This window comes from Bacillus sp. ZY-1-1 (assembly GCF_003047165.1).
GTDB classification, from domain to species: Bacteria; Bacillota; Bacilli; order Bacillales; family Bacillaceae; genus Bacillus; species Bacillus velezensis.
The window spans coordinates 1,885,713-2,001,055 of the sequence record NZ_CP027061.1 but is presented as its reverse complement, the minus strand read 5'-3'; the positions used below and the strand labels follow the sequence as shown (position 1 = coordinate 2,001,055).

Below are 115,343 nucleotides of genomic sequence, written 5' to 3'. Positions count from 1 at the left end.
TGCGGCCGCGCCTTCACCTGTGCCAGTACCGTCTGAATCTTTGCTGAACGTTTTCGTGTACCCGTCCGAAGATTCCATATCGAGTCCGATACAGATCGGCAAGAGCGATGTCCGGATACCGCCGGCAAGAGCCATTTCACAATCGCCGGATATTAAAGATTTACATGCCATATGAACGGCGGCAAGCGATGAGGAGCACGCCGTATCGACTGTGACCGCCGGCCCTTTTAAATTTAAGAAATAAGCGATTCGGCTGGCTAACACGGAAGGGAGATTGCCCACGATATATTGATGAAGCTCCTCCGGATAATTCGCAGAAAGGAGACGTTCATAATCGTAGCCCACCTTCGAGTACCCTGCATATACCCCGACACGGCTCCCGTTCATGCTGCCGCCGGCATAGCCCGCATCTTCAATCGCATGCCATGCAGACTGCAAAAACAGTCTTTGGTTAGGGTCCATAAACTGAGCCGTTTTAGGAGCTAAACCGAAGAACGAGTAATCAAAGCGGTCGATTTCATCTAAATAGCCGCCCTTCACAAACTGATTCTCATTGATTTCGCTTTGGATGGACTTTAAATAATCCGCCGCATCTTTCAGCCGGGATGCAGGGTATTCTCGAATGCTGTGCTCACCTTTTTCAAGCAGATTCCAAAAATCATTTTTAGTTGATGCTCCAGGGACATTGAGCGACATCCCGATAATGGCGATATCTTTCGGTGTCACATGGCTTGGTTTCGCTGCCGCGTCCTGCTTGATTTCAGCCCGGCTTTCAGACAGATACGCCGCTAAATCAGTGATAGAAGGATACGTAAAGAGATCTGAAACGGCAAGCTCGCGTCCGAATTTCTGTTCTATGCGCTCGGCAATCTGCGATAACTGTAATGAATTTGCTCCCATATCAAAATAACTGTCAGCGAGGTGAACCTTTTTCCCATTGAGCACATCGGAAAAGATAGACAGTAATTCCGTTTCAATTTCATGAATGGGAGTCTGTCCGGACGTTTCCGGGCTGCTCTCCAAATATTCATTGATGGCGGCAGACTCTGTTGAAAAATTCCCTGCCTCATACTGTCTGGCAAGTTCGTAGCGTTTAACCTTTCCGCTGGTTGTTTTAGGGAGTTTTCGGATCGGAAGGACATCTTTTATGCTCCAGCCGCCCCGCTTGAGCAAATGCTTTTTTATCTCTTTGACAAGCGGTGCGAATTTTTCAGGTGATTTTTTGTAAACAACAAAGAGCACGATTTCTCCGCTTTGTGTCTTTTGATCATATACACCGCAGGCGGCAACCCTTCCTAAGTCAACCTCTTCCATTTCAATCGCTACCCGTTCAATATCGTGCGGGTAGATATTTTTTCCGTTCACGAAAATAATGTCCTTTTCTCTTCCGGTTACGACTAAGTTACCACTTTCACTAATGAATCCGAGGTCTCCCGTTTTTACCCAGCCGTCAGAAGTCAGCGCTTTTTCCGTACTCTCGGGGTTGTTATAATACCCTTGAGTCACATTGTCTCCTTTGATCTGGATATGGCCGATGATTCCGTCTTCTACTCTTTCATTTGCTTCATCGGAGATCCGAAGCTGACAATAGTCAATAGGTCGTCCCACTTCGACGAATGAAGCGCAATTTTGATCCTCTTTGCTGACGTTTACAGCTCTTTCACCGAGATTTAAATGATCGCGATGCAAATAAACGGGAACGAATTCTTTACCTAATTTAGAGAATGCTGCGCCGACCGAAGCTTCCGCTAAACCGTAAACATTCAAAATGGCGGATCTTTTCAGATTGAATGCTGCGCATCTTTTCAAAAATTCGTCACAGAGCTCCGGCAATATCGGTTCTGCACCGTTTGCGATGACCTTGATGTGGGATAAATCCCAGTCTGGTTCGTTTTTCAGAAATTTAAGGAAGTAGTTGTATCCGAAATTAGGAGAGGATAGAATACTGGCTTTATGTTCATGAGCTTTTTTCATCCAAAGAATAGGTCTGCGAATAAATAATTCTGTAGGCATCAGATTTTGATTGATTCCGGTTATGAAGGGAACAAGGTGGCAGGCGATGAGCCCCATATCATGCGTTAAAGGCATCCATGATAAGAAAGAGTCTTTCGAATGAACGGCTAGGGCATTCCCAATGGCGCACGTGTTATGTATTAAGTTGTGATGCGTTAACATGACTCCTTTTGGATCTCCTGTCGATCCTGAAGAAAATTGGATAAAGGCGAGTTCATTCGCACCAGGTTCATAAAACGAAGCGGGGTAATCGTAGGTTTGATCTTGAATGATGTCAGATTTTTCGTTTAATTGATGATGGAAATCCTGTAAATCGTGTTCTGCAGCGTATTTCTTTATTTTGTCCAATACTTTTTCAGAGGCAATCAGAAACGGGTGATTTAATATGTTCCAAATGCGCCAGACCTTCAGCTTATGGTCATCATCTTCTCCGATACTGACCGGCACCGGGATCATTCCTCCTAATATACAAGCCCAAAAAGCAACGACAAATGATTTGTTTTCTTGGATTTGAAATACAATTTCCTGCTTCGGCTGAATGCCGATATGCTGTAAATAGCCAAGATATCCTTGCGCCTCTTCAAACAATTGGCGATAAGAGACAACCGTCTCGTTTTTATCGGATTCGATAAAACGGATCCCGCGGTCAGAGATATTGCTTCTTTCCCGAATGACATCTACTAAGGTTTGGAATTGACTGGTATACATAGGTCCCCTCCTGGGCGCTTTATTTTAAAATCCGCAATTCTTCCCAATCCGGAAGCTGTTTAGCCTCGCAAATTAATTTGCATAAATGGATCGAATGTTCGAGCTCTTGTTCTGAGAGCTCATTTTCCTGTCTTTCCATTCTCTCTTTCAGCTCTTGGATTTGCGTAAATAATGCCGTCGTCATATTGGAATAAGCCGCTGAATCCTTGTTGTAATTTCGCGCAATGACGGATTGAATCATCAATTTATTCAGTTGTTTTTTGCGTAAACGGACAATATGTTTCTTTCTTTCTGCTGAATTGGAAAGCAAGTGAACATCAGATGTCTGTCCTAAGGGATAAGGTACAATGTGATTCGTTGTTTTTCTCAGCAGACCGGCTAAGACATTGTTCGGACCCATTTCGATGACTTCCGTCACTCCGTGTAAAAGCAAGTAATGCATCGATTCCGTCCATCTTACCGGCATCGTCATGTGCTGCTCGAGATGTTCGCTGATCGAATTTCCGCTGCTGTAAGGGCGTGCAGTGACATTTGAAATGATCGGCCATGCGGCTTCCCGGAAGGAATACCGGTGTAATACAGTCTGGAATTGTTCAGATGCTGATCGTATCAGCGAACTGTGAAAAGGCGCACTGACATTCAAATAAGTGTATGCCGCTCCCTTTTCCTCCGCCATCTTGATGACACGTTCCACAGCTTGCCGGTGTCCGGAAATCACATGCTGCTGTTCAGAATTCATGCAGGCTACTCCTGCCGGAAAGTCTTCCGTCGACACTTTCGAACATATTTCCTGCAACGTTTGAAGAGAGAGGTGAGTCACGGCGGCCATCGTCCCCTGCTGCTGAGGATCCGCATTCTGCATAAGAATTCCCCGCTGCCTTACAAGTGTAACGGCATCCTGAAAAGAAAGGGCGCCGGCACAGACAAGCGCTGAATATTCGCCTAAGCTATGGCCTGCCAGGAAGCGGGGCTTCACCCCTATTTCCTGCATATACACTTGAAAAGCAATAACACTGACCGTTAAAATAGCGGGCTGCGCGTTCATTGTCTTTGTCAATTCATTCATATCTCCGTTAAAACACAGTTTTTTTACATCCAAGGAGATCGCATCGCTCGCTTCTTCAAACAATCTCTTTGCGAGCACAAAATCATTACAAAATTGTTTGCCCATTCCTACAAATTGAGACCCTTGTCCAGGAAATAAAAAGGCAAGATTGTTCATGAGATTCCTCCGATCATATTGAACAGAAATACAATATCATACAAATTATCCCTTTATATAACATCCTAGCATGATTATAACAAATGTGTATAGAATACTTTCGGAGGAGTTATTGTTCGATTTTACAAACGAATTAGATATATTTATTCATAAAATAAAACATGGGGTTTCACCGAAAATCTGTCTTAAAGAGAGATGATGAAAAGCCGGAGTGGAGCCTGTTACCGGCTCTTCTTCACTTAGGCCGCGCTCTTCATGTTTCATATGTTTTAGGGCTATTGGCATTATTGTGTCAGAAATTACATATTTTATGTTTATTGTAAAAATTCATTTGTATATCTGTGAAGGATTGTAAACTGATGGCGCTTGATTATAAATGCGGTGCAGAAATGGATCTGGATGAGAAAAATCTGCAAGGACAAAATACGCCGCAGAACATGTGAATGACCCAGCCCGGATACCGGTTGGCGCAGTAAATCGGCCTATTGAGTGAACAAGATTTTTCAGGCATAAAAAAACAGCCGTTCAGAGCGGCTGTTTTTTAAAAAATATAAGAACTATTGAGCGGTATACCCGCCATCCATGACTACGGCCTGACCTGTAACCCCTTTTGCTTTGTCGCTGGCCAAAAATACAGCGTAATCAGCGATTTCCTTCACTGACAGCAGCCGTTTTTGGGGAACGAGCGGAAAGATGACGTCCTCAAGCACCCGCTCGTACGGTACATTCCTTGTTGCGGAAATGTCCTTTAACTGATTGCGGACAAGCTGAGTGTCCACATATCCCGGACAAAGCGCATTGACGGTAATGCCGTCAGCCGCGCCTTCAAGTGCGCCGACTTTCGTTAAACCGATGACGCCGTGCTTGGCGCTGTTATATGCCGCTTTCCCGTGAAAACCGATCAGCCCGTTGACAGACGCCATATTAATGATTCGCCCGAATTGCTGTTTTTTCATAATGGGGAATGTATGCTTCATTGCGATAAATGGCGCAGTCAGCATGACACGAATGAGCCGTTCAAACTGTTCGGTGGGAAATTCCTCGATGGGCGCGACATGCTGAATGCCCGCATTATTCACAAGGATATCGAGGCGTCCGAATTGTTTCTCGACCGTCTGCAGCATGTCGGCCACTTGGCTTTCATTTGTTACATCGCATGTGATGCTGACTGCTTCACAGCCTTCTTCTTTCAGTCTTGCCGCCGCTTCTTTCCCCGCTTGTTCGTTTACATCAGAGATGATGACGGCTGCTCCTTCACGGGCGAATTCTCTTGCAATTTCAAGCCCGATTCCTCCGGCTGCTCCTGTTACAACGGCTGTTTTTTCAATAAGCAATGAATGCATGACGGCACCTCCTCATTTTGGTCTGACCCCGTTTTTTAACGACTGGCTGACAGTAAAATGACCTTCTGTTTTCTCAAAGACCTCCTCCACTGTTACACCTTCCTGCAGTTCGGTGAGCGTCATACGGCCATCATGAAAATCGAATACAGCCAAATCTGTGATCAGCCGATCGACCACCTGCCTGCCGGTTAAAGGCAGCGTACATTCCGTTCTCACTTTAGATTCCCCATATTTATTAACATGCTCCATAATGACAATAATCCGTTTTGCTCCGTGGACCAGGTCCATGGCGCCGCCCATTCCTTTGATCATTTTTCCGGGGATCATCCAGTTCGCCAAATCTCCCCGTTCGGACACTTCCATCCCGCCGAGGATCGCTACATCAATGTGGCCGCCGCGAATCATGGCGAAGGATTCGGCACTGTCAAAATACGAGGCTCCCTTTACCTCGGTAATGGTTTCTTTTCCCGCATTGATCAGATCGGGATCCTCCGTTCCATCCGCCGGATAAGGCCCAATTCCGAGCAAGCCGTTTTCAGACTGAAGCAGGACGTTATAATCATTCGGTATCTCATTGGCTACAAGCGTCGGCATCCCTATCCCCAAGTTCACATTCATTCCGTCCTTTATTTCCTTTACAGCCCGTTTGATCATTCGTTTTCTGCTATCTCTCATTCTGTCAGCCTCCTTTATCATGCTTGCCGGACGGTGCGGCGTTCAATCCGTTTTTCATGAATCCCGCCAAGCAGAACGTGCTGCACAAAAATACCCGGCGTATGAATTTGATCGGGATCAAGCTCTCCGGCATCGACGATTTCTTCAGCCTCTGCAATCGTCACTTTGCCTGCCATTGCAGCGAGCGGATTGAAATTTCTCGCCGTCTTTCTGAACATCAGGTTGCCCAGAGGATCGGCTTTCCAGGCCTTTACGATGGCGGCGTTCCCTGTAATCCCTTTCTCCAGAAGATAGGTGCGTCCGTCAAATGTCTTATGTTCTTTTCCCTCGGCTACTGATGTTCCGACGCCCGCAGGTGTATAAAACGCCGGAATGCCCGCCCCTCCCGCGCGAATTCTTTCTGCGAGCGTTCCTTGGGGCACCAATTCGACTTCCAGCTCCCCGCTTAAAAACTGCCGTTCAAAGGTTTTGTTTTCTCCGACATAGGATGCGACCATTTTTTTGATCTGCCGGTTTGCAAGCAAGAGGCCTAACCCCCAATCATCAACACCGCAGTTATTACTGACAACGGTCAAGTTTTTCACGCCGCTGTCCCTGATCGCGAGTATTAATTGTTCCGGAATGCCGCACAGGCCGAAGCCTCCTGCGATGAGGGTGTCTCCGTCCTTGATCAGTGCAGCAGCATCTTTATAAGAGTCCATCACTTTTCCTTTTCCCATATTCGTTTCCCCTTTCTGTTTTGGCTACACAAGGCCCGTCAGACTGTAAATGGCGATGATGACAAACACAGCGGCTGTTTTAATGACGGTAATGGCAAAGATATCCTTGTAGGATTGGCGGTGGGTCAACCCGGTGACCGCGAGCAGTGTAATGACGGCGCCATTATGCGGAAGAGTGTCCATCCCGCCGGAGGCCATCGAAATCACCCGGTGCATGACCTCCGGCGGGATGTGGAATGTATTGATTGCTTCTGTATATGCTGCTGACATCGTGCTTAAAGCGATGCCCATTCCTCCTGATGCCGATCCTGTAATTCCGGCAAGCGCAGTGGTCGTCACCGCTCCGTTGACGAGCGGATCAGTAAACGTCTGCGATATGCCGCTGCTGACCATTTTAAAGCCGGGAAGCGCCGCAATGATGCCGCCAAATCCGTATTCGGCTCCTGTATTCATCGACGCGAGCAAGGCACCCCCGATGCCCTCATTCAGTCCTTCTTTCAAATTGAAGAGCACTTTTTTCCAATCGAACAAAATCGTTGTCATGATTCCGATGAGCAGTGCGAGTTCTACTGACCAGATCGCAGTGACGGAGGAAAGGTCAATCTTCCCGAACGCTTCTAAACCGAGCTGCGCAAAATCAAATCCGTCAGGGTACCAATGCGGGAGCCACATTGTGAAGCATTTGTTCATGATCCCCACAAGGATAAGCGGAACAAAGGCGAGCACTTGCCGCGCGGGGCTGGGTTCTGCCTCCTGCGGTAAAACAGGCGTATGTTTTTCATTAGCCAGACTTGAGGAATCCTCTGCAGCGGAAACTTCAGATTGAAATCCAGCATAGCCTTCTCCGGCATTGGCCGCTTTTTTGCGCCGGGATTCTAAATAAATCATTCCGGCCGTAAGCACAAATGCTGCGCCAATCAGTCCGAGCCAGGGAGCGGCATAAATGTTTGTTTTAAAAAAAGCTGTCGGAATGACATTTTGAATTTGCGGTGTGCCGGGAAGCGCATCCATTGTAAAAGTAAACGCGCCCAATGCAATCGTACCGGGTATCAGACGCTTGGGAATATCAGCTTTAATAAATAGGTTTTTAGCAAACGGATAAATGGCAAACACCGCTACGAAGAGACTGACGCCGCTGTACGTTAAAATCACACCCATTAAGACGATGGCGAGAATGGCTCTTTTTGCTCCCACAAGTCTGACGATTGTTTTTGCAATCGACTCGGCGAGCCCGGATATTTCAACAACCTTGCCAAAAACGGCCCCTAAAAGAAATACGGGAAAATACAGCTTAATAAATCCTACCATCTTCTCCATAAATATATTCGAGAAGAAAGGAAGTACGAAGCTTGGATCTGTAAGAAGCACGGCAAACAGCGCACAAATCGGAGCGAATAAAATGACTGAAAAGCCCCGGTAAGCCGCAAACATCAGCATGCCTAATGCCAATAAAATAATAACAATGTCCACAAATCCCCCTCTTTTCTGCTCAATATTAGTAAGCGCTTACAAAAATCGAGAAAATAAAGCAAAAAACATGCCGGTTTTGCACCGTTTCTGAGGCTGAAAAAATGTGCATCATGGTGAATTTTCCGTTTTGGCGAAAGAAAAGGAGATTCTTGCTGCATGATATTGAACGGCTGAGCAGCGAGTTTTTTTAGGGATAGTGAGATGGATCAGAGAGGATTTTTGCTTTATAAATATGTATTCTTTTTTCTTTCATTTATTTCCTGCAAGAGGAACCGATAAAATCCGGCCCTCCTGCATGGTCATTCAGCCAAGGACAACCGGAAGCTCTTTGAGCGACCTAAAACCAATGAGCTTGCGGTATTCAAGGCGGTGTGCGGCCAGCCGAAGCTTAGGCATCCGCTCAAACAGTGTGAGAATTGCAATTTGTGCTTCGATGCGCGCTAATGAGGAGCCTATGCAAAAATGGGCGTTCTTTCCGAATGCAAGATGCGGATTCGGTTTTCTTTGGATGTCCATTTTATGAGGCTGATCGAATATGCTTGGATCGCGATTGGCTGCCCCTAAAAGGATATATACCTGCTCTCCTTTTTTTATGGTCTTCCCATTTATTTCACAGTCTTCTGAAGCGGTGCGTGCCGTCAGCTGCGCGGGGCTGTCGTAGCGCAGACATTCCTCGACAGCAGTTTCAATAAGCGAGGGGTTTTCTCTCAGTGCGCTAAGCTGTTCAGGGTGTTTCAATAAAGTAAACACACCGTTGCTCATGAGGTTTACCGTCGTCTCGTGTCCGGCTATGACAAGTAAGATACATGTCGCGAGCACTTCGTCTTTTGAAAGCTGTTCCCCCATAATAAACCTGCTGATTAAGTCTTCCTGAGGATGTGCTTTCCGCTCGTGAAACAAATCTCTGAAATATGCAGTCAGCCTGCCTGCGGTGTCGCTTGCTCTGACTAACATCTTTCTTGACCGGGTAAGATCAATGGCCTGAATGACGTCTGCCGTCCATTGTCTGAATTGATATCTCTCCTCTTTCGGCACTCCGAGTATCTCCGCAATGATGAGGCTTGCCAATGGAAAGGCAAACTCTGAAACAAGGTCTGCGTTTTTTTTGTTTTGGATTTGATCCAACAAGTCATGAACCGTTTCTTTTATACAGGGGCGAAGTGATTCCGCCGTCTTTGCGGTAAATTCTTTACCTATAAGCATCCGCATCCGCTTATGGTCTGATTGATTTTTAAATAACAGCATATCGTGCTGGATATGCGATAGATTTTGATATTTCGTTGAAGCTTCCGGAAAAGGGACGCGGTTTTTAAACCGGGTGTCTTTCAAAATCGCTGCCGCTTCTTTATACCCGGTGACATACCAGCCCGGATGTTTTAATACGGTTCCTTTATAAACAGGATCAATGGCACGCAGTTTTTCATAAAACGGGTAAGGGTCATTCCAAAAATCCGAATCCGCATGGAGGGACGGATGTGCAGTCGATAGGCCCGCCGTCATCTTATACCTCCGTATTGCAGGCGGATTGCAGGCCGGCTTTCATTTCTTCAACGGATTCGACTTCAAACCCTAAATCATGGAGCATTTGATGATCCTCTGTTTCATGCTGCCCTGCTGTCGTTAAGTAATCTCCGACGAAAATCGAATTTGCGGCGTAAAGTCCCAGCGGCTGCAGCGAACGAAGGTTGACTTCCCGGCCTCCTGAGATACGGATTTCTTTTGACGGATTGATAAAACGGAACAAGGCGAGCACTTTCAGGCAATACACCGGATGTAATTCGCTTACCCCTTCTAACGGAGTTCCGTCAATCGCATGCAGAAAATTAACCGGGATGCTGTCGGCATCAAGCGCTTTTAAGCTGTTCGCCATATCAATGACGTCCTGTTTCGTTTCTTTCATGCCGACGATGACACCCGAACAAGGCGACATCCCCGATTGTTTCGCCGTTTCCACTGTATTGATCCTGTCGTCATACGTGTGGGAAGTCGTAATGTTTGAGTGATTCCTTTGTGATGTATTGATGTTATGATTGTACCGGTCTACTCCTGCCTGTTTCAGGCGCTCTGCCTGTTCCGGCTTCAGCAGACCGAGGCATGCGCAGATTTTTAAACCGTACGTTTCTTTAATTTCTTTGACAGCATCAACAACTTGATCTACTTCTCTGTTTGACGGTCCCCGCCCGCTGGCGACGATGCAGTATGTCCCTATATTCAAGTCATGGGCGCGTTTTGCCCCCTTAAGCAATATATGCTTATCCACCATCCGATAAGACTCGATCGGCGCTTTTGATATTGAAGATTGTGAACAGTACCCGCAATTTTCCGGACACAGGCCTGATTTTGCATTCATAATCATATTCAGCTTTACTTTTTTTCCGTAAAATCGTTTTCTGATATGAAAAGCGGCATGCATCAGCAATAAAAGATCCTCATCAGGACAATTTAAAATGGCCAGCGCTTCTTGATTCGTTACTTCCGCCCCGTCCAGAACTCTCTCTGCAAGATCCATCCATTGATTCATGTTTATCTCCCCATTTGTGTCAGATTCATGAAAGAGGAAACATCTATATGTTTCTCAATCATGTGTTGAATGTTTTCAGGTGAAACGTGATTCAGCTTCGGTGTGATTCCCAAAATCGGAACTTTGCATAATGTTTCAATCATGCTCGGGTTTGTCTTCTCGTCCAGCCCCGGCCGGCTCTTTACGCCGTTGATAATAATACCGAGAACCTCTATTCCCATGTTTTTCGCATATTCAACGGTTAAATATGTGTGGTTGATGGTTCCGAGATCAGGCCTGGCGACAATCACTGCCGGTAATTCCAAGGCTTTTATCAAATCACTGACTAAGTAATTTTCACCAAGCGGAACGGAAATGCCGCCTGCCCCCTCGACGATGAAACACTCATGACGATTTTTGATCTTACTCCAGTGGGCCATGACTTCATCCATGCTCACGGATTTCCCCTCAAGCATGGCGGCCGTGTACGGCGCAAGCGGCTCTTTCCATTCAAATGGCGTGATTTCTTCATGAGACAGTGCGGTTTGTGACATGTTTTTCAACAGCGAGGTGTCACTTTCCGGATGAGTCCGCGGCACGCCGCTTAAAAACGGTTTAAACACTCCGATATCCGCCTGTTTCTGCCTGAATGCCGCGGCAAGTCCGCAAGAAACGATGGTTTTTCCGACGCCGGTATCTGTTCCTGTGACAAAAAAACTTCTCATTTGTTTATATTCAGCTCTTTTCTAATGGAATCAAATGCTTCTGTCAGCTCGTCTATGTCCTGTAAGCTGCGATCCGCCGTAACGGTCAGCCTGATTCTGCTTTCGCCTTCCGGAACGGCGGGCGGGCGGATGGCCGGGGCGCAGATTCCCTTTTTCTCAAGCAGCGCAGCGGCTGAAACCGCTGTTTTTGCATCACCGATGATAACGGGGATAATCGGTGTATCTCCGCCTCTTACAGTAAAGCCCATATCGGCCAGACGCGTTTTTATCTTTTTGACAGACGACTGCAGCTCACGGCGCGTATCGTGCATATCTGATATGAGGTCAAATGCCGTATGCGAAGCCGCACAAATTGACGGCGGGAGGGCCGTCTGAAAAATAAACGTCCGCGCCTGATTCAGCAAAAAATCAATAAAAATGTTTGATCCCGCGGCAAAACCGCCTTCCGTTCCTACAGCTTTGCTTAATGTGCCGATGACAACATCAGGACAAACACCGAAATAGTCACTGGTTCCTCCGCCGTTTTCCCCGAGTACACCGGTTGCATGCGCGTCATCTGCTATCACAAATGCCTGATACTGCTTTGCAAGCGCCATTATTCGGTCAAGAGGCGCGATGGTGCCGTCCATGCTGAAAACGCCGTCTGTGACGATAAAACGGCGGTTCCGAGTCTGGACGGAGGCAAGTTTTTTCTCAAGATCAGCCATATCAATATGGCGGTACACGATGGTTTCCGCTTTTGATAAACGGCAGCCGTCAACAATGCTCGCATGGTTCAGTTGATCGCTTAAAATGACATCGCCTTTTTGAGGCAGTGAGGCAAGCGCGCCGATATTCGCCAAGTAACCGCTTGAAAATAATAAAGCCGCTTCCGTCTGTTTAAAGTCCGCGATTGTTTGTTCAAGTTTTTCGTGCCACACAGTATTTCCTGTCGTTAACCGTGAGCCGCCGCTTCCCGCTCCGAACCGGCTCAGCGCTGTTTGCGCGGCTGTGATCAGCCGTTCATCTTTTGACAGACCTAAATAGTCATTGGACGCCCAGGTCTGCCGCTTTTGCCCTTTGGTTTTAAGAGCGGTTTCCTGTGTTCGCAGCGTCCGATACAGCCCGTCTCTTTTCACCGCATCGAGCCTTCCGAGGAGCCATCCGTCAAAATCCACGGCCGGTCACCTCGGCTATCGCTTCTTTCATAATGGATATCATGGCTTGTAACTGATCGGTTGTGCTGGCAAGCGGCGGCAGAAAGGCGATGACGTCTCCGAGCGGCCGTGTCAGCATACCCAGCTCTCTCATTTTCAAGGACACCTTGTATCCCATCCGCTTTTCAGGCGGATAAGGCTGTTTCGTCTCTTTATCCCGCACAAGCTCTATGCCGCACATCAAACCGAGCTGGCGGACATCGCCGACATGAGGAAACTGCTTCAGATCATGAAGAAATTTCGCTGCCGTTTTTGATTTTTCGGCGACTCGTTCAACGATGCGCTCTGATTCGAATAAACGCAGATTTTCAATTGCCGCGGCACAGCCAAGCTGATTTCCTGTATAGGAATGGCCGTGGAAAAATGTTTTCATTTTGTCGTAGTCATCGTAGAAGGCTTCATAAATGGCTTCTGTGGCAAACGTCACAGCGATCGGCAAATAGCCTCCCGTAATGCCTTTCCCTGCCGCCATCAAGTCCGGCTGGACATTTTCATGCTCGCAGGCAAACATTTTTCCGGTGCGGCCGAACCCCGTCGCCACTTCGTCAACGATCATTAACACATCATATGCCGTACACAGCTTTCGTACGCCTGCCAGAAAGCCTTCAGGCATGACGATCATCCCGGATGCGCCTTGCACCATCGATTCAATCGTAAGTGCGGCAATCTCTTCGTGGTGTTTTGCAAGCAGCTGTTCGAGCGCGTGAAGGCATTCATCCCGGCACTGTACGGGGTCACCGCTATCAGATCTGTATACATAAGGAATCGGGGCTTTGTAGCTTTCAAACATCAGCGGGCCGTACACATGGTGGAAGAGTTCAATGGAGCCGACGCTGACGGCTCCGATCGTATCGCCGTGATAGCCGTTCTGCATCGAAATAAACGACTGCTTCTTAGGTCTCCCTACGTTTTTCCAGTATTGAAAGGCCATTTTCAGAGCGATTTCCATTGCTTCCGCTCCGCTGTCGGAGTAAAAAACGCGTGTCAGCTTTTCCGGTGTGATGCCCGTCAGCATCTCGGCAAGTTCTGTTGCGGGAACGTTCGTCATACCCAGCAAAGTCGAATGAGCGATTTTTTCAAGCTGTTTTTGAATCGCTTCATCCATTTCTTTTTTGCGGTGGCCGTGTACATTGAGCCATACTGAAGAAAAGCCGTCATAATATTCTTTGCCGCTGATGTCTTTCAGCATGATCCCGTTTCCGCTTTCAATGATTAACGGATCTTCATCGTAATCTTTCATTTGTGTGAAAGGCAGCCAAAGATGCTGTTTGCTCTTTTCAATCATTGATTGTTTCATATGTTCTCCTCCCGCTGAATGAATACAGGCTGCTTCTCTAAAAAATGGATACAGCTCTCCGTATCTATAGAGCCATCAGTAAAGAAAATCCGGCATCCGCTTTCATCTCCGGCATTCTTCATCTTGGCAATCCGCTGATATCCCAGCTTCTTTGCGGCAACGTAGCCTGTTATGTAATCAGGGTCATCTGACCAGCACAATTCGGCAATAATTCCCGGATGTGCGCAAACTTTTGCCGCGATGGCATGTGCTTCTTTTATTCGTGAATTTTCCGGCATGTTGTGAGTAAAAGCCCATTTTTGAAAATCATGTGACGGCCAATCCACTCGGGATACCCGCACACCTCTATTTCCTCTGCCGTCAATGCGTTTTCCTGCCCGGATATCAAACAGGACCGCTCCTCTTGCTTCTGCATATTCCGTAATGTTTTCGTACGCTTTCTCTATCATGTGCGGAGGAATCCCCGCCTTTTGCAGAAGCTTGCGGGCAATTGCTTGTCCTTTTTCCGGCGTGTCTGTTTGATGGAGGGCAACCGGCAAAGGGCGGATCGTTTCGATCGGTTCATGAACGCTTTCAAGCTGAATCTGCATAAAATCAGGTATCCCTCTTGAGTGTGAGAAGCCTTTATGTAATAAGCCATCTACCGCTTCCTGTAAACCGCTGTAAGTGATGAGCCGTTCTCCGCCGGAAATGTGTTTTCCGCCCTGCTCATGGGGGGCGTTTCGGGAAGCTCTCATTCTGACGCTGTAATAGGTCTCTTCCCGCATGGAATCTCCCTCCTTTCTTTCACTTTGAAATTTAATGTTAACCAAAATAAAAAAAGGTTAACACTTATACAGAATATTAGTGTTTCACGCTTAATATGTCAACCCAAACTATCGAACTGTTAACTTAATGGGTTTTACAAAGCCTCATTACGTTTTCATGTTTTGTTCATATTTTAGTAATTGTTTATTCAACACTGTCCGCTAAAGTAATCCATATCAACAAATAGGACAGCGATCCGCATCTTACTTATGAAGGGAGGTCAAAACCGGATGCCGTTATGCTGAAAGAAAAAGTAAAGACAGCAGGCCGTTTTTGCACCGTGGGCGCCGGCAATACGCTGATCGATTTTGGTGTCTTCTTTCTTCTCACCGCTTGCCTTGTCCCCTATCTGCCGGCGCAGATCTGCTCCTATTCGGCAGGGATCATCAACAGCTATGTGTGGAACCGGAAGTGGACGTTTCGTGTAAAACACAAGGCTGACGGGAAAGAGATCGTGCGCTTTCTCATCATTAATCTTGCAGCGTCGGGAATCACCTTTTTGCTGCTGTACGCGTTTCAAAAAGGCGGCTGTTCGCTTTTGGTGAGTAAGCTCGCCGCCACTATCGGCGGAATGATGATGAATTTTATCGGAAACCGAATCTGGGTATTTGGAGATTCGCTGAAAAACATACAGGATCAGGAGTGAAGATGAATGAGAAAAAAAGTGAGAAAAGCGGTCATCCCCGCAGCGGGTTTAGGAACGAGATTTCTGCCGGCGACAAAGGCGCAGCCGAAAGAAATGCTGCCGATCGTCGACAAACCGGCAATCCAATATATTGTCGAAGAGGCCGCAGCGTCAGGAATTGAAGATATACTGATTATTACAGGGAGAAACAAACGCTCGATTGAAGATCATTTTGACCGGTCGGCGGAGTTGGAATTCAATCTTGAGGAAAAAGGCAAGTCAGAGACGCTGAAGGAAATGCAGCGGATTGCCGATTTGGCCAATATTCATTACATCCGTCAGAAAGAACCGCTCGGACTAGGCCATGCAGTGCTGTGTGCGGAGCATTTTATCGGAGATGAGCCTTTTGCCGTTCTCTTAGGTGATGATATTATGGTATCTGACACTCCCGCTCTTTTACAGCTCATAGACGTCTATAACCAACACGGCACAGAAACGATCGGCGTACAGCCCGTCGATCCTGCTGATGTCAGCAAATATGGTATTATACAGACGGGGCGGCAGAGCGGTCATGTGTACCGGGTTGAGGATCTGATTGAGAAACCGGCCGTTGAAAAGGCGCCCTCTCATATTGCGGTGATGGGCCGCTACATATTAACCCCTGCCATTTTTAAAGCGCTGAAGACGATCGGAAGAGGCGCGGGCAGCGAAATCCAATTGACAGACGCGCTGCGCGAAATATGCCGCACTCGAAGCATTTACGCGCGGGAGCTTGAAGGAAGCCGGTTTGATATAGGAGATAAGTTCGGCTGTTTTAAGGCCGGCACGGAGATCGGGCTTCTGCGGGAAGAAATGAGACCGAAACTTTTAGCTTATTTAGAAGAGGTGTTAAAAAGAGAATCTGAAGAAATCGTGCGTTAAAAAATAATTTGTAACCATTTTGCTTGTCAATCAGTCATATAATTGGGTAAAAAGATAAAGAGGTTGTGAACAGTGTGGGCAATTTTATTAGTGAAATATTATCCTGGCTGACAAGTATGGGCTATTTAGGGATTGCGCTCGGATTAATGATCGAAATCATTCCGAGTGAAATCGTTCTGGCTTACGGAGGCTATATGGTGTCAGAAGGCACGATCAGCTTTATCGGCGCCATTGTCGCCGGTGTGATCGGGGGAACGATCGCGCAGTGCTTTATATACTGGATCGCCCGTTATGGGGGACGGCCGTTTTTGGACAAGTACGGCAAGTACTTACTTCTGAAAAAGCATCATGTTGATGTTGCGGAAAACTGGTTTCGCCGTTACGGCGCCGGCGTTGTGTTCTCGGCGCGGTTTATCCCGGTCGTCAGACATGCGATTTCCATCCCGGCCGGCCTTGCGAAAATGCCTCTTTCCAAGTTTGTCATATTGACGACGCTTGCCATTATTCCGTGGTCTGTCATTTTCGTTTATCTCGGGTATCAGCTCGGGGGACAGTGGAAAGACGTAGACAGCTATGCCGGAATGTATACAACTCCGATCATTATATTGGCTCTCGTATTTATTGTTGTTTATTTTGTTGTGAAGAAAATGAGATCAAGACTGTGAAAAAAGACTGCATAAGAACGGCTGCCGAGCCGGATCTATGCAGTCTTTTTTTATTTATACCGGGTATACGGGGTGTTTCCGGTGTGTGAATGTCAGTTGTTTGGACATGTAAGCAGTGAGGCGTTTATTGAGTTCTTCCCGCAAGGAATCAGCAGGAACAATGCCGTCAATCACCATTTCAGAGGCAAGCCGGTAAAGGTTAATGTCTTCCTTATATTCATTACGCTTTTCTTGAATAAAAGCCGGCCTTTCTTCAGGGGCCAGCTCGCTGATTTTGTTTGCGTAGACCGCATTTACCGCTGCTTCAGGACCCATTACGGCAATTTGCGCAGTCGGAAGCGCTAAACAGCAGTCCGGTTCAAAAGCAGGCCCCGCCATCGCGTATAATCCGGCACCGTAGGCTTTTCTGACGATAACGGAAAGCTTCGGAACAGTCGCTTCCGCCATTGCGGAGATCATTTTTGCGCCATGCCTGATGATGCCCGCCTGCTCAACCTTCGTTCCGATCATGAATCCGGGAATGTCTGCTAAAAACAGAAGCGGAATATGGAATGCGTCGCACAAAGCGATAAATTTTGCGGCTTTATCCGCCGAATCGAGAAATAAAACTCCGCCTTTGACACGCGGCTGATTGGCGATAATGCCGACCGGCTGTCCGTGAATCCGCGCAAGCCCCGTTATTAATTCCTGCGCAAATAACGGTTTAATCTCAAAAAATGAGTCTTCATCAATGACACGTTCAATTAAATCCATCATGTTGAACGGTGCGTTTTGATGTGCCGGGATGACATCTGAGAGCGGTTTTTCAAAAGCTTTCGGGTTCTTAGATTTGTTGACTGGCGCTTTTTCAGTATAATTTGCCGGAAAGTAGCTGAGATATGTCTGCGCCATCATGATTGCTTCCTGTTCCGTCGGGGCAAGGAGATCACCGCAGCCTGATACGGAACAATGCATACGGGCGCCGCCCATTTCTTCAAGCGATACTTTCTCGCCGATCACCATTTCTGCCATGCGCGGGGAACCTAAGTACATGGATGCATTGCCTTCGACCATAATGACAATGTCGCAAAAGGCCGGAATGTAAGCGCCGCCCGCAGCGGAAGGACCGAACAATAAACAGATTTGCGGAATGCGGCCCGACAGCTTTACTTGATTATAAAAGATGCGGCCGGCTCCCCTTCTGCCCGGGAACATGTCGACCTGATCCGTAATTCTCGCACCTGCGGAATCGACTAAGTACAAGAGCGGACACTGAAGCTTTTCCGCCGTCTCCTGAATGCGGATGATTTTTTCCACCGTTTTCGCGCCCCACGAGCCCGCCTTTACGGTTGAGTCGTTTGCCATTACACAAACGGTTCTGCCGCCGATGGTTCCGATCCCGGTAACGACCCCGTCAGCCGGCAGTCCGTCTGACATGCACTCGGCGAAAAAAGCGTCTTCAACGGATATGCCGTCATCGAATAAAAGCTTCAGCCTGTCTCTTACAAAAAGTTTTCCCTTCTTTTCGTTGCTTGCGTGATATTTCGCGGCTCCTCCCTTTTCAATCGTTTTGCTGCGTGTCTGCCGTTCTTTTTCGTAATCCATCCGAGTCCCTCCATGTTTTATTTTCCTTTGTATTCAGGGGGTCTTTTTTCTTTAAAAGCGCGCAGGCCCTCTTCTCTGTCAAGTGTAGGGATGACTTGTTCATATGCTTTTCGTTCGATTTCGAGCCCTGTATTGAGATCTGTCTCCAGACCCTTGTTTATCGCGGATTTTGCTTGTCTGACGGCGATCGGCCCATTAGCGGCGATGCGGCCGGCCAGTGCTTTTGCTTTTTCCATAAGTTCATCGGCTTCACAAACATGCTCGATCAGCTTCATGTCTTTTCCCTCTTCGGCAGAAAGCCTTCGGCCGGTATAGATCAATTCTTTTGCCGCGCCGGGACCGATGAGCCGGGGCAGTCTCTGCGTTCCGCCCGCCCCGGGAATGATTGCAAGCCCTGTTTCAGGAAGGCCGAGGCCCGCCCGGCTGACGGCTGTTCTGATATCGCAGGCGAGAGCGAGTTCAAGGCCTCCTCCGATAGCGGTTCCGTTCAGCGCTGCAATGACCGGCTGCGGGAGAGCTTCAATGGATGCAGCCGTTTCACCGATACGCCTGACGCTTTTCTTAACTTGTTCATGATTCATCCCCGCTCTTTCTTTTAAATCAGCGCCGGCGCAAAATGTGTTTCCGGAGCCGGTGAGAATGACACAGCGAATGGATGGCGAGTTTTTGATGTCTTCAATCACACGCTGTAAATGATCAATCATTTCTGATGACAGTGAGTTGGCCGCATGCGGGCGGTTCAGCGTGATCAGACCGATCGTTTCTTGACAGACGGAATACAAGATGCAATCTCCCATGGCTTCTCCTTTCTCATTTCGTTCTGAATGCCTGCAGGTTTCTGCTTGGCAGATCTTTGCCTATTTTATCCGCGATCCAGCCGGCGGCATAAAGAAGTTTATTCATGTCCGTCCCGGTATCAATCCCCATTTGTTCGAGCATATAAATGACGTCTTCTGTGGCGGCGTTTCCTGCTGATCCCGGAGCATACGGACAGCCGCCAAGCCCGCCTGAGGAAGTATCGAAGGATGTAATCCCCATATCAAGAGCGGGAATGATATTCGCTAGAGCCGTTCCTCTTGTATCATGGAAATGGAGTGCGATTTTTGAGGCGGGAATTCTCGGCAAAAGGGCTTCAAGCACGGCTATGACCTGCAAGGGGTTTGCCGCGCCGATCGTGTCGCCGAGCGATATTTCATCAACACCCATTTCGAGCAGGGTGTCTGACAGGCGGATGACTTGTTCGACCGGCACGTTCTGTTCGTACGGGCAGCCGAACACAGTGGACAGATAAGCTCTCGTCGCCATTTTTTCAGCTTTTGCTTCAGTAATAACCCGCCTGAGCTCTTGAACGGTCCGGTCAATCGGTTTGTTTACGTTTTTTTGGTTATGGGTTTCGCTTGCAGATAAAAATACACAGGCCTGATCGATTCCGCCTTCTGCAGCATGCTCCAGTCCGATGAGGTTCGGAACGAGAGCCGCGTAGACCGTATGTTCAGATCTGGCAATGCCTTTTGCGACGTCCAGGCTGTCACGCAGAGCCGGAATCCATCTCGGATGCACGAATGATGTCACTTCGATATAGGGAAGGCCTGTTTTTGACAGCATATTGATCCACTCAATCTTATCTTCTGTATCCACCCACGCCGATTCATTCTGCAAGCCGTCACGCGGTCCTACTTCATTGATGCGGACATGTTTCGGACAGTTCATGCTGCACCTCCCGTTTTATTGAAGTTCAATCAGGACCTCTCCTTCATCAGTGAAATCACCTTCTGATTTTTTCACTTCTTTCACCGTACCCGCTGCATCAGCGATAATCGGAATTTCCATTTTCATAGATTCCAAGATGGCCACTTCCTGCCCTTCTTCAATGACATCACCCGGCTTCACATGAATTTTCCACAGGTTTCCCGCCATCTGAATTTTTATGACGCTCATTTTGACGCCCCCTCGTTCATTGTTTGTAAAAAACCGGTTGTTGCCTCACCCTTTTCAAACACTTCTGAATGGGCAATTTTTGTCAGCAGCGGAATGTTGGTTTTAATCCCTTCTACATGATATTCGCCAAGGGCGGTTTTCAGTTGTTCAATGGCTTGTTTTCTCGTATTCGCCGTGACGATCATTTTAGCAATCATCGGATCGTAAAACGGAGAAATGACGCTTCCCTTTTCTACGGCGCATTCGTGTCGCACTGACGGGTGTCTTAAAACGGAAAAAGACGAGATGGCACCGGGTGACGGGTAAAAGGTGACCGGATCTTCCGCATAGATCCGCACTTCTATCGCATGACCGCGGTGGTTGATATCTTTCTGCGAGAAAGTCAGCGCCTGCCCGGCGGCGATTTTCAGCTGTTCTTCCACAAGATCCAGTCCTGTAATTTCTTCTGTCACCGGATGCTCCACCTGCAGTCTTGTGTTCATCTCTAAAAAATAGATTTGTTTCTTTTGGTCGACGAGAAATTCTATTGTGCCTGCATTTTGGTAGCCGATCGATTCAGCGGCTTTAACGGCGGTTTCACCGAGTCTTTGTCTTAATTCATCGTCAACAAACGGCGACGGCGCTTCTTCTATCACTTTTTGGTGGCGCCTTTGTACTGAACAGTCACGTTCAAACAGATGAACGGTGTTTCCGAAAGAATCTGCGAGAATCTGAATTTCAATATGACGGGCATTTTCAATGACTTTTTCCATATACATTGCGCCGTCTCCGAAAAAGGATGCGGCCCGCTTTTGATTGCCTTCAAACGCTTTGGCCAGCTCTTCTTCTGAATGTACGATCTGCATGCCGATTCCGCCGCCTCCTGCAGACGCTTTCAGCATGACCGGAAAGCCGATGGCACGGGCTTCGGCTAAGGCGGAGTGAACATCGGGCAATGGCTCTGAAACACCGGGAACGATCGGGACCTTTGCTTTTTGCATCGTTTTTCGGGCTTCTATCTTGCTGCCCATCTTGGCGATGATATCACCGGGCGGGCCGATAAATGTGATTTGTTCCTTCCGACAGCGTTCGGCGAACAGGCTGTTTTCTGACAGCAGCCCGTAGCCCGGATGAATGGCGTCCGCTCCGGCGGATTTGGCGGCTTCTATGATTCTGTCGATATATAAATAGCTTTCATTTACTCTCGATTTACCGATCGGATAGGCCTCATCAGCCGCTTTTACATGCAGCGCGTCCCGGTCGGCTTCTGAATACACAGCTGCCGAGGGGATGCCGAGGCGTTTGCAGGTGCGGATAATTCTTAAGGCGATTTCTCCTCTGTTGGCAATCAGGACTTTTTTAAACAAATGTGAAGCACTCCTTTTTCATTAAGTTAACTTGAGCTCTTCAATCGTTTTTTCCCGCAGCTTGAATTTCTGAATTTTTCCTGAGGCTGTCATTGGATATTCATCTGTAAACAAAACATACCTGGGGACTTTATAGCGGGCGATATGTTCTTTGCAAAAGGTTCTGATGTCTTCTGCGGAAGCGGTTTGTCCGTCTTTGAGCCTGACCCACGCCGCGGCCTCTTCTCCGTATTTCGGATCAGGCACGCCGACGACCTGAACGTCTGCCACTGCGGGATGCCGATATAACATTTCCTCAATTTCGCGCGGATAGATATTTTCGCCGCCCCTGATCAGCATGTCTTTCAGACGGCCCGTGATTTTGCAGTACCCGTCCTCGTCCATGACAGCCAAATCACCGGTATGCAGCCAGCCGTCCTTGTCTATCGCTTCTTCGGTCGCTTCTTGATTTTTATAATAGCCTTTCATGACATGGTATCCGCGGGTGCAGAGCTCTCCTTGTTCACCCCGGTCGGCTTCTTGGGATGTTCCGGGCCGAACGATTCTGACTTCGATATGGGGAAGCGCGCGCCCCGCTGTTTCCACTCTTCTTTCAAATGAATCATCCGTTCTTGTCTGCGTAATGACAGGTGATGCTTCGGTCTGTCCGTAGGCAATGGTAATGCCGGTCATCCTCATTTTGCCGATCACTTCTCTCATGACTTCCGCCGGGCATGGCGAGCCTGCCATAATCCCGGTTCGGACGTGGGAAAGATCATATTCAGAAAAACGGCTGTCATTTAGGAGGGCGATAAACATCGTCGGTACACCGTGCAGAGCCGTGCAGGCTTCTTGCTCCACCGTTTTCAGAACGGCCGGCGGAGAAAACTGTTCGATCGGAATCATCGCCGCACCCGCGGAAACACATGCCAGCACGCCGAGCACACACCCGAAGCAGTGGAAAAACGGCACGGGAATACATAAACGGTCACTTGAAGTAAGCTTCATGCATTCTGCGATATTGGCCGCGTTATTTACGATATTAAAATGTGAGAGCATGACGCCTTTCGGAAATCCGGTCGTACCTGATGTATATTGCATATGAATGCAATCATCCTTTTTCAGGCTGTCCATCCTTCCGTCAAGCGCTGCATCCGTTAAAGCTTCGCCTTCCTTCAGCAAAGAATCCCAGCGGTGCATCCCGGGCGGGCTTTTATCACCGATATATAACACCGTCCGTAAAAAGGGGTAACGTTTCGAACGCAGCCTGCCGTGCTCACAAGTTTTCAGCTCCGGAATCAGCTTATTCACCATCTCAACATAAGATGTCTGCCGGTAGGAATCCATGATTATCAGGGCCGAGACGTCTGAATGCGCCAGCAGGTAATCGAGTTCTGCGATTTGAAAATTTGTATTGATGGTGACCAGAACGGCGCCGATTTTCGCCGTTGCAAATTGCGCCGCGAGCCATTCCGGTATGTTGGATGCCCATATGGCCACATGATCTCCTTTTTCAATTCCCAGTTTCATCAGCCCTTTTGCGGTTTGCCGGCATAACCGGTCAAACTCGGCATACGTATAACGAAGGCCGCGCTCAGGGTAAACAACCGCTTCATGATCCGGAAAAAGCTCCGCGGTCCGCTCAAGCAGCTTTCCGGCTGTTAAATGGATAAGTTCAGCCATATGACCTGCCCCCTTCCATCCCTGTCTTAGTAAACGTTTTCATTTCACTTCAAAAGCTGTCTTGCGATGACCATTCTTTGAATTTCTGATGTTCCTTCGCCAATCTCCATCAGCTTTGCGTCACGAAGCATACGTTCGACACCGCATTCCTTCATATAACCGGAACCGCCATGAATTTGGATGGCCTGAAGGCAGGTTCTGACGGCCATTTCTGAAGCATAAAGCTTGGCGAATGCCGCTTCTTTCGTAAATGGCAGGTTTTGATCCTTCAGCCATGCCGCTTTAAGCACCATTTGTCTGGCAAGGTCAATTTCCATCGCCATATCGGCCAGCTTAAATTGAATGGCTTGAAATGACGATATCGGACTGCCGAACTGCTTGCGTTCCTTCGCATATGACAGCGACGCCTCCAGTGCGCCTTGAGCGATACCGACAGCCAGTGCCGCAATCGAGATCCGCCCGCCGTCTAATGTATATAAAAATTGTTTAAAACCTTTTTCAGGATCACCGAGCAGGTTATCGGCAGGCACCCTGACATCCTCCAGCACAAGCTCGGCCGTATCCGATCCTCTCACACCCATCTTGTCGTACGGATTTGTGATCGTAAATCCCGGTGTGTCTGTCGGGACGATGAGAGCTGAAATGATCGGTTTTCCGGCGGAGTTCTTTCCCGTAACGGCGGTGACAATGACCGTGCGGGCGTAATTTGCGTTTGTGATCCAGCATTTTTCTCCGTTTATCACATAGTCATCGCCCTTTTTCTCGGCTTTTGTCTGGGTGCCGCCGGCATCTGAACCGGCATTCGGCTCTGTCAGCCCGAATGATCCGAGCGCTTTTCCCGAAGCAAGCGGAACAAGATGTTCTTGCTTTTGCTGCTCAGTACCGAAATAGTATAATGGGCTTGCGCCGAGTGACACGGCTGCCGCGTAGCTCAGCCCCGTGCTGCCGCAGGCTTTTCCGATTTCTTCGACCGCTGCTGCATATGAAATGGTGTCACCGCCCGCCCCGCCGTATTCTTCCGGAAACGGAATTCCGAGCAGCCCGAGTTCGCCTATTTTTTTAAATGTGTCTATCGGGAAGACGGCTGATTGATCAACCTCATGGGCTTTCGGGGCAATTTCATTTTTGGCGAAATCTCTGACCATTTCGCGCACCATCTGCTGTTCTTTTGTCAGTTGAAAATTCATTAACCTTCCTCCTTCTGCTGCTTTCTACATTTTATTAATGGGGGTCTTTATTCATTCCATCCAAATAAAGTCTGAACATTCGGACTCATCCGCCGCAAAAAAAAACTGACAGTTCCGCAACTGTCAGTTTTATTAATAATGGCTATTTAATCGTCCGTTTTGCGGAGGGACGGCTCTCATGGTGAAGCCTGTCAACGGAAGTAACGATATAGGTGCATGCTTCTTCCGCCCGAATAACAGTATCTGAAAATGTCTGCGTCCGTGACGATGTTTTTCTGACTGTATCCACTAAATAAGGCTGCTTTCCCTTTTCTGCGCGGTAAATGGCGTAATAAGCCGTTTTTTTACCGTTGGATTTCGCATCTTCGATATAGAGTGTATGGCCTGAAGCATTCTTCTCCGCCCGTTTGACAGCCGGTTTTTTTAAAGCGGAATGTCCGAGCCAAGGCATCTCGGGAATTAATGCGGGCCGGCTGTACATGTCATTGATCAAACGGTTTTTCACATCGAGCGGATTACGGTTTAAATCCTTTAAACTGAAATGCATGCTGCCTTTTATCCATGCTGATCCTCTGTTTAGAGTAATCTGTCTTCCGTATTCCCCCGGGTCGGCCCAGACCGGATCAGTATTGTTGTTGATTTTATAAGCAGCCTGCCCGATATATAAATGCACCGGCCGATTGTTCACTTCTTTTCCCCACCAATCCGCTAAGACGTCATATGCCGCCGCTTTAAATCCGATACTCCAGTAAATTTGCGGTGCGATGTAATCAATGTATCCTTTTTGGATCCATTCTCTTGTATCAGCATATAAGTCATCGTAGTTCCGCACCCCGGCGGCCGTTTCGGAGCCTGTCGGATCATCTGCGGCATTTCTCCATACGCCGAACGGGCTGATTCCGAATTTGACATAAGGTTTTTCTCGTTTGATGGTTTCGTTGATTTCTTTTACAAGCCGGTTGACGTTATCCCTGCGCCAGTCATCAATTGATGCAAAGTGAGCTTTTCCGTACCGTTCGTATTCCGCCTGATCGGGGAATTCCTGTCCGGCAATTTTATAAGGATAAAAATAATCATCCATATGAACCGCATCAATGTCATAACGGCTGACCACCTCTTTGATTCCATCCGTTATAAATTGTCTTACTTCCGGAATTCCAGGATTATAGTACAGCTGTTTTCCGTATGCAGCGACCCAGTCCGGATGGGAACGCGCGGGATGATCATCTGAAAGCGCATTCAAATTTGTGTGATTCATCGTGATCCGGTAAGGATTGAACCAAGCGTGAAATTCAAGATTCCGTTTATGTGTCTCTTCAACTAAAAAAGCAAGCGGATCGTAGCCGGGATTTTTGCCTTGGGTTCCTGTCAGATACTCTGACCAAGGCCCGTAATCTGATGGATAAAAAGCATCAGCCGCAGGCTTAATTTGGACGATAACGGCGTTCATTCCCATCTCCTGAACGTCATCCAGCAGCTTGCTGTATTCTCTTTTTTGCTCTTCCGGTGACAGCCCTTTTTTAGAGGGCCAGTCGATATTAGTGACAGACGCGATCCAGACGGCTCTCATTTCTCTCTCCGGCTGAGTGCCGCTTGCTTGTGCGGATGCTGAGAACGTAAAGATGCCGGCTGTCAGTACAACGGCCAAAAACCATATCATGCTAAAACGGCAGCTTTTCATGTTTTTCCCCCTCTCTGCTTTACGGTATTCCGAAGCATTCCGGGCGGTGAATCAGAAAGCCTGCTTTGCTCCTCTCAGCCTAAAAGGGAAAGAAAAAAGTCCTAAAGCGAATCAACACGCTTCAGGACTTTTTATGTTTTATGGCGGCGAGCACGTCAATGACCTTCGTTCCGACGCCGACGCATGTTTCAAGAATGGCCTGCGCTCCGGCAATGGACAAAATGAAAATAACCGGATGTGCATAGCGGGGCCAGACCAAATAGCAGATGCCAATTAATATGGCGCACCAGATGCCCGCACACCAATAACATTGCAGCATATAACCGAATGCGGAGGAAGGGACTTTTTTTTGGACGGCGCGCCCGTTTTGATCGACGGTTTTTTCTTGCTTTATAAAGGGTTTTCTTATGAATTCCGTAATCTTATCAAATACGATCAAATGGGTCAGCCGGTAGCTGGCAAGAATAATCATTACATACGTAAGCCAAGATAGGTTCGTCATCTCAAAGCCTCCAAAAAAAACTGAGTTTGATTCCCCTATCTTGCCCTTTGTCTTCTTCAGTCATTCTGCCGGATGTTACAGATTCCGCGCCAAGCGTCTTCCGCTGTTTGCGATGATGTCCAGTATGACCTCAGCATTTTGCTGTGCAAAGGCGGGTTCAAACATATCTTTATGGGCGCCGCCGCCTTGATATTCCTGATAGACTCCCGTTGTGGCGCCTTCCCATTTCACCGGCTCGGTCTTATCACTGTGCTCTTCCTTTATGCCGGCCTCAATAAAATGGAGATTTGCCGCAATTTGGCCGTCATTTATCAGTTCCGCCCAGTACGTTTGATAGCGCTCTGTTTTTCTGATGACCGCTTCCCTGACGGCTTCCGGGACATTTTCGGCTGTTGCGTTTGTTGGCTGCGGCGGCAGTGCGTCAAGCTTTCTGTACGCGTCTGCGATAATGACGTCGCTGATTTCTAAGCCGCGCTTTTCCATCGCTTTTGCAGCCTCGAATGCCGTATTGCCGCCCGCTGAATATCCGAAGAGGATATAAGGGCCTTCCGGCTGGATTTCCAGCATTTTATCAATGTATTGTTCCATTCTGCTGTCTTCTTCAATAAAGTTAAAACCGTACACAGCAGCCCGTCCATTTAATGCCGCCGCCAGATCTTTAAAGAAAATGCCGAAACCTGAGATAGGCGGAAAACAGAAAAGATTGCGGCCTTTCGGCTGATTCAGTCTGCTGATATGCTGTTCGGCAGCTTCTGACAGTGTGTTTGAATACAGCTTTTCAGCCAATTGTTCAATTGTCGGATATTCAAATATCATTTCAATCGGCACATCCATCTGCTGCCTGGTCTTCAGCTGATGAATCACTTGCAATGCTTTCAAAGAATGGCCGCCCAGCTCAAAGAAGTCATCCTGTATGCCCAGCTCCCCGCAGCCGAGGATCGGCGTCCAAATGTCGATCAGCTCACGCTCTACCCAGTTTCGTGGCGGAACGGCTTTTGATGAAGCTTTTTTCCGTTCCGGCGCAGGCAGCCTGCGGCGGTCCACTTTGCCGTTTACGGTAAGCGGCATACGGTCAAGCTTCATCACATACTGCGGAATCATATAGTCGGGAAGCGACCTGGCCAATAGGGATCGAATGGCTCTTTCTTCAGCATGTGCGCCTGTATAATACGCACAAAGGGTTGCTTCTTGTCCTTCGTCTGACACGATGACTGCCGCTTCCCTGATTCCATCAATTTCAGTCAGCCGCGCTTCGATTTCGGCCGGCTCGATACGCTTCCCGCGAATCTTGAATTGACGGTCGATACGGCTGATGTATCCGATGCTTCCATCAGGCAGCCAGTGTGCCAAATCCCCTGTTCTGTAGATCTTTTCTTCAGGATGAACCGGGTGGCTGACAAATGCTTCACTTGTTAAGTCAGGCCTGTTTAAATAGCCTTTGGCAACCCCGTCCCCGCCGACACAAAGCTCACCGGGCACGCCGATCGGTGCAAGTCCGCCATTTTTATCAATGATATACGCGGTTGAATTGCTGATCGGTTTTCCGATTGGGATCGGCTGAGAAAAATCGTGCCTGATTTCGTAAAAGGTGGAAAATGTCGTATTTTCCGTCGGTCCGTATATGTTATAAAGGCTGAGATTCGGACAGCGGTGTCTGACCTTATTGATGAGCGCCGGGGACAATGCTTCTCCGCCGACATATAAGGTGTGCAATCCGCAAAACATCTCCGGATCCGCCTGGGCAAACTGGTTAAAAAGCGCCGTCGTCAAAAACAGAATCGTAATACGGTTTGAAGAAAGATAATTGCCGAACCTCTCAGGGGCAAGCATTGTCGTGCGGTCAACCACATGGAGGCACGCTCCGTTCAATAGCGCTCCGAAGATTTCAAACGTCACTGCGTCAAAACCGATGGATCCTGTCAGAATGAGACGGTCCGTCGTGCCGGCTGACGTGTAATTACTGTTTGACACGAGCGATACGACGTTGCGGTTGGAAATCATCACGCCCTTCGGTTTTCCTGTTGAACCGGAAGTATACATAATATAGGAAAGGTCACCAGGTGACGTAACGGTATTCAGTTTACCCGCCTCAGCTGTTTGTTTTTCAGCTGCAGCCGGGATAGAGATGATGTGAGAAAAGTCAATGTCAGTCTCAATCCCTTTTTGTACCGTTAACAGCTGTGCTCCGCTCTCAGTGAGCATATCGGCGATCCTGTCGGATGGCAGTTCTGCATCGAGCGGAAGGTACGTCCCTCCCGCTTTCAATACAGCGAGAACAGCGATGATAAATTCCGGTGAGCGTTCGGCAAGAATCCCGGCAATTCCTTTTGGCGCCAAACCGTTTTCCAGCAGGATGCGGGCGAACGCAGTTGACCGTTCATCGAGCTCCCGGTACGTCATCGTCAGCCCGCCGGCGTGAAGCGCCTGATGGTCCGGGGTTTTCTTCACCTGTCGGCTGAACAGGCTGATGATGCTTTCGTCTCTTTCATACGTTGTTTTCGTGTCATTAAATTCGCCGATTATTCTTGATTTTTCCTTTTGTCCGAGCATCGGAAGCCGATCAGCGGAAACATCGGGATTGAAGGCGGCGCCGCGCAGCGCCTCTTCCAAGTGTCCTTTTACGCTCTCTATCCATACTTCGTCATAAACGTTCGCATTGTAGCTGAATTTGATGATCAGCTCATCGCCGGGCGCTATGATGAGGTTAAAATCGTAGCCCGATTGTTCCGAAACATTGACATTCCCGATCCGGAACGGTGCATCCGATTCCTTTTCCGCGTCTCTCATCTGCTGCTGAATCGGATAATTTTCAAACACGATGATATGGTCGATTAAATCCTGTTTCAGCTCAGTCTGAGATTGGATGTCAGCAAGCGGATGATAACTGAACGCCTCTGAATCAAGCATTTCTTTCTGGCAGCGTCCCAGCAGTTCTCTAAAGCTTTCGTCACCCGTTTTAATGCGTACCGGCACAGTATTGATAAACAGCCCGATCATGCTTTCCACGCCGTCAATGACGGAAGGCCGCCCTGATACGACGGCGCCGAATACGGCATCGTCCGTCCGGTTGTATCGCTGCAGCATCAGGCCCCATACAGTCTGCATAAGAACCGCGAGCGTAGCGCCCTCTTCTTTGGCGATGGTTTTCAGCCTGTCTGTCAGATTTTGATCTAAAGAAAACAGGAGCTCTTTCTTACGGTAGCCTTTTTCCTGGGGACGGGCCGATATTTTCGGGAGTCCTGAGGGTGTCTCGCAGCCTGCTAAATATCCTTTCCAATACTCAGAAGCCGCGTCTTTGTCCTGATCAGTCAGCCATGTAATATACGTGCTGTAAGGCTTTGCGGGCGCCAGTGTGACGGGTGAGCCTGATTCAATCGCCCGGTACATATGCATGAATTCCTGAAGGACGATGCCGAGGCACCAGCCGTCCATAAGGATGTGATGGTGGCTCCAGACGCATACATATTTTTCCTCAGCCGTTTTAAACAAAGACACACGCATCAGCATATCCTTTTGCAAGTCAAAGCCTTTTAAGCGGTCACGTTCCTTAAATCGCTGTAAGTAGGCGCTCTGTTCCGCTTCATCCAAATGTGTAAGATCTTCGCGGTGCAGCCGGAATTCCCGCTCACGCAGCACGACTTGGCGGGGGCCGTTCAGCTGAGCGACATGAGGTAAAAAAACCGTTCTGAAAATATCGTGACGGCTGATGACAGACTGTACGCTTTGCTCAAACAATTCCGGACGAAGCCGGCCTTTTATGGTGAAGACGGATTGCTCGATATATGCAGCCCCCTCCTTTTGCAGAAAGGAATGAAAAAGCATTCCTTCCTGCATTCGGCTGAGGGGATAAATATTTTGGATATTTTTTGTTTTGTCCATGTGTTCCTCCCGCTCGGTTTAGTGGAAGCTGAGTAAGTCGGCAATATCCTGCAAGGCTTCCTCAGTCAGCTCCCGATCATCAAAGTCACTGACAGTCTTCTCCGTATCGGTTTTGCTGAGGCAGTGTTCCGACAGTTTCAGGAGATAATACCGGCAGCTTTCGGACAGCCGTTCGATCGTATCTTGCCGGAAGCGCTCCGTTTCATAGGAAATGCTGACGGTCATCCGGCCTTTTGCCGCAATCGCGCTGATTTCAAGTGACTGCTCCCGTTTCCATGTATCTGTCACATCATCTCCGCCTCCCAAAGGAGAAAACTGAAACGCGTCAGGCTGTTCCGTTTCTGCCGGACTCCCGCCGGGCGCATCGAATTGTCCGAGATAATTAAAGCTGATCTCCGGTGCTTTCCCGAAAGTCATCCCGGCAAGTTTCGGCGGTGTTAAATATTTGAGGACGCCGTATCCGTTCCCTTTATCCGGAATGCGCCGCAATGTGTCTTTGACGGTTTTCAATGTGCGAATTTCATATTCTTCAAGAGGTTCATAAACTCCGCTCCGGACAAGCACCGGGTAAATGGAAGTGAACCACCCCACTGTCCTGCTGATGTCCGCACCTGCCTGCTCCGATTGGCGTCCGTGTCCTTCAAGGGCGATTTTCAAAGCGTGCCGCGGCGACCACTTTTGAAGGGCAAGCACGGCGGAAGCCAACAGCACATCTTGCGTATCCGTATTGTAGGCGCTGTGCACATCTTTCAACAGGGCGTCCGTTTCACTTTCTGTCAGAGTGAAGGATACCGTGTTCCGTTTTTTTGCAGGAGTTTGAGATAGACCTGCCTGCTCGTAAGGAAGACTTTCTGTTTCATAGTGTTCAATCTCCCGCCAATACTCCGTCTGCTGAAGAAGCTGTTTACTTTCGGCATAATCGGCCAGCTGCTCCGTATATGTTTTGAATGACATGGTTTTCGGAGGGAGTTTGATTTCCTGTCCAGAGGCGGCCTGCTCATAAGCAGAAGCCAAGTCCTCCAATAAAATCCGCCATGATATCCCGTCGACAGCGAGATGATGGACCGTCAGAAACAAGTAATCTTCTGCTTCAGAGCGGAACAGTCCCGCCTGTACCAGCGGCCCGTTCTCCAAATCCATGTTTCTCTGAAGCTCTGCGACGCGGCGTTTTATAAAACGTTCCTTCTCATGCTCATCGCCTTCCGTTTCTAATATGGTCAGGTTGTAAAGCTGCTCATCTGCGAGGTCAGCCTGTCTGTTGAAGAGGAGAAGACCTTTCTCTTCGTCTTTTTTGCAGACAAGGCGCAAAGCATCATGATGAACGGTAATGGCTTTTAACGTTTTCCTCAGAGCCTCTTCATCTATTGAATTTGTTCTCGTCAGCATGACGGACTGGTTAAAATGATTTGCTTCCTTCATGTCTTGTGTGAAGAACCATTTGTGAACCGGCGACCACTTCACTTCTCCTTCTGCAGGAGCTTGGCTGACCGGCTGCCGCTCTGTACGGACATAAGGCGCCAGCTCTCTAATTGTCGGCCGGCTGAAAATATCTTTTACGGCGATCTGTTTTCCTGCCTGATGTAATCGGGCTGATACTTGCAGGGCTTTGATGGAATCGCCGCCCAGTTCAAAAAATGATTGATCCGCGGCAATGTTTTCAGTTCCGAGCACTTCGCTCCAAATCGCGGAAAGCTCTTTTTCCATGTCGCTTTCAGGCTCCGTAAATGCCCGTCCGGTGTGCGCTTTTTTCCGCGGCTCAGGAAGCGCGCGGCGGTCAAGCTTCCCGTTCGGTGTGACAGGCAGGGCTTCAAGTGTTTCAAAGAACGCCGGCACCATATAAGCGGGCATTTCATTTCTGAGCGCCTGCTGCACGGTTTCACTTTCTGTTCCTTCTTCTGTCACGATATAAGCGCATAGTTCCGTTTGGCCTGCTGATGCGGTATGAGCGGTGACGGCTGCTTCTTTGACACCTTTTATGCCTGTTAAGACCGATTCAATTTCTTTCAGTTCCACCCGGTAGCCTCTGATTTTGACTTGCTCGTCCATTCGGCCGATATATTGCAGCGTGCCGTCCGGCAGCCATTTTGCCAGATCGCCTGTGCGGTACATGCGCCGGTTCTTGTGGAACGGGTCTTGGACAAAGGCTTGGGCCGTTTGCTTAGGAAGATTGCGGTACCCTCTTGCAAGGCCGGAACCCGAAATGCAAAGTTCTCCCGTTACACCGATCGGCTGCGGGTGATCCCCGTTTAAAATATAAACGTGTGAATGCTCAATCGGCCGGCCGATCGTAATGTTCTCACTTTGTTCTATATGTCTTGCCGCTGTAGTGGCGACGCTGTTTTCCGTCGGGCCGTACTCATTGGCAAGCTCCGTGTGAGGACAAACCGATAAACTGCGGCTGATAATGTTTTGGTCGACAGCTTCTCCAGCTAATGTGACAATTCTGAGAGACTCTGCATCCCCCGGCTCCAGTACGTCAAGCAGTGTACGGTACAGTACGGGAACAATGATCATATGAGTGATGCGGTAAGATGCAAGATAGTGTTTAATGGCAAGAATATCTCTTGCTTCATCTTCGGCTAAAACGGCTGCTTTCGCACCGGAAATCAGCGGTGTGAACATACTTGTTACAAAACCGTCAAATGAAAATGAAAAGAGCTGAAGAACCGTATCTTTCTCATTCAGATCATAAAATCCGCTTCGCCATTGAAGGGTTTGGCTGACGGAACGATGTTCGACCATAACCCCTTTCGGCCTGCCTGTCGTCCCGGACGTGTAAATGATGTAAGCCAAATCTTCCGGTGCTGATAATGGCTGAACCGGTGATGCGTCTTGTTCTTGGATATCCTCCAGTGCGAGCACTTCACCTTTAAAATGATCAGGCACTTGATCTATTGCGCCGTGTGCGGTAAGGAGAAGCGCTGTGCCGCTGTCTGAAATGATATATTGCTTGCGTTCCTCCGGATATTCAGGATCTATCGGGACGTAGGCGCCCCCGGCTTTCCAAACCCCGAAGACTGCCGCGACTTGTTCCGGCGATCTTGGTATCACAATGCCGACGGCGGCATTCGGTCCGATCTGCCGTTTTTGCAGAGCTCTGGCGATTTTATTCGACCAGTCATCTAATTCTTTATATGTGACCAACGTTTCCCCGCTGATAAGGGCTGCCGCATCCGGTGTTTTTCGCGCCTGGGTGATGAACAGTCCATGAACTGTTTTTTCAGGCAGCTGTTTATCCGTCATGCCGTTAAAGTCCGAAAGAATTCGGTCCCGTTCCGGAGCAGTCAGCATGCTGATCGCTTGTATAGAAGTTTCCGGTTCACGGACAATGTGTTCAAGCATCGTCATAAAGTGGGAAGCCCAGCGCTGCATCGTTTCTTTCCGGAATAAAGACGCCGCATATTCAAACAGAAAATGAATCTGTCCCCCGCCTTCAGAAGCCTGCAAAGTGACATCAAATTTGGAAACCGGACGGGACACGTCCGCAGGCTGAATATGCAAACCGTCCAACAGCAATTCCTCATGTTCCATATTCTGAACGACAAGCATGGCATCAAATAGCGGATTACGGCTTGTGTCCCGCTGCACGCCGATCCGCTCCACAAGCTCTTCAAACGGGTAGTCCTGATGCTCATACGCCTCAAGCGCCGCCTGGCGGACTTCCGCCAAATAATCGGTGAACCGTTTGTCCCCCTTCGGCTCCGTTCTGATGGCAAGCGTGTTGACGAACATGCCGAGAATCGGTTCAAGGTCTTTGTGCGGGCGCCCGGCAATCGGCGATCCGACGATGATGTCTTCCTGCCCGCTCAATCGCGCGAGTAACGTATTGTACGCGGCGAGAAGCACCATATACAAAGTGGAGCCGTGATCCCGGGCGATGCGGTGAAGGCCGGATGCCGTTTCAGCGTCAAGCGTGCACGATACGCTGCCGCCCGCAAAGCTTCTGACCGCCGGACGGGGCTTGTCAGCCGGAAGTTCAAGCACCGGAAGCTCTCCTTCTAGCCGCTTCAGCCAATAGGCTTCCTGCTTCTGGTATCCTTCTTTCTCCTGAAACGACCGCTGCCAGACGGCATAGTCTTTATATTGAAGGCGCATCGGCGCAAGCGAACGGCCTGCGTACAGCTCGCCGAATTCTTTAATCAAGGTGTTGACGGACACACCGTCAGAAATTATATGATGCATATCCGTTAATAAAAGATGGCGTTCATCCGATTCTTTCACGAGAGCCGCACGGAAGAGCGGCGCTTCTTCCAGACAAAACGGCCGGACGAATGCGTCAGCTGACTCGGCCTCATCGAGCTGAAACGGTACGCTGTCATGGATGCGCTGCACCGGTTCGCCGTCAGGCCCCGTTTCAAAGGACGTTCTGAGCGACTCATGCCGCTCAACAAGCTGCCGGAACGTCTCCTCCAGCCGGCTGCGGTCAAGCGGGCCCGTCAGTTCCAGCACAGCCGGCATATTGTAGCCGACACCGCCGTCTTCAAGCTGTTGGAGCACATACATCCGTTTCTGCGCTGAGGACACCGGGTAGGTGTCCTGTTTTTTCGCAGGCTGAATCGCTTCATACGGGCTCTCTTCCAAGTCCTGAATAACCGAAGCGAGCTCTTCCACCGTCGGCCGGGCGAAGATGTCCTGTAACGGCACCTGAACACCGAACTCTTTGGCGATGCGGGAGACGAGAGCCGTCGCTTTTAACGAATGGCCGCCCCGCTCAAAAAAGTGATCCCGGATGCCGACGGGGCCGTTTTTCAGCACCTCTTCCCAAAGGGCGCAAAGCTTCATTTCCGTGACGTTCCGCGGGGCGGTGTACGCCTGTCTGTCTGCCGCTCCGCCGGGAGCCGGCAGCGCGCGGCGGTCAAGCTTTCCGCTCGGCGTGACCGGCCATTCGCTCATCTCTATGAACTGAGCCGGCATCATGTAGGCCGGAAGGCGTGTGGCAAGCTCTGCCCGCACGTCATCGCTTTTTCGTCCTTCGATATAGGCGTAAAGCGCGGTTTCGCCGTGTTCGGTCCGGGCAGTGACCGCCGCCTCACGAATGCCGTCGATGCGCCGGATCGCCGCTTCGATTTCTCCCGGTTCAATCCGGTAGCCGCGGACTTTCACCTGTCCGTCTGAACGACCGAGCCATTCGACAAGGCCGTCTTCTGTCCAGCGTACGATATCGCCCGTCTGATACATGCGTTCTCCCGGATAAAACGGATCATCGAGAAAACGCTCCTCCGTCAGCTCAGGGCGGTTCAGATAGCCCCGGGCCACGCCGGTCCCCGCGATATACAGCTCTCCGATACAGCCCGGCGGCAGAAGCTGTTTCTTTTGATTTAAAATATACAGCCGCATGTTATGTCCGGAACTGCCGATCGGAACATTGTGAAATTCCTTTCCTTGCGGCAAATCGAAGTACGCCGCTTCTACCGTCGCTTCCGTCGGACCGTAGGAATTTGTCAATTCCGTTCCCGGCAGAAGGTCATAAAAACGGGAAACCAAGTGCGGGCCCAATTGTTCGCCCCCGGCAAAAACCCTTTTTAAGCAGGTCTTTTTGATCGGCTGTTTTCTGGAATTTATATATTCCAAGAAAGCATGAAGCATGGATGGCACAAAATGAGCTGCCGTGATGCGGTTTTTCTCCAATGCGTTCAGTATCATTTCAGGGTCTTTCTCGCCGCCTTGCGGAAGGAGAAAAACAGAAGCTCCCGCGATCGGCCACCAAAACAGCTCCCAAATCGAAGCATCGAAAGAGTATGATGTTTTATGCAAAATGGTGTCGGAATCCTTTAATCCATAACGCGCTTGCAGCGAGTATAAAAAGTTTACGGCTGACTGATGTTCAACCTGCACGCCTTTTGGGCGTCCCGTAGAACCGGATGTATAGATGATATAAGCCAATGAATCAGGCTTTACCGGAACATTGGGGTTGGCCGCAGCTTCCGGGTTGCCTGTTTGTCCGCTTTTCAGAGAGATCGTTTCTCCCTCAAAAAGATCTGGTGCGAAAAGTTCTGGTTCTGCCAGTAAGAATTTCACGCCGCTGTCTTTCAGTAAAAAGCGAATCCGCTCTTCCGGGTAATCCGGATCAATCGGCAGATATGCACCGCCTGCTTTTAAGACAGCGTAAATGCCGATCAGCATGTCAGGAGAACGCCGGCCCATAATGGCAGTTTTATCCTCCAGCCTTATCCCCCGTTTGATCAGCCGGTGCGCAAGCTCATTCGCTCTTTCGTTCAGTTCCTGATACGTAATCGAAATGTCATCAGTTAAAATCGCCGGACGGTCCGGCGTTTTTTCCGCCTGTTGTTCCAGCAGCTCATGAAGGGGCTGATAAAGCGGAAACGCTGTTTTCTGCAAGGGGCTGAAATTTTGAAGCAGAGACACTTCTTCTTTTTCTGACAAAACAGAAATATCGTCTAATTCCAAACCCGGATCAGCTGCGGCGTTTTCAGCAAGTGTCGTGAAAAATTCCGCCCATTTTTGAATCGTTTTTCTCTCAAACAAATCAGTGCTGTATTCAAACTGGCAGTACAATTCACCGGCGTTTTCGGAGATGTACAGCGATAAGTCAAATTTAGAAATCGGCAGGCTGACGTCTGCCGGCTGCAGTTCAAGTCCGGCTGCCCTAAGCTTCTGCTGTTCCATATTTTGCAGCGCAAATGTTGTGTCAAACAGCGGATTTCGGGACATGTCCCGCGGCACACCGAGCTTATCGACGAGCTCTTCTAACGGGTAATCCTGATGCTCGTAAGCCTCAAGCGCTGTTTGGCGAATTTCCTTTAAATATTCTTTGAACGTCATGCTTCCGTCGGGACGCGTCCTGAAAGCGAGCGTATTGACAAACATGCCCAGAACGGCGTCAAGGTCGGCATGAGGCCTTCCTGCAATCGGAGACCCGACAATCATATCTTCCTGTCCGCTTAAACGGGCTAACAGAACCGTGTACACACCGAGCAGCGTCATATAAAGTGTGCATTTGTTTTCTTTCGCCAGCTTTTTCAACTGTGCTGTATGTTTTTCGCTGATGACAAATGACACCCGGTCACCGGAAAAGCTCCGCACCGGGGGACGCGGCTTATCAGCCGGCAATTCAAGCACGGGAATCTCCCCGGCAAGCCGGTTCAGCCAGTACTCCTCTTGTTTCCGATATGCGGCGCCCGCCTTAAATGATTGCTGCCAGACGGCATAATCTTTGTATTGAATCCGTAACGGCGGCAGACTTCTCTCAGCATACAGCTCACTGAATTCACGTATCAAAAGATTGACGGATACGCCGTCTGAAATAATATGATGCATGTCAGCTAAAAGCAGATGCCGGTCTTTTTCTATTTGGACAAATCCCGCCCGGAAAAGAGGCGCTTTGCCGAGATCGAACGGCCGGATAAACGCTTCGGCTGATTGTTCTTTTGTAAATGCAAACGGCACTTCGTCATGAATCCTCTGCACAGGCCGGCCGTTTTTTTCTTCAAAGGACGTTCTGAGCGGTTCATGCCGCCGGATCAGCTCCTTGAACACGGCTTCCATCCTGTCTCGGTCAAACGGCCCCTTCACCTCTAAAACGGCTGGAATGTTATAGCTGACACCGCCATTTTCAAGCTGGTGAAGGACATACATCCGTTTTTGAGCGGATGAGACAGGATAAGTTTCTTTTGTTTCTGTCTTTTCTATGGATGCGAACGGATTCTCTTCTGCTTCACCGATGATTTTGGCGAGTTCTTCTACAGTCGGATAGCTGAAGACATCACTCAGCGGGATTTGCACGCTGCACTCTTTAGCTATTTTTGCAACGAGTGCCGTCGCCTTTAATGAATGGCCGCCAAGCTCGAAAAAGTGATCGTGAACGCCGATCGGGCCGGTTTGAAGCACTTCTTCCCATATGCGGGTAAGCTTCAGTTCGGTCACATTCCGGGGAGCTGTATATCGACGGCCCGCTGCGTACGCTGAAGCTTCCGGAAGGGCCCGCTGATCGACTTTGCCGTTTCCAGTGAGCGGAATCGCGTCAACGAAAGCCCATTTGACCGGAATCATATAATCAGGCAGCTCCTTGGCCAAATCACTTCGCAGCTGAGAAGGATCAGTCGCTTGTGAGACGCTGCAGTAGGCGCATAATTCATTTTCGCCCGACTCATTCGTTTGAATCAGCACGGCAGCTTCTTTCACGGCATGATGATTTGCCAGGACGGTTTCAATTTCCTTCGGTTCAATCCGGTACCCTCTGATCTTCACTTGATCATCTGTCCGGCCGATGTATTCAATTTGGCCGTCTGCACGCAGTCTTGCCAAATCTCCGGTCCGGTACATGACGGCGCCCTTTCTGAACGGATCCGGCAAAAATTTCTCTTCGGTCAGCGCCGGATTGTTCACATAGCCTCTTCCTGTATTCGCTCCGGAAATATACAATTCTCCCGCAATTCCGAGAGGCTGAAGCTGTCTGTTTTTGCTGAGAATATACATTTTGTTATGATGGATCGGTTTCCCGATCGGCGGATGTTCAGGTATGTCATCTCCCGCAGAAATCGTATACGTTGAAACCACATGGGTTTCTGACGGGCCGTAATGATTATGCAAATGCATACCGTGTAAACGGAGCGTCTGCCTGAACAAACGTGAGATAGTCAGCTGCTCCCCGGCCGTAATGACATGCTTCACACAGCGGGGAAAAGACTGTGCATAACCTTCTTCATTGAAAAGCATCTTGACAAACGCAGTCGGGAAAAACACCACCTCTGTTTTGTGCTGATCGATAAACGAATACAGCTGAGAAACATCCCGTTTGATTGATTCGGGCACGATACAAAGGGTGCCGCCGCTCAAGAGTACTGAAAATAACTCCTGATAGCAGACGTCAAACGCCAAAGATGCGTACTGCAGTACATTTGTGCAAAAATCAATATCTGTGTTCGTCAATTGGTCAGAAAGAAGGTTGGCCATATTTTTATGTTCGAGCAGCACGCCCTTCGGTTTCCCTGTCGTACCGGATGTATAAATCATATTAAGGAGGTCGTCCGCCGTATTAATGGATTGCACATTGCTTCCGTCCGCTTCCGTCCCGGCCTCTTCTATATATGTAACCTGCAGCGTTTGTTCCGCGGGGAGTGACTGATGCCGCTCTGTTACAACATGGATGCAGCCGCTGTTTTCAATAACATATCGGATACGCTCCTTTGGACTGCCGGGATCTATCGGGACAAAGGCGCCGCCCGCTTTTAAAATACCGAGAACGGCCGCCGCTAAAGAAGGGGAACGGCCGAGCATGACGCCTACCGGCTCCTCCCGCTTTAATCCGCGTTTTTGCAGCAGACGGGCCAGCTTATTAGCCGATTCATTCAGCTCTTTGTACGTCACTGACCCGCCTTCATACCGGATCGCGATTTGATCCGGCGTTTGTGCGGCCTGCCGTTCAAACATCGCATGAATCGTGTCATACTCAGGCATTTCAGTTTCTTCAGAAATCGGAGCAAGCAGCTGCTCTTTTTCCTCAGGAGTGATGATTACAAGCTTATCCGGTGTGATATCAGGTTTGTCGAGAATCTGGGAAACGATATGTGTCAAATGACCTTTGATATTTTCGATAAATTGGCGGTCATACACGCTTGAATCGTATCTCATTTTCAAATGAATCTCGTCACCCGGCGCCACCATAAGATAAAAACTGTAATTGGTTTCGTCTTCCATGCTGAAATCATGGATGTGAAAAAGGTCTTTCGTGTCCCCCTTGCTGTTCAGTACATCAAGCTCCTGTTCAACCGGATAATTCTCAAAGACGAGAATATGGTCAATTAAGCCTTGTTTTACCTGTGAATTCGCCTGTATATCATAAAGCGGATGATAGCTGTATGCCTGTCCTTTCAAAGCGTCCTTTTGCACGTTTTTGATCAGCTTTTGAAACGGGATGTCCGCCCCGCTGATCCGGACAGGCACGGTATTAATGAACAGGCCGATCATTCGCTCGATGCCTTCGATTTCAGACGGCCTTCCGGAAATAACAGAACCAAAAACCGCATCTTCTGTCTGGTTATACGCCTGAAGCAAAATGCCCCAGAGCGTGTGGAAAATGGTGCTCAGCGTGACCTCTTCTTTCACGGCCAGATCTTTCAGCTTAGCCGTGTCCTCTTTTGAAAAGGAAAACGTCACTTCCTCTTGTCTGCTTTCGCCGGCTTTTTTCTGCTTCGGCAGAACAGTCTGCTGCTCAAAGCCTTCAAGGTATCGCTCCCAGTACGAAGCGGCTTTTTCTTTATCTTGCTCCATCAGCCACTTGATGTAGGTCCCGTACGGCACAGCAGGCTCAAGCGTTAACGGTGTCCGTCGAAGCCGCGAGGCATATATCTGGAAGAACTCTTTCAGCACGATCCCGAGACACCAGCCATCCATAATAATGTGATGAAAACTCCAAATGCACGTATATTCACATTCTCCGGTTTGAAGCAGCGTCACCCGCATCAGCATGTCTTTTTGCAGGTGAAATCCTTTCTTACGGTCTCTTCGTTTGGCTTCTTCAATATGCTTGATTTGATCAGCCTTGTTTAAATTGGTGAGATTTTCCTCAATGATGCTGACGTTCCGCTCTTTTAATACGACCTGCTGCGGCACTGACACGTTCTGGCTGATAAAGATCGTTCTGAAAATATCATGTCTTTCGAAAAGGGCATGAACGCTCTCTTCAAACACGCGGGTGTCAACCTTCCCTGTTATTGAAAAAGAGGCCTGCTCGGCGTAAGCTTGTGATTCCTTTTGCAGGAGGGAATGAAAAAGCATTCCTTCCTGCATATAAGACAGCGGATAAATATCCTGAATTGCATTCTTTTTTGTCATGTTATAATCTCCCCGTCGCCTTTTTCTACAGTTCCTCGACAAAACTCGCTATGCTGTCCAAATCATCAGATGTTAACGTTTTGCTGCTAAAATCACTAACGGTTTTTTCTGCTTCCTCTTTGCCTGTGCAATGCGCCATAATATCACGCAAATATTGCTGTAAGGTTTGCAGCAGCTGTTCCATCGTTTCTTTGCGGAAGCGGCTCGGCGGATAGCTCAAACTGAAGTGCAGTTTATGTTGTGCAGCCATCGCGCTCATTTCCACCGCTTGTTCCCGCTGCCATGTCGGCGTGATGTCGTGCCCGCTCGCAAGACCGGATAAACTGAATGTGTGCTGATCTTCTGTATCATTGAATTGCCCTAAATAGTTAAAGCTGATTTCAGGCGCTTGTCTGAAGCGGATTGTTTTTTGTTCAGACGGTGTCATGTATTTTAAAATGCCGTAGCCTATTCCTTTATCCGGTATTCTTCCGAGTGTGTCTTTGACCGTTTTTACAGCCGTTCCAAGCTCAGCGCCTGCTGTGTTCAAGTCAATGAGCACCGGGTACATGGAGGTAAACCAGCCTACGGTGCGGCTGATGTCGAGCTCCGGCATGATGTGCTCTCTCCCGTGCCCTTCCATCGCGATGCGCAGTCTGCCGCCCCCTGTCCAGTCCCGTAAAGCCAAAGCTGCGGCAGTCAGAAGAATATCTTGCGTATCGGTATGGTAGGCCCGGTTGACCTGCTGAAGCAAAACGGACGTTTCTTCTTCTGTAAGCGTAAAGCTTACCGTTTGCCGAACGCTGTCGGCTCCCGTCTGATGCTGCGGTTTTTCATAAGGAAGTTCGGCGGCTGTTTCTTCTTCAATAAAACGCCAATATTCTTCTTCACGCATCAGCTTGCTGCTTTTTGCGTATTCTGAAAGCCTTACGGCGTATTGCTTAAACGAATCGGTCTTTGGCGGAAGCTGGACCGGCTGACCTTTTACGGCTTGAGTGTAAGCGGCAGATAAATCCTCCAGCAGAATACGCCATGACACTCCGTCAACCGCCAGGTGATGTACGGTGATGAATAAATAATCCCCTGACCGGGTTTTGAACCAGCCGGCTTTTAATAACGGCCCTTTTTCAATATCCATCCGCTGTTGGAGCGCAGCCACTTCATCTTCTATTTCTCTTTCCCAAGTATCTGTCTCAGACAGATCCCAAATGTCCAAGCTGTACAGTTCATCTTTTTGAATACCGTGATTGATTTGTCTGATACTTTCGTTTTCTGAACTGACGGTGATCCGGAGTGCATCATGATGAATGACAAGATGCTCCAAGGCTTGTTTGAGCGGCTGTTTATGCAATGCGTCAGAGCTGAACATCATGACGGACTGATTGAAATGATTTCTGTTTTCCATCCGCTGTGATAAAAACCAGTGCTGAACGGGTGTCCAAGGTATGTCTCCTTCCACCGGCCGCTGATCGATGACTCTTTCCGCTTTCCGGATAAGAGGCGCGAGTTCCTTAATGGACGGATGCCGGAATAAGTCACTTGCCGTCATTTTCCACCCGTAGCGTCCGAGCCGTGCGGCAACTTGCAGCGCTTTGATTGAATCGCCGCCCAACTCAAAAAATGAGTCCTCAATCCCGACTTGTTTTGTGCCGAGCACTTCCTGCCAGATAACGGAAAGCTGTTCTTCAAGCTCATTGCGGGGAGCTGTGTACGCGGTTTGAAGCGCGAGCTCCGGTTCGGGCAGATTTTTCCGATCCAATTTACCGTTCGGCGTAAGCGGCAGCTTCTCAAGTTCCATCATATAGGCCGGGACCATGTAATTCGGCAGTTGCTTAGAAAGTGATGAACGCACTTTTTCTGTATCCATGTCCGTCTGCAGACTCATATATGCGATCAGTTCTTTATTGCCGGACTGCCCGGTTCTGACTGACACGGCAGCTTCTTTCACGCCGTCCAGGCTCCTTAGTGCGGCTTCAATCTCTCCCAGCTCGACCCGATAACCGCGGATTTTCACTTGATCATCCATCCGTCCGGCATATTCAATCGTTCCGTCCGGCAGCCAGCGGGCTAAATCTCCGGTGCGGTACATCCGTTCTCCGGGAACAAAAGGATTAGGGACAAATTTTTCTTCCGTCAGCTCAGGGCGGCCGAAATATCCTCTTGCCACACCGTCTCCGCCTGTGCATAATTCGCCGATGACGCCGATCGGCTGCGGTGTTCCCCTGCTGTTTATGATATATGCAGTTGAATTTCCGACAGGGCGGCCGATCGGGATTGAATGATCGTATGATTGTTCAATCAAAAAGCAAGTCGAGAACGTCGTGTTTTCAGTCGGTCCGTATCCATTCCATATTGAAAGATGCGGCAGCGTTTTCCGAACCCGGTTTACATGACTTGGGGACAGTGCTTCCCCGCCGATAATCAATCGGGATAATCCGGAAAACACGTGTTCATTTTGTTCTGATAGATGATTGAACAAAGACGATGTCAGCCACAGTGTCGTAATGCCGTTTTGCTGTATAAATGTTTCCAGAACATCAGAGTCGAGATAGGTTTCCTGGTCACTTACATATAAAGAAGCGCCGTTTAAAAGCGGACCGAATATTTCAAATGTCGTTACATCAAATCCTAATGATGAAGTAAACAACAGTCTGTCTTTCGGCGTAAAATCAATATAATTGCTGTTTTTCACAAGACGGATCACGCTTCGCTGTTCAATCATGACGCCTTTTGGCGCACCTGTTGACCCGGATGTATAAATCATGTAGGCCAATGATTCAGGTCCGCCGAGCGGTTCGGGATTTTCCGAACTTAAGCCGGCCTTTGTTTGAATATCCTCTATGAATAAACGTTTTCCGGAAAGCGGCAGACCGTCAAGTTTATCAGATTGGAGAAGAATATCAGCTTTACAGTCTTTAAGCATCCATTCAGCCCGTTCCCGAGGCACATCGTCACCGATAGGCAAGTAGGCGCCTCCCGCTTTTAATATTCCGAGGATTCCGGAAGCAAGCTCTGTTGTACGTCCGGTTAATAAGGCGACAACACTTTCCGGACCGACGCCATTTGATCGGAGAGCCGCCGCTATTCTGTTAGCCCGTTCGTTCAGCTCACGGTATGTCAAGATTTGTCCATCGTATACCACTGCCCGGGCATCGGGGGTTTCTTCAGCCTGACGCTCAAATAAACGGCTGATGGTTTCGTGTCTTGGGTAATCGCTTTTCGTCTGATTAAACTGATAAATAACGCGATTTGTTTCAGCATCATCCAGTACGTGAATGTCACCAAGCGGTATTGTTTGGTCTTCAATTACTTTTGTAAGAATACGAGTAAAGTAAGAAAGCCATTTTTCGATTGTCTGTTTTTGATAGATATCTGTATTGAATTCAAAATCAAAGCTGATGGAACCGTCAGACCCTTCCGCCGCGTAAAGCGTGGCATCAAACTTTGCGGTTTTATGACCTGTATCCGCGGCTTGAGTCAAATGCAGCTCATTTAAATTCAGGGATTCACGCTCCATATTTTGGAGCACAAACATCACGTCAAACAGCGGATTGCGGCTCATGTCCCGCTGCACGCCGAGCCGCTCCACAAGCTCTTCAAACGGGTAGTCCTGATGTTCATACGCCTCAAGCGCCGCCTGGCGGACTTCCGCCAAATAATCGGTAAACCGTTTGTCTCCTTTCGGCTCCGTTCTGATGGCGAGCGTGTTGACGAACATGCCGAGAATCGGTTCAAGGTCTTTGTGCGGACGCCCGGCAATCGGCGAGCCGACGATGATGTCTTCCTGCCCGCTCAATCGCGCGAGCAGCGTATTGTACGCGGCGAGAAGCACCATATACAAAGTGGAGCCGTGATCCCGGGCGATGCGGTGAAGGCCGGATGCCGTGTCAGCGTCAAGCGTGCACGATACGCTGCCGCCCGCAAAGCTTCTGACCGCCGGACGGGGCTTGTCAGCCGGAAGCTCAAGCACCGGAAGCTCTCCTTCAAGCCGCTTCAGCCAATAGACTTCCTGCTTCTGGTATCCTTCCTTCTCCTGAAACGACCGCTGCCAGACGGCATAGTCTTTATATTGAAGGCGCATCGGCGCAAGCGAACGGCCTGCGTACAGCTCGCCGAATTCTTTTATCAAGGTGTTGACGGACACACCGTCAGAAATAATATGATGCATATCCGTTAATAAAAGGTGACGTTCGTCTGATTCTTTCACGAGAGCCGCACGGAAGAGCGGCGCTTCTTCCAGACAAAACGGCCGGACGAATGCGTCAGCTGACTCGGCCTCATCGAGCTGAAACGGTACGGCTGTCATGGATGCGCTGTACCGGTTCGCCGTCAGGCCCGTTTCAAAAGGACGTTGCTGAGCGACTCTATGCCGCTCACCAAGCTCCCGGGAACGTCTCCTCCAGCCGGCTGCGGTCAAGCGGGCCCCGTCAGTTCCAGCACAGCCGGCATATTGTAGCCGACACCGACCGCTCTTCAAGCTGTTGGAGCACATACACTACCGTTTCTGCGCCGAAGACACCGGGTAGGGTGTCCTGTTTATTTCGCAGGCTGGAATCGCTTCATAACGGGCTTTCCTTCACAAGTCCTGAAATAACCGAAGGCGAGCTTCTTCCACCGTCGGACCGGGCGAAGGATGCTCCTGTAACGGCACCTGAACACCGAACTCTTTGGCGATGCGGGAGACGAGAGCCGTCGCTTTTAACGAATGGCCTCCCCGCTCAAAAAAGTGATCCCGGATGCCGACGGGGCCGTTTTTCAGCACCTCTTCCCAAAGGGCGCAAAGCTTCATTTCCGTGACGTTCCGCGGGGCGGTGTACGCCTGTCTGTCTGCCGCTCCGCCGGGAGCCGGCAGCGCGCGGCGGTCAAGCTTTCCGCTCGGCGTGACCGGCCATTCGCTCATCTCTATAAACTGAGCCGGCATCATGTAGGCCGGAAGGCGTGTGGCAAGCTCCGCACGCACGTCATCGCTTTTTCGTCCTTCGATATAGGCGTAAAGTGCGGTTTCGCCTTCTTCGGTCCGGGCGGTGACTGCCGCCTCACGAATGCCGTCGATGCGCCGGATCGCCGCTTCGATTTCTCCCGGTTCAATCCGGTAGCCGCGGACTTTCACCTGTCCGTCTGAACGACCGAGCCATTCGACAAGGCCGTCTTCTGTCCAGCGTGCGATATCACCCGTCTGATACATGCGTTCTCCCGGATAAAACGGATCATCGACAAAGCGCTCCTCCGTCAGCTCAGGCCGGTTCAAATAGCCGCGGGCCACGCCGGTCCCCGCGATGTACAGCTCTCCTGCCACGCCCGCAGGCTGGATGGTTCCTCTGCTATCTAATACATACAGACGGGCACCCGGAACGGGTTTTCCGATCGGAAGCCGCGTTCGTCCGCTGTCCTGTTTTCGGTCACAGACGTAAAACGCCGCATCAACCGTCGCTTCCGTCGGTCCATAGCCGTGAATAAGCATGGTCTCCGGCAGAAGATCGGCAAACCGGGCAGCCGTAAGCGGGGAAAGAGCTTCCCCTCCGGCGAACACGCGTGTCAGTGTTCTGCCGAGGCGTGCTCTTGTTTCCGCAGGCTCTGTTTCCAGCGCGTCTAAAAAGCTGTTGACCATCGCCGGAATAAAATGCGCGGTCGTCACCTTTTCAGAAGAAAAAGCTTCAATCATCCGCACAGGATCTTTCTCCCAGCCGGCAGGAAGCAGATACACGGAGGCGCCGGATATCGTCCACCAAAACAATTGCCAGATGGAGGCGTCGAATGAAAAGGATGATTTCAGCACGATAACATCCTCTTCCGTTAACGGAAACTGCCCTTGCATCCCTGATAAAAAGGCGGCGGCCTGACGGTGTTCAACAGCTACTCCCTTCGGTGTTCCCGTCGAACCGGACGTATAAATGATATAAGCGAGCGAATCAGCATCCGCTTCGTCAGAGACAGCTCCTGTCTCCGTCTCATTTGTCAGAGAAGAAAGAGACACTTCTAGCGTTTCACCGGAAAAACCGGAAACGGATAATCCCGGCTGTGCAAGCAGGAGACAAGCGCCGCTGTCCTCAAGCATATAGCGCAGCCTGTCCTCAGGATAGTCCGGGTCAAGCGGCACGTAGGCGCCGCCCGCTTTTAACACGGCAAGCACTGAAACCGCCATCTCCGGCGAGCGTTCAGCGAGTACGCCGACCATGCTTTCTTTGCGGACGCCTTTTTGGCAGAGCCGAACGGCGAGCCTGTCCGTGTACTGGTCAAGCTCGGCGTACGTCAGCATACCGCCCGGAAAACGAAGCGCCGGACGATGCGGCGAAAGCGCGGCGCGGCGGGTAAACAGCCCGTGAAGCGTCGGAGCCGGCGGTTCAACCGCTTCTGTATGGTTAAATGCATCCATCATACTTCTGGCTTCACACGCATCCAGCAATGCGATCTCGGAAGCGCCGATTTCAGGGTCGGAAATGACTGAGTTCACCATATGCCGTAAAAATGTTTCGATATTCTTCATAAAAACATCGTCGTATATACCGGTATCAAATTTTAAGCGGATATAAAGAGAATTGCCCGGAATCACCTTTATGCTGCATCCGTAGTTTGTGACTTCTTCCATCGTAAAATCCTCTACCGCAAAATCAAATGAACCGGCCTGACTCACATTTTCAATTTCACGCTGGGCCGGCACATTTTCAAACACGATAATATGGTCAAACAGCGCTTGCTTCAGAGGGCTTTGCGCCTGAATGTCATACAGCGGATAATAGCTGTACGCTTCTGCTTGCAGCGTCTCCTGCTGCAAATGCCTGACGAGCTCCAGAAAAGAAAATGAACCGCTTTTCACCCGTACGGGAATCGTATTGATAAACAGTCCCACCATTTTTTCCACGCCTGCGAGATCCGACGGCCGTCCGGAAACGACAGAACCGAAAACGGCATCATCACAGCGGCTGACACGCTGCAGCAACATGCCCCACAGTGCCTGGAACACTGTATTCAGCGTTGCTCCCGCCCTTGCCGCAATGTTCTTCAGCTCATTTGTCTGATCTTCAGAAATGGTGAAAACGGCCTGCTCAAGTTCGCCGTTTGGTTCCGCGGATTTTTTCGGAAGAGACGCCGTTTGCTCAAGATCGGCAAGTCTCGTTTTCCAAAAAATCTCGGCTTCTTTACGATCCTGCTTCATGAGCCATTTAATATACTTCCCATATGGCTGAACGGGCTCGAGAGACGGAAGCCGTCCGTCTCCGAGAGATTGATAGATCATCAGAAATTCCTTCATGACAATTCCGAAGCACCAGCCGTCCATGACAATATGATGATGGCTCCATATACAAACATATCGTTCAGGCGCTTTTTTCAAAATGGAGACTCTCATGAGAGGATCTGATTGCAAATCAAATCCTTTATCTTTATCTTCTTTTCTGAACCGGTCGGCATATTTGTCTTGCGCCTTCTCGTCCAAATGAGAAATATCATGAAACTGAACGCGGCTCGGCCTGTTTTTCAACACGACTTGGCGGGGCTTTGCCACATTCTTGTGAATAAATGTCGTACGGAAAATATCGTATCGTTCAAAAACAGTGTCTATACTTTTTTGGAATCGTTCCCGGTCAAGCTTTCCGCTGATCGTAAACACCGCTTGTTCGAAGTAGGCTCTTGAGTCATGATCCAACAGAGAATGAAAAAGCATGCCCTCCTGCATAAAAGACAAAGGATATATATCTTGTATTTCCGGTTGCTGCCCCATTGCGCCACTCCTTTTCTATAGTTTGTTGACGGCTCCCATAATGTCATTCAGATCTTCCAGCGTTAACTCCTCATCACTGAAATCAGCGGCGCTCCATTCACGCTCCTCTTTGCCTGTGCAATGCGTGATGATCTGCTTGAGAAAGGTATGAAAATATCCCGTCAAAACTTCAATTGTTTCTTTTTGATACTGAAAACGGTTGTACACGACATGCATGCTGAGACATTCCGACGATACGGAGCCGCTGATATCAAGTGTGTACGGACGTTCCCAGTCTGGGCTGACTTCATTTCCCGCTTTTACGGGAGAAACACCGAAGCCGCTGGAACGGATTTCCCGGTCAAACTGTCCCAGATAGTTAAAACTGATTTCAGGAGAATCAGATTCAGTCTCTCCCCATAGTTTGCTTATATATTTCAGCACCCCGTATCCCGCTCCTTTATGCGGTATGCGGCGCATCATGTCTTTTGTCCGCTTAATGTGATAACCGAGACGCTCGCCGTCATCAGGCTGATCTTGAAAACTTGCGTCAACCAATACCGGATAAATTGACGTAAACCAGCCGATGGTTCTGCTGATATCAAGATGCTCCAGGTGCTCTTCCCTTCCGTGGCCTTCCAGGCTGATTTTGAATGTCTCGTTTCCGGTCCATCTGTTCAGCGCTAGGCTTAACGCGGCAAGCAATAATTCGCCCGTCTCTGTTGTGTATGCTCTGTTCGCTTCCGTTAACAGCTGCTCGGTCTCCTGTTTTGTCAATGTAACGGTCATCACATCTGTATCTTTCAGAAGATTGGAAGAGATGCGGGTATCTTTCGGAAGCGGTTTGACCGCCGCTTTTTCTCTTTCGGACCAGTAGTCTGCTTCCTGTAACAGCCGGCGGCTTTTTGCATAATCAGAGATTTGCTTCGCGTAAGTCTGATAGGAATCGGTTTTTGCCGGAAGCGCGGCTTCTTTTCCTTCGAGCGCCTGCCTGTAGCACGCGGTGAGATCTTCAAATAAAATCCGCCATGACACTCCGTCAATGACAAGGTGATGAATGGAAAGCAGCAGATGATCGCCATCAGCGGCATGAAATAAACCGACAGCTACGAGCGGACCCGTCTCCAGCCGAATGGAAGTTTGAATGCGGGCGGCCGCCTGTTCAATTGCGGCGTGTTCCTCTTGTAATGACCCTTTCCCTCTCACGTCATGCGTTTCAAACGTAAAGAGTTCTTCTTCAGAAAGGTTATCCGCTCTGTTATATTGAATCACTGATCCGTTTTGCGTGCCGCATACCATCCGTAATGCGTCATGATGAACCGCGAGCTGTGCCAGCGCTTTTCTCATAGCAGATTCATTGATTCTGTCCGCACTGCTGAGCATAACGGACTGATTAAAATGATCATGCGGCAATGATTGCGAAAAGAACCAGTGCTGTATCGGCGTCAGCGGCACGTCTCCCGTGACGGGAGCCTGATCAATCACGCGGCGGACTTTCCGGAGCCGCATCGACACTTCTCCCAGTGTCTGATGCTCGAACAGCTCGCGGACGGTCGTTTCATAGCCCTGCTGTTTCAGCCTCGCACATACTTGCAGCGCTTTAATCGAATCCCCGCCGAGATGGAAGAAATGAGCATTGGGGCCGAGTCCTTCAACACCTAAAAGTTCTTCCCAGATGTCAGCCATCATTTCTTCAGTTTCATTTCTCAGGCTGATATCATCTCCAAGGCTTTCATTTAATTCAGGCTGCGGGAGCGCCTTCTCGTCCAGCTTCCCATTCGCCGTCAAAGGCAGTTCATCAAGCTCTATCAAACGGGCGGGAATCATATATTCCGGCAGAAAAGCTCTGAGAGAGGCCTGAATCTCTGCTTCTTTTATCTTTTCGTTCCCGTGTAGGACCGCGTATGCGTAAATGGAGTGCTGACCGTGCTGATCAGCACGTGTGATCACGGCGGCCTCTTTCACGAAGGAAAGCTCCTGCAGCGCTGATTTTATTTCTCCCAGCTCAATTCTGTGGCCTCTGACTTTTACTTGCGCATCTTTCCGCCCGACATATTCCAGCTCGCCATTTGAGAGTCTTTTGGCAATATCGCCCGTCCGGTAGAGCCGCATGCCGGTAATGTACGGATTCGTGATGAACCGGGAGGCGGTTAAATCATCCCTGTTTACATATCCCCTCGCGACGCCTTCCCCGCCGATATAAAGCTCACCTGGAATTCCGATCGGCTGCGGATTCATATAGGCGTCCATGACAAAAGCATAGAGGGTTTCCAGCGGTCTGCCGATATTGCTTTTATTTCTCTCAATATCATCCATATTCAGTTTTTTGCATGTGACGTGAACCGTGGTTTCCGTAATGCCGTACATATTAACAAGCTCTGTCTCCGGGTACTTCTCTTTCCAGCTTTTCAGCATGCCGGGCTGGAGCGCTTCTCCGCCGAAAATGACATATCGAAGCTTCAGCTTGTCCGCATGCCCGGCTTCTTCATGAATGAGTCCGGAAAAAGCCGTCGGCGTTTGGTTCAGCACCGTTACGCCTTCACTTTGCAGCAGCTGCCGGTACAAATGCGGATCACGGGCAGTTTCTTTCGGCACGATAACTACCTTTCCGCCGTATAAGAGCGCGCCGAATATTTCCCAGACAGAAAAATCAAAGCAATAGGAGTGGAACAGGGTCCAGACGTCTCCAGAGCCGAAATCAAACGGCAGTCCTTTATGTGTGATAAGGCTGATGACATTGCGGTGTTCCGTCATAACGCCTTTCGGTTTTCCGGTTGTGCCCGATGTGTAAATCACGTAAGCCGGCTGTTCAGGCGTTATCATTTCTTTCGTTCTGTCTGCTGAAACGGATTCAGGCTTATCGATGTATAAAACCGGCAGCCCGTCCATTCCGGATATCCCAAGACCCGATTGCGTCAACAGAACACGCGCGCCGCTGTCAGTCAGCATAAATGAAATCCGCTCGTCAGGATAGTCAGGATCAATCGGCAGATAAGCTCCTCCCGATTTTAAAATACCGAGAATCCCGATCAGCATATCAGGGGATCGTTCGGTCATAATTCCGACAATCTGTCCGGAGCGGATGCCGTTTTCCGACAGCATATCGGCGATTCGATCCGCCTTTTCATTGAGCTCGCGGTAGGTGAGACGCTCATCGGACATAACGGCTGCAATTTGATCCGGCATTTTTTCCGCCTGTGCCTCAAATAAACTGACGATCGTCTCATGCCTCGGATACTCAGCTGTTTGATTTTCCGCTTGAAGAAGCATCTGCCGCTCATTTGTGTCCAGCAAATGAATGTCAGACAGCTTCCGCTCATCATCCGATGCGATTTGTCCTAAAAGCTCTTTAAAATGACCGGCCCACCGTTCGATCGTACCTTTTTCAAACAACGCGGTACTGTATTCAAAATGAAAATCCAGTGTGCCGTCCGGCTGTTCCTCGGCATGAAGCGTCAAGTCGAATTTTGAAATGTCATGTTTCACTGCATGTGAAGAAACGGATAAGCCCGGAAGGTTCACTTTGAAATCATCACTGTTTTGCAAAACGAGCATGGCATCAAACAGCGGATTGCGATTGACTTCCCGGTGTGTATCAAGCTTTTGGGCAAGTTCTTCAAACGGGAAGGCCTGATGTTCGGCTGCGCCGAGGGCGAGCATTTTCACCTCTTCTAAATAAGCGCGGAATGTTTTATCCCCTTTCGGCCTGCTTCTCATTGCCACGGTATTTACAAACATGCCGATGACCCCATCAAGCTCAGCGCGGCTTCTGCCGGCCGCAGGTGAACCGACGACAATGTCCTCCTGCCCGCTCAATTTAGAAAGGAACAAGGAGTAGCCTGCCAAAAGAATCATATACAGTGTCGAACCCGTCTCATCCATGAGCCGGCGCAAATTCTCCGCCGTTTCTTTTTGTAGGCGCGTTCGAACAACGGACCCGCTGAAATCAGGAAGCTGCGGGCGCTTTTTATCGAGCGGCAGATCAAGAACGGGAATATTTTCCCCGATCGCATCCAGCCAATACCGCTCATGTCTTTTGAATTCTTCAGCGGCGAACCGCTCATGCTGCCAGACGGAAAAATCTTTGTACTGAAGTTTTAACGGCCGCAGCTCTTTTCCTCTGTACAAATCCGTCAATTCTTGGATCAGAACGCTCATTGACACACCGTCTGCGATAAGATGATGCATATCAAGCAGCAGAAAATGACGTTCTTCAGTGGCTTTGGCTAAAGTCACTCTCAAAAGCGGCGCTTTTTCCACGTCAAACGGTTTGACGAAAGTTTCCATCGCCTCTTGAAGAAGTGTCCCGGATGGCATGTGAATCTCTGTGAGATCGAGATCGACATGTGAATGTACGTGCTGCATCGGCTCCCCGTTTCGTAAAACAAATGATGTCCGTAACGCTTCATGCCTTTGTAACAGCGCTGAAAAGGCTTCGTGCAGACGATCACGGTTGAGTCTGCCGCTCAGTTCCAGACAAGCGGGCATATGATAGCCCGTACTGTCCGCCGCAAGCTGATGAAGGGCATAAAGCCTTTTTTGCGCAAAAGATAGCGGGTACAGGTCCTTTGCCTCCGCAGGCGTGATTTCTGCATATTCTCCTCTTTTCCTCTGTTCTAGGAAGCGGGCCATGCTCTCGATGGTCGGATGTTCAAAAACATGGCGGACGGCAAGTTCAATTTGCAGCCGTTTATGTATGTTTGAAACAAGCGACGCGGCTTTCAGCGACTGTCCGCCGATTTGGAAGAAATCATCTCTCATACTGATGTGTTCCCGTTTCAGCACTTCTTGCCAAATAGACAGCAGCTCAGTCTCAAGCATTGTGCGCGGAGCTTGATAATCACCGGTTCTCTCGGCTTCTTTCGGCTCAGGAAGTGCGGCCCGGTCAAGTTTTCCGCTCACAGACAGCGGCATTTCCGTCAATTTGGTAAAGCTTCCCGGGATCATATAAGCAGGTAATCTCCCGGCCAATTCGGCATGAGGATCAAATGTCACACCCGCGTTTTCCAGTACGACATAAGCTGCAAGCTCCTGTTCCCCGTCCGCCGTTCTGCGCACGGTGACTGCCGCCTCTTTTACCCCGGACAGACTTCTGAGTGCCGTTTCGATTTCTCCCAATTCAATTCTGTAACCTCTTACCTTCACCTGATCGTCAAAGCGTCCCATATATTCAATCGTTCCGTCCGGTAAAAATCGGGCTGCATCTCCCGTTCTGTACAGCCGTTCACCTTTACGAAACGGATGAGAGGTAAAGACTTTGTCCGTCAGCTCTTTTTGCTGAAAATATCCGTCCGCCAGACCTTTTCCGGAAATACACAGTTCACCGACGGCTCCGACCGGCTGCAGCCGATCTCCGTGCATCATATAGACAGAAGTGTTGGCAATCGGGCGCCCGATCGTAATCCGGCTGCTTTTTTGCAGGTTGCGCAGAATCGTCGTGGCCACACTGTTTTCCGTCGGGCCGTATTCATTCAGCAGCTCGGCATTCGGGCATATGTTGCGGCTCGCTTCCACGATATCAGGGGTGGCCGCTTCCCCGGCAAATGTCACCGCCCGAAGCGTTTGCGCATCCTTTTTCGTCAGCGAATCAAGCAGAACGCGATACAGAGACGGAACGATCAGAAGATGGCTCACTCCGTGGCGGGCGATTTTCTGTTTTATTGAAAGGACGTCTTTCGCATCATCTTCATCAGTTAACAGTACACAGGCGCCCGACAGAAGCGGAGTGAAAAGACTCGTTAATGACCCGTCAAATACGTATGAAAAAAGATGAAGCGCTATGTCTCCTTCTGTCATCCCGTATTCTTCACGCCGCCATTGCAATGTATTGCTGATCGCTTTGTGTTGTACAAGCACCCCTTTCGGCCGGCCTGTCGTTCCGGAAGTGTAAATGACATACGCCCAATTTCCGCTGTCAGACACCGGCGGAAGCGGTGCAGTCTGCTGGGAAACCGTTTCCTCCATGATGACGACGCTGCCCTTGAAATGCGGCGGAATGAGGGGGAGCAGGTCTTTTTCAGTCAGGAGCAGTGAGGCTTCACTGTCTCTCAGTAAAAATGAAATCCGTTCAGGCGGAAATTCCGCATCAATCGGCATATAGGCGCTGCCCGACTTCCAAATTCCGAGCAGAGCGGCAACCGTACTCATTGATCGGCGCAGCATAACAGCGGTGATCTGATCTGAACGGGCGCCTTTTTCCCTTAACGCATGGGCAATCTGATTTGCCCGCTGATTTAATTTCTTGTAGCTCCAGCTTACCCCGTTATATCTCAACGCCTCTTGGTCAGGCGTTTTTGCCGCCTGTTCTTCAAACAGCCCATGAACGGTTGTCTCAGGGTACGGACGGTTCGTTTCGTTAAACGAATGAATCAGGGCTTCTTCCTCCGGTGGTACGAGACTGATGCTTGATAAAAGCCTGTCCGGATCTTCCGTTACACAGGAGATGACCTTCAGAATATGCCCTTTGATCCGTTTCATGTCTTCCCGATCGTAGATGCCCGCATTGTAGCTGAATTTCACATAAAGCTCTTCTCCCGGAACGATGACGACGTTAAGATCGTAATTGGTTTCCTCCGCCATCGAAAAGTTTTCAAGTGAGAGCGCACTGCTTTCCGTTTGCTGCCAGCCGTTTACCGCAGCCTGCATCTGAACCGGATAATTTTCAAAAACCAGGATGTGATTCAAGAGATCTTTTTGCAGGCCGCTCTCGTTTTGAATGTCATAAAGCGGATAATAGCTGTGCTCTTCCGCAGCGAGTGACTCTTTTTGCACCTTTTTGAGAAGAGAAGAAAAAGTCATATCACCAGCCGCGCGCACCCTTACTGGCACGGTATTGATAAACAGTCCGGCCATGGATTCAATGCCGCTGATAGCTGAAGGCCTGCCGGAAACAACCGAACCGAAGACGGCATCTTCAGTCCCGTTGTAACGATGGAGAAGCAGACCCCAAATGCCCGTAAATATAGTATTCAGCGTGACCCCGATGCCTCGGGCAATGTCTGTCAGTTTTTGTACGGTTTCAGGCTCAAGGAAAAATTGGAAATACTCAGATGCATAACCGTTTTGCGCCGCCTTATTCTTCGTTTGCGGAACGGAAACGGTTTCTCCGTAATCTTCCAAGCAGCGCGACCAGAACGCTGACGTTTCTTCTTTATTCCTGCTTCGGAGCCATTTGATATAAGTGCTGTAAGGAGCCGGACTGCCGAGGTTTACAGGCCGCCCGCTCCGGATCGCATAATACATGCTGAAGAAATCTTTCAGTACAAGGCCCAAGCTCCAGCCGTCCATCATAATGTGATGATGAGTCCAAACGCACGTATGGCGGTTTTCTCCCGTTTGAAAAAGAGTCAGGCGCATTAAGGGGCCTTTTTGCAGATCAAACCCCTTATGCCGGTCGGTTTCCTTGAATTTGTCAATGATGCTTTGCTGCCGTTCTTCCGAATAATCTGAAATGTCTTCAGTCCGTACGGCAGTGTCACGGCGTGAAAGGACAACCTGCTGCGGCCCTTCAAGGTCAGGCACTTCTTTTATGAAAATCGTTCTGAAAATATCATAACGGCTGACAAGCATATCCAGACTTTTTTGGAATGTATCAATGCATAAATCCCCGCTGACTGTAAACGAAATCTGCTCGACATATGCGTTTGATCCGGAATCCAGAAGCGAATGAAACAGCATGCCTTCCTGCATATATGATAAAGGGTAAATATCTTGAATTTCTGTCGCTTGTGTCACGAATGCCACACACCTTTTTATGAAATTAAAGTCCTTTTACGAGATCTTCAATGCTTGATAGGGCTTGAGCGGTCAATTCTGTATGGCTGTAATCCGTTAATGTTTTTTCCCGCTCTTTTTTGCCGGAACAGTGGGCGATGATGTCCTCGAGGTGAGTATGGAAACGATTCATGAAGAACTCGATTGCCCCCGGTGCAAATACATCTGTATAAACGGCTTTTACCTCCAGTTGCCCGGCCGCCACCATCGCATTAATATCCAGATCAAACTCGCGGATGCGCCCGGCCGCTATATCATGCTGCGGCTTGAACGGTGACATCTTCAGTGTCCCCTCAAGACCGTCAAACGCACCGAGATAGTTAAAGCTTATTTCTGGGTCTTTATAATTAATGTTTCGCGAATATCTCAGCAGCCCGTAGCCGGTTCCGTGATGAGGAACCCGTCTCATCATGTCTTTTACCGTCTTTATGCGGTGCGCGGTTGTTTCCCCTGAGCCGTCCGGCACTCTCATATCCAAAAGCACCGGGTAAACAGATGTAAACCAGCCCGCCGTTCTTGACATATCAATGTCAGGAATATGCCCCTGGCGTCCGTGTCCTTCAGTGCTGATAAGGATCTGTTCGGAACCCGTCCACTCATGAAGCGTCATTCCAAGCGCCGTTAAAAGCAATTCATGAACATCCGTTCCGTACGCCTGCTGTGTTTCCATCAGCAGCTGCTTCGTGACTTCGCTGCTTAATATCCATGATGCAGTGCGCGCGTTTTCCTGCAATCGTCCGGCGTTTTCATCAGTTATTTTCGGCAGCGGCGCTGTTTCACCAGACATCACGCTGTCCCAGTATGCGGCTTCCTCCAGCAATGCTTTGCTCTTGGAAATGTCAAAAAGCTCTTCGGCATACTTTATATAAGAATCGCTTTTCGGCGGCAGTTCGATTTGTTTGCCGTCCAATGCCTGCTGATATGCTGTCTGCAGATCTTCAAGCAATATTCTCCACGACACGCCGTCCGTGATAAGGTGATGAATCGTGATGAGCAGATGGTCGGCTTCTTTCAGCCTGAACACTCCGAGATGAAGCAGAGGGCCTTGATCAAGGCGCATAGCCTGCTGTATTTCTTTTTCCTCAGCGGCTATCCGTTTTTCCGGCTGTGTTTCTTCTGAAAGATCTATGACGTTAAGCGTAAAGATTTCTTCATGCTGCTCTGTGATTCCGCGGTTATATTGAACAACTTCCCCATGCTCATTTTCAGTGAAAGTCATTCGCAGCGCATCATGATGTTCTGTCAGCGCGCAAACCGCCTGATACAGCGCATCTATTTCGAGGCTGTCTTCACTGCACAGCATGACTGATTGGTTATAATGAAGCTCAAACGCACCCGGCTCCTCAAAAAATCTCTGCTGGATCGGTGTCAGCGGAGCGCTTCCTTCTATCGGGCCCTGATCAGCCGTTGCAACAGCCGGCGTGAGGTGCTTCGCGAGTTCTGCAATCGTCGGGAACTGAAACAAATCGCGGATCGACATGTTCCAGCCTTCTCCGGCGAGTCGGGCTGACACTTGAAGCGCCTTAATGGAATCTCCCCCAAGCTCAAAGAAAGAGTGATGAATTCCCGCTTTCTGAATATGAAGCACATCTTCCCAAATCCGGCATAACATCGCCTGTTTTTCATCGCCGGGCGCGACAAATGCCTGTGATGAATGTATCTCTTCTGCCGGCAATGCCGATTTATCAAGTTTGCCGTTCAGTGTAAGGGGCATGCTGTCTAAACCGATAATATGAGACGGCATCATATAAGCCGGGAGCTCCTGCATAAGAGACTGGCGGAGTGATGAGATATCGGCCTCTTTAGGAACGACGTATGCCGCTAATCGGGCTTGTCCTTCGGCATCTTTCATCACGGTAACAGCCGCTTCTTCGACTTGACCGTGTTTCAAAAGCACACTTTCTATTTCTCCCGTCTCAATTCTGTAGCCTCTGATCTTCACCTGCTTATCGATCCGCCCTTTAAAACGAAGAGTTCCATCCGGCAGCCAGCAAGCCTGATCTCCGGTTCTGTAGAGCGTTTCTCCCGTTTGTAACGGGTCACTGAATGCGTCCTCTGTCAGCTCAGGCTGTCCCCAATATCCTTTGGCGACGCCGGCGCCTCCGATATACAGCTCTCCGAAAACGCCGATCGGCTGGACCTGTTTGTCTTTGTTTAAGACGTACATTTGCACATTCGGAAGCGGAACACCGATCGGCACATCATCTTCCCGGGGCTCTTCGCTCATTTCGGCTTCATAATACGAAGAATCAATTGTCGCTTCTGTTACACCGTAGCTGTTAATGATCCGCATTTCTTTCCCAAAGCGTTCATGAAGCGTATAAAAATCTTGCGACTTGATCATATCTGAACCAAGTACCAGTATTTTTACGCTTTGCAGCGCGAGTTTCCGGCGGTATATATATTCCATAAACGGAACAATCAGCGCGGGTGTCGACTCCATAAACGTGATACGGTGCTGATCAATGAGCCGATAAAGCTGCTGCGGCTCAAGCCGGACGTCATCCGGACAAATGACAAGCGTTCCCCCGTTTAGCAGGGCGCGTGCTAGATCCCCTGAAAATACATCAAATGAGAAACTCGCCATCTGCAGCACTCTGACCGGTATAAGATCAAGCTCATAAATCCTGCGCCATGCAAGTGCTGCATGCGTAAAGCTGCGATTTCTGACTTCGACTCCCTTCGGCGTTCCCGTTGTTCCCGAAGTATATATGATATATGCGGTATCATCCGGTGACGCTGCCGGCTGAATATTCTTTGCGGAAATATCGTATTGATCTTCATGATCAAGCTGAATGAGAAATAAATTGTGATCCGTCAGCTGTGAAGCAAGTTCTTTGTATTCTGACTGCACCATCAAGACGGAGGCCGCGCTGTCTTTTAATAAATAGCGAATCCGTTCCTCAGGATAATGGGAGTCAACCGGTATATACGCCCCTCCTGATTTCATGACCGCAAGAACACTGACGATCGCTTCAATCGAACGGTTTGCTAATATGGCTGCTCTTTTTCCCGGACCGAATCCATTTTTCTGCAGTGTTCGGGCAAGACGGTTTGCCCGCTCATTGAGCTGTAAATAGCTGATCTGTTGTGCTCCTTCAATAACAGCGGTCTGATGAGGCGTTTCTTCTGCTTTCTCTTCAAACAGCTGGTGAAACAGTTTGTGTTTTTCCATGAATTCGGTTTGTGTGTTATTAAACTCAATCAGTAACTTTTGTTTTTCTTCTTCATCCAAAATGTCAGCTTTCGATAGTGTGACTTCCGGTTCGGCGGCAACATGGCGCAAGAGATTCAGTAAGTGGCCCATCCAGCGTTCAATCGTTTCTTTCATAAAAAGCTCGGTGCTGAATTCCATCTCAAAGCGGATGTTTCCATCGGATTCAGCCGCTGATAAGGTCAGGTCAAAACTTGATACATCATGTTCGGTATGCTCTGATCGTGACGCCTTCAGACCGGCCAGATTTATCTCCTCCCGCTCCATATTCTGAAGAATAAACATCACGTCAAACAGCGGATTGCGGCTCATGTCCCGCTGCACGCCGAGCCGTTCCACAAGCTCTTCAAACGGGTAGTCCTGATGTTCATACGCCTCAAGCGCCGCCTGGCGGACTTCCGCCAAATAATCGGTGAACCGTTTGTCTCCTTTCGGCTCCGTTCTGATGGCAAGCGTGTTGACGAACATCCCGAGAATCGGTTCAAGGTCTTTGTGCGGACGCCCGGCAATCGGCGAGCCGACGATGATGTCTTCCTGCCCGCTCAGGCGCGCGAGTAACGTATTGTACGCGGCGAGAAGCACCATATACAAAGTGGAGCCGTGATCCCGGGCGATGCGGTGAAGGCCGGATGCCGTTTCAGCGTCAAGCGTGCACGATACGCTGCCGCCCGCAAAGCTTCTGACCGCCGGACGGGGCTTGTCAGCCGGAAGTTCAAGCACCGGAAGCTCTCCTTCAAGCCGCTTCAGCCAATAGGCTTCCTGCTTCTGATATTCCTTCTTTCTCACTTGAACCGAAACGCTGCAGACGGCATAGTCTTATATTGAAGGCCGCATCGGCCCAAGCGAACGGCCTGCGTACAGGCTCCCGCCCGAATTCTTTATTCAGGTGTTGACGGACACACCGTCAGAAATTATATGATGGCATATCCGTTAATAAAGGTGACGTTCATCCGATTCTTATTCACGAGGGCCGCACGGAAGAGCGGCGCTTCCTCCAGACAAACGGCCGGACGAAATCGTCAGCTGACTCGGCCTCATCAGGCTGAAACGGCACGGTCTGTCATGGATGCGCTGCACCGGTTCGCCGTCAGGCCCCGTTTCAAAGGACGTTCTGAGCGACTCGTGCGCTCAACAAGCTGCCGGAACGTCTCCTCCAGCCGGCTGCGGTCAAGCGGGCCCGTCAGTTCCAGCACAGCCGGCATATTGTAGCCGACACCGCCGTCTTCAAGCTGCTGGAGCACATACATCCGTTTCTGCGCTGAGGACACCGGGGTAGGTGTCCTGTTTTTTCGGCAGGCTGAATCGCTCATACGAGCTTTCTTCCAAGTCCTGAATAACGAAGCGAGCTCTTCCACCGTCCGGCCGGGCGAAGATGGTCCTGTTAACGGCACCTGAACACCCGAACTCTTTGGCGATGCGGGAGACGAGAGCCTCGCTTTTAACAGAATGGCCCTCCCCCGCTCAAAAAGTGATCCCGGATGCCGACGGGGCCGTTTTTCAGCACCTCTTCCCAAAGGGCGCAAAGCTTCATTTCTGTGACGTTCCGCGGGGCGGTGTACGCCTGTCTGTCTGCCGCTCCGCCGGGAGCCGGCAGCGCGCGGCGGTCAAGCTTTCCGCTCGGCGTGACCGGCCATTCGCTCATCTCTATAAACTGAGCCGGCATCATGTAGGCCGGAAGACGTGTGGCAAGCTCCGCCCGCACGTCATCGCTTTTTCGTCCTTCAATATAGGCGTAAAGCGCGGTTTCGCCGTGTTCGGTCCGGGCGGTGACCGCCGCCTCACGAATGCCGTCGATGCGCCGGATCGCCGCTTCGATTTCCCCCGGTTCAATCCGGTAGCCGCGGACTTTCACCTGTCCGTCTGAACGGCCGAGCCATTCGACAAGGCCGTCTTCTGTCCAGCGTGCGATATCGCCCGTCTGATACATGCGTTCTCCCGGATAAAACGGATCAACGACAAAGCGCTCCTTCGTCAGCTCAGGGCGGTTCAGATAGCCCCGGGCCACGCCGGTCCCCGCGATGTACAGCTCTCCTGCCACGCCCGCAGGCTGGATGGTTCCTCCGCTATCTAATACATACAGACGGGCACCCGGAACGGGTTTTCCGATCGGAAGCCGCGTTCGTCCGCTGTCCTGTTTTCGGTCACAGACGTAAAATGCCGCATCAACCGTCGCTTCCGTCGGTCCATAGCCGTGAATAAGCATGGTCTCCGGCAGAAGATCGGCAAACCGGGCAGCCGTAAGCGGGGAAAGAGCTTCCCCTCCGGCGAACACGCGTGTCAGTGTTCTGCCGAGGCGTGCTCTTGTTTCCGCAGGCTCTGTTTCCAGCGCGTCTAAAAAGCTGTTGACCATCGCCGGAATAAAATGCGCGGTCGTCACCTTTTCAGAAGAAAAAGCTTCAATCATCCGCACAGGATCTTTCTCCCAGCCGGCAGGAAGCAGATACACGGATGCGCCGGATATCGTCCACCAAAACAATTGCCAGATGGAGGCATCGAATGAAAAGGATGATTTCAGCACGATAATATCCTCTTCCGTTAACGGAAACTGCCCTTGCATCCCTGATAAAAAGGCGGCGGCCTGACGGTGTTCAACAGCCACTCCCTTCGGTGTTCCCGTCGAACCGGACGTATAAATGATATAAGCGAGCGAATCAGCATCCGCTTCGTCAGAGACAGCCCCTGTCTCCGTCTCACTTGTCAGAGAAGAAAGAGACGCTTCTAGCGTTTCACCGGAAAAACCGGAAACGGATAACCCCGGCTGTGCAAGCAGGAGACAAGCGCCGCTGTCCTCAAGCATATAGCGCAGCCTGTCCTCAGGATACTCCGGGTCAAGCGGCACGTAGGCGCCTCCCGCTTTTAACACGGCAAGCACTGAAACCGCCATCTCCGGCGAGCGTTCAGCGAGTACGCCGACCATGCTTTCTTTGCGGACGCCTTTTTGTCGGAGCCGAACGGCGAGCCTGTCTGTGTACTGGTCAAGCTCGGCGTACGTCAGCATACCGTCCGGAAAACGGAGCGCCGGACGATGCGGCGAAAGCGCGGCGCGGCGGGTAAACAGCCCGTGAAGCGTCGGAGCCGGCGGTTCAACCGTTTCTGTACGGTTAAACGCAGTTAACACCCGTTTCTTTTCTTTTTCATCCGCCATATCAATATGCCGAATCAGCCGGTTTGGATTTCTAACGGCATTTTCAACGATCGTCAGCAAATGAGTTTGAATTCGTTTAATCGATGTTTTAGTAAATAAAGCGGATTGATAATCAAAATTCAGCTCAATCAATCCCGTATCTGTCCGCTCCTTAATTAAAATGGACAGCTCATTTGCCGTATGCCCGCTGAAAAACATCGCCGTTTCATAATCGAAACCTTCTGCCTGACGCCACGCGAGAGGCTGGTATTGCATCGAAATCCCGATGATATTTTGCAGGTCGTGATGAATCTGCCTTAATTCATTGACAAAAAGATTGTAAGGATATTTCTGGTGCCGCATAACAGACAGCTGCTGTTTTCCTACACTGCGGACAAAAGACAGGAACTCCGCATCCGGATCTGCCGTCATTCTGATCGGCAGCGTGCTGACGAACATGCCGAGCATATCCTTTTCGAGCCTGGAACCGCGGTTTCCGTAATAAGTACCGATGGCAATATCCTTTTTAGCCGTCAGACGGCTGATGCATATGTATAACGAAGCCATAAACAGAGAGATGATGCTGACATTATGATCTTTGCAAAAACGCCGGATTGATTGTTCTAAGGAGTGGGAAAGAGTGATTGTATCTCTTGAAGCTGCAGTGCTTTGTCTAAGATGAGAGGTTCGTTCCGCCAGTGAAAGGTGTTCCGGAACGGTTCGGTATGTTTCAGTCCAAAATGAACGGTCTTTTTGAAAACGGGAAGACTGTAAGTATTGCTGTTCTTTTTCCATGTAGCTGAGATAGGAAGGGCTTTGGTGTTCGGCCAAATCCTCGCTTCGCATGATTTTTTGGTAGATTTCAATGAGCTGATTGCCAAGCAGATTGAGCGAGATGCCGTCCATAATAATATGGTGAAATTTTGAATAAAGCCAAACTTCTTCGTCTGACATGACAAGCAGAGTAAAATGATACAGCGGTGAATGAAACAGCTTGAACGGAACACGCGTCTGTTTGTCAATCCATGCATCCCGCTCTGATTGATCAATATGAGTAAAATCAACGGTCTCTAAAGAAATCGGCCGATGCCCGGCCAGATACAGCTGGGGTTCTGAGCCGTCCCCTTCCGTCAGTTGAAACCTGAGCGAATCATTTTGCAAGATAGAGAAATCTAAAGCACGGCGCAATACGTCAAAGTCGATATTCCCCCTGAATTTGACGCACGCCGCAAGATTGCAGATACTTGTGCCCGGCTCGAGCAGCTCTGTAAACCAGACTCTTCTTTGGGCGTGAGTTAAAGAATAAACAGTGTTCTTCAATGGAATCCCTCCATTTCAATTTAAGAGGATAAGAAAGTGAAATAATTACAATTAAATTTCGACAGCATATGACTAAATCATCCATATAAGCATTATTTTAAAACATATTTTAGAAATCACAATAAAAAATTAAATTTTTTCTAACATTTTTTAGAATATAGTATATATTCCTCACTTCACTTCTTCATTTCTATAATTTTTATACCATGTAAAACAGTATGTATGCACACTGCAAACTGGTTCTAAAACACTATAATAAGGAATAAAATGTATAATTAATTGCGCTTTTAAAAAGGTTTTGTCTTCTGAAAAGAAATTTTATGATAAAAAATGAAAAATCAGTGAACAAGTAAGAAAGTATCATGTAAAAAAAAGGAATAATGTTGCCGATATTACTTTTTGAAAAGATTGATTCATAATCGCAATATAATGTTTTACAGACACCAAAAAAGCCGAACCCTCTAAGGATCCGGCCCTTCTTATTGATTTGCCAGCACGACTGCGATTTTGTCTTCAATGTCTTTTCCGTCATCTTCGTCAAGCAGCCCGTTTTGAAGCACGGAAAAAATAAGCGTATCTCCTGTTTTTGTGTCTGCATAGCCGGCAATCGAACTGACTGATGTTAGTGACCCGGTTTTTGCTTTAATTTTGCCCTCTGCCGGAGTATTCTTCAGCCGGTTCCGAAGAGTGCCTCCCGTCATTCTGTCGCTTGCACCGGCGACAGGGAGCGAACGAAGGAAAGCCGGGTACCACTTCTCTTTCTGAACCGCATACAAAAGCTCTCCGATTTGGCCGGCGGATACGCCGTTAATATGAGAAACGCCGGATCCGTCTCTTGCAATCAATTCATCCGGATTGAGCCCGAACGATTTGAGCTCCGATTTCATCACGTCCAAGCCCTTTTCCCAGCTGCCCTCCCCTTTTTTCACTTTTCCCATTTCCTTGATCAGAATTTCGGCGTGCCCGTTGTTGCTCAGTTTCATAAACGGGATCAATAATTCTGAAAGAGGCATGGATGACCGTGATGTGACAAGCTGGGTGCGGTGCGGCATTCGGCCTGTTCTGATTTTCCCTTTTACAGTTATACCCTGTTTAGTAAGCGCTTGTTTCCATAAATCTAAAGCATAGGACGACGGATCCCACACTGCCGCCCATTCTCTTGCCTTTGCCGAGCCGGCAGGTATGGTTCCCTTTATCGTAATCACATTGCCACCGTGCTCCCGTTCAACCGTCAATTCTTTCTTTTCATCAGAAGCGACGGTTTTTACTTCATTTTTCACACGAACGATGTCCGTATAGGGAGAAATTGAAATGCGCGGCTTTTTACCGGGCTGTTTCGCCGGACTGATTTCCGCAATCACCGTTCCGGTATCATAATCTTCATTTGGGGAAGCGGTAAGAGCTGATACTTGCGCGCCATAATATTGGCCTTCATCACTCCACGGAAGATCAACTGAATACCTGGTATCGTCATACCACGAATCATCCCCGACCAGATCTCCTTTAATGACCCGGATGCCTCTGGCTTTGACCTGTTTAGCCATCTTCTCAAAATCAGAAGCCAATAGGGTCGGATCGCCTTTTCCCCTGAGATAAAGGTTTCCGCGCAGCTGTTTTCCTCTCACGGCGCCGTCTGCCCGTACTTCTGTCTTAAAGGTGTAATCTTCTCCGAGAACGGAAAGCGCCGAAGCTGCCGTCAGCAGTTTCATCAATGAGGCAGGCCTCAGCCGCATATCTTCCCGGCTGCCGAACAGCACCTCCCCTGTTTTTGCTGACCGGACACTGACGCCCGCTGAAGCTCCCTTTAAAGCGGGTTCTTCATCCAGAATGTGTTCCAGCTCTTTTTGCAAAGTATTTTTTTGTTCAGCCGCCTTAGCCGCATCATCAATATAAGGAACTTCGGCAATGATCAAAAGCAGAATCACCGCGCACAAGCGTTTCACATATGTTTTCAATGATATCCCGCCTCTTTCCTATTCTTCGTCATGCAAAATGGTGATCCTGGATGACGCAGCCGCTTCTTCGCCCGGTTTCAGAATCTGAAGCCCTGTCAGTGATGCAGGCTGATTCAGATTAAATGCATCTGTAACGGAAGTATAAGGCTCAAGACTGACAAACCCCTGCTTTCCGTCACCGTTATATACCACCCAATGCTTGAAAGACGTGTCTGCCTGATACAAAACGGATAATTTCTCATTCGGATGATAAATAACAGCTTCGTTATTGCCGCCATTCCGTCCGGAAGAAAGAAAAACATCGTCAAACTGTTTATTTTTCAAAGACATCCCATGACGGAACGCTTCTTTATCAGGAACATCCAATAAACGGCCCGTCGGTACGAAACGTTCATTTAATTCCCACATGCGGTCAGCCGTCAAAAATAGACGGGATCGCTCTTCATTGAAAACAAATGTGGAATGATAGCCTAGCCCCCAAGGAAAAGCCTCCGTTCCCTTATTCATAATCAGCGCCCGCTGCGTAAACACATTGTCTTTTAATGTATAGGTCATCCGGACAATGACATCGTGCGGAAATTGTTTATGAACACGGGGAATCTTTGAAAGATCAATTTCTGTTTCGACTGTCATTCCATCCCCCTCTTCTCTCGCTGCCGCCGCTTTCCAATGCTGATTGTGAAGAAAGCCGTGAATATGATTATGTTTATCCTCTTCGTTTATCTCGAATTGATACGAGCGGCCGTCAAAACGAAACGTCCCGTCCGTAATCCGGTTCGGCGGGAATAAAACGGGAATGCCGTACAGCATCGGTTTTTTGAGGAATTCCTCCGCAGTTTCCGGTTCTCTCAGAAGCCGCATACCGGTTCTTTTATCCCGAAGCGATATGACATTTGATCCCCACTCCGGCACAATGATGCATTCAGCCTGATCAGTCTCCGCCTTTATGGCTGAAACTCCTAAATAAGTCGTATGTTCAATCGTCATAAGCACCTGCCCTTTCCTTGTTTTCTAGCATGTATAGGAATTCCATTTTCTAAACTCATTTTCCTTCTCTAAAAAAACATCGCCCGTATGAATTGAGCGATGTGCGGTAAAACCTTATTGAATCAGCCGGGTAATCTGTTTTTTCTTCCATACAAACCGGTAATACCCGTATTGCAGCAGCAGGCTGACGACAAAAGCCGCCGGATAACCGACCCAAATGCCAAGAATGCCGAGATTCGTATAATGAGAAAGAATAAAGGCCACAGGCACTTCAATTCCCCAAATCGTAAAAATGCTGATAATCGTCGGCCATAACACCGTACCGCTCGCCCGCATTGTTGCTGAAACAATCTGAGCGTGACCGAAAATCAGATAGCTCCAAAGGGTAATCATAATCAGATTGCGGGCAATGCGGAGTGTATCCTGATCGGTTAAAAACAAAGCCAGTATCTGCCGGGAGAAGGTGTAAATCAGCACAATCAAAACCCCGCCGATCAAATAATTCAGGCCGATGCCGACTTTGATGACCTGCTTCAGCCGGCCGAATTGATTGGCGCCAATGGATTGGGCGGCAAAAATTGAAACGGCGATACCGAGGCTTACCGCCGGCATCTGCACATAACTCGCCACTTGGTTGACGACCCCGTAAGCAGCCGTCGCGTTTGATCCGTAATGATTGACAAATGAAATGACCGCAATTTCAGAAAGTGACACGAGAATCATATTGATGCTCGACGGAATACCGAGACGGAGTAAAAGCGCGAGCAGCTTTTTGTCCATTTTAAGAGAACGGAGCGCAGTCCGGTCAAATGCCAAGGGATGTTTCCTTTTCCGCAAATAAACCATGAGTACGATAAATGTCACGATGTTTGAAATCACGGTTGCATACGCCGAACCGTAAATGCCGAACTTCGGAAGTCCGAAAAGCCCGAGAATCAATAAGGGCAAGAGCCCGATGTTTATGACTGTACTGACGATTAACGTATAAAACGGAGTCTTTGAATCTCCCGTTCCGCGTAAAAATGTCGTATACGCAAAATATAAAAACATCAGCGGCATTGCGCAAAACAAAATGCGCGCATATCGGACACTGACATCTATTACGTTTTCCGGCGTTCCCATCAGCCGCAGAATATCAAGCGTAAACACACTGCCGACAACTGCCAGAACAACACCGAGCATAAAGGTAAAAGTCAGTGTAGTGCCGACAATCGCCTTCATCCTCTCTTCGTTTTTCGCGCCGTAAGCCTGCCCGATCAGAATGGAACTTCCCGAACCGATTCCGATCGTAAAGGAGATCAGCAGAAAAAACAGCGGAAAAAAAGACGATACGGCGGCAAGCGCATCAACTCCGAGCCACCTTCCGACAAATACCATTCCGACCAATTGGCCGACAGATTGCAATACATTGCTTAAAAGCAGCGGCACTAAAAACAGTGACATCGATCGCCAGACAGACTGGCCGCGGCCTTCCGCTGTTTCTAAATGATCTTGTACTTCCATATGTAGGACTCCTTTTTTGATTTTCTTCCATTTTATTACTCAGCAGACAGCTTGTAAAAACCTTTTGTTCAATGAAACTCTTTATCTTTTTCTCACGTCTTACATGGAAATAAACCATAAAAATAAAAAGTCCGGAAAATATTTCTGAAAAGGTATTGTAATCTTACCGTAATTATTGTAACATTTGTAACATAAGAGAAAGAGATTGATTGAAGGAGAGATTATATCATGAAAAAATGGCTATTATTCCTCACTACTATTACATTGATTCTGTCATTGGGCACTGCGGCGACCGCCAAAAATGCATCTAATGACCTTACACAAAAACAAGCACTTCAGCTGGCCCTGTCAGCGAGAGAACATTTCTGGAACACGATGAGCGGCAGTGCGCTTAAACCAAACACAAATTGCACATCTGAACCGTTTGAATATCAAAATCTTCAATACGTATTTATGTGCAAAGACCTCGGAACAAAAGCGAAAGCCGTAAAATATCTGACACCCGCTTTTACAAAGCAAGCGATTGACAAAGGGCTCAAAGATTACCACTTCACTGTAAAAGACGGCAAATTGGCTGTTCCGGTCGGCGACGGAGATAACCTCCTGAATTGGAAAAAAGCAAAAATGACTCTTCTTTCTAAAAAAGGAAGCGTTCAAACATACCGCTTCACTGTACCGACTCTTGACGGTTCCCCGTCAGCAAAACGCGATGTAACATTCGTAAAAGAAAACAACGTTTGGAAAGTCAATCAATTTGATGCTGTCATATAAGAAAAAGCCCGCTTGCTTACAGCGGGCTTTTTTCACATCATTTCCACCAGGCTCTTGCGAAATATTCAACTCAAAAACCCCTTGTATAACAAGGGGTTTTCTGTCTTGCCGACATTATTAATCCGCGCCTATCTTATACAAAAAACGCTCTAGGAGAGATTCGAACTCCCGACCTGCAGTTTAGGAAACTGCTGCACTATCCGCTGTGCTACTAGAGCCTGCTTCTATTATAGTAACGCTGGCGGCCGTTTTTTTCAAGCCTACAGCCCTCCGAACACTTTATAGGCGGCTCTCGTCGTATCTTCATCTATTCCGATATAACGCATTGTAATAGACGGAGAAGAATGATTCAAAATCCTCTGCAGTTCAGCAATGTCTTTTGTCCTCTGATAAAAATGATACCCGAACGTCTTTCTAAGCGTATGCGTCCCGATTTCCTCCAATCCGCACGCGGCAGCTGCTTCCTTTAATATTCTGTATGCCTGAATCCGGGAAATGGGCTTATTCGTCCGTTTCGATTTAAACAAATAGTCATCCTCTTTCATGTCTTTTGTATAAGCGTATATGTCGGCCTTCAAAGACTCCAGTATCAGAATTTTTCTTTTCTTTCTCGTTTTGCTTTCGGTTGCCCACACATGATCTTTGTTCCTTACATCCCTCACGCGAAGCGGCAGAACATCAGAAATCCGCAGTGCGCTGTTCATGCCGAAAATAAATAAAAAATAATCACGATCACTTTTCTTCATTAAATACTGTTTGACTTCCTGGATCTTCTCCAAACTTCGGATCGGCTGTACGATATGCATCAAAAAACCCCTTATAATTGGTAAAGTAACATATTGAGCATTATGTTACTATTATAGCCGAAACCTGTTGAATGATAAAGGATAAAGGGCCTTATGTAACATAATATACATAGTGTTACATAAGGGGAATAAGGCATGCAGTTTCATCGAAGTCTTCAAAAACATCATTTTCGACCCGGTGGCGGGCTTTTAAATCAATAGATACTCACGGTATTAAAAAAGAAAAACAACGTCCTTAAAACGAAATCTGAGCATTCGTTTTTTTGTGAGCAACCGAAAAAAATAAAAAAAAAAAGACACAATATGAAATTGTGTCCTAGTCTTCATCTTTTACATCAATGTCTTCAGGAAGCGGCTCATTTAAAAACTCTTGAATCATTTCCTTATATTTTTCCAGCTGTTCGAGATGGGTTTGAAATTGTTCCTTGTTGATTAAATATTGCTGTCCGTCATGTACGGCCCTTATTTTATTCGTCAAAACAAGATTGTGCACATATTCTTCAGGAAGACTGGTAAACTCAGCTGTCTCTTTGATCGTTAAATACATGGCTCACGTTCCTTTCATATGTCATGTGAGTGAATTCTGTTTTGTTTATTGTAGCTTATTTTTTGTCTTTATGCTTGTTTCACAGCTTTTTCTGTCCGGTTTCCCATTTAGCCTATTTGCGACTGATTACATTCACACAGAAACTCCGGCTTTTTGCGCACCGGACTATTCCGTTTGTCACTTGTGAAAACAGCACATTTTACTTACTCTATAATTGTAAGCGGAAAACAAAGGAGGCAGACTATGAAAAAGAAAAAGTTTATGAATCTCTGTTTTATCGTTCTGCTCAGTACTTTGCTCGCGGCCGGAAGCATCCCTTATCACGCTCAGGCTAAGAAACACCCGTTTTCCTATGACGACTACAAACAGGTAGATGTCGGCAAAGACGGCATGGTTGCCACCGCCCATCCTCTCGCTTCACAAATCGGTGCCGACGTGCTGAAAAAAGGAGGCAATGCAGTTGACGCCGCGGTCGCCATTCAATTCGCATTAAACGTAACTGAACCTATGATGTCGGGAATCGGCGGCGGCGGATTTATGATGGTTTATGATGCGAAGACGAAAGACACCACCATTATCGACAGCCGGGAACGCGCACCGGCAGGCGCAACACCGGATATGTTCCTTGACGAGAACGGCAAAGCCATCCCTTTCTCCGAACGCGTTACTAAAGGGACTGCAGTCGGTGTTCCGGGAACATTAAAAGGACTTGAAAAAGCGCTCGACAAATGGGGCACACGCTCCATGAAACAACTCATCACCCCTTCCATTAAACTTGCCTCAAAAGGCTTTCCGATCGATTCGGTTTTAGCTGATGCCATCTCAGATTATAAAGACAAATTATCACACACCGCTGCAAAAGACGTGTTTCTTCCGGACGGAAAACCTCTGAAAGAAGGAGACACACTCATCCAAAAAGACTTAGCCAAAACATTTACAGCTATTAAGTACAAAGGCACAAAAGCATTCTATGACGGTGCATTCTCCAAAAAGCTTGCGGAAACAGTGCAGGAATTCGGCGGCTCAATGACAGAAAAAGATATTAAAAACTTCAATGTGACGATTGACGAACCGATCTGGGGAGATTACCAGGGCTATCATATCGCAACTGCTCCTCCTCCAAGCTCGGGCGGTGTTTTCCTGTTGCAAATGCTGAACCTCCTGGATGATTTTAAGCTTTCTCAATATGATATCCGTTCTTGGCAAAAATATCAGCTTCTCGCAGAAACGATGCATTTGGCTTATGCTGACCGCGCCGCATTTGCCGGGGATCCAGAATTCGTCAACGTCCCTCTCAAAGGCCTCTTGAATCCAGATTATATCAATGCCCGCAGACAGCTGATAGATATTGATAAAGTCAATAAAAAACCGAAAGCCGGCGACCCTTGGGCCTATCAGGAAGGTTCTGCAAACTATAAACAAGTGAAGCAGCCGACTGACAAACAAGAAGGCCAAACGACTCACTTCACGGTAACCGACCGCTTCGGCAATGTCGTATCTTATACGACAACGATTGAACAGCTGTTCGGTTCCGGCATTATGGTTCCCGGATACGGCGTTGTGTTGAATAATGAGTTAACAGACTTCGATGCGGTGCCTGGCGGCGCAAATGAAGTGCAGCCGAATAAACGTCCGCTCAGCAGCATGACTCCGACTATTTTATTCAAAAATAACGAACCTGTCCTGACTGTCGGCTCTCCCGGCGGAGCAACGATTATTTCTTCCGTCCTGCAAACGATCCTGAACAAAGTTGAGTACGGCATGGATCTGAAAGCGGCGGTCGAAGAGCCGAGAATTTACACAAACAGCATGACATCCTATCGATATGAAAAAGGAGTGCCGGAAGAAGCCCTCACAAAACTGAACGAAATGGGGCATAAATTCGGCAGCAGCCCGGTTGATATCGGTAATGTGCAAAGCATCCTGATCGACCGTGAAAACGGCACCTTCACCGGAGTTGCCGACTCAAGCCGAAACGGAGCCGCAATCGGCGTAAACTTGAAACAATATAAAAAATAACTAGGCAAAAAGCCTCGTTTCTCAAGCTGAGAAATGAGGCTTTTGTTTATTCTGCACTGTATTCAGATGAGGGTTTTTCAGATGTTAACGAGGCAAGTGAAAGCACGCCGCACATCGCGATGACAACACCAGCTGATCCGATCCATGTCACTGACGCAAGAGACAGATGAGTGACAACAATGCCCCCGATGCCCGCCCCGGCCGCCATAGCCAGCTGCATCACAGACTGGTTGAGACCCAGTAATACACCCGATGATTCAGGCTCCATCGTTGCCAAATGATACTGCTGAGCAGGTCCTGATGACCAGGCGGCGAAGGACCAAAAAATAAGCACTGCCGCCGCTCCGAAAGCAGAATGTGTGACAAACGGCAATAACATGAGCATGATAGCATGAAGCGCCATTCCGCCGGTTAATGTCATACGCGCCCCCCATTTGTCTGCGCTGAAACCGCCTGCTTTAGAACCAGCAAGACTTGCAACACCGAAAATAAGCAGCAATGTACTCAGTATTCCGCTGCCGATATGAGTGACGTTCAGTAAATACGGAGAAAGGTACGTATACGCAACCGAATAGCCTCCGAGCCAAAAAAACGTAATAGCAAGCCCGACAGCCACCTTTCGTTTCTTCAAAAGAGAAAATTGCTGAATGAGCGGCACCGGTTTATCTCCTTTTATCTCAGGCAACGCAAAACGTATAATAAGCATGGCAATGATTCCGATTGCCGCAATTCCGGCGAAAACCACCTTCCAGCCAAAAGCTTCAGACACGGTTCTTCCGATCGGAACACCGATAATGAGCGCCGCCGTAAACCCCATAATGACGGTCGCGAGAGAACTTGCCTGTTTTCCCGGAGGAGCGATTTTTGCTGCGATCGTAAGCGCGGTGACCACCACAGTTCCTGCTCCAATCGCCATGATCACCCGGGCTGCCGCAAATGATCCGTATCCCTGTACAAGAAATGAAATGATATTTCCGATTACAAACAATCCAAGAGCATAGATCATGAGCTTCCTTCTGTCCAGTTTTGCTGTAAGGGCCATCATGACAGGCGTTCCGATTGCATAAACAAGTGAAAAAATCGTAATCAGCTGCCCTGCTGCTGCCACAGTAACTCCCAAGGAACCTGCAATTTTATCAAGCATCCCGGATATCACATATTCAGACGTCCCCACTAAAAAGCTGATAATTGCCAAAATGTAAATCTTCCAGGTATTTTGCACCTGACACACTCCTTCATTGATGATTTATATAAAGATATATTGTGATATATCGATATAAAGAGTTGAATAAACAGAAACAAATCGCAATATGTCGATGTGTAGTCGGAAAAAGAAACTGAATCCCTCTTCTAAAGGATTCAGCCCTACATTTCGCGCTGAAAATAATCGGCCATCGCCTTTATCGCATCTTCATCTCTTTTATAATAGGTGTATTTGCCAATCCGTTTTGTTTGGATAAGGCCTGCCCGCTGAAGAATGGAAAGATATTGAGACGCCGTTGACTGTGTCATCTGAAGCTTATCGGTGATCTGGCTGACACATACTCCGATCTCATTCATATCAATGCCATCATGCGGTGCGAAGTGACGGTCCGGCTCTTTCAGCCATTGTAAAATCTCAAGCCGCGACTCATTAGACAATGCTTTAAAAACATCAATAGGTTTCATACGCTTTATTATATCGTGATTTTACGATATGTCAATGTTATTTTTCTTGAATCTCTATTTTTTGTTTTTTCTCTCTTATGATCCGGGAAATAAAATCACTCACATTCTCTTCAAATGTGTTTTCCCGCCCGTATTGCCTTACATGTACAGAATAATGGCGGCACTCTTGATCTCCCACAACCGCCATATACGGTATTTTTTTCATTTGTGCTTCTCTGATTTTATAGCCGAGTTTTTCATCACGCTGATCGAGCTCAGCCCGGATACCCGCTTTCTTTTTGAGAAAAACCGGAACGAAAAAAAATTGGCGTACACAGCTGTCCTTTTTCTCATCTTCTGTTCGATAATGTCTTTAATCCATTCAGCAGTTCTTCAAATGCCGATGTCAAAAATAAATCACTCCGGTAGATGAATGATATATTCATATTCCGAAAATGTTCAGGGAGCTTATGAAGAAAAAGATTTTTCCTGTTTTGAAAATAACGGACGGCTGATGCAGGCAGAAAGGAGACCCCCATCCCCGCCTGCACCGCCCCAATAATGGCTTCCAACGTACCGAATTCAATGATTTTATGTGCGGGCACTGCCTCTTCTTTCAGTATGTTTTTTATTTTGCGGCGGTGCGAACAGCCCGCGGCAAAATACAGAATCGGCTCTCGCAGCAAGTCTTGCAAACTGCCTTCCCGCTTATTTGAAACCAAGACCAATTCTTCTTGAAATACAGCGACTTGCTCAAGATCTTCATATTCGACCGGTCCGTAAACAAAAGCGCCGTCCAGCTCATAGTGTAGAACGCGCTGCACTAAGGTATGTGTATCACCGGTTGACAGAGACAGCTGTACTTTCGGGTAGCGGCTGCAATACTCCGTGAAAAATTGAGGGAGATGGACGGCTGCTGCCGTTTCAAGAGAACCGATTCGAAGCGGGCCGTTCGGATCGCCTGCCTCTTGCGCTGTTTTTTGCGCCTCATGCAGCAATTGAAGGATTCTGTCTGCGTCTTTTAATAAGTTTTCACCTGCTGGCGTCAGCGTCATTCCCCGATTTGTGCGGTAAAAAAGCTGTGTTTGCAATTGCCGTTCCAGCTGCTGAATCCGGTTTGTCACATTTGATTGAACATAATGCAGGCTTTCTGCCGCCTTTGAAATACTTCCTTTGCGGGCGACAGCCTGAAAAATCTTTAAGTCTCCGCTTTCCATGTAAGGGCACCTTCTTGCTATGATTTTTATTGATAGCCGGCTATCAATTTTCATTTATTTACTGCAGCTGATACAGCCTGTAAAATCTTTCTCATCAATCATAAAGGAGAGAAGAATGATGAATGCCCTTATCATACACGAAAATGGCTTTAATTTCAGGCAGGCACCTGACAAAAGGCCGGGAAACGGCGAAGTAAAAATAAAGCTGAAAACAGCCGGATTAAACCATCGTGATTTGTTTTTAATGAAAAAACACGAAACCGGAAACCATGAATTTATTCTCGGTTCAGACGGCGCGGGAATCGTAACCGAAATAGGACACGGCGTCCGGTCTCATTTACTGAATGCAGAAGTCATCATCAACCCGGTACTGAATTGGAAGACTGTTGAGGACGTACCAGCCGTCCCTGATATTTTAGGCGGTCCGAGCGACGGAACATTTTCACCTTATGTCATCGTTCCTGCGGAAAATGCCGTTTTAAAACCCGAACACCTGACTTGGGAGGAAGCGGGCGTCCTGCCGTTATCAGCATTAACCGCTTATCGCGCCTTATTTACAAAAGGACAATTAAAAAAAGGCGAACACCTTATCCTTCCGGGCATCGGAAGCGGCGTGGCAACATATGCCTTATTAATGGCAAAAGCTATCGGAGCGACAGTCAGCGTCACCTCCCGCAGTGAAAACAAAAAACAAACCGCACTGTCATACGGTGCAGACCGGGCGATTGACAGCTACGGTGACTGGAATGAGGCGCTGAATGGCGAAAAAGCAGATATCATACTTGACGGTGTAGGCCCCGCTTTATATCAACACTATCTTGACATTATTAAACCGAATGGCCGGATCGTAACATTCGGCGCCAGTTCAGGCGATCAGCTCGGATTTCCCATTCGCTCGCTGTTTTTTCCGCAGATTCATATTCTCGGTACATCAATGGGAAGCAATGAGGAATTCGCGGATATGCTGGAATTGATAAACCGCTGCGAGCTCCGTCCCATTATCGACCGCATGTACCCTCTCAGTGAAGCAGCTCCCGCTTTTAACAGAATGCGGGAAGGACGGCAGTTCGGCAATATCGGCTTTCGTATAGATGTCTAAAAAAAGGAACGGACCCGTCCGTTCCCTTATTTGTTTTTAAGCGTTTCCGCTCTGACATACTCTTAATCGGCTTCTTTCAAATAAACAAACAGCTTTTAAAACTTTTCGATGATACAGCCACACGACGGGTAAAGTGCCCGTCAATAAAATAAAGCGGGAAGCACAGCACACGTATTGGTGGACTTTAAGCGGCGCCGGCAGAACTTGCGCATTGTTTTCGCTTGAAATTCAATATGTTTTTCTTCATCGATTAAAATCTGCCAGCAAATCGACTGCGCAAGGCTTGCAAATCGTATCAGTCTGCGGAAGAAAACAATCTCTCCGCTCTGTAAAACAAAATTCCATATTTATCCTCCATTTCCACATTACCCTTATATGACCAATACAAGAAGAAGGAGGTTCCATTTCAATACGAAAAACCGGCTGATCCCAGCCGGTTTTATAAATAAACCCCTTTATTTACGGTAAAACAGTGCTCCCCATTAAATAACTGTCGACTTCGCGCGCTGCTTCCCGGCCTTCATTAATCGCCCATACAATCAGGCTTTGGCCCCTTCTCGCATCCCCTGCGGCGAAAACACCGTCAACATTCGTTTTATAATCCCCATATGCCGCCTGAATTTTATGATTTGCCGAATCGACTCCGAACTGTTTCAATAATGGCTGTTCTGTCCCTTCAAAACCGATGGCGATGAACACCAGCTGAGCAGGCCAGACTTTTTCTGTACCGGGCAGTTCATGAAATTCATACTTTCCGAATTCGTTTCTGACTTTTTCCATTTGAATGGTGTGGATCTCTTGTAAGCGGCCCTGCTTATCGGCCACCATTTTTGTCGTTTGAATTGAATATTCTCTCGGGTCTTTGCCGAACTTTGCCTGCGCTTCTTCATAGGCGTATTCAAGGGTAAAGACGTGCGGCTGTTCAGGCCACATATTGTCGTTCGTGCGCATCTGAGGAAGTTTAGGATGTTTCCCGAACTGGTGCACGCTGCGCGCTTTTTGACGCAGCGCGGTTGCCACGCAGTCAGCTCCTGTGTCTCCTCCGCCGATCACGATGACGTCTTTCCCTTTAGCGTCTATAAATTGTTTGTCTTTGAAGTTGGAATCTAAATAGCTTTTCGTCGCCAGTGTTAAATAGTCCATCGCATAATGGACGCCTTTTGCTTCCCGGCCTTCAATCAGCAGATTGCGCTGCTTTTGGGCGCCTGTGCACAAAATGACGGCATCAAATTGTTCTTTCAGCTCATCTGCCGTTATATCAACGCCGATTTCGGTATTTGTCACAAAATCTATACCTTCCTGCGTCAAAAGCTTAATACGGCGTTCGACGACATTTTTCTCAAGCTTCATGCTCGGAATGCCGTACATCAGCAGGCCGCCGGCTCTGTCGGCACGCTCATAGACCGTTACGGAATGACCGGCTTGATTCAGCTGATCAGCGCTTGCCAGACCCGCCGGGCCTGAACCGACGACAGCGACTTTTTTACCTGTGCGTTTCGCGGGAATTCTCGGCTGAATCCATCCATTTTCAAAACCTTTGTCAATGATCGTCCGCTCGATGTTTTTAATTGAAACAGCCGGATCTGAAATGGCCAGCGTACAAGATCCTTCACAAGGAGCGGGACAGACCCGCCCTGTGAATTCAGGAAAGTTATTCGTTTTCAGAAGGCGCTCCAAGGCTTCTTTCCAGCGCCCCCGATAGACGAGGTCATTCCACTCCGGTATCAGATTATAAATCGGGCATCCGGAGGTAAAACCGTTGATATCAGCGCCGATTTGGCAAAACGGTGTGCCGCAATCCATACACCGCGCCCCCTGCCGCTTTGACGCTTCATCTGAAAATGGAGCCGAATACTCTTTCCAATCCTTTAAGCGAGTGAGAGGGTCCCGCTCAGCCGGTTTTTCTCGTTTTTCTTCCATGAATCCAGTTGGTTTCCCCATGTTCCTCTCCCCTTTCTTACTGTACTACCGCTTGTTTTTGATCTTTGGCAGGCGTTTGCTGAACCTTTGTATTGGCTTCAAAAGCATACATAATTGCGTCTTCTTCTGATAAACCCGCCGCTTTTTGTTCTTCGATGCTGAGGAGCATTTGTTTATAGTTTTTCGGAATGACTTTGATAAAAGTTTCTGCGGCTTTTTCCCAATTGTCCAGGAGATTTGCGGCTTTTTTGCTGTTTGTCAGCGCCGCATGCCGTTTGACCATTTCTTGCACTTCTTTGATCTCCGCCTCATCCGTCAGCTTTTCAAATGAAATCATTTCCATGTTGCATTTGCGTTTAAATGCTTTGGCATCTTCACTCAGGACGTATGCGATACCGCCTGACATTCCCGCCCCGAAGTTTTTGCCGACTTCGCCGAGGACGACAACCCGGCCGCCTGTCATGTATTCACAGCCGTGGTCTCCGATACCTTCTACAACGACATTGACTCCGCTGTTACGGACTGCAAAACGTTCACCGGCGCGCCCGTTAATGTACGCTTCCCCGCTTGTTGCTCCGTAAAATGCGACGTTCCCGATAATAACGTTATCGTGTGTTTCACAATTGAAGGCATCAGGCGCTTTCACGATGATTTTTCCGCCTGAAAGCCCTTTGCCTACGTAGTCATTTGAATCCCCGTTCAAATGAAGCGTCATCCCTTTAGGGACAAATGCACCGAAACTCTGTCCGGCTGATCCGGTAAAATGAAGTCTGATCGTATCATCCGGCAGGCCTTCCGCTCCGTAGCGTTTAGAAATTTCACTTCCCGTCACGGTTCCGGCTACGCGGTTTGTATTATTGATCTTGATTTCAGCTTCCGCTTCCTGACCGGCTTCAATTGCAGCCTGCACCGCCGGAAGAATAACCGTCATATCAAGCGACTCGTCGATTTTATGGTTTTGCGCCGTACGGAAAGTGCGTATGCCTTCAGGCTGGTACAGCAGTGTGGATAAATCAAGCTGGCCCGCTTTCCAATGCGCTTTCGCACGTTCACTGACATGAAGAACGTCTGTCCGTCCGATCATTTCATCAAGCGTCTTAAAGCCTAACTGCGCCATATATTCACGCACTTCTTCTGCGACAAACAGCATGTAATTTACGATATGGTCAGGATCGCCCATGAATTTTTTGCGGAGCTCCGGATTTTGCGTCGCGACACCTACAGGACATGTATCTAAATGGCAGGCGCGCATCATGACGCAGCCGAGAACGACAAGCGGCGCTGTAGCAAAGCCGAATTCCTCCGCACCGAGCAAGGCGGCCATCACGACATCTCGGCCTGTCATCAGCTTACCGTCCGTTTCCAATACTACGCGATCCCGTAAGCCGTTCAGCATCAGCGTTTGGTGAGCTTCTGCAAGACCAAGCTCCCACGGAAGACCCGTATGTTTAATACTCGTTTTCGGCGATGCGCCCGTTCCGCCATCGTAGCCGCTGATGACGATGACATCCGCAGTGCCTTTTGCCACACCGGCCGCAATCGTGCCGACACCGGCTTTTGACACGAGCTTGACGCTGATTCGCGCGCTTCGATTTGCATTTTTTAAATCATGGATCAGCTGCGCCAAATCTTCAATTGAATAAATATCATGGTGAGGAGGCGGTGAGATCAGCCCTACACCTGGTGTAGAACCGCGGACATCCGCGACCCAAGGATATACTTTGTTCCCCGGAAGCTGACCGCCTTCTCCCGGCTTCGCCCCTTGCGCCATTTTGATCTGCAATTCATCCGCATTGACGAGATAATGGCTCTTTACGCCGAAACGGCCGGAAGCGATCTGTTTAATCGCACTTCTTCTGTCGTCGCCATTTTCATCCGGAACGAAACGTTTCGGATCCTCGCCGCCTTCTCCGCTGTTGCTTTTTCCGCCAAGCCTGTTCATCGCTATCGCTAAAGCCTCATGGGCTTCCTTGCTTAATGAACCGAACGACATCGCTCCTGTTTTAAAACGTTTCACGATGGACGCAGCTGATTCAACTTCCTCTAATTTTAAAGGCTTGCGGTCTTCTTTGAAGGCGAACAGATTGCGTAAAAATCCGATTCGTTCTTCATCCGCTGCTTGAGAATACTGCTTAAACAGGCTGTAATCATTTTTTCGGCAGGCCCATTGCAGCGTATGGATGGTTTTCGGGTTGAAAGCGTGGTGCTCTCCCCCGTTCCGCCATTGGAATTCACTTCCCGGATCAAGAGTTTGGCTGTAATCATCCTTGTACGCCGCTTGGTGGCGCTGTTTCGCTTCTTGCGCAATCGTCTCAATATCGATTCCGCCAAGCTGAGATGCAGTACCGGTAAAGTATTTGGCGATAACGTCTTCACCGATGCCGACCGCTTCAAAAATTTGGGCGCCCCTGTAACTTTGCACAGTTGAAATCCCCATTTTTGACATCACTTTCACGACGCCTTCTGTTACGCTCTTTCCGTATTTGCTGACAGCTTCTTCATACGGAATATCAAGCCGGCCTTCATCGATTTCCTGCTTATACGTAGCATAAGTCAAATACGGATTGACAGCATCGGCACCATACCCGATGAGAGCCGCAAAGTGATGAACTTCACGCGCTTCCCCGGATTCAACGATAATGCTTGCTTTTGTTCGCAGGCCTTGACGGATCAAATGCTGATGCAGCGCACTGACGGCCAAAAGCGGCGGAATCGGCGTCAATTCCCTACTCATTGCCCTGTCAGATAAAATTAACAGAGATACGCCTTCCTTGATCGCTTTTTCCGCTTGCTGAAACAAATCCTTCAGGCCTTTTTCCAGGTCATCGGAAAACAGCGTGCGGATGTTCTGGCTCTTAATGTCAGGGTGCACAAGTGTTTTCAGCGCATAAAACTGTTCGTTTGATAATACAGGAGTATACAATTTTATGCGGCGTGCATTTCTTTCACTCGGATGCAGCAGATCGCCTTCAGCTCCAAGCCATGTCACCGTAGAGGTCACAAGCTGCTCGCGGATCGCGTCAATCGGCGGGTTTGTGACTTGCGCAAACAGCTGTTTAAAGTAATGAAACAGTGATTGGGCGCGATCGGATAAAACGGCGAGCGGCGAATCATTTCCCATAGAGCCGAGCGGGTCCTTGCCTTCTTTAATAACAGGAATTAAATACTTCTGAATATCTTCATACGTATAGCCAAACGCTTTTTGACGGACGAGAAGATCATCGAATTGTTCCTCTTCCCGGATTTCCGGGTCAGGATTCACTTGAACCAATTCTTCTTCAAGCCATTTTTGATAAGGGAATTCATTGGCGATTTCTGTTTTTACTTCTTCATCTGAAATAATCCGGCCTTCCTCTAAGTCAATGAGCAGCATTTTTCCGGGCTCCAGACGTTTTTTATGAAGAATGTTCTCCTGCTCCACTTCAATAACGCCGACCTCAGATGAGAAAATAATATGATCATCTTTTGTCACATAGTAACGTGCCGGACGCAGGCCGTTACGGTCAAGGATGGCGCCGATCTGTTTTCCGTCCGTAAACGAAATGGCGGTCGGCCCGTCCCACGGCTCCATTAAAGAGCTGTGATATTCATAAAAAGCCCGTTTCGCTTTAGACATGTGAGTGTTTTCCGTCCATGGTTCCGGAATCAGCATCATTGCCGTATGTGCCGGTTTCCGCCCCGCCATCACGAAAAATTCAAACGCATTATCAAGAATGGATGAGTCACTGCCCTCAGCATTTAAAATCGGCAGCACTTTGTGAAGATCGTCTCCGAAGCTTTCTGAAACGAACTGCTGCTCCCTCGCTCTCATCCAATTGATGTTGCCCCGAAGCGTATTGATTTCTCCGTTATGAATCAGATAGCGGTTCGGATGGGCACGTTCCCAAGTAGGAAAGGTATTTGTGCTGAATCTTGAATGCACGAGTGAAAATGCAGATACGAAGGTTTCATCCTGCAAATCCAAATAAAAAGCGTCAACCTGCTCAGGCGTTAACAACCCTTTATAAACAATAGTCTGGCTTGACAAGCTTGCGAAGTAAAAATCAAGCTGTTCTTGAACGCCCCAATTTTCCGCCTGCTTCCGGATGACATACAGTTTGCGTTCAAAAGCAAGGCTGTCTTTCAAATCGTTTGCGGCTCCGATAAATACTTGACGCACATACGGGCAAGTGCTTTGTGCCACTGTTCCGATTTTTCCGACATTTACAGGGACGGTTCTCCAGCCGAGAACGATCTGTCCTTCCTGCTCAATGAATGCATTCACCTGTTTTTCGATCTTTTTTCTTTCCTCTTCATTTTGCGAGAAAAAGACCATTCCTACCCCGTAACGGCCTTTTTCCGGCAGCTTCATTTCTCCGCACTCTTTCTTAAAAAAAGCATCAGGGATCTGAACCATCAGGCCGGCGCCGTCACCCGTATTCGGATCACTGCCCTGTCCTCCTCTGTGATCCAGCTGGCAAAGCATCTTCAGTCCTTTTTTGACAATGTCATGTGAAGGTTTCCCTTTTAAATGGGCATACAAGCCGATTCCGCATGCATCGTGCTCAAATTCCGGACGGTAGAGACCTTGTGCTTTCGGCATTTGATTGTAAGTCATAATTCCTCTCCCCCGATCAGTTTCCGTTAATTATCGGTCATAAAATCTGACAACTTTAAATTAATTGTAAGTTTTCAAAACAATATAAACAATATATAATTTAGATCAAATACATCTCAAAATGAGATAGATGGGTGTGAACGCAATGGAATTACGCCAGCTTCGGTATTTTATGGAGGTAGCAGAACGGGAACATGTGTCAGAAGCGGCTGATCATCTGCATGTCGCACAATCCGCCATCAGCCGGCAGATTGCAAATCTTGAAGAAGAGCTGAAAGTCACTTTATTTGAACGGGAAGGCAGAAATATTAAATTAACGCCGATCGGCAAACAATTTTTAGAACATGTTAAAACGGCGATGAAAGCAATTGATTATGCGAAGGAACAAATTGATGAATATCTTGATCCGAATCGCGGAACCGTCAAAATAGGATTTCCGACGAGCCTTGCAAGCCAGCTTTTGCCGACTGTGATTTCGGCATTTAAAGAGGAATACCCGAACGTTGAGTTTTTGCTCCGCCAGGGTTCTTATAAGTTTTTAATCGAAGCGGTAAGAAACAGGGATATAGATGCTGCACTGCTCGGCCCCGTTCCCACGGAATTCCCCGACATAACAGGCAATATCTTATTCACGGAAAAGATTTACGCGCTTGTTCCGCTGCATCATCCGCTTGCCAAACAGAAAAATATTCATTTAATTGATCTGCGCGGCGACCAATTCGTTTTATTTCCTGAAGGGTTTATTCTCCGAAACATGGCGATTGACGCTTGCAGACAGGCCGGCTTTGCGCCGCTTGTATCGACGGAAGGCGAGGATTTAGATGCCATTAAAGGATTAGTCTCCGCGGGGATGGGAGTTACTTTATTACCCGAAAGCACCTTTGCAGAAACCACACCCCGGTTCACGGTCAAAATTCCGATTGAATTTCCTCAAGTGAAGCGCACCGTAGGCATTATTAAACCAGAAGGAAGAGAACTGGCTCCGTCTGCAAATGATTTCTATCATTTTGTCATTCAATTTTTCTCCAAACTTGAACAATATCAATAAAAAACAAACCCGAGCTTCAAAACGAAGCCTCGGGCTTTTTCATATTTTTATAGATCTTTCTCAGCCGATCGGAATGGATAGTTCAACGTGGCAGACAAACGCTTCCGGATCAATGACTGATTGATCGGTCTGTTTGTGCGGCGTTTCTTTAAATGTCTTCAGCTGGGCTGAGGAATAGTTGACGATGCCGAGTCCGAGCTCTTCTCCCTGCTGATCAAGCAGCCTGACAACCGCTCCGCTGCTGAATCTGCCCTTAATCTGTTCGATATCCTGCGGTGACAGTGCCATATTTCCGTTCGCGACATCGCGGCTGCTTTTCTTTTCCATCACAATTTCGCCTTCGGGGCCGGAATTAAATGCAAGCCATTGTTCTTTGTGGTTTAACGGCAGGGTTCCTTCCGCTTCAAAATAAGTTCCTTCAGCCGCCTCATCTACCGCTTGAAGCAGAATGTCCGGAATGTTAGCCTGCCCGAGAAAGCCTTTAATACCGGAGGCCATCACAATTTTAAAAGCATCCAGTTTCGAACGCATTCCGCCGGTTCCCATTTCACTCCCGGCATCTCCCGCGCTTGCTTCTATTTCCGGAGTGATGTCACTTACATGTCTGATTCTTTTCGCTTTCGGGTTGCTGCGCGGATTATCATCATATAAACCGTCAATGTCTGATAAAATTACAAGCATGTCGGCATCAATTAAACCTGCCACCTTCGCTGCGAGTGTATCGTTATCTCCGAATTTCAGACGGTTGACTGTGACCGTGTCATTTTCATTAATAATCGGAATAATGCCCCGTTCCAAAAGGACGTTCATCGTATTGCGCACATTATGGTAGCGGTATTCATCGGAAAAGTCGCTTCTTGTAATTAATATTTGTGATGCGACATAACCGTGCGCTAAAAACAGTTTTGAATAAGCCTCCATTAATAATCCCTGCCCGATGGAAGCAGAAGCCTGTTTTTCAGGGAGGCCTTCCGGTTTCTGAATAAATCCGAGCTTCCGATAACCTGCCGCCACTGCGCCGGAAGATATTAAAATCACTTCATAGCCGCTGTCTTTCAGCTGTGCGATTTGATCCACCAATGCTTCCAGCTTTCTTCTGCTGATTTCCCCGTGCAGGCTCGTCAGTGAGCTGCTTCCGATTTTCACCGCGACTCTTTTGATCTTCGTCCGAGACGTCACTGTATCACTCCTGTTTTTTAACGATTATAGTGCTGCCGTTTTTTCAATTGTTTTGCTGATCTCAATAGAACGTTCGGTCGCGTGTTTAATGGCTTTGGCAATGGCTTCTCCGCCGCCTTCTGACCTGAGCGCATCGAGGCCGGCTTCCGTCGTGCCGTTTGGAGAGGTGATGTTTTCCCGAAGCACATCCGGTTTTTCACCCGTTTCCATCAGCATTTTTGCAGCGCCCAATAACGTTTGCGCCCCGATTTTGCGGGACAGCCGTTTGTCTAAGCCGGCTTCTTCACCTGCTTTTTCAATAAACTCCATTAAATAATAGAAGTACGCCGGTCCGCTGCCTGCGATGCCGGTGAAAATGTCCATCTGATCTTCCTTGATCACGTACACTTCCCCGAGGCATTCCAAAAGAGATACCGCGGTTTTTGCTGAACCGTAAGAGACATGGTCTCCGAAAGCCGCAGCTGTTGCCGATTCGCCGATCATGCTGGATGTGTTCGGCATCACTCTTACAACTGGCTGACGGTCATGTAATGATTGTTGTATAAATGAGGTTGTTATGCCTGCCAGAACAGACAGGATGATTTGATGAGGTTGAATACGCCGTTTCAGCGTAGCAAGAGCGATTTCAGCATCCTTCGGTTTCATGGCTAAAATAAAGACATCAATGTCTTCGGTTTTCATGCTGTCAAAAGCAATGCCTTGAATTCCGTATTGATGTTCCAATTCAGCGAGTCGCTCTGTATTGCGGCGGTTTGTCACGCAGATGTTTTGGTTGGGAATTTTTTTTGCACGGACCATGCCTGATATCATTCCTTCAGCCATTGATCCTGCTCCGATAAAAGCAACTTTCTTTTGATCTAAGATCGGTAACATCTCCCTTGTTCGTATTTTGTTCGTATTTTTCACACGTTTTTTATGTTACCACTTCAGGAGTCGATGTCAAGTTTGGAGGTTTTATTGATATGTATTGTTCCGATCCTGTTATTATGTATAATGAATCACAGAACAAACCTTTTGAGTCCGGGAGGCCGGGTGCGTTCCGGCCGGATTTAAAAGTTATCTGAAATGGCTTTTTCAATCAGCTTTTTGCAGCGGTCAAGCTCTGTCTTCAGCTGTTTTTTGTAAAGCTTCGCAGCTTCATAGTCTTTAAATTGATAGAGAACGACTTCCTGGAGTTTGGCTCCCTCTTTTTTCACTTTTACTTGCTTTAAAATCCCGTCATCCAAAAGTTCGTGAAGTGAACGGTACACCTCGGTATGATTCGGCTTAAAACCGATGGGTTTAAATTCCGAACGCAGCACCTCGAGAAGCTTCAGTCCGTAAAGCCGTTCCTGCTCTGTCATTGTAATCATGTAAAGCTTTAAAAAGGCTCTTTGTTTCACTAAAAAACCGGTTGAACTTCTTTTTTCTTCTTTCAATACGTGCACATCCTTCCTTCTAACAAATTATTCCATGTACTAAATATTCTCTTTATATCCCGTTTTCCCTTTTATTGTTCGGACAGTTTGGTTTGTATTGATTTGTTTTTTGGAGGCGGGGAAAAATAATCTTGATGAACATTTGGTACATAGTTTATTTAGTTTAATTATAGCTGATATCGGTTTCTTTTTCACTCTTTTTTCTGCAAAAACGGCTCTTTATGCCTATTTATTCGGGTTGCGAAAACAAAAAAAGACCCGTCACGAAGACAGGTCCCCTTTTGTTTAAGGATTAGTTGACCACAAACCGGCCGTTTTGATGAAAATGCGCGGATGTAATTTCAATTGAGCAACCATATATTCTGCAAGATCCTCAGGCTGCATGACTTTTTCCGGATTGCCGTCTGTCAGATTTAATTCAATAGACATGTCGCTTGCAACCGTGCTCGGAGTCATTGCGCTGACACGGATATTGTGTTTTCTGACTTCCTGCATGAGAGATTCGGTCAGACCGAGAACGGCAAATTTAGAAGCGCTGTACGCACTTGTCGCCGCGGCGCCTCTTTGGCCCGCCGTAGAAGAAATATTAATGATATCTCCTGATTTTCTCTCAATCATTTCAGGAAGAACGGCGCGTGTCACGTGGTATACACCCATTACATTAACTTGAATGATGTCTTCCCACTCTTCAGGCGTAAGATCCAAAAATCCGCCGAATTTGCTGATTCCGGCATTGTTAATCAGGATGTCAACCTCACCGAGTTCTTCTTTAATAGAGGAGACGGCTTGTTCAACCTCTTTTTGGTTTTTCACATCGGCTGCAGCGAATGATGCCTTTACACCAAGGGCTTTCACTTCTTCCGCAACCTTTTCGACATTTGCTTCTGTACGGCCGATTAAACCGATATTGACTCCTTCTTTTGCTAAAGCGATAGCGGCGGCGCGGCCGATTCCTCTGCCCGCACCCGTGATAAGAGCCGTTTTGTTTTGTAGGCTTTCCATGTCTTTCACCCTTTCTGAATGTCCTTATGTACGATTTCACATTATAAGCAGAAAAAAAACAATTAGCAAATAAAATGATTCAACACGATCCGTAAAGGGTATCAACTGAAAAAAAGGAGTGAAAAGCAGATGATCATCATTTTGTATATCAGTGCTGCCGTTGCGGCTGCCGCATTAATTTATGCAGCCGTATCCGCCGTGCATTTTAAAAGAAACACAGCGCCTGATATAAAGAAGATTAACGCCGCGACAGCGTCTATGCAGACGTCCGTTGAAGAAATCAAAACAGAAACCCGTTTGTTATCACAAAAGCAGAAAGAACTGCAGGAAGACTTTCTTACTAAAAAAACAGCCGTGCAAACGACGGCAGCCGAAGTTAAAGGAACGCCTCACGTCCTGAAAATGCTCTGGAACGCCGGTAAAAGCGGTTTATGAGCCTGCATGTCATCCGACGTTTTTGATGACACTAAGAGAAACTGGCGGATTCAAGGAGGCATAACATGATTTGCGATCGTGAGCGGCTTGCGCATTTTTTGCAGCAGCTTAAAGCATTATCATCTTCGGGAGGATTTACAAAATCGGATTTGCTGACTCCGGAGTTCCATTTAGCCAAGGACGGAGATCTGGATATGTATTATTCGCCTCATAATGAGTATATCAACCCACATGCTGCGGTTGTCATCTCCGGAATTACACCCGGTTTTTTTCAGATGCAGCGGGCTTACAAAGCAGCGGCACAGCTTTTAAAAAACGGCGAATCTCTTGAGGTGATAGCATATGAGACAAAAAAAGCGGCCGGACTTTCCGGTTCCATGAGGCAGCACATCATCGAAATGCTTAATGAATGCGGTCTGCCGGCCGCGCTTCACGTTGAGGATTCATCCCGGTTTTTTGATTCAAAACGGGAGCTGCTTCATACGACATCCGTTATCAAACACCCTGTTTTTTATAAACAGAAAAACTATACGGGACACCGGCCGGCCATCAGCAGATCAGCTCTTCTCAGCCGTTATGCGCTGACATGTTTTCCGGATGAAATAGAAATGATGAAAAAAGACATTCTGCTTATCCCTCTCGGAAAAGCAGCAGAATCAGCCTGCCGCACGCTGAAGAAGAACGGCAGAATGGGCCATGCGGTCATTCTGGAAGGCTTCCCGCATCCGTCCGGAGCAAACGGACATCGTTTCAAACAATTTCACGAAAACCAACAATCGTTACGTGAACAAATTCAGCGGTTTGCCGGGTTTCTTCAGCAGCCGTAAAAAAACGCCCCGAATTTTCGGGGCGCTGCTGTTAAGAAGCGTATTCAGGCAATGCTTTATCGTGTTTTGCCGTTTTCTCTTCAGGTATTTTGATTTGATTTGTCAAGATTGCACTTACGAAATAGAGCGCTGCGAAAATCCATACAACGCCTTGTGCGCCGACAAGCCCGATGAACGCCCAGGCAAGCGCGGGGCCGACAAATGCCGACAGGCCCGCAGCCAGATTTAACACAGACATGGCAGCACCTTTATTGCTGCCGGCCGCCGTCGGCACGATAGCCCCGATCGGAACGAACCCGGCGAGGAGCCCTCCCCATATAAAACCGACAATGCTGACGAAAAGCAAGTTCCCATGTGATACAACAGGAGCATAATATAATAAAAGAGTAAAAATGCCGCAGCCCACTCCTCCGAACCACATGACGGTCTTTTTCCAGCCGAAGGCATCGCCGACTGCGCCGAATATTAAGTTAAAGACGATATTTCCGAGAAAGATCGTTCCCCAAATTTGAAGCCAAACATTTGTAGAAATGCCGTGCTGCGCCATATGCATCGGGAGGAATACCGGAAATCCGTATGTTCCGATGCTGTTAATGATTCGAATGATCCCCCCAGAGAGCACGCGCGGATTTTCAGCAAGGATGGTGATTCCCTTCATTAATTCCTGCGCCTTTTCCCGCTTATCTGCCTTTTTCTTTTCAAAGCGGTCCCTATTTAAAATCAAAGCAAAAAACGCGCCGAGGCATACCCAGAAAATTGAACTCCACAGCGTATTCAAATAGCCGAAGGATTTGATGGCCCAGCTTGAATACCAAGCACCGAATACAAACATCCCGCAGCAATATGCAATCCAGAACCAGCCGACCGCCGTACTGAGCCTGTTTTTCGGCGACCGGTAAATCACCCATGTCAAAAATGAATAGGCAAACAGCGGGTAACCCAGCCCTTTAATAAAATACGTGACATACATCACCGGCAAATTAAGATTCTCAAATCCGTATGCGATAAACGCGGCTGTTCCGATGACGTAAAACAACAGCCCCATAAACATCGTCCGCTTTGCGCCGAAGGCTTCGAGGCAGACTCCTGAAAACCACGACGCCACAGCAAGAGAAATACCGTAAACCGTAAACAAGGATGCTGATTGCTGTACCGTCAAGCCGTTTTCGACTAAAAACGGGCTGAGCCAGCCTTGTTCAAGGCCGTCCCCCATCATAAACAGCACGACCCCTAAAAATCCCCAGGCGAGCTGTTTTGGAATTCCTATTTTATTAAGCATTTTTGTTCCTCCTCAGCAATCTTTCATGTTGTCACCTCATCCCCAAGTCAGGCTTTCACCGCCGGCTGAAAATGAGTAAATAATTTTTGCGTATGTTTCCATTCTTCATATAGGAAGAGATCCGTCTGATCCGCTTCCGGCTCAATTATCTTTGTGCGGGTCGAAAGCTCTGCTTTCACACCGAGAGCTTCGTTGCAAATCATCACCGCTCCCATTGCGGATGCCTGGCTGAACCCCTCTCTCTTATAGATTTTCTTTTGAAGAAGGTTAGCAAGAAACTGCGTCAAAGCATCACTTTGGAAACCGCCGCCGCACACCTTCACATAATCTTGTGAAAAGGAAGCCGCCTCTGTTAACGCCTCATAGTTCCATTTGATTGAAAAAGCGATTTCCAGCAGTGCGGCTTTAACAAAATGGGCTCTGCTTAAGTTTTGGGACAGGGGAGCGTCAAATATAAATCCGCCTTTTGCCAGTGCGTTTTTCTCAGGCGATAAATAGGAGCCTAACGCAGAAATACAGGCATGATCATGTTTCGGCAGACTTGCGATTTCCCGTTCCATGACGCTGTAGGATTCATTCGGATAAAAAATGGATTTTAATTTTTGATAATTGAGTCCTGTTACACCCGGATTCGTTTCAAGAAGCCATTGACCTTCTTCTGTATGGCAATTCAGCCATGCACTCTCTAAACTTTCGGTTCCGGTCTCCGCTGTTATCTTTGTAATCGGCGTCGTTGTGCCGGATACGATGACGATATCTCCCGGCTTTGCATCTGCACTTTTGATGGCAAGCTGTGTGTCTCCCCCGCCTGCAATCACAGGCACTCTTTCAGAAAGACCGAGCACCGCCGCTTTCTTAAACGTTAACATTCCGACAACCGCCCCAGATCGGACGAGTGAAGGAAGAATGGCAGAAGGCACACCGAATATGTTGCATAATTTCTCTGACCACGCCTTTTTCCTTACGTCAAACAGCAGTGTTTCAGCAGCCTGTGACGGTTCATAGCTTAAAATTCCGCTCAGCTCAAATGTCACCCAGTCACTGACGCTTGTGATGTACTTCACTTCTTTCCATAAAGACGGCTGTCTGGCTTTTAATCCGACAAGTTTCATGGCGGAAAATAAAGCGCTCGGAAGACGTCCGGTTTGCTGATGCACTTCTTCTTCTGCCTCAATCCCGCCTTCCCATTCACGCCCTCTGTTATCAATGTTGGGCAGACCGAGAAATGCCTTTTTATCTTTATTGATCAGAACGATTCCCTGCCTCTGGCTTGTTGAGGTGATTCCGATTAATGTAATATGAGGGCTCTTGGCAATAGCCTTTCTTGCCATAGCGCTGATTTGCGTCCATAACCCTTCCGGTGAGAAATATCGTCCGTCCGGATAAATCGGATCCGTCACATATTCGATATCTTCCCTTTCAAGCGCGGTCACTTCGCCGCCGGCAGTCACGACCGCGACTCGCGCATTCCCAGTCCCGATGTCAAATACAAGGTAGCCTTTTTGTTCAGCCATTACAGCCGCCTCCTTCCGTTTCAAGTTCTCTTTTGTTATAAAGTTCACGTATTGAGCAGGTTTGATCTTGTTTCCATTTGAAAAGCGCTTCATTTAAAATCTTCACATGATGATCTTCCACTTCAAATGTTGCGCCCGCTAAATGGGGAGTCGCTAACACATTCGGCAAAGAGATCAAATCATAATCAGAAGATTCAGGCGGTTCGTGATAAAACACGTCAAGGATCGCTCCCTTAATCCGCCGTTCTTTCAGCACCCGCAGCAGCTCTTCCCTGTCTGTAACCGCCGCTCTTGACGTATTGACAAAAACAGCTTCCTGTTTCATCAATTGAAAGTGCCGGGCGCCGATAAGGCCGATGGTTTCTTCTGTGCGCGGCAAGTGAACGGAAACAATATCACTTTCAGAAAATACCCGTTCAATCGTCGTTTTTTCATACTCCCGGTTTTCATGACGGACAAATGGATCATAGTAAAGCACCTTGCAGTCAAAAGCGGCCAATAGCCTGGCGATTCTCTGTCCGACAGCTCCGAAACCGATAAGGCCGACTGTTTTCCCCGTCAGCTCATTTCCTCTGAATTTGACGTAAGCCTGCAAATAATCACCATTCCACTTTCCGTCCTTCAGCCACTGATGGGAAGAATACGTATGACGCAAAAATGAAATCACATTTCCGATAAACATTTCAGCAACGGCCTGGGCATTGCGGGCCGGTGTAAAGAAAACGGGGATTTTTCTTTTAGTCGCCGCCGCAATATCCACATTAGACGGCATTCCTCTGCAGACACCGATAAAAGCGGAATCCGGCAATATGTCAATAACACGCTGAGACACCTCATCAAGTTCAGTAATAAGCCCCGACGCGTTTGTCTCTTGAATCATCCGGATCAATTCATCTTCCCGATAGGCCCGGCCGTGCTTCTTCCACGGCCGGTGCACAGTCCGGCCGAACAGCTCAGCCAGCTCCTTCAGCCCCTCGTCGTGATATGGCGCGGTAATTAAAACCGTCATGGTGCAAAACATCCTTTTCACATAAATTTTTTCATAAAAAAATCTCTTTCCTCAAAGAAGGAAAGAGATTCATATACCGTCTTTATACGCTTGAAGCGCACAAATATGTATAGACCATTCTTTCCTATCTTTCAAGCATACGCTTGCTGGAATTGGCACAATAAATGTTGCCGAGGATTCATAGGGCCAGTCCCTCCACCTCTCTGGATAGAAAATAAAATGATGAAATTGTCAGGCTGTTTAAAAGAATAAACTCATCATAGAAAAGTCTTTCCGTAATGTCAACACTTTTTTCTGAATTGACGTTCGATTTTGAAATGTTATAATGCTTACAATATAAACAAAGAGGAGAAATGGGCTATGAATTCTGCTGCAACACAGCCGAACGGGGTCTTTAAGTCGGTGTGCTCACTAGACTGTCCCGATCAATGCGGCTTGCTTGTGACAAAAAAAGACGGAAAAATCGTTAACATTCAGGGAGACCCCGATCACCCGGTCACATCAGGGAATATTTGCAACAAAGTCAGACACATGGCTGAGCGTATTTATGATGAGAAGCGCGTAACCGTTCCGTTAAAAAGGATCGGTAAAAAAGGTGAAGCCGCGTTTGCGCCTATTTCCTGGGAGGAAGCAATCAATACGATCAGTTCGCGCTGGAAAGAGCTTATTGCCGAAGAAGGAGCGGAAAGCATTCTTCCGTACAGCTTTTACGGCAATATGGGAAAACTGGCGGCAGAGGGAATGGACCGCCGTTTTTTCCATCGTCTCGGAGCGAGTCATCTCGAACGGACGATCTGCAGCAAAGCCGGTTCTGAAGGCTATAACTATACAATGGGAGAAGGAGCGGGTACTGATCCGGAGGAGACCATACATGCTAAACTCTTTATTTTTTGGGGAATCAATGCCGTCAGCACGAATATGCACCAAGTCATGATTGCTCAAAAAGCCCGGAAAAAAGGGGCTAAAATTGTCGTTATCGATGTACATAAGAACCAAACCGGCCGGCTTGCTGATTGGTTTATTCCCATTCGTCCCGGCACAGATGCCGCACTCGCCCTCGGTATCATGCATGTCTTATTCGCTGAGAACCTTCACGATGAAGCATTTCTCACAGAATACACCGAAGGCAGTGACGAATTAAAAGCGCATGTCAAACACTATGATCCGGAAACGGTTTCTGCTATTACAGGCGTTAAAGCCGACGATATCAGACGCCTTGCGAGAATGTACGGGGAAACCTCCCCTTCCCTTATCAGGATCGGAAACGGCATTCAGCACCATGACAATGGCGGAATGATCGTCCGCACCGTCTCCTGCCTTCCGGCTGTTACAGGACAGTGGCTTAACACCGGAGGAGGCGCAATCAAGCACAACAGCGCGGTATTAAACTATAACAGACAAGCGCTCCAGCGGCCTGATCTGCTTTACGGCCGGAAGCCGCGATCATTTAATATGAACAGGCTCGGAAGCGTTCTTTTAGAAACAAAACCGCCCGTGCGCTCCCTGTTTATTTACGGTACGAATCCCGCAGTGGTTGCGCCGGAAGCGAATAAAGTCAGAAAAGGCCTGCTGCGGGAGGATTTATTTACAGTCGTTCACGATCTGTTTTTAACGGAAACCGCCAAATATGCGGATATCGTGCTCCCCGCTGCATCCGCATTTGAAAACACGGATTTTTACACGTCTTACTGGCATCATTTTATTCAGCTGCAAAAACCGGTGATCGAACCCTACGGAGACAGCAAATCGAATACGGAAGTGTTCCGTCTGCTTGCCGGAGCAATGGGATTTACCGAGCAGGAGCTTCAGGATTCCGATGAAGAATTAATCAGACAGGCGCTGGACTTTCCCGACAATCCGTATATCGAGGATATTAATTACGAAGCGCTCTCACGCCATTCCTTCATGAAAGCCAAACGGAAAAAACCGCTTTTTCCGGGAAAGCTCAAGACACCGAGCGGAAGAATTGAATTATATTCGGAAAAGATGAAACAGGACGGTTATCCGGCGCTGCCGACACACATCCCTCTTGAGAGCGATGACGATTTTCCGCTTTTATTTGTCCCGGGACCGAATCATAATTTTTTGAATTCGACATTTTCAAATAACGAAAAACACGTAAAACTGGAAAAAGCGCCAAAGCTTTTCATTCATACAGAAGATGCTGTACGCCGGAACATAGAAGACGGAGAAACCGTTAGAGTTTGGAATCACCGCGGTGAGTGCGAATTGACAGTTTCGGTCGGCGAACAGGTGCTTCCCGGCGTTGCGGTGAGCCAAGGTCTTTGGGCCGATATGGATGATAAAAAACAGCTCGTCAATTCGCTCACGCCCGATCGGCTGGCGGATATGGGCGGAGGCGCTGTTTTCTTCTCCGGAAAGGTGCAGGTGGAAAAGCTCAGCAATCAAAACCGTCCGCAATAAACGCACGGCGGTTTTGCTGAAGGCTGAATCCTCCGGCCGGCTTCACCGTATAAAAAATGATAACGTTTATTGGAGGTTTGGATATATTACCGGCATCGGAATCGCTTTAGCCGGATATTTCATCGGAGACGGATTGAAAACTTTAACTCACCTGATCCTCATGAACATCTGACATTCCGCATATCACGAGAAACGGAAAGCGGTATGTGCAGAAACCGGCATTAAGAGAATGGCTGACTTCCATGCTGGAAAAAGAATAACAGCTGCCATGAAAAGCGGGAAGAGTTTTTCTCTTCCCGTTCATTAAGGTTTGCCCCCCTGCCTCTCTTCAACCCCAAACATACGACGGATATCGTTCTTACGTAACGAAACATCCCCTTCTTTTGATTTCAAATAAAACCCTTTCTTATATAACCGTATGACTTCCTCATATGTAAGCTCATGACGAAGGAGCGCCATTAAACGCCCGTCTTTTTCATCTTGTTTATTGAACCATTCATACCGTTCTGACCAGTTCACTTTCTGCATGTCAAACACCTTCCCACTTTGGATTAATGCCCTTTTCGCATTTATTATACTTATTTCCCCTTTTGTAAACACTCCGACTGTCTGTGGCATTTTTGAAAAAGCCGTACCCGTCCTTATTAGTCACCATGTTGACTTATTTCCCTTTGTGATGTATATTATAATTGTCAACATGGTGACAATTTAGATGGGAGATAACTTATGGATATTAAATTACTAATGAAGGAACTGCATTTTATGCAACAAAGTTACGCATCATTATTTTCGGTTGTCAATAAGGTGCAGACTCGGGGGGACGAATACTTAGAAATGTTGACTTCCCGACAGCACATGACTCTTATTGCTATTGCCCATTTACCGACGGAAGATACCACACTTATGAATATCGCTAAAAAGCTGGGCACAACAAAACAAACCGCTAACAAATTAATTTCAAGTCTCGCGAAAAAAGGATATGTTCACACTGTGCCAAGCAAACTGGATAAACGTGCAATCAATATTGAGATTACCCCTGAAGGAAAAAAAGCGTTAATTTCCTGTTCAGAAAGAGCCACCTATTTTTTAGCGGATATGTTTCATGAGTTCACAACTGAAGAAGTTGAAACATTCTGGAGGCTATTGCAAAAACTTTATCGTTTTGATGGTGAAGAACAGGACGGTTTTGAAGAAAAAGCACATTTGAAAGTTGAAGACCAGGCACAATCCATCTCAGATGACTATGAAGAAAAAATCATGGCTGAATTTTCAAAACGGCGATATGGGAGTGCAAACGATGAATAGTATGCTTTATCGAAAAGTAAAAGAAACTGAGGATAAGATGAAGGAAAAATGCTATGAGCTGAAAGATAAAATTGATCAATTTATTTCTCATGCTAAATATAAACTTCATTGCAATCGTAAACTGGACCGAGCCGGCAATTATATATCAATTGCCATTGGACTCTTTATCCTAACTGCCTCATGGCTGACCGCAACACAATGGCTGCTTTGGATAGGCGCGGCGAGTATTTTGAGTAATGCCTGTTTGCTCATTATAAAGCCTGTTAAAAATTGAAAATCTGAAAAAAGCTCTCTAAAAGAGAGCTTTCTTTTATTAATCGTCTTAGTCTTTATCTTCTTCCCAGTTTTCTTTCGCTTCCTGAATCTTATTATAAAAAAATTCGATAAAGCTTTCTGCAGTGATATCTTGATAGCCAATTATCCTATCCCATTCAACTACAAGGCATTCACCGTCTTTCATTTTATTAGTATCTAGGCAGTAAGCAAAGAAATCAACATCTTCTATGACAACAAGACCATCAGCAAGTCCATAATGTTGTTTATATACTTTAGTTTTATCTGCAACTGACGCATGATCGAAGTTATAGCCTAAAACTAAAACCCCGAACAAACCACCAGCACGTATTTTTCAAGAACCATTTATAGCTAATAGGAAGTTCGCATTGGAGGATTTCTTCAATGCGAGTTATGTTTTCATGGCTTGCACCTTCTGTGAATATAGCATTTTGCTTGTTTTCATTAATAAAGTTTTCAACCTTCGAATAAATCATTTAATTTAAAAACCTCAATTCTCATTCTCAAATTGTTTCGCTCTCCACTTTCCAATATCTCTTTCGAAAGCTTTCATATTGTGCTTTTAAAACCTTATCATTTCAAAACTTTCACCAACAGTCTTAAGCTTATGAATAACATCACTATATTTTGTATGTAAACTGTTTGGGATTTCAAGCATTGGGCCAGGTTATTCTTGAATTAAGTGATGTAAATTAATCTGTGTGCTATCTTTTGCATAAGGAGCATTACCGTTTTTCATAAGCTCAAGATTTGTTACGCCAAATTCTGTTTTTTGGTTCATATCAATATCTTTCATAGTATACACTCTGCGGCTTATATCTTTAACTTTTCCCTTTGCTTTTACCTTGCCCTTAACCTCAAAGGGACCATACTTTTCTTTATTTAACCAAGGAAGGTTTATTTCTTGACCAGCAAACGGTTTTCTCGTTCCATCCGGGATTTTCTTTGCATTGGTCAAAAGTTCATTTTTAAGGTTTTGGCTGTCAACCACATTGTATGGTACGTTATCGGCCAGAGCAAGATCATACTTAGAGTTATAAGGAAGCAGATCTGGAAGTTTAACGTCTTTAATTTTCTTTCCTGCATGTCCTGCCTTGTTTATGACCTTTCCCACCGCATCAGCTTTGTTAACGGCTCCTGCGCCTTTTGTTCCAACAACAGCAACAGCCACTGAACCGACCGCATATGTCACTCATCTTGATCTGGAATACGCATCTCCATTTACCATATCTCTTTGATACGATTCCTCGATTACTGCTGAAACAGCATCGTATGTTTTAACTGGATGAAGTACTGCGTTTTCCAGTGCTGACAGCGTTTCCCCCAGATCGGTTATGAAGTCCCATAGACCAGTTACCGTGTCTTTCCCGACATCATAAAAGCCGACGCCGACGCCGGCTCCTTTTAATATATCCCAAGTTACTTCTCCGTCTTCTTCCATCTGTTTTGCTTGTTCAAGCTGGATCACATATTGCTACTGGGAAGGTTCAAGATTCTCATACTCGCGGGAAAAGGGAAAAACGCAACACCACTTCACTATAACGCCAAGGCGTACAGGGAAAGCGACATATATAAGAAAAAAGGAGAGATTGCAAGACATTCAGATGCTTATTTGACGATTAAAAAGAAAGAAGCGAAAGAGCGGGAAATCAAGGATTTGAAGAAAAAGCTCGCTGATGGAGTAACTGATCCGGATGAATACTTGGAGATTGCGAAGAAGCCGTTTTTTGTCTGCTGAATCCAGCTTTTGATCGACATCCTCTGTAGAGAAAACATCAAGATGAATGATATCGCTGATTTCATCAAGGATACCTTTTATTTCATTGCGCTGCTCCTGCATGATAGCTTGTATTTACTCTTCGCATGAATCAGCACGTAGTCTAAAAATGACTCTTCCACAAACGAATCGGCTAATCCGGCATCAGCTACTTTTCCTGAAATACTGTTAAGAAACGCAATCTTCATATCGATCAGATTAAGCCAAAGGAGACAGAATACCTACTCTCTTATCTCCTTAATTTTTTGTGCTAATTTCCCCCAAAATTAAATCGCTCTGCTACTTCCAAAATACCTTCAATTCTTCTTTTCTTTTTATCAATCATTGTTGCTATAAACTTATCAAAAGATTCAGCCGGATAATGTGGATTTTTTCGATTAGTGTAAAGCTGTGCTGTAAATGTTTGTGCGAGAGATGTAAAAGCATAACTTTTGTTGTTATATTTATTAATATTCCCATATAAACATCTCAATTGTTCTATATGCTCATCCAAAGTTAACGATGAAAGATCGTGATACGTACTATGAACTCGTTTTTTGACCATTTCCTCTATTTCATGGCTGTTTGCCTCTTCAACAGACGTGTTTCTTCTTACATAAATTCTGTTTACTTTGATTCCTGTTGTTTCTTTCTTTGTTAAGAATGGAATGTATCTCAATTGCTTTGGAATATATACAATCAAAAAAGCTTTTCCTCTCAAATCACCGTAAACATCTTCGTCGGAGTATTTTAACAGTTGTGAGAAGAACTTAAGCTCATCTGGTATATAATTCCTCAGTTTCTTCTCAAAAACTGTTTTATCAAAGTTGTCATCTAATTGTAGCCCAACTGGCTTATATTCTTTATCTTCAATGCCAAAAACAATCATTCCTCCACCTGAATTCGCCTTTGCAAGGAGAAGCTTTGCTAATTTAAACTCTTCAATTATCGTCTCCTTATAATCAAGAAAATTTGTTTCACCGTATAAAGAATTGACAAACTCTTTAAATGAGCCCACATCAAATTTTCGTTTTTTATTACATCAAAAAAATCTTGGTAGCCTATTTGTTTTATTTCATCCATTGAATATATACCTACTTTACTTTAAAATCTAAGCTCACTTAAATATTCATTAGTTAATATTAAGCAGTTGCTCTTTTTTTTTCGCGAACTCTTCTTCGGTTATTATTCCTTGATCCCTAAGCTCAGCAAATTGTCTAATTTGTTCAGGGATATTTGAGCTTGAAAAAGACACATCATTCATATTTTGATTTGATTGCTCTGCTATCTTTTCTTGAAGATATGCGAAAATTTCGTCAATGCTTCCTTCATCAATTGTTGAAACTGAAATTTCTTTCCCGGCATAATCAAAGATTAGTTTATAACCCGTTAGCCCACTTTTAACTTTTACATGATCAATTAGATTATAATCAAATTCCACAATCTCGTACTTTGCATATTTATCACCATAATGCAATAACCTATCTGGCATTGCAAAAAGAACGCCGGCATTTCCCATGAAACCATTTAGATTCCCTCTAACGAAAGTCACTATTTGATCTTGATTTATTCGATTGGCGGCATGACTAAATATTTTTTGAAGATCTTTCGATGGCTTTTTATATTTTTTGCTCAAGGAACTATAGACTTCCTGAATAGGGTTTGGGAATGAAGTAGCTTGAACTCTTGTCTGATCTGAAGATATTGTTTTATTTTTAGACCTTTTAGAATCCACGGTATTTCTATAAGAAATACCCGTACCTGGAATTCCAACAGTGGTTGTGGTTCTACCTTTAGTGTTTGTTGATATACGTGCCCCTTTAACACCGGCACTGATGCCGACACTTTTTGAGTTAATGTTCAGTTTAACTCCTGGAGCAATTTTGACACTTTTTCTAAATTTAAACCCCATTATATACCCCTCACTTTTGGTTGGTTAATTTCCCCTTCTCCTTACTCTATCATTATTTGATTATTTTTCCCATCTTACATCTCCTTATATCTGGTTAGTGTCTCTTCCATTCAAATACTCAAATCGCTGCTGATAAAAGTCTTCAAGGATTGCAGCCCATTCAATCCAGTACACCTGAACACTCCTCATCTAGTAATAACTTCAATTTGTCTTATGGCAGAAGTGGCTTTAAACTCTGTATGTAGCTCGTTTGAGATCACTAAAGCTTCTGACATTGTAAGCGTCATGTACCCCTTATATACTATATAACCACTGCCTTCTAATTTAAATGACTTGAAGTAATCATCATTTTCAAATTAAATAACAAAAAAGGTATCGATAACCGGCATAGCTAACCCCTTTTCAGCAGACCAACAATTTTTATGGCCAGTGGCAGCAATCCAATTAATATGTAAAACACCATGATATTTATTTTATTCTTAAAGAATAGTTCAATCATATTCTGCTCCATACCTGGTGAAAATGAATCAATCACTTTCTGCTTAAACTCTTCATCATATACCTGATCAACAAATAAGGCCTTAAATCCCGTTAGAAAAGCCAACACCAAGCCAGAGTATTAAGAAATATGCTATTCCAATCAAATTAAAACCCTCCTTATATATATCGTCTGGTATTATAGTAGTGTTAAATTTGCGTGATGGAATTTAATGGAATATAAAGACTTTGAGACTAATGGCTACGATGAGTACTGGAATATGGCTTCTAAGCAATCTTGTGCTATACCCTCAATACTTCCCTGACATATTTCATCACATTGGCACAGGTCGCCTTAACGATTCACTTTGGGCAGTTCCTGTTCAGATTAGCTTTTACTTGGTGTTGCCCGCAATTTATTGGTTTTATAAACGTTTTGGATTCAAGAAAATGATTCTTTGCTCTATTGCTGTTTCCGCTTTTAGTGTGCTGGTTTCTTACGTGGCTTTAAAGTTCTTGCCTGGTAATGAATCGACAGCCTATACTTACATTCATTCCTGCCGCAGATGTTTTATTTCACTTTGGGCATCTTCTGGGCAAAGGCATGGAGTAAGTCACCCCGGCATATTGTTTTATTCTTATCTTCAATAATTTTATTTTTATTCTTTAAAATTGACTTTTTACATCTCAGCTCAATAAACAGCACACTATGGAGCTTTTTATGGTTTGTGCCTTTGAGCTACGCAATCATTTGGTTCGGTTACAATGGGCTGAAGATATTATGGCAGCTGAACCGGTTAGACGATATCAGTATGGGAATTTTCATATGGCACATGGTGATCATCAACATCTTCTTATACACTGAAATTAATAAAACATTGTCTGATTACCCGCTGATCATAGCTCTAATCGCTGTTACTGCTGCCATTGCATTTCTTTCGTACAGGATAGTGGAAAAACCTGCTCTTAAATTACGTAATATAAAGACTCACAAGCAAGTCAAAACCAAGATTGCGAGCTAATGGCAAAGGGCTGTTCTCATGTAGGCAGCCCGAATCCCGTGGATGTTTTGTTCACCAATTCCATTCTCCAGTTGGCTTATACATAAGCTCAATATCAATATAGGTTTTATAATTACCCTTGGGAAATTTAACCAGAACAATCTCACCCTTTTTAGGAACAAAATCTACATCGTTCCTCCAAAATTTAATTGTTTTAGCTACTTCCTTAGTAATTGGTGATGTGTGATAACCATAGCTTTCGGCTTGACTACTAGCGATCACGTTGCCTCTATAAACATATTCGTCTTGTCCATTACGTGATTGAATTACCCTAGTTGTTAAATCATATGCGTAAATGTCATATTCCTTATTCTCTTCTCGTCTTAAATATTTGTCATTAAGCGCTTCACTTTCTTGACTTGAATCATGGTCATAATAACTTTTTCTTTCATTTTCATCATCGTGATTTCCCTCTAATTGAGTATCCACATAAACTTCTGTATTGTTGTTAAATTTACTACACTGAACTATAAGAAATACCCCGATAATACCCAAACATAAAATTATTAACTTTTTCATCACTTCTCCTTTAGTTTCTTCGTCATCCCTCATGCTGTTGTACATATTTTAAAGTAACTTAAATGATTTTTTTATCGATACAATACATATCGAATCCTTGTTTTATAATTCTTGCCTTTCCATTAGCTGCAGACCAACTTTCACTTATCTTTTCAATAAAAGAAAAAAGTTTGTGCTCTAATTTTCCAGCCGTAATCTTCATAACATTGCGAAAGATTTTCCTATAGCGAAAACTTTCTTCAAACTCAATCATAAATTCATTTAATTCCTTATTCCATGTATCCAACTTTTGATCATTGACTGTAGGAAGATCGCTTAAATGAGTAAGGCGGATCTATAGAATAGAGTGCTACTGGCATACCTTTGTAAAGGATTTCTGAATAGTATTGACTTTTTTTAACTCCCCAGCTAAGGTCATTCTCCTTAAAATACCTATTAATCTGTGATTCTAATTCTTTAAATCTTAAGTATGATTTATATAAGGAAGGATTCTTTCTTGCTCTAGTTACTTGAGCATAAATTGTTGGAGCTCCTGTTATCTTGGCCCAAATTGTACGGTGTGTTCCATCACCATAAACAGCATAAAAGTCAATCTTCATAATGAACCAATTTCACTGGTGAGTGTTGATAATAAGCATGAAATTCTTCTAGACTTTGTTTTTTCAAGTATTCTAAAGCTTTTTCACATCGGCCACTGTCAATGTTATCTGTACCGTTATAACACGCGTGATCAAACCAAGACACACCACTGGTTCCCCTGAACCCTAAACTCTTAATTTCTTTTAACGGAACATCCCGATATAGTTTTTCGCTGTTTCCTACTTCATCATAATACAATTCATATGGATACTCACTTATATTTTTGGTTTCCTTCATTTCCTTAATATGAAATTCACATACACCCTTTTCAAGAAGCAATTTTTCAAGTTTATTTTTCAAATTTCTCCCCCCAAGGACGCCTCAATATCATTGACAACTCATGCCTATAGGTGGATTTTACATTTTTTCTTTGCGATGATAAAGAATCGTTTTGAAAATCTAATTAAACTGCTGTTTTATCTTAATTTTAAGCCATTAATTTGCCATCACACCTTGAAATTATCGGGTTGTCTCCGGAAACTTTGGCATACGCAATCACATAATATTCAGCAGTGATATCTATCTTAGGGAGACAACCGCCTAAGATGGGGTACCCTTTTGATCTATTAATTTTGTATTTATCCATCTGTGATTCTCTCCTTCTGTTTAAAATTTTTAACTTTTAGCTTTCCAAACTTGCCAACCATTCGACTCAGCAAAGGAAGATTTTATTTTCTCCCAATCCCATTCAATACCTGCATAATTCTTTGCAGATTTCTGACCTATTTTATGATTGAGACACCAGAGCTTTGAATACGATATTTCTGTGTTTCGTGATGACCTCACTGAGAAATTTAATGCACTGCTGACATTTTTATTTTTAACTGCCATGGGAATTGTAGTGGATCCAACCACTACAGGTATCTCAGACAGCGATCAAGCAATGGAATACACAGAACCAAAATAACTTGGGGAGTTCACCTCCCCTTTTTTTCATTTTTAATTAAGAAAGGAATGATTGTTGGTCATGCAAATAGGATCTGGATATATCGGGAGTCCAATGCTTGAGAAGTCAGAATCTAACCATGAAGTGATCCCTTCCCCACCAGTAGCTTGGACGATTAAATATTCTTTCTATAAATTCAGCTTTTCGAATGATCAGGAATGTCATGTATCAATCAACGGTGGAATTCCTATCTATTTAAGAGCTGGGCAAGGTTTTCAAATGGACGCTCATGATTCACCTATCACAAGCTTCAAGATTTCTGAGTCAGGAATAACATATAACTTTTTGGGGGCGCATAAATGAGTTTCTTCAATCCAATGGTTAATGTCTCAATTGTCACTGGGAAGTCTGCTTATAATATTGCAGTAGACAATGGTTTGTCAGGAACTGTAGAGGAATGGTTAGCTTCATTAAAAGGTGAAAAAGGCAGTACTGGAGCTAAGGGGCTACTGGTGCTGCCGATAAAGATGGAAGCATATGAATTAGCCGTTCAACAAGGTTTCCCCGGAACATTAGATGAGTGCTCGTTTCGTTAAAAGCAATTTAACAGTTAAACGCTCCTACATCTCAAAGGAGAAGGGGAGCGTTTTTTTCAAATAATGACTTAATAATTTTTATATCATTTTGTACATCATGATAATTATTACAATTCAGGTCCCTTTCTAGGATAACGCCTTGCACTGGTGCTTTTTTAATTATATATTCAGCAAGTTTCCATACTTCAGAGTCAACAGGTTCAGAGTGTGAATCAACTAAAAATCCGTACATATTGCTAATAAATCCCGCAACATGCAAATAATTTATTTTATCTTTGGGGAGTCTGTCAAAAAAAGCATACGGATCATATTTATGATTGACGCTATTTATATATAGGTTTGATACATCTAATAGCATTCCTATTTCTGTTTCATTTAAAACCTTGCACCAAAAATCCAACTCTGTGTAATCATTGTTATGCCAATTGAAGGTGTATGTTATATTCTCCAAATATAAATTATTCAAACTATTTTCTTTTAATTGTTTGTGTTTATTTTTTAAGAATTCTAAAGTTTCATCCTTATACATAGCCGGAAAAAAATCAAGTAACTCAATATCCTTTACACTACTTAATGCTAAATGATCAGTATAACTATCTGTCTTTAATTCTGTCAACAAATTAGAAATCTGCTTTTCCTTCTTTTTAGGTAGCCTTTCATAAGTACCTATGGAAAGAGATAGTCCATGTGGAATTAATGGAAATTGTTTAGCAAGAACCTTAAGTTCTTCTGTATTCTTTTCAGTGAAGTATCTTTCTGATATTATCTCTAAGAAATCAACATCTTTTTTTATTATATCCAATTCGTCAAAAAATGTTTGGCGAAAACTCAAGCCGACACCTTTACAAATAAGCAAGCATTATCCCCTCACTTCCATACTGCTCTCCACTTTATGAAGAGTAAAGAAGAATAAACATATTCTAAATACACTAGTTCCAATGACAAAGAACATAAAAGAAATCGCACCAAATTCTTCAACAATAATCCATGAAATTGATAAAGCTAATACAGTGCCTAGATCTGACGAAGAGGTTATAACAGATGTTATTTTACCTTTCATATCTTTTGGAGCGTGAATAAAAACCTTTGATCTTAGTAGGTTGTTTATAATAGGTGTACCAAGTGTGAATAAAGAAAATCCGATTAAATAAACTAAGGGAACATTCGCTATTGTCATTAGCATTAACCCACCTATAATAAGACTAAAACTAATTACGAACAAATAGACGTATTTCAATTTAAACAGTTTTAATCTTGATAAAGCTATATTAGCTATAACAGCCCCTACGCCCCCAATAAACCAAAACGATGAAATAGTAATAGAAGATGCGTCTAAATTCTTTTGAAGAATATATATTGATAAACTTGTTAAAACCGGAAAGGTTAATCCATTCAATATTTCAATTATATTTAATCTTTTCAACAATTGATTCCTGTATACTTCTTTAAAAGAGTTAAAAAATGTTATCTTTTTTCCTTGCTACACTGACATAACCTTTGTTTTTTATACTGGAAATTAAAGATAAGGCGAAAATTATAGTAACCAAATTGATTAATAAAGAATATGTATTAAGATAATTATAAATAAGAGGACCTAGAGAAAATCCTGCAGTCTTGCTAACCAAAAACCAAGAATTTCTTCCACTGATTTCTGAAGCTAATGTCTCTTTGGAGCAAAGTGAATTAAACCATAGGTTTTGATTCATATTTGAAATCGTACTTAAACCTTGTGATATCAACATCACCGGAAATATAATCCAGGTGAATTTAAGGAATAATCCCGAAAATAAAAATAAATAGCAAATCCAATTTATAGATAGACACCTTATCATTATTTTTTTGCTCGAGGATACGTCAGCCAAGTAACCTCCTAAAAAGGTTGCAATTATACGAGCTATAGCTGTAGTGAAGAATAATGACGAGGTATATAAAAAAGAACCAGTAATCGAATATGCATATAGTGGCAAACCAGTCCATACAATAGAAGCACCTAAGCTATCAATAGCACCCGCTATCACAATTCTATTTTTAATATTGTTGGATTTAATCACTGGCATGCTCTCGCTTCCATATATCTAATAAACTTAAGTTTTTGAAACTTTTTATTGCAGAATTTAACTGTTCTTTTTCATCAGTGTTTAAATGTTTATGTATTAATTCCCATGATTTTTCGACACATTGAACTGCTGTGTATATTTTTATCCACTTAGACACGAAATGTTGAATTTTGAATACCCTAACATTCCTTTTTTCTTTCAAATATAAATAATCACGTTTTTCAGATTTTTTATCACGTCGATCTTTTACCTCAGTAATCGGGTAGTTAAATTGATCTAAGACACCATTTTCATTTCCAGCGGCCACTTTATATATATTAAATTCATGTCTAGCTAGTTGAAAAATAAAGCTTCCATCTCCATGTTTCTCCGAAAGAAATTTCAAGAAACTTCTTATGTCTTTTTCAAGCCTTTGTCCCCTGTATATATTTTTTTCGCAGAAATCATTCACCAGCAAATCCCAATTTTCTATTTCTTTTTTTGTTTGCGGAAAGACGTGGTTAAATCTAATTGTTCGCTTACTGTAATGTAACTTTCTAAAATAATCAAAATTCACCCAGTCAAATTCATTATGCTCTTTATACTTCTGGAAATATGTTTTATCTATTGCACATCTGAACATTTCATATTGTTTATTTAAAAGAGACAATCTCATCACCCCTTTTTAAATGAAGGGGTAACTCTTAAGTTTGTTACCCCTTCATATTTCCTAATTCATTTCCCAATCATAGCAAGTTTCTTCCAATTCAACTTGAGAAACATTTTGAATTTCCTCCATTATTACCCCTCCTTCATTAATATATTAAATAATCAGATTATTCAATAATATAATAGTCTAATATCCGATATTTGTAAAGTCATTTTGTGGAATTTTTTTGTTACAGCTCATTTTTCCTTAAAAGATATTTTAGTATACTATCAATTCAAGTAATTAAGACATCAACTTTTATGCCCACCTGTCAATCCTACTCTATGTAATGCTGTGCCTTCAGGTGTATAAGAAACAGCTCGTAAGATCGCTTTTTGATCCGTATTTATTTCTTGGCCCATCCATAAACGAATCCAAGTTTTCTTCTCTTCTCATTGTCCTTTTCAATCAGACTTCCTTCGTCAGCACTTAATGGCAGCTTTCGCCTTTCAGATGCATGTGTAAATAGGGAAACACAGAAGGCATCCTATCCTCGTTTATTTGCATCGGCCTAGTCACTACCCTGTCAAGTTTTACGTGTGTTAGCGCATTCCACGGCAGCCTGATCCTTCAAAAAAGGCATCACTAAAGACAACACCTTAATTCAGGAGTGTAGACTGACTGTATTCAGTTTTAAGGGGCTCGCAAAACGCTAACCCCTTGATAATAATCCGATCTAACACTTCAGGGTGAAGTGTGCAGTGATACGACACATGCAGAGGAGGTATGACCCGCCAAAGTTGCCCTTCTCTGCACCTTTAAATGAGTTTTTCTTATAAAACATCCCCCCCTTTAATATTGATTATTTGCTAACGTTTAAATACAATGGAATGACATAGTACTTGCTATAGATTAGGAGAGTGCTGGTGACACTCTTCCTAATCACCCAAACCACGCTATGCACAATATGCTTAAAGCTGGTACAACTACGATCAATCCCCCAAATACAACCTGACAGAACTGCTCGTTATGTAAATCTGTCTTATTCATCGTCTTCTACTTCTACTACAGTTGCTTCTTCACCTATGTAAAACACATTGTTTGTGACAGTTGGAATAACTATTTTACCTCCCCCATATCCAATGATATGAGGGAAATTAACACCCATTTCTCCTGTTTCTACTAACTCTTCAATAGCACCTTTTTGATCCTTCGCAACAAGTTCAACACAAACCGGTATTGTCATAGCTGTGAAGATTTTGAAACGCTTTTTAGGCTTTCCATCGTTGTATGTAAAGGGAATCCACCTTGTGACCACCCTAATAGACCCGATAAAGAGTATTACCTTGGTACAAGCACAGGTGATTATGTATGCAGCATTTTTGCTTATTCAGGACATAAGGATTCCTTTAAATATTTTCAAAAGTATTAGAATACAAGGACAGGGATATTGTTTTTTATTAAAAGTCAAGAAAATGTTTAATATTATTAATAATTAAGTAACCAAATAAAAAGTCACACATTTTATAAACAAAAAGAGAGAATAGATGAACAGGGTGAAAATGCCTGTATTCAACTATCCTTTTTTTGTACAACAAATGACCTCATTTACTACAACAACGCTGTTGTTTGTTCTTCAACTAACGCCCCTTACTTTAAGTACATTTATTCACAAAGTAATCTTTTTTACAGGTCATTTAGTGGCAGCCCCAGGAAAATGCGAATTTACAACGTTAATCAAATTCAAACATAAAAAAGTCGAATTCCCTGTCCTTTAAGGAAAACGACTTTTTTATACGGCTTCTTCAAGTAAATCCCCATTAACCTTTTTTGGGGAAGATTTGTAACCTCTGAGCAGTGAAATTATACCTGTGCTAGCCCGCCATCTACGAACAATTCAATACCCGTCAAGTAACTGCTTTCGTCTGAAGCAAGGAAAGATACAGCGTTAGCTACTTCTTCAGGTGTCCCAACTTTTCCAGCTGGAACAGTATTTCTGGCATTTTCCATCGCTCCTTCAAGTGCATCACCAAAAAGCTCATCGTATGCAGGTGTAAGAATCACTCCTGGACTTACCACATTTACACGGATTTCAGTACCTTTTAGGTCAAGAATCCAGTTGCGAACCAGTGCTCTTAATGCTGCTTTAGATGCTCCATATACACTAAATGCTGGGTTGCCAATTGATCCAGCAGTAGAGCCCGTTACAATAATAGAACCTACTTTGTCCGGGAATAGTGATAGCGCTTTTTGAACAGTAAAAATGGTTCCTTTCACGTTAATGCCGAACGTTCTATCAACCTGCTCTTCAGTAATTTCACCTAATGGAAGGAAGCTGCCGATGCCTGCATTAGCAAAAAGGATGTCCAACTTACCTTTTTCCTGCTTTATCATGTCATATAGTTTGTCTAAGTCTTCAAGCTTAGAAATATCACCTTGAACACAGGTTACGTTCTTGCCAATTTGGTTAACAGCTTTATCAAGTTCGTTTTGTCTACGTCCCGTGATATAAACATATGCACCTTCGTTTACAAATTTTTGTGCTGCAGCAAGACCAATCCCACTTGTTCCACCCGTTACAAGCGCTACTTTACCTTCAAATTCACCCATACTTAACACTCCTTTAGAATTAATATTATTTTATGTCTAGTACCTTTAAGTACTTGAAGAACAACTTACAAGTAATAGTATCCTTCAGTAAGCACATTATCGGAAGTACCTACTTTTTTGTGATATAGTAACTAAAAAGTAATAAATGTGGAATGGAGAGCTTTAGACATGAAAAAATTCAGCTGTGGGTTTGAAGTGACAAAGGAAGTGATTGGCGGAAAATGGAAAGGCCTTGTATTATACTTTTTAATGAATGGACCAAAGAGAACGAGTGAATTAAACCGCATTATCCCAAATATTACTCAGAAAATGCTGATTCAAACACTTAGAGAGCTTGAAGCCAGTGGACTTGTGAGCAGAAAGATGTATAACCAAGTACCGCCGAAGGTTGAATATTCATCCACTGAACTTGGAGAATCTCTTAAACCTATCTTGCAGGAGCTCTGTCAATGGGGAGGCCATTATGCGGAGCAAAAGTATGCAGAAGGTGAATATGAAATTGTACAGCCAGAACAACTAAGTTAGGATTGATGCAGCTGCTGAAGTAAATGCTAAACAACTTCAATACCATCACCTGACAGATAAAGAACAGCCAGAAATAAATGAGATATTCAATTTTGAAAGTGAAGTTATAATAAGAAGTGTCATGGACTATATTCAGGAGAACTTTGATGAAATCAAAAAAGAGCTGTTTCAAATGTTAAAGAGAAGGTTCAGAAACTTAGCAAAAAGATAAATGAAGACATCAGTAATAACATTTAATGCCTATATGGTCTCTTCGCATGCATTTTTTACACAAAAAGACCCGGATTTTAATTCCAGGTCACACTTCGGGTCACAACTTGCTCAAATTCCCTCTTGCATTTGTCAAACTGCTTTATTCAAGATCATAAAATTTCAAACGAAACCTTACACGAAGGAATCGGGGATCGGCAAAACAAAGCCAGATATAACATATATTAAAAAATCTCTTGCATTTCCACACCCGCCATGCTATATTCATATAGCGATGAGCTGAATTGTGTAAGCCGATGCACATGCCCTTGCGGCACACACGAATGTGGCGTGTGGTGTATCGCCTCAATACGCAAAAGACGTTTGCTTCTGCAAACGTCTTTTTTTATTATCCGATTTTCGTTCCGTTCGGTACTGACTGCTCTGGCGTAAGCAGGACAACATCTCCTTTTTCCGGGATGCCGCCAAGAACGAGAACTTCTGACTTAAATCCGGCGATCCGCCGCGGCGGAAAGTTGACAATAGCGGTAACCTGCCTGCCCGTCAGATCACCCGGTTCGTACCGTTTTGTAATCTGGGCGCTTGATTGTTTCATGCCGATCTCTTCGCCGAAATCTATTGTCATCTTAATGGCCGGCACCTTTGCTTCCGGGAATACTTCCGCTTTTACGACCGTTCCTATTCTGAGATCGAGCTTGATAAAATCTTCGATGACTGCCATATCAAAAACTCCTTTTTTACAATCATGATACCAAAAAAAGACGCAGTTTATTTAACTGATTTTCAGGATTATTTATCAGATTGAAAGGTGTTTCGGAAGACGCGCGGCGTTATTCCCTTATGTCTGACAAACCATCTGGTAAAGGAAGACAAATTTTGAAAGCCGACCTCCTGACTGATGTCTGTCAGCCGGCATTTTGTTTCAATAAGCATTTGTTCCGCTTTCTTCATACGGAGCTCAGCAATATAAGCTTGCGGGCTTTTCCCCGTCTGCTTTTTAAACCAGTCGGAATAATACGCCGGATGGTAATGTTCCATTGCGGCAAGCTCTTTAATTGAAAAAGTCTTTGAGAGATTTCGGCGGATATACGCAATTGAATCATTCGTACGGTTTTCTTGTATCTTTTCAGCAATATATTCTGCAAGCAGACTCAATGAATGAGCCGACTGCTGCTTAGTCTCTTCTGTCAGCAGAAACCGAATCGATGTCCAAAAAGAATCAAGCTTATTCAGAACGCCGGGATCAAATGAACCTTTGAAAAAATATGCCGGTATGTCGAGAACGAGACATTCGTTTCGCTCCAAAGAACGGAACCGATGTTCATGCCCGGGCGGAATATACAGCATTTGATCAGGTTTTAATCTGATTTCACGTCTTTCTGTCTCCAAGTCCAGCTGTCCTTCGAGCGGAAAGAGCATTTGGCAGTATGTGTGTGCATGAGAATCAAAAATATGTGAATAGGTGCGCCGCTCACAAATGATATGTTGTAATGAATCCATTTGTCCCTCCTTTTACTGATGCGTTTTTTTATTTAGTTTACATAAAAATATTATAGTTATCTAACCTGTAAACCTCTTAGGAAAGCAACAACTGCAAACTTCCGGCTTTCCTTAATTGATTCGGTTAATTCAAATGCACTCTGTTTTCTCAACACGGCAAATCCGTGAAGAAGGCTCCTCAGTCCTCTCGCAGCATGAATCGCAGTGTCAGACTGTGCATAACCGTTAGCTGTCAGCTGCCTGACAACAAGCTCTACAAGCAGGCTTGACAGATTCTCAATCCGGCCGTCTTTTATCTTTTGAAATGTTGCGTCATATAATCCGGGATTGGCTTCGGCGAAATTGATATAGGCATCGGCAAGAGCGAGCAAAGCCGTTTCACCCGTCAGTCCTTCTGCAGAGGCCGCCATTTTTTCAAATAACATAGTTAAACCGGAGACAGCCAGCTCTGTTTTAATTCCTTGAAGGCCATTGACAAAATTGTAAAGGGAAGGCGGTTTTACGTTTAAGGACTTTGCAACGGCCGCAAGCGTCACTTCGTTCAGCCCTTTTTCGTCAGCGATGCCTGCTGCGGCTCTCAATATCATGTCAAGGCTCAATCCGACTCTCGGTGACATTATGATCGGCCTCCCGGCAGGCTTCGTTCCGCTTCCTCAGCAGCCTCAGCCATCATTTCAACGGGATTGCAGAGAACATTTCCATGTCCGGCGGCCAGACTGCTTGGTTGATGAGCGATAAGCGTTCTTGCTGTTTTTACAGCTTCTTCTTTATTCCACGTAGCAAAAGCCGGAAACGGAAATTTCCATTTCAGCTTCCCTGAAACAGCAAGGCCGCCCCGTACTTGAAAGGCATCTCCGACGATCAGCATATCATTTCTCATATCTTTAAAAGCGAGGCTTCCCGGCGTATGACCGGGAGCGGGAATGACAAGTAAAGATCCGATCTGCTCGCCGCCTTTCAGCAGGCGATCAGGTTCGGTCTGAACATTTTTCGGCACTCCCCCCTTTATCGGCGTTTGTGCTTCATGCTCAAATAATGAAGTGTCACCTTTCAGCAAGAAAGAATCCCGCTCAGAAATACAGACGGAAGCATCCGGAAATTCCGCAGCTAATGAGTCAAGCGAACCGATGTGATCCCCGTGCGCGTGGGTGAGTAATATGTCATTCAGCGGCTTCCCAAGCTGCCGCAATGCTTGTTTGATTCCTTTATGACTGTTAGGCAGTCCGGTGTCAATCAGGGTTACTCCTACTTCTTCTTCGACCAAATAACAATTCACCGGGAAAAGCGCTGGAAAAAAAGTCAGCTGCCAAACCCTTCCGTATTGTAAGATTCTCATCAACATCCCCCTAAAACTAATATCGTTAGTTTTATTATAACTAATACCGTTAGTTTATCAAGAGTTTTCTGTTTAAATCCTGAAAAAGGCTCGGGCGCTTCTCTTATGCAAAAAAAAGAAACGCGCATACTGTGATAAAAGATGCTTTCAGCCTGCGAATAAATCAGACTACTAAAACCAGCCGGATAAGCATACACTACTCAACGGAGGGGGAGTTCCACACCATGCATATCACACTTCAAAGCATCTGCCCTGTCTTAATGATTGCCTTTTTTCTGTATAAAAAGGTGAAACGGTCCGTCGGCTTTCAGCCTTTGAAACCCCGCTGGCTTTATACAAGAATGATTTTGTTTTCATTGCTGGCTGCGGCTCTGGCGTTTTTCAGCATCACACACCCGGCTTTATACGGCCATCTTATATTCGGCACTTTTTGCGGCTGGCTTCTGGTCCTGTTTGCCAAACGGAATATTTCTTTTGAAGAACGCCGCGGAAAAATGTATTTTCGCACTCATCTGTGGATTGAACTTATTCTATTAACGTTTTTCCTATCGAGATTTGTTTATCGCGTTATTGAAATTTACCGGGTCACAGCGGACTTTACCCATCCGGAGGCATACAGCCAAACGGTCGGGGCCGATCCGCTGACCATCAGTATCTTTTATTTCATCGCAGTTTATTACAGCGGCTTCTCTTTTTATGTTTTAAAAACGAGCAGAGACCAAACCAATAACAGTCAGTACGGCTGACATCCCTGTCTAAAAAGCAGGGATGTTTTTTAATCGTGCCGCGTATGGTGAATCATTTGCTGAAGCACATCTAACACATGTTCATCCTCAGGAGAATAATAGATGGATGTTCCTTCTCTGCGTGATTTGACGAGGCGTAGATTTTTAAGAAAACGCAGCTGATGAGAAACGGTAGACTGCAGCAAATTCAGCTTTTCTGCGATATCATTTACCGCGTGTTCACCCTGTGACAGCAAATGGAGAATTCTGATTCTGGTCGGATCAGACAGCGCCTTAAAAGTCTGGGCAACCAAAAATAAAGTTTCCTCATCTAAATCGACAGCGGGGTCATTCGTCTTTCCGGATTCGTGAAATTCAGTCATATACCTCACCCTTCTTTTCTCAAGTAGCCCAATTATACCAAATGTCAATTGATGCAGATACATCCTGCGCCTGACAAAAGAACCGTTATTTTAAATTTATGTTTCAAATACGGGTTTCCGCTTGGTTTCGCGCATCCATCTGTGTCATAATGAAAA

75 protein-coding genes, 1 tRNA gene, 9 pseudogenes and 1 riboswitch (1 of these 86 only partly in view) are annotated in these 115,343 nt (G+C 46.5%); of the genes and pseudogenes, 17 read left to right on the top strand and 68 right to left on the bottom strand.

Going from position 1 to position 115,343, the window contains the following annotated elements:
- From bamA to C5I45_RS10240, 12 genes are all read right to left on the bottom strand, one after another.
- Positions 1–2,721, bottom strand: the start of a protein-coding gene (gene bamA / locus C5I45_RS10300) for a bacillomycin D hybrid PKS/NRPS BamA (protein ID WP_107994378.1). 9,225 nt of this gene lie to the left of the window's left edge; 2,721 of the gene's 11,946 nt are visible here — the first part of the coding sequence; its start codon is at positions 2,719–2,721; its stop codon lies off the left edge, out of view.
- 19 nt (positions 2,722–2,740) lie between these two features.
- Entirely contained in the window at positions 2,741–3,943 is a 1,203-nt protein-coding gene (bamD, locus tag C5I45_RS10295) for a bacillomycin D biosynthesis malonyl-CoA transacylase BamD (RefSeq protein ID WP_107994377.1), read from the bottom strand.
- A gap of 557 nt (positions 3,944–4,500) precedes the next feature.
- Entirely contained in the window at positions 4,501–5,286 is a 786-nt protein-coding gene (locus C5I45_RS10285; RefSeq protein ID WP_107994376.1) for a 3-hydroxybutyrate dehydrogenase, read from the bottom strand.
- 12 nt (positions 5,287–5,298) lie between these two features.
- Positions 5,299–5,961: a CoA transferase subunit B gene (locus C5I45_RS10280; protein ID WP_088037165.1), complete on the bottom strand. Its 663-nt coding sequence runs from the start codon at positions 5,959–5,961 to the stop codon at positions 5,299–5,301.
- A 17-nt stretch (positions 5,962–5,978) separates the two neighbouring features.
- Positions 5,979–6,680, bottom strand: a complete 702-nt coding sequence (locus C5I45_RS10275) for a CoA transferase subunit A (RefSeq protein ID WP_003153920.1) — start codon at positions 6,678–6,680, stop codon at positions 5,979–5,981.
- Between the two features lie 24 nt (positions 6,681–6,704).
- Entirely contained in the window at positions 6,705–8,150 is a 1,446-nt protein-coding gene (locus C5I45_RS10270) for a GntP family permease (RefSeq protein WP_107994375.1), read from the bottom strand.
- 303 nt (positions 8,151–8,453) lie between these two features.
- Positions 8,454–9,650, bottom strand: coding sequence for a cytochrome P450 (locus tag C5I45_RS10265; protein ID WP_046559621.1), 1,197 nt, complete (start codon positions 9,648–9,650; stop codon positions 8,454–8,456).
- 1 nt (position 9,651) lies between these two features.
- Complete coding sequence (gene bioB, locus C5I45_RS10260; RefSeq protein ID WP_107994374.1) at positions 9,652–10,671, bottom strand: biotin synthase BioB; 1,020 nt, start codon at positions 10,669–10,671, stop codon at positions 9,652–9,654.
- 2 nt (positions 10,672–10,673) lie between these two features.
- A complete protein-coding gene (bioD, locus tag C5I45_RS10255; RefSeq protein ID WP_014305103.1) occupies positions 10,674–11,375 on the bottom strand; it encodes a dethiobiotin synthase in 702 nt (233 codons plus the stop codon).
- Positions 11,372–12,532, bottom strand: a complete 1,161-nt coding sequence (gene bioF / locus C5I45_RS10250; RefSeq protein WP_107994373.1) for an 8-amino-7-oxononanoate synthase — start codon at positions 12,530–12,532, stop codon at positions 11,372–11,374. Before bioF ends, bioD begins: the two co-directional genes overlap by 4 nt.
- A complete protein-coding gene (gene bioA / locus C5I45_RS10245) occupies positions 12,522–13,868 on the bottom strand; it encodes an adenosylmethionine--8-amino-7-oxononanoate transaminase (protein ID WP_107994372.1) in 1,347 nt (448 codons plus the stop codon). Before bioA ends, bioF begins: the two co-directional genes overlap by 11 nt.
- Positions 13,865–14,635 (bottom strand): 6-carboxyhexanoate--CoA ligase, encoded by a 771-nt coding sequence (locus C5I45_RS10240; protein WP_107994371.1) that lies wholly within the window; start codon positions 14,633–14,635, stop codon positions 13,865–13,867. The genes bioA and C5I45_RS10240 overlap by 4 nt, the downstream gene beginning before the upstream one ends.
- Positions 14,636–14,913: 278 nt before the next feature.
- On the opposite strand from C5I45_RS10240, the gene C5I45_RS10235 reads away from it, so the two are divergent.
- From C5I45_RS10235 to C5I45_RS10225, 3 genes are all read left to right on the top strand, one after another.
- Complete coding sequence (locus tag C5I45_RS10235) at positions 14,914–15,321, top strand: GtrA family protein (protein WP_025851040.1); 408 nt, start codon at positions 14,914–14,916, stop codon at positions 15,319–15,321.
- A 6-nt stretch (positions 15,322–15,327) separates the two neighbouring features.
- Entirely contained in the window at positions 15,328–16,221 is an 894-nt protein-coding gene (gene galU, locus C5I45_RS10230; RefSeq protein ID WP_107994370.1) for a UTP--glucose-1-phosphate uridylyltransferase GalU, read from the top strand.
- Between the two features lie 74 nt (positions 16,222–16,295).
- On the top strand, positions 16,296–16,886 hold the full coding sequence (locus C5I45_RS10225; RefSeq protein WP_007410125.1) for an undecaprenyl phosphate transporter UptA: 591 nt from the start codon (positions 16,296–16,298) through the stop codon (positions 16,884–16,886).
- Between the two features lie 54 nt (positions 16,887–16,940).
- Here the strand turns inward: C5I45_RS10225 and C5I45_RS10220 are convergent, their stop codons facing one another.
- The 17 genes and pseudogenes from C5I45_RS10220 to C5I45_RS10135 form a co-directional block, all read right to left on the bottom strand.
- Positions 16,941–18,470, bottom strand: coding sequence for an acyl-CoA carboxylase subunit beta (locus C5I45_RS10220; RefSeq protein ID WP_107994369.1), 1,530 nt, complete (start codon positions 18,468–18,470; stop codon positions 16,941–16,943).
- A 17-nt stretch (positions 18,471–18,487) separates the two neighbouring features.
- Positions 18,488–19,267: an enoyl-CoA hydratase gene (locus C5I45_RS10215; RefSeq protein WP_107994368.1), complete on the bottom strand. Its 780-nt coding sequence runs from the start codon at positions 19,265–19,267 to the stop codon at positions 18,488–18,490.
- A gap of 13 nt (positions 19,268–19,280) precedes the next feature.
- Positions 19,281–20,180, bottom strand: a complete 900-nt coding sequence (locus tag C5I45_RS10210; RefSeq protein ID WP_007410122.1) for a hydroxymethylglutaryl-CoA lyase — start codon at positions 20,178–20,180, stop codon at positions 19,281–19,283.
- Between the two features lie 15 nt (positions 20,181–20,195).
- Positions 20,196–20,408: an acetyl-CoA carboxylase biotin carboxyl carrier protein subunit gene (locus C5I45_RS10205; RefSeq protein ID WP_007410121.1), complete on the bottom strand. Its 213-nt coding sequence runs from the start codon at positions 20,406–20,408 to the stop codon at positions 20,196–20,198.
- Positions 20,405–21,754 (bottom strand): acetyl-CoA carboxylase biotin carboxylase subunit, encoded by a 1,350-nt coding sequence (locus C5I45_RS10200; RefSeq protein ID WP_107994367.1) that lies wholly within the window; start codon positions 21,752–21,754, stop codon positions 20,405–20,407. The genes C5I45_RS10205 and C5I45_RS10200 overlap by 4 nt, the downstream gene beginning before the upstream one ends.
- 21 nt (positions 21,755–21,775) lie before the next feature.
- Complete coding sequence (locus tag C5I45_RS10195; protein WP_107994366.1) at positions 21,776–23,416, bottom strand: AMP-binding protein; 1,641 nt, start codon at positions 23,414–23,416, stop codon at positions 21,776–21,778.
- A 44-nt stretch (positions 23,417–23,460) separates the two neighbouring features.
- Complete coding sequence (locus C5I45_RS10190) at positions 23,461–24,603, bottom strand: acyl-CoA dehydrogenase family protein (RefSeq protein WP_032857977.1); 1,143 nt, start codon at positions 24,601–24,603, stop codon at positions 23,461–23,463.
- Positions 24,604–24,745: 142 nt separating this feature from the next.
- Positions 24,746–26,284, bottom strand: a complete 1,539-nt coding sequence (locus C5I45_RS10185) for a glycoside hydrolase family 10-like protein (RefSeq protein WP_107994365.1) — start codon at positions 26,282–26,284, stop codon at positions 24,746–24,748.
- Positions 26,285–26,405: 121 nt separating this feature from the next.
- Positions 26,406–26,786: a DUF1360 domain-containing protein gene (locus C5I45_RS10180; RefSeq protein WP_058906078.1), complete on the bottom strand. Its 381-nt coding sequence runs from the start codon at positions 26,784–26,786 to the stop codon at positions 26,406–26,408.
- A gap of 75 nt (positions 26,787–26,861) precedes the next feature.
- Complete coding sequence (locus tag C5I45_RS10175) at positions 26,862–30,665, bottom strand: non-ribosomal peptide synthetase (RefSeq protein WP_069013589.1); 3,804 nt, start codon at positions 30,663–30,665, stop codon at positions 26,862–26,864.
- Positions 30,666–30,683: 18 nt separating this feature from the next.
- Complete coding sequence (locus C5I45_RS10170; protein ID WP_107994364.1) at positions 30,684–41,459, bottom strand: non-ribosomal peptide synthetase; 10,776 nt, start codon at positions 41,457–41,459, stop codon at positions 30,684–30,686.
- Positions 41,460–41,484: 25 nt separating this feature from the next.
- Positions 41,485–49,155 (bottom strand): annotated as a pseudogene (locus C5I45_RS10165) (amino acid adenylation domain-containing protein).
- A 15-nt stretch (positions 49,156–49,170) separates the two neighbouring features.
- Positions 49,171–56,868: a non-ribosomal peptide synthetase gene (locus C5I45_RS10160; protein ID WP_107994363.1), complete on the bottom strand. Its 7,698-nt coding sequence runs from the start codon at positions 56,866–56,868 to the stop codon at positions 49,171–49,173.
- 25 nt (positions 56,869–56,893) lie between these two features.
- A pseudogene (locus tag C5I45_RS10155) lies at positions 56,894–64,565 on the bottom strand (amino acid adenylation domain-containing protein).
- A gap of 479 nt (positions 64,566–65,044) precedes the next feature.
- Positions 65,045–66,520 (bottom strand): D-alanyl-D-alanine carboxypeptidase/D-alanyl-D-alanine endopeptidase, encoded by a 1,476-nt coding sequence (dacB, locus tag C5I45_RS10145; RefSeq protein WP_025852236.1) that lies wholly within the window; start codon positions 66,518–66,520, stop codon positions 65,045–65,047.
- Positions 66,521–66,538: 18 nt separating this feature from the next.
- A complete protein-coding gene (locus C5I45_RS10140) occupies positions 66,539–67,507 on the bottom strand; it encodes an aldose 1-epimerase (RefSeq protein WP_107994591.1) in 969 nt (322 codons plus the stop codon).
- Between the two features lie 114 nt (positions 67,508–67,621).
- Positions 67,622–69,010 (bottom strand): MATE family efflux transporter, encoded by a 1,389-nt coding sequence (locus tag C5I45_RS10135; RefSeq protein ID WP_003153854.1) that lies wholly within the window; start codon positions 69,008–69,010, stop codon positions 67,622–67,624.
- A gap of 228 nt (positions 69,011–69,238) precedes the next feature.
- Between C5I45_RS10135 and C5I45_RS10130 the strand changes: the two genes are divergently transcribed.
- Positions 69,239–69,781 (top strand): IseA DL-endopeptidase inhibitor family protein, encoded by a 543-nt coding sequence (locus tag C5I45_RS10130; protein WP_003153852.1) that lies wholly within the window; start codon positions 69,239–69,241, stop codon positions 69,779–69,781.
- A gap of 145 nt (positions 69,782–69,926) precedes the next feature.
- On the opposite strand, the gene C5I45_RS10125 is transcribed toward C5I45_RS10130, so the two are convergent.
- From C5I45_RS10125 to C5I45_RS10115, 3 genes are all read right to left on the bottom strand, one after another.
- Positions 69,927–69,999: transfer RNA gene (locus C5I45_RS10125), tRNA-Arg, on the bottom strand.
- Between the two features lie 42 nt (positions 70,000–70,041).
- Positions 70,042–70,587 (bottom strand): site-specific integrase, encoded by a 546-nt coding sequence (locus C5I45_RS10120; RefSeq protein WP_003153850.1) that lies wholly within the window; start codon positions 70,585–70,587, stop codon positions 70,042–70,044.
- A 316-nt stretch (positions 70,588–70,903) separates the two neighbouring features.
- The gene (locus C5I45_RS10115; protein ID WP_003153848.1) at positions 70,904–71,134 is read right to left on the bottom strand and encodes an excisionase family DNA-binding protein; all 231 of its coding nucleotides are present in this window, start codon (positions 71,132–71,134) and stop codon (positions 70,904–70,906) included.
- A gap of 243 nt (positions 71,135–71,377) precedes the next feature.
- On the opposite strand from C5I45_RS10115, the gene ggt reads away from it, so the two are divergent.
- The gene (ggt, locus tag C5I45_RS10110; protein WP_107994362.1) at positions 71,378–73,153 is read left to right on the top strand and encodes a gamma-glutamyltransferase; all 1,776 of its coding nucleotides are present in this window, start codon (positions 71,378–71,380) and stop codon (positions 73,151–73,153) included.
- Positions 73,154–73,199: 46 nt separating this feature from the next.
- On the opposite strand, the gene C5I45_RS10105 is transcribed toward ggt, so the two are convergent.
- From C5I45_RS10105 to C5I45_RS10090, 4 genes and pseudogenes are all read right to left on the bottom strand, one after another.
- A complete protein-coding gene (locus C5I45_RS10105) occupies positions 73,200–74,375 on the bottom strand; it encodes an MFS transporter (RefSeq protein WP_003153843.1) in 1,176 nt (391 codons plus the stop codon).
- A 143-nt stretch (positions 74,376–74,518) separates the two neighbouring features.
- Positions 74,519–74,821: an ArsR/SmtB family transcription factor gene (locus tag C5I45_RS10100; RefSeq protein WP_003153841.1), complete on the bottom strand. Its 303-nt coding sequence runs from the start codon at positions 74,819–74,821 to the stop codon at positions 74,519–74,521.
- A gap of 37 nt (positions 74,822–74,858) precedes the next feature.
- A pseudogene (locus tag C5I45_RS10095) lies at positions 74,859–75,098 on the bottom strand (His/Gly/Thr/Pro-type tRNA ligase C-terminal domain-containing protein); the annotation flags it as partial.
- Between the two features lie 52 nt (positions 75,099–75,150).
- Positions 75,151–76,017, bottom strand: coding sequence for a LysR family transcriptional regulator (locus C5I45_RS10090; protein WP_015388139.1), 867 nt, complete (start codon positions 76,015–76,017; stop codon positions 75,151–75,153).
- A 118-nt stretch (positions 76,018–76,135) separates the two neighbouring features.
- Here C5I45_RS10090 and C5I45_RS10085 point away from each other — a divergent pair, with 118 nt between their 5' ends.
- Complete coding sequence (locus C5I45_RS10085; protein ID WP_025852247.1) at positions 76,136–77,116, top strand: zinc-binding dehydrogenase; 981 nt, start codon at positions 76,136–76,138, stop codon at positions 77,114–77,116.
- Between the two features lie 459 nt (positions 77,117–77,575).
- Here the strand turns inward: C5I45_RS10085 and gltD are convergent, their stop codons facing one another.
- Together gltD and gltB are read right to left on the bottom strand one after the other, a co-directional pair.
- Positions 77,576–79,057 carry a glutamate synthase small subunit gene (gene gltD / locus C5I45_RS10075; protein ID WP_025852249.1) on the bottom strand — a complete coding sequence of 494 codons (1,482 nt, stop codon included), beginning with the start codon at positions 79,055–79,057 and terminating at the stop codon, positions 77,576–77,578.
- Positions 79,058–79,073: 16 nt separating this feature from the next.
- Complete coding sequence (gltB, locus tag C5I45_RS10070) at positions 79,074–83,633, bottom strand: glutamate synthase large subunit (protein ID WP_025852251.1); 4,560 nt, start codon at positions 83,631–83,633, stop codon at positions 79,074–79,076.
- Positions 83,634–83,778: 145 nt separating this feature from the next.
- Between gltB and C5I45_RS10065 the strand changes: the two genes are divergently transcribed.
- Complete coding sequence (locus C5I45_RS10065) at positions 83,779–84,681, top strand: glutamate biosynthesis transcriptional regulator GltC (RefSeq protein ID WP_025852255.1); 903 nt, start codon at positions 83,779–83,781, stop codon at positions 84,679–84,681.
- A 60-nt stretch (positions 84,682–84,741) separates the two neighbouring features.
- Here the strand turns inward: C5I45_RS10065 and proB are convergent, their stop codons facing one another.
- The 4 genes from proB to C5I45_RS10045 form a co-directional block, all read right to left on the bottom strand.
- Positions 84,742–85,860, bottom strand: a complete 1,119-nt coding sequence (gene proB / locus C5I45_RS10060) for a glutamate 5-kinase (protein WP_014305177.1) — start codon at positions 85,858–85,860, stop codon at positions 84,742–84,744.
- A 24-nt stretch (positions 85,861–85,884) separates the two neighbouring features.
- Positions 85,885–86,733 (bottom strand): pyrroline-5-carboxylate reductase, encoded by an 849-nt coding sequence (gene proC / locus C5I45_RS10055; protein WP_014418088.1) that lies wholly within the window; start codon positions 86,731–86,733, stop codon positions 85,885–85,887.
- Positions 86,734–86,909: 176 nt separating this feature from the next.
- Positions 86,910–87,278, bottom strand: a complete 369-nt coding sequence (rtp, locus tag C5I45_RS10050; RefSeq protein WP_003153833.1) for a replication termination protein — start codon at positions 87,276–87,278, stop codon at positions 86,910–86,912.
- Positions 87,279–87,563: 285 nt separating this feature from the next.
- Positions 87,564–88,280 (bottom strand): 3-ketoacyl-ACP reductase, encoded by a 717-nt coding sequence (locus C5I45_RS10045; RefSeq protein WP_015417604.1) that lies wholly within the window; start codon positions 88,278–88,280, stop codon positions 87,564–87,566.
- Between the two features lie 129 nt (positions 88,281–88,409).
- Between C5I45_RS10045 and C5I45_RS10040 the strand changes: the two genes are divergently transcribed.
- Together C5I45_RS10040 and C5I45_RS10035 are read left to right on the top strand one after the other, a co-directional pair.
- Entirely contained in the window at positions 88,410–88,715 is a 306-nt protein-coding gene (locus tag C5I45_RS10040) for a DUF948 domain-containing protein (protein WP_003153826.1), read from the top strand.
- 65 nt (positions 88,716–88,780) lie between these two features.
- Positions 88,781–89,542: a hypothetical protein gene (locus tag C5I45_RS10035; protein WP_102422271.1), complete on the top strand. Its 762-nt coding sequence runs from the start codon at positions 88,781–88,783 to the stop codon at positions 89,540–89,542.
- A 31-nt stretch (positions 89,543–89,573) separates the two neighbouring features.
- On the opposite strand, the gene C5I45_RS10030 is transcribed toward C5I45_RS10035, so the two are convergent.
- The 3 genes from C5I45_RS10030 to C5I45_RS10020 are packed head-to-tail and all read right to left on the bottom strand — an operon-like array spanning position 89,574 to position 93,344.
- A complete protein-coding gene (locus C5I45_RS10030) occupies positions 89,574–90,821 on the bottom strand; it encodes an RbtT/DalT/CsbX family MFS transporter (RefSeq protein WP_102422270.1) in 1,248 nt (415 codons plus the stop codon).
- A 47-nt stretch (positions 90,822–90,868) separates the two neighbouring features.
- A complete protein-coding gene (locus C5I45_RS10025) occupies positions 90,869–92,335 on the bottom strand; it encodes an FGGY-family carbohydrate kinase (RefSeq protein ID WP_107994361.1) in 1,467 nt (488 codons plus the stop codon).
- Positions 92,328–93,344, bottom strand: coding sequence for a 2-hydroxyacid dehydrogenase (locus C5I45_RS10020; RefSeq protein ID WP_107994360.1), 1,017 nt, complete (start codon positions 93,342–93,344; stop codon positions 92,328–92,330). Before C5I45_RS10020 ends, C5I45_RS10025 begins: the two co-directional genes overlap by 8 nt.
- Before the next feature lie 121 nt (positions 93,345–93,465).
- Positions 93,466–93,558, bottom strand: a riboswitch (SAM riboswitch).
- Positions 93,559–93,704: 146 nt separating this feature from the next.
- Between C5I45_RS10020 and C5I45_RS10015 the strand changes: the two genes are divergently transcribed.
- A complete protein-coding gene (locus tag C5I45_RS10015; RefSeq protein WP_107994359.1) occupies positions 93,705–95,768 on the top strand; it encodes a molybdopterin oxidoreductase family protein in 2,064 nt (687 codons plus the stop codon).
- Positions 95,769–95,889: 121 nt separating this feature from the next.
- Positions 95,890–96,028 (top strand): annotated as a pseudogene (locus C5I45_RS20240) (hypothetical protein).
- Between the two features lie 43 nt (positions 96,029–96,071).
- Here C5I45_RS20240 and C5I45_RS10010 read toward each other — a convergent pair.
- A complete protein-coding gene (locus C5I45_RS10010) occupies positions 96,072–96,296 on the bottom strand; it encodes a hypothetical protein (protein ID WP_025852269.1) in 225 nt (74 codons plus the stop codon).
- Between the two features lie 198 nt (positions 96,297–96,494).
- Between C5I45_RS10010 and C5I45_RS10005 the strand changes: the two genes are divergently transcribed.
- Both C5I45_RS10005 and C5I45_RS10000 read left to right on the top strand, forming a co-directional pair.
- The gene (locus tag C5I45_RS10005) at positions 96,495–97,073 is read left to right on the top strand and encodes a MarR family winged helix-turn-helix transcriptional regulator (RefSeq protein ID WP_107994358.1); all 579 of its coding nucleotides are present in this window, start codon (positions 96,495–96,497) and stop codon (positions 97,071–97,073) included.
- Positions 97,066–97,347 carry a hypothetical protein gene (locus C5I45_RS10000; RefSeq protein WP_107994357.1) on the top strand — a complete coding sequence of 94 codons (282 nt, stop codon included), beginning with the start codon at positions 97,066–97,068 and terminating at the stop codon, positions 97,345–97,347. Before C5I45_RS10005 ends, C5I45_RS10000 begins: the two co-directional genes overlap by 8 nt.
- Positions 97,348–97,395: 48 nt before the next feature.
- Here the strand turns inward: C5I45_RS10000 and C5I45_RS09995 are convergent.
- From C5I45_RS09995 to C5I45_RS19670, 10 genes and pseudogenes are all read right to left on the bottom strand, one after another.
- Positions 97,396–97,843, bottom strand: a pseudogene (locus C5I45_RS09995) (SMI1/KNR4 family protein).
- A gap of 14 nt (positions 97,844–97,857) precedes the next feature.
- Positions 97,858–99,350: pseudogene (locus tag C5I45_RS09990) on the bottom strand (HNH/ENDO VII family nuclease); the annotation flags it as partial.
- Positions 99,351–99,394: 44 nt separating this feature from the next.
- Positions 99,395–100,141, bottom strand: coding sequence for an ATP-binding protein (locus C5I45_RS09975; protein WP_107994356.1), 747 nt, complete (start codon positions 100,139–100,141; stop codon positions 99,395–99,397).
- A gap of 114 nt (positions 100,142–100,255) precedes the next feature.
- Entirely contained in the window at positions 100,256–101,035 is a 780-nt protein-coding gene (locus tag C5I45_RS09970) for a DUF4236 domain-containing protein (protein ID WP_107994355.1), read from the bottom strand.
- 94 nt (positions 101,036–101,129) lie between these two features.
- A pseudogene (locus tag C5I45_RS20235) lies at positions 101,130–101,203 on the bottom strand (hypothetical protein); the annotation flags it as partial.
- A 223-nt stretch (positions 101,204–101,426) separates the two neighbouring features.
- A pseudogene (locus C5I45_RS20155) lies at positions 101,427–101,679 on the bottom strand (hypothetical protein).
- 906 nt (positions 101,680–102,585) lie between these two features.
- Positions 102,586–103,092, bottom strand: coding sequence for a hypothetical protein (locus C5I45_RS09955; protein ID WP_234415031.1), 507 nt, complete (start codon positions 103,090–103,092; stop codon positions 102,586–102,588).
- Positions 103,093–103,150: 58 nt separating this feature from the next.
- The gene (locus C5I45_RS19925) at positions 103,151–103,345 is read right to left on the bottom strand and encodes a hypothetical protein (protein WP_234415030.1); all 195 of its coding nucleotides are present in this window, start codon (positions 103,343–103,345) and stop codon (positions 103,151–103,153) included.
- Between the two features lie 335 nt (positions 103,346–103,680).
- Entirely contained in the window at positions 103,681–104,031 is a 351-nt protein-coding gene (locus tag C5I45_RS19920; protein WP_229991739.1) for a hypothetical protein, read from the bottom strand.
- Positions 104,032–104,158: 127 nt separating this feature from the next.
- Entirely contained in the window at positions 104,159–104,317 is a 159-nt protein-coding gene (locus tag C5I45_RS19670; protein ID WP_153986668.1) for a hypothetical protein, read from the bottom strand.
- Between the two features lie 147 nt (positions 104,318–104,464).
- Here C5I45_RS19670 and C5I45_RS09945 point away from each other — a divergent pair, with 147 nt between their 5' ends.
- A complete protein-coding gene (locus tag C5I45_RS09945) occupies positions 104,465–104,638 on the top strand; it encodes a phage holin (RefSeq protein WP_107994353.1) in 174 nt (57 codons plus the stop codon).
- Positions 104,639–104,976: 338 nt separating this feature from the next.
- Positions 104,977–105,213 carry a hypothetical protein gene (locus C5I45_RS09935; protein WP_058906104.1) on the top strand — a complete coding sequence of 79 codons (237 nt, stop codon included), beginning with the start codon at positions 104,977–104,979 and terminating at the stop codon, positions 105,211–105,213.
- Between the two features lie 31 nt (positions 105,214–105,244).
- Here the strand turns inward: C5I45_RS09935 and C5I45_RS09930 are convergent, their stop codons facing one another.
- The 7 genes and pseudogenes from C5I45_RS09930 to C5I45_RS09895 all read right to left on the bottom strand — a co-directional run bounded on the left by C5I45_RS09930 (position 105,245) and on the right by C5I45_RS09895 (position 110,508).
- Positions 105,245–106,069, bottom strand: coding sequence for an MbnB/TglH/ChrH family RiPP precursor modification enzyme (locus tag C5I45_RS09930; protein ID WP_058906105.1), 825 nt, complete (start codon positions 106,067–106,069; stop codon positions 105,245–105,247).
- Positions 106,070–106,072: 3 nt separating this feature from the next.
- Positions 106,073–106,636 carry an MFS transporter gene (locus tag C5I45_RS19915; RefSeq protein ID WP_234415029.1) on the bottom strand — a complete coding sequence of 188 codons (564 nt, stop codon included), beginning with the start codon at positions 106,634–106,636 and terminating at the stop codon, positions 106,073–106,075.
- A gap of 31 nt (positions 106,637–106,667) precedes the next feature.
- Positions 106,668–107,270: an MFS transporter gene (locus C5I45_RS19910; protein WP_234415028.1), complete on the bottom strand. Its 603-nt coding sequence runs from the start codon at positions 107,268–107,270 to the stop codon at positions 106,668–106,670.
- Positions 107,257–107,919, bottom strand: a complete 663-nt coding sequence (locus C5I45_RS09920; protein WP_058906106.1) for a hypothetical protein — start codon at positions 107,917–107,919, stop codon at positions 107,257–107,259. Before C5I45_RS09920 ends, C5I45_RS19910 begins: the two co-directional genes overlap by 14 nt.
- 290 nt (positions 107,920–108,209) lie before the next feature.
- A pseudogene (locus C5I45_RS09915) lies at positions 108,210–108,373 on the bottom strand (DNA polymerase); the annotation flags it as partial.
- Positions 108,374–108,940: 567 nt separating this feature from the next.
- The gene (locus tag C5I45_RS09910; RefSeq protein ID WP_225979758.1) at positions 108,941–109,216 is read right to left on the bottom strand and encodes a hypothetical protein; all 276 of its coding nucleotides are present in this window, start codon (positions 109,214–109,216) and stop codon (positions 108,941–108,943) included.
- A gap of 545 nt (positions 109,217–109,761) precedes the next feature.
- A complete protein-coding gene (locus tag C5I45_RS09895) occupies positions 109,762–110,508 on the bottom strand; it encodes an SDR family NAD(P)-dependent oxidoreductase (RefSeq protein ID WP_060387001.1) in 747 nt (248 codons plus the stop codon).
- A gap of 168 nt (positions 110,509–110,676) precedes the next feature.
- Here C5I45_RS09895 and C5I45_RS09890 point away from each other — a divergent pair, with 168 nt between their 5' ends.
- On the top strand, positions 110,677–111,033 hold the full coding sequence (locus tag C5I45_RS09890) for a winged helix-turn-helix transcriptional regulator (protein WP_044053329.1): 357 nt from the start codon (positions 110,677–110,679) through the stop codon (positions 111,031–111,033).
- A 598-nt stretch (positions 111,034–111,631) separates the two neighbouring features.
- Here C5I45_RS09890 and csaA read toward each other — a convergent pair.
- The 4 genes from csaA to C5I45_RS09870 form a co-directional block, all read right to left on the bottom strand.
- On the bottom strand, positions 111,632–111,964 hold the full coding sequence (gene csaA, locus C5I45_RS09885) for a chaperone CsaA (protein WP_003153809.1): 333 nt from the start codon (positions 111,962–111,964) through the stop codon (positions 111,632–111,634).
- 68 nt (positions 111,965–112,032) lie between these two features.
- Positions 112,033–112,743 (bottom strand): AraC family transcriptional regulator, encoded by a 711-nt coding sequence (locus tag C5I45_RS09880; protein ID WP_003153808.1) that lies wholly within the window; start codon positions 112,741–112,743, stop codon positions 112,033–112,035.
- A gap of 56 nt (positions 112,744–112,799) precedes the next feature.
- Positions 112,800–113,360: a TetR/AcrR family transcriptional regulator gene (locus tag C5I45_RS09875; protein WP_107994351.1), complete on the bottom strand. Its 561-nt coding sequence runs from the start codon at positions 113,358–113,360 to the stop codon at positions 112,800–112,802.
- Positions 113,360–114,079 (bottom strand): MBL fold metallo-hydrolase, encoded by a 720-nt coding sequence (locus C5I45_RS09870; RefSeq protein ID WP_107994350.1) that lies wholly within the window; start codon positions 114,077–114,079, stop codon positions 113,360–113,362. The genes C5I45_RS09875 and C5I45_RS09870 overlap by 1 nt, the downstream gene beginning before the upstream one ends.
- 224 nt (positions 114,080–114,303) lie before the next feature.
- Here C5I45_RS09870 and C5I45_RS09865 point away from each other — a divergent pair, with 224 nt between their 5' ends.
- Complete coding sequence (locus C5I45_RS09865) at positions 114,304–114,825, top strand: CcdC protein domain-containing protein (protein WP_003153804.1); 522 nt, start codon at positions 114,304–114,306, stop codon at positions 114,823–114,825.
- A gap of 29 nt (positions 114,826–114,854) precedes the next feature.
- Here the strand turns inward: C5I45_RS09865 and czrA are convergent, their stop codons facing one another.
- Complete coding sequence (czrA, locus tag C5I45_RS09860) at positions 114,855–115,187, bottom strand: Zn(II)-responsive metalloregulatory transcriptional repressor CzrA (RefSeq protein ID WP_003153803.1); 333 nt, start codon at positions 115,185–115,187, stop codon at positions 114,855–114,857.
- Positions 115,188–115,343 lie beyond the last annotated feature (156 nt).

Coding starts and splice junctions, on each gene's coding strand:
- bamD (WP_107994377.1), bottom strand. CDS start 3,943: ATGAACAATCTTGCCTTTTTATTTCCTGGACAAGGGTCTCAATTTGTA.
- C5I45_RS10285 (WP_107994376.1), bottom strand. CDS start 5,286: ATGCATTCATTGCTTATTGAAAAAACAGCCGTTGTAACAGGAGCAGCC.
- C5I45_RS10280 (WP_088037165.1), bottom strand. CDS start 5,961: ATGAGAGATAGCAGAAAACGAATGATCAAACGGGCTGTAAAGGAAATA.
- C5I45_RS10275 (WP_003153920.1), bottom strand. CDS start 6,680: ATGGGAAAAGGAAAAGTGATGGACTCTTATAAAGATGCTGCTGCACTG.
- C5I45_RS10265 (WP_046559621.1), bottom strand. CDS start 9,650: ATGACGGCGGGCCTATCGACTGCACATCCGTCCCTCCATGCGGATTCG.
- bioB (WP_107994374.1), bottom strand. CDS start 10,671: ATGAATCAATGGATGGATCTTGCAGAGAGAGTTCTGGACGGGGCGGAA.
- bioD (WP_014305103.1), bottom strand. CDS start 11,375: ATGAGAAGTTTTTTTGTCACAGGAACAGATACCGGCGTCGGAAAAACC.
- bioA (WP_107994372.1), bottom strand. CDS start 13,868: ATGAAACAATCAATGATTGAAAAGAGCAAACAGCATCTTTGGCTGCCT.
- C5I45_RS10240 (WP_107994371.1), bottom strand. CDS start 14,635: ATGCGGGAAGAGACCTATTACAGCGTCAGAATGAGAGCTTCCCGAAAC.
- C5I45_RS10235 (WP_025851040.1), top strand. CDS start 14,914: ATGCTGAAAGAAAAAGTAAAGACAGCAGGCCGTTTTTGCACCGTGGGC.
- galU (WP_107994370.1), top strand. CDS start 15,328: ATGAGAAAAAAAGTGAGAAAAGCGGTCATCCCCGCAGCGGGTTTAGGA.
- C5I45_RS10220 (WP_107994369.1), bottom strand. CDS start 18,470: ATGGATTACGAAAAAGAACGGCAGACACGCAGCAAAACGATTGAAAAG.
- C5I45_RS10215 (WP_107994368.1), bottom strand. CDS start 19,267: ATGGGAGATTGCATCTTGTATTCCGTCTGTCAAGAAACGATCGGTCTG.
- C5I45_RS10210 (WP_007410122.1), bottom strand. CDS start 20,180: ATGAACTGTCCGAAACATGTCCGCATCAATGAAGTAGGACCGCGTGAC.
- C5I45_RS10205 (WP_007410121.1), bottom strand. CDS start 20,408: ATGAGCGTCATAAAAATTCAGATGGCGGGAAACCTGTGGAAAATTCAT.
- C5I45_RS10195 (WP_107994366.1), bottom strand. CDS start 23,416: ATGGCTGAACTTATCCATTTAACAGCCGGAAAGCTGCTTGAGCGGACC.
- C5I45_RS10190 (WP_032857977.1), bottom strand. CDS start 24,603: ATGAATTTTCAACTGACAAAAGAACAGCAGATGGTGCGCGAAATGGTC.
- C5I45_RS10185 (WP_107994365.1), bottom strand. CDS start 26,284: ATGAAAAGCTGCCGTTTTAGCATGATATGGTTTTTGGCCGTTGTACTG.
- C5I45_RS10180 (WP_058906078.1), bottom strand. CDS start 26,786: ATGACGAACCTATCTTGGCTTACGTATGTAATGATTATTCTTGCCAGC.
- C5I45_RS10175 (WP_069013589.1), bottom strand. CDS start 30,665: ATGGACAAAACAAAAAATATCCAAAATATTTATCCCCTCAGCCGAATG.
- C5I45_RS10170 (WP_107994364.1), bottom strand. CDS start 41,459: ATGACAAAAAAGAATGCAATTCAGGATATTTATCCGCTGTCTTATATG.
- C5I45_RS10140 (WP_107994591.1), bottom strand. CDS start 67,507: ATGACGATTGAACATACGACTTATTTAGGAGTTTCAGCCATAAAGGCG.
- C5I45_RS10135 (WP_003153854.1), bottom strand. CDS start 69,010: ATGGAAGTACAAGATCATTTAGAAACAGCGGAAGGCCGCGGCCAGTCT.
- C5I45_RS10130 (WP_003153852.1), top strand. CDS start 69,239: ATGAAAAAATGGCTATTATTCCTCACTACTATTACATTGATTCTGTCA.
- C5I45_RS10120 (WP_003153850.1), bottom strand. CDS start 70,587: ATGCATATCGTACAGCCGATCCGAAGTTTGGAGAAGATCCAGGAAGTC.
- C5I45_RS10115 (WP_003153848.1), bottom strand. CDS start 71,134: ATGTATTTAACGATCAAAGAGACAGCTGAGTTTACCAGTCTTCCTGAA.
- ggt (WP_107994362.1), top strand. CDS start 71,378: ATGAAAAAGAAAAAGTTTATGAATCTCTGTTTTATCGTTCTGCTCAGT.
- C5I45_RS10100 (WP_003153841.1), bottom strand. CDS start 74,821: ATGAAACCTATTGATGTTTTTAAAGCATTGTCTAATGAGTCGCGGCTT.
- C5I45_RS10090 (WP_015388139.1), bottom strand. CDS start 76,017: ATGGAAAGCGGAGACTTAAAGATTTTTCAGGCTGTCGCCCGCAAAGGA.
- C5I45_RS10085 (WP_025852247.1), top strand. CDS start 76,136: ATGAATGCCCTTATCATACACGAAAATGGCTTTAATTTCAGGCAGGCA.
- gltD (WP_025852249.1), bottom strand. CDS start 79,057: ATGGGGAAACCAACTGGATTCATGGAAGAAAAACGAGAAAAACCGGCT.
- gltB (WP_025852251.1), bottom strand. CDS start 83,633: ATGACTTACAATCAAATGCCGAAAGCACAAGGTCTCTACCGTCCGGAA.
- C5I45_RS10065 (WP_025852255.1), top strand. CDS start 83,779: ATGGAATTACGCCAGCTTCGGTATTTTATGGAGGTAGCAGAACGGGAA.
- proC (WP_014418088.1), bottom strand. CDS start 86,733: ATGTTACCGATCTTAGATCAAAAGAAAGTTGCTTTTATCGGAGCAGGA.
- C5I45_RS10045 (WP_015417604.1), bottom strand. CDS start 88,280: ATGGAAAGCCTACAAAACAAAACGGCTCTTATCACGGGTGCGGGCAGA.
- C5I45_RS10040 (WP_003153826.1), top strand. CDS start 88,410: ATGATCATCATTTTGTATATCAGTGCTGCCGTTGCGGCTGCCGCATTA.
- C5I45_RS10035 (WP_102422271.1), top strand. CDS start 88,781: ATGATTTGCGATCGTGAGCGGCTTGCGCATTTTTTGCAGCAGCTTAAA.
- C5I45_RS10030 (WP_102422270.1), bottom strand. CDS start 90,821: ATGCTTAATAAAATAGGAATTCCAAAACAGCTCGCCTGGGGATTTTTA.
- C5I45_RS10025 (WP_107994361.1), bottom strand. CDS start 92,335: ATGGCTGAACAAAAAGGCTACCTTGTATTTGACATCGGGACTGGGAAT.
- C5I45_RS10020 (WP_107994360.1), bottom strand. CDS start 93,344: ATGACGGTTTTAATTACCGCGCCATATCACGACGAGGGGCTGAAGGAG.
- C5I45_RS10015 (WP_107994359.1), top strand. CDS start 93,705: ATGAATTCTGCTGCAACACAGCCGAACGGGGTCTTTAAGTCGGTGTGC.
- C5I45_RS10010 (WP_025852269.1), bottom strand. CDS start 96,296: ATGCAGAAAGTGAACTGGTCAGAACGGTATGAATGGTTCAATAAACAA.
- C5I45_RS10005 (WP_107994358.1), top strand. CDS start 96,495: ATGGATATTAAATTACTAATGAAGGAACTGCATTTTATGCAACAAAGT.
- C5I45_RS10000 (WP_107994357.1), top strand. CDS start 97,066: ATGAATAGTATGCTTTATCGAAAAGTAAAAGAAACTGAGGATAAGATG.
- C5I45_RS09970 (WP_107994355.1), bottom strand. CDS start 101,035: ATGGGGTTTAAATTTAGAAAAAGTGTCAAAATTGCTCCAGGAGTTAAA.
- C5I45_RS09955 (WP_234415031.1), bottom strand. CDS start 103,092: ATGAAAAAGTTAATAATTTTATGTTTGGGTATTATCGGGGTATTTCTT.
- C5I45_RS19925 (WP_234415030.1), bottom strand. CDS start 103,345: ATGATTGAGTTTGAAGAAAGTTTTCGCTATAGGAAAATCTTTCGCAAT.
- C5I45_RS19670 (WP_153986668.1), bottom strand. CDS start 104,317: ATGGATAAATACAAAATTAATAGATCAAAAGGGTACCCCATCTTAGGC.
- C5I45_RS09935 (WP_058906104.1), top strand. CDS start 104,977: ATGAGTTTCTTCAATCCAATGGTTAATGTCTCAATTGTCACTGGGAAG.
- C5I45_RS19910 (WP_234415028.1), bottom strand. CDS start 107,270: ATGCCAGTGATTAAATCCAACAATATTAAAAATAGAATTGTGATAGCG.
- C5I45_RS09895 (WP_060387001.1), bottom strand. CDS start 110,508: ATGGGTGAATTTGAAGGTAAAGTAGCGCTTGTAACGGGTGGAACAAGT.
- C5I45_RS09890 (WP_044053329.1), top strand. CDS start 110,677: ATGAAAAAATTCAGCTGTGGGTTTGAAGTGACAAAGGAAGTGATTGGC.
- csaA (WP_003153809.1), bottom strand. CDS start 111,964: ATGGCAGTCATCGAAGATTTTATCAAGCTCGATCTCAGAATAGGAACG.
- C5I45_RS09880 (WP_003153808.1), bottom strand. CDS start 112,743: ATGGATTCATTACAACATATCATTTGTGAGCGGCGCACCTATTCACAT.
- C5I45_RS09875 (WP_107994351.1), bottom strand. CDS start 113,360: ATGTCACCGAGAGTCGGATTGAGCCTTGACATGATATTGAGAGCCGCA.
- C5I45_RS09870 (WP_107994350.1), bottom strand. CDS start 114,079: ATGAGAATCTTACAATACGGAAGGGTTTGGCAGCTGACTTTTTTTCCA.
- C5I45_RS09865 (WP_003153804.1), top strand. CDS start 114,304: ATGCATATCACACTTCAAAGCATCTGCCCTGTCTTAATGATTGCCTTT.
- czrA (WP_003153803.1), bottom strand. CDS start 115,187: ATGACTGAATTTCACGAATCCGGAAAGACGAATGACCCCGCTGTCGAT.